Origin of the sequence: Streptomyces sp. SID13031 (genome assembly GCF_010548305.1) — a bacterium.
Lineage (GTDB): Bacteria > Actinomycetota > Actinomycetes > Propionibacteriales > Kribbellaceae > Kribbella.
In genome coordinates this window covers 1-96,906 of the sequence record NZ_JAAGLV010000027.1, presented here as the reverse complement: position 1 = coordinate 96,906, position 96,906 = coordinate 1, and the positions used below count along the sequence as shown (strand labels likewise).

Annotated in this window: 89 protein-coding genes, 1 pseudogene and 1 riboswitch; of the genes and pseudogenes, 28 read left to right on the top strand and 62 right to left on the bottom strand. The window is 68.2% G+C overall.

The genetic code is table 11. The features are described from left to right. Positions 1-221: 221 nt before the first annotated feature. The 4 genes from G3I17_RS36645 to hisF all read right to left on the bottom strand — a co-directional run bounded on the left by G3I17_RS36645 (position 222) and on the right by hisF (position 3,838). On the bottom strand, positions 222-1,808 hold the full coding sequence (locus tag G3I17_RS36645) for an MFS transporter (protein ID WP_164603468.1): 1,587 nt from the start codon (positions 1,806-1,808) through the stop codon (positions 222-224). After that, complete coding sequence (locus G3I17_RS36640; protein ID WP_164603466.1) at positions 1,808-2,317, bottom strand: MarR family transcriptional regulator; 510 nt, start codon at positions 2,315-2,317, stop codon at positions 1,808-1,810. Before G3I17_RS36640 ends, G3I17_RS36645 begins: the two co-directional genes overlap by 1 nt. Before the next feature lie 295 nt (positions 2,318-2,612). Further along, positions 2,613-3,080 carry a MarR family transcriptional regulator gene (locus G3I17_RS36635; protein WP_164603465.1) on the bottom strand — a complete coding sequence of 156 codons (468 nt, stop codon included), beginning with the start codon at positions 3,078-3,080 and terminating at the stop codon, positions 2,613-2,615. After that, entirely contained in the window at positions 3,077-3,838 is a 762-nt protein-coding gene (hisF, locus tag G3I17_RS36630) for an imidazole glycerol phosphate synthase subunit HisF (RefSeq protein ID WP_164603463.1), read from the bottom strand. The genes G3I17_RS36635 and hisF overlap by 4 nt, the downstream gene beginning before the upstream one ends. Before the next feature lie 58 nt (positions 3,839-3,896). Here hisF and G3I17_RS36625 point away from each other — a divergent pair, with 58 nt between their 5' ends. Continuing rightward, positions 3,897-4,532: a hypothetical protein gene (locus G3I17_RS36625; protein ID WP_164603461.1), complete on the top strand. Its 636-nt coding sequence runs from the start codon at positions 3,897-3,899 to the stop codon at positions 4,530-4,532. 105 nt (positions 4,533-4,637) lie between these two features. On the opposite strand, the gene G3I17_RS36620 is transcribed toward G3I17_RS36625, so the two are convergent. From G3I17_RS36620 to priA, 5 genes are read right to left on the bottom strand one after another with little or no spacing between them, the layout of a single operon-like run. After that, a complete protein-coding gene (locus G3I17_RS36620) occupies positions 4,638-5,570 on the bottom strand; it encodes a lysophospholipid acyltransferase family protein (protein WP_164603459.1) in 933 nt (310 codons plus the stop codon). Then, the gene (locus G3I17_RS36615; protein ID WP_164603456.1) at positions 5,570-7,150 is read right to left on the bottom strand and encodes a lactate racemase domain-containing protein; all 1,581 of its coding nucleotides are present in this window, start codon (positions 7,148-7,150) and stop codon (positions 5,570-5,572) included. The genes G3I17_RS36620 and G3I17_RS36615 overlap by 1 nt, the downstream gene beginning before the upstream one ends. Before the next feature lie 54 nt (positions 7,151-7,204). After that, the gene (locus G3I17_RS36610) at positions 7,205-8,401 is read right to left on the bottom strand and encodes a zinc-binding dehydrogenase (RefSeq protein WP_164603454.1); all 1,197 of its coding nucleotides are present in this window, start codon (positions 8,399-8,401) and stop codon (positions 7,205-7,207) included. Next, positions 8,398-10,695 (bottom strand): HAD-IB family hydrolase, encoded by a 2,298-nt coding sequence (locus tag G3I17_RS36605; protein WP_164603452.1) that lies wholly within the window; start codon positions 10,693-10,695, stop codon positions 8,398-8,400. Before G3I17_RS36605 ends, G3I17_RS36610 begins: the two co-directional genes overlap by 4 nt. Next, on the bottom strand, positions 10,692-11,465 hold the full coding sequence (gene priA / locus G3I17_RS36600; RefSeq protein ID WP_164603451.1) for a bifunctional 1-(5-phosphoribosyl)-5-((5-phosphoribosylamino)methylideneamino)imidazole-4-carboxamide isomerase/phosphoribosylanthranilate isomerase PriA: 774 nt from the start codon (positions 11,463-11,465) through the stop codon (positions 10,692-10,694). Before priA ends, G3I17_RS36605 begins: the two co-directional genes overlap by 4 nt. 137 nt (positions 11,466-11,602) lie before the next feature. On the opposite strand from priA, the gene G3I17_RS36595 reads away from it, so the two are divergent. Beyond that, entirely contained in the window at positions 11,603-12,727 is a 1,125-nt protein-coding gene (locus tag G3I17_RS36595; RefSeq protein WP_164603449.1) for a cytochrome P450, read from the top strand. Here G3I17_RS36595 and G3I17_RS36590 read toward each other — a convergent pair. Together G3I17_RS36590 and G3I17_RS36585 are read right to left on the bottom strand one after the other, a co-directional pair. After that, positions 12,708-13,472: a class I SAM-dependent methyltransferase gene (locus G3I17_RS36590; RefSeq protein ID WP_164603446.1), complete on the bottom strand. Its 765-nt coding sequence runs from the start codon at positions 13,470-13,472 to the stop codon at positions 12,708-12,710. The two genes, G3I17_RS36595 and G3I17_RS36590, sit on opposite strands and share 20 nt — an antisense overlap. A gap of 57 nt (positions 13,473-13,529) precedes the next feature. Beyond that, positions 13,530-14,309, bottom strand: coding sequence for a TSUP family transporter (locus G3I17_RS36585; RefSeq protein ID WP_164603444.1), 780 nt, complete (start codon positions 14,307-14,309; stop codon positions 13,530-13,532). A gap of 225 nt (positions 14,310-14,534) precedes the next feature. Here G3I17_RS36585 and G3I17_RS36580 point away from each other — a divergent pair, with 225 nt between their 5' ends. Beyond that, positions 14,535-14,912 (top strand): PaaI family thioesterase, encoded by a 378-nt coding sequence (locus tag G3I17_RS36580; protein WP_203591266.1) that lies wholly within the window; start codon positions 14,535-14,537, stop codon positions 14,910-14,912. 192 nt (positions 14,913-15,104) lie between these two features. Here the strand turns inward: G3I17_RS36580 and G3I17_RS36575 are convergent, their stop codons facing one another. From G3I17_RS36575 to G3I17_RS36540, 8 genes are all read right to left on the bottom strand, one after another. Continuing rightward, positions 15,105-16,856: a proline--tRNA ligase gene (locus G3I17_RS36575; protein WP_203591265.1), complete on the bottom strand. Its 1,752-nt coding sequence runs from the start codon at positions 16,854-16,856 to the stop codon at positions 15,105-15,107. Positions 16,857-16,969: 113 nt separating this feature from the next. Then, positions 16,970-17,341, bottom strand: a complete 372-nt coding sequence (locus G3I17_RS36570; RefSeq protein WP_164603439.1) for a DoxX family protein — start codon at positions 17,339-17,341, stop codon at positions 16,970-16,972. 53 nt (positions 17,342-17,394) lie between these two features. Further along, on the bottom strand, positions 17,395-18,756 hold the full coding sequence (locus G3I17_RS36565; protein WP_164603437.1) for a M14 family zinc carboxypeptidase: 1,362 nt from the start codon (positions 18,754-18,756) through the stop codon (positions 17,395-17,397). An 87-nt stretch (positions 18,757-18,843) separates the two neighbouring features. Then, positions 18,844-19,668: a GNAT family N-acetyltransferase gene (locus G3I17_RS36560; RefSeq protein ID WP_164603435.1), complete on the bottom strand. Its 825-nt coding sequence runs from the start codon at positions 19,666-19,668 to the stop codon at positions 18,844-18,846. Positions 19,669-19,727: 59 nt separating this feature from the next. Continuing rightward, a complete protein-coding gene (locus tag G3I17_RS36555) occupies positions 19,728-20,318 on the bottom strand; it encodes a GNAT family N-acetyltransferase (RefSeq protein WP_164603433.1) in 591 nt (196 codons plus the stop codon). After that, positions 20,315-20,968, bottom strand: coding sequence for a VOC family protein (locus G3I17_RS36550; RefSeq protein ID WP_164603431.1), 654 nt, complete (start codon positions 20,966-20,968; stop codon positions 20,315-20,317). Before G3I17_RS36550 ends, G3I17_RS36555 begins: the two co-directional genes overlap by 4 nt. Continuing rightward, entirely contained in the window at positions 20,965-21,129 is a 165-nt protein-coding gene (locus G3I17_RS36545) for a CopG family transcriptional regulator (protein WP_164603429.1), read from the bottom strand. The genes G3I17_RS36550 and G3I17_RS36545 overlap by 4 nt, the downstream gene beginning before the upstream one ends. A 527-nt stretch (positions 21,130-21,656) precedes the next feature. Continuing rightward, a complete protein-coding gene (locus tag G3I17_RS36540) occupies positions 21,657-22,292 on the bottom strand; it encodes a CGNR zinc finger domain-containing protein (protein WP_164603427.1) in 636 nt (211 codons plus the stop codon). Between the two features lie 63 nt (positions 22,293-22,355). Here G3I17_RS36540 and G3I17_RS36535 point away from each other — a divergent pair, with 63 nt between their 5' ends. Next, positions 22,356-22,721 carry a nuclear transport factor 2 family protein gene (locus G3I17_RS36535; RefSeq protein WP_164603425.1) on the top strand — a complete coding sequence of 122 codons (366 nt, stop codon included), beginning with the start codon at positions 22,356-22,358 and terminating at the stop codon, positions 22,719-22,721. Beyond that, complete coding sequence (locus G3I17_RS36530; protein WP_164603423.1) at positions 22,721-23,134, top strand: SRPBCC domain-containing protein; 414 nt, start codon at positions 22,721-22,723, stop codon at positions 23,132-23,134. The genes G3I17_RS36535 and G3I17_RS36530 overlap by 1 nt, the downstream gene beginning before the upstream one ends. Here G3I17_RS36530 and trxA read toward each other — a convergent pair. Together trxA and G3I17_RS36520 are read right to left on the bottom strand one after the other, a co-directional pair. Continuing rightward, complete coding sequence (trxA, locus tag G3I17_RS36525; protein WP_164603421.1) at positions 23,117-23,452, bottom strand: thioredoxin; 336 nt, start codon at positions 23,450-23,452, stop codon at positions 23,117-23,119. The genes G3I17_RS36530 and trxA overlap by 18 nt on opposite strands. Then, positions 23,449-23,814 carry a MerR family transcriptional regulator gene (locus G3I17_RS36520; RefSeq protein ID WP_164603419.1) on the bottom strand — a complete coding sequence of 122 codons (366 nt, stop codon included), beginning with the start codon at positions 23,812-23,814 and terminating at the stop codon, positions 23,449-23,451. The genes trxA and G3I17_RS36520 overlap by 4 nt, the downstream gene beginning before the upstream one ends. Before the next feature lie 64 nt (positions 23,815-23,878). On the opposite strand from G3I17_RS36520, the gene G3I17_RS36515 reads away from it, so the two are divergent. Continuing rightward, positions 23,879-24,379, top strand: a complete 501-nt coding sequence (locus G3I17_RS36515; RefSeq protein ID WP_164603417.1) for an NUDIX domain-containing protein — start codon at positions 23,879-23,881, stop codon at positions 24,377-24,379. On the opposite strand, the gene G3I17_RS36510 is transcribed toward G3I17_RS36515, so the two are convergent. The 5 genes from G3I17_RS36510 to dxr form a co-directional block, all read right to left on the bottom strand. Further along, positions 24,372-24,920, bottom strand: a complete 549-nt coding sequence (locus G3I17_RS36510) for a nucleosidase (RefSeq protein ID WP_203591259.1) — start codon at positions 24,918-24,920, stop codon at positions 24,372-24,374. The genes G3I17_RS36515 and G3I17_RS36510 overlap by 8 nt on opposite strands. A gap of 17 nt (positions 24,921-24,937) precedes the next feature. Further along, the gene (locus G3I17_RS36505; protein ID WP_164603415.1) at positions 24,938-26,710 is read right to left on the bottom strand and encodes a cytochrome c biogenesis protein CcdA; all 1,773 of its coding nucleotides are present in this window, start codon (positions 26,708-26,710) and stop codon (positions 24,938-24,940) included. 158 nt (positions 26,711-26,868) lie between these two features. After that, a complete protein-coding gene (gene ispG, locus G3I17_RS36500) occupies positions 26,869-28,029 on the bottom strand; it encodes a flavodoxin-dependent (E)-4-hydroxy-3-methylbut-2-enyl-diphosphate synthase (RefSeq protein WP_164603413.1) in 1,161 nt (386 codons plus the stop codon). A 22-nt stretch (positions 28,030-28,051) separates the two neighbouring features. Further along, positions 28,052-29,365: a M50 family metallopeptidase gene (locus tag G3I17_RS36495; RefSeq protein WP_164603411.1), complete on the bottom strand. Its 1,314-nt coding sequence runs from the start codon at positions 29,363-29,365 to the stop codon at positions 28,052-28,054. Next, positions 29,362-30,600 (bottom strand): 1-deoxy-D-xylulose-5-phosphate reductoisomerase, encoded by a 1,239-nt coding sequence (gene dxr, locus G3I17_RS36490; RefSeq protein ID WP_164603409.1) that lies wholly within the window; start codon positions 30,598-30,600, stop codon positions 29,362-29,364. The genes G3I17_RS36495 and dxr overlap by 4 nt, the downstream gene beginning before the upstream one ends. A 61-nt stretch (positions 30,601-30,661) precedes the next feature. On the opposite strand from dxr, the gene G3I17_RS36485 reads away from it, so the two are divergent. The 3 genes from G3I17_RS36485 to G3I17_RS41895 all read left to right on the top strand — a co-directional run bounded on the left by G3I17_RS36485 (position 30,662) and on the right by G3I17_RS41895 (position 32,723). Beyond that, positions 30,662-31,240 carry a DUF1707 domain-containing protein gene (locus G3I17_RS36485; protein ID WP_164603407.1) on the top strand — a complete coding sequence of 193 codons (579 nt, stop codon included), beginning with the start codon at positions 30,662-30,664 and terminating at the stop codon, positions 31,238-31,240. An 84-nt stretch (positions 31,241-31,324) separates the two neighbouring features. Further along, entirely contained in the window at positions 31,325-32,488 is a 1,164-nt protein-coding gene (locus G3I17_RS36480; protein ID WP_164603405.1) for an acyl-CoA dehydrogenase family protein, read from the top strand. 100 nt (positions 32,489-32,588) lie between these two features. Further along, entirely contained in the window at positions 32,589-32,723 is a 135-nt protein-coding gene (locus G3I17_RS41895) for a hypothetical protein (RefSeq protein WP_275402643.1), read from the top strand. Between the two features lie 193 nt (positions 32,724-32,916). Here the strand turns inward: G3I17_RS41895 and G3I17_RS36475 are convergent, their stop codons facing one another. Further along, positions 32,917-33,642 (bottom strand): SDR family oxidoreductase, encoded by a 726-nt coding sequence (locus G3I17_RS36475; RefSeq protein ID WP_164603403.1) that lies wholly within the window; start codon positions 33,640-33,642, stop codon positions 32,917-32,919. Between the two features lie 70 nt (positions 33,643-33,712). On the opposite strand from G3I17_RS36475, the gene G3I17_RS36470 reads away from it, so the two are divergent. Together G3I17_RS36470 and G3I17_RS36465 are read left to right on the top strand one after the other, a co-directional pair. Beyond that, entirely contained in the window at positions 33,713-34,624 is a 912-nt protein-coding gene (locus G3I17_RS36470) for a LysR family transcriptional regulator (RefSeq protein WP_164603401.1), read from the top strand. A gap of 53 nt (positions 34,625-34,677) precedes the next feature. Further along, entirely contained in the window at positions 34,678-35,052 is a 375-nt protein-coding gene (locus G3I17_RS36465; RefSeq protein WP_164603399.1) for a nuclear transport factor 2 family protein, read from the top strand. A 100-nt stretch (positions 35,053-35,152) separates the two neighbouring features. Here G3I17_RS36465 and rny read toward each other — a convergent pair whose 3' ends face one another. The 3 genes from rny to G3I17_RS36450 form a co-directional block, all read right to left on the bottom strand. After that, positions 35,153-36,841 (bottom strand): ribonuclease Y, encoded by a 1,689-nt coding sequence (rny, locus tag G3I17_RS36460; RefSeq protein ID WP_164603397.1) that lies wholly within the window; start codon positions 36,839-36,841, stop codon positions 35,153-35,155. A gap of 489 nt (positions 36,842-37,330) precedes the next feature. Next, positions 37,331-37,942: an antitoxin gene (locus G3I17_RS36455; RefSeq protein ID WP_164603395.1), complete on the bottom strand. Its 612-nt coding sequence runs from the start codon at positions 37,940-37,942 to the stop codon at positions 37,331-37,333. Positions 37,943-38,178: 236 nt separating this feature from the next. Then, positions 38,179-38,583 carry a GrpB family protein gene (locus G3I17_RS36450; RefSeq protein WP_203591258.1) on the bottom strand — a complete coding sequence of 135 codons (405 nt, stop codon included), beginning with the start codon at positions 38,581-38,583 and terminating at the stop codon, positions 38,179-38,181. An 81-nt stretch (positions 38,584-38,664) separates the two neighbouring features. Between G3I17_RS36450 and G3I17_RS36445 the strand changes: the two genes are divergently transcribed. Continuing rightward, a complete protein-coding gene (locus tag G3I17_RS36445) occupies positions 38,665-39,360 on the top strand; it encodes a hypothetical protein (RefSeq protein WP_164603391.1) in 696 nt (231 codons plus the stop codon). Positions 39,361-39,437: 77 nt separating this feature from the next. Here the strand turns inward: G3I17_RS36445 and G3I17_RS36440 are convergent, their stop codons facing one another. Together G3I17_RS36440 and recA are read right to left on the bottom strand one after the other, a co-directional pair. Then, entirely contained in the window at positions 39,438-40,016 is a 579-nt protein-coding gene (locus G3I17_RS36440) for a regulatory protein RecX (RefSeq protein WP_203591257.1), read from the bottom strand. A gap of 1,258 nt (positions 40,017-41,274) precedes the next feature. Then, complete coding sequence (gene recA, locus G3I17_RS36435) at positions 41,275-42,399, bottom strand: recombinase RecA (RefSeq protein ID WP_203591256.1); 1,125 nt, start codon at positions 42,397-42,399, stop codon at positions 41,275-41,277. Between the two features lie 249 nt (positions 42,400-42,648). Here recA and G3I17_RS36430 point away from each other — a divergent pair, with 249 nt between their 5' ends. The 3 genes from G3I17_RS36430 (at position 42,649) to G3I17_RS36420 (ending at position 46,301) form a co-directional block, all read left to right on the top strand. Beyond that, positions 42,649-43,443, top strand: coding sequence for a hypothetical protein (locus G3I17_RS36430; RefSeq protein WP_164603389.1), 795 nt, complete (start codon positions 42,649-42,651; stop codon positions 43,441-43,443). 62 nt (positions 43,444-43,505) lie between these two features. Further along, positions 43,506-44,069 carry a GrpB family protein gene (locus tag G3I17_RS36425; protein WP_164603388.1) on the top strand — a complete coding sequence of 188 codons (564 nt, stop codon included), beginning with the start codon at positions 43,506-43,508 and terminating at the stop codon, positions 44,067-44,069. 108 nt (positions 44,070-44,177) lie between these two features. Beyond that, the gene (locus G3I17_RS36420; RefSeq protein ID WP_164603387.1) at positions 44,178-46,301 is read left to right on the top strand and encodes an MMPL family transporter; all 2,124 of its coding nucleotides are present in this window, start codon (positions 44,178-44,180) and stop codon (positions 46,299-46,301) included. A 42-nt stretch (positions 46,302-46,343) separates the two neighbouring features. On the opposite strand, the gene G3I17_RS36415 is transcribed toward G3I17_RS36420, so the two are convergent. Both G3I17_RS36415 and G3I17_RS36410 read right to left on the bottom strand, forming a co-directional pair. Beyond that, positions 46,344-46,538 (bottom strand): DUF3046 domain-containing protein, encoded by a 195-nt coding sequence (locus tag G3I17_RS36415; RefSeq protein ID WP_164603385.1) that lies wholly within the window; start codon positions 46,536-46,538, stop codon positions 46,344-46,346. Further along, positions 46,538-47,641: a hypothetical protein gene (locus tag G3I17_RS36410; protein WP_164603383.1), complete on the bottom strand. Its 1,104-nt coding sequence runs from the start codon at positions 47,639-47,641 to the stop codon at positions 46,538-46,540. Before G3I17_RS36410 ends, G3I17_RS36415 begins: the two co-directional genes overlap by 1 nt. Positions 47,642-47,721: 80 nt before the next feature. Here G3I17_RS36410 and G3I17_RS36405 point away from each other — a divergent pair, with 80 nt between their 5' ends. The 3 genes from G3I17_RS36405 to G3I17_RS36395 all read left to right on the top strand — a co-directional run bounded on the left by G3I17_RS36405 (position 47,722) and on the right by G3I17_RS36395 (position 53,612). Next, the gene (locus G3I17_RS36405) at positions 47,722-52,311 is read left to right on the top strand and encodes an ATP-dependent helicase (RefSeq protein WP_164603381.1); all 4,590 of its coding nucleotides are present in this window, start codon (positions 47,722-47,724) and stop codon (positions 52,309-52,311) included. A gap of 3 nt (positions 52,312-52,314) precedes the next feature. Further along, positions 52,315-53,100, top strand: coding sequence for an Fpg/Nei family DNA glycosylase (locus tag G3I17_RS36400; RefSeq protein WP_164603379.1), 786 nt, complete (start codon positions 52,315-52,317; stop codon positions 53,098-53,100). A gap of 92 nt (positions 53,101-53,192) precedes the next feature. Further along, complete coding sequence (locus G3I17_RS36395; protein ID WP_164603377.1) at positions 53,193-53,612, top strand: DUF4262 domain-containing protein; 420 nt, start codon at positions 53,193-53,195, stop codon at positions 53,610-53,612. 86 nt (positions 53,613-53,698) lie between these two features. Here the strand turns inward: G3I17_RS36395 and G3I17_RS36390 are convergent. The 8 genes and pseudogenes from G3I17_RS36390 to G3I17_RS36355 form a co-directional block, all read right to left on the bottom strand. Beyond that, positions 53,699-53,923, bottom strand: a pseudogene (locus tag G3I17_RS36390) (helix-turn-helix transcriptional regulator); the annotation flags it as partial. Positions 53,924-54,086: 163 nt separating this feature from the next. Continuing rightward, entirely contained in the window at positions 54,087-54,689 is a 603-nt protein-coding gene (locus tag G3I17_RS36385; RefSeq protein WP_203591255.1) for a CinA family protein, read from the bottom strand. Further along, positions 54,686-55,309, bottom strand: a complete 624-nt coding sequence (gene pgsA, locus G3I17_RS36380; RefSeq protein WP_164603373.1) for a CDP-diacylglycerol--glycerol-3-phosphate 3-phosphatidyltransferase — start codon at positions 55,307-55,309, stop codon at positions 54,686-54,688. Before pgsA ends, G3I17_RS36385 begins: the two co-directional genes overlap by 4 nt. Next, positions 55,306-56,856: a 30S ribosomal protein S12 methylthiotransferase RimO gene (gene rimO, locus G3I17_RS36375; RefSeq protein ID WP_164603371.1), complete on the bottom strand. Its 1,551-nt coding sequence runs from the start codon at positions 56,854-56,856 to the stop codon at positions 55,306-55,308. The genes pgsA and rimO overlap by 4 nt, the downstream gene beginning before the upstream one ends. Before the next feature lie 1,070 nt (positions 56,857-57,926). Continuing rightward, positions 57,927-58,688: a RodZ domain-containing protein gene (locus G3I17_RS36370; protein ID WP_203591254.1), complete on the bottom strand. Its 762-nt coding sequence runs from the start codon at positions 58,686-58,688 to the stop codon at positions 57,927-57,929. 93 nt (positions 58,689-58,781) lie between these two features. Continuing rightward, positions 58,782-59,354, bottom strand: a complete 573-nt coding sequence (locus tag G3I17_RS36365; RefSeq protein WP_164603361.1) for a hypothetical protein — start codon at positions 59,352-59,354, stop codon at positions 58,782-58,784. Between the two features lie 3 nt (positions 59,355-59,357). Beyond that, entirely contained in the window at positions 59,358-62,006 is a 2,649-nt protein-coding gene (locus G3I17_RS36360; RefSeq protein ID WP_203591253.1) for a DNA translocase FtsK, read from the bottom strand. Between the two features lie 97 nt (positions 62,007-62,103). Further along, positions 62,104-62,622 carry a DinB family protein gene (locus G3I17_RS36355; protein ID WP_164603359.1) on the bottom strand — a complete coding sequence of 173 codons (519 nt, stop codon included), beginning with the start codon at positions 62,620-62,622 and terminating at the stop codon, positions 62,104-62,106. Between the two features lie 163 nt (positions 62,623-62,785). Further along, positions 62,786-62,900: riboswitch (SAM riboswitch) on the top strand. Positions 62,901-62,917: 17 nt separating this feature from the next. Between G3I17_RS36355 and G3I17_RS36350 the strand changes: the two genes are divergently transcribed. Then, entirely contained in the window at positions 62,918-64,282 is a 1,365-nt protein-coding gene (locus tag G3I17_RS36350; protein ID WP_164603357.1) for an aminotransferase class V-fold PLP-dependent enzyme, read from the top strand. Between the two features lie 64 nt (positions 64,283-64,346). On the opposite strand, the gene G3I17_RS36345 is transcribed toward G3I17_RS36350, so the two are convergent. Beyond that, entirely contained in the window at positions 64,347-66,410 is a 2,064-nt protein-coding gene (locus tag G3I17_RS36345) for a prolyl oligopeptidase family serine peptidase (protein WP_164603355.1), read from the bottom strand. 97 nt (positions 66,411-66,507) lie between these two features. After that, entirely contained in the window at positions 66,508-68,043 is a 1,536-nt protein-coding gene (locus tag G3I17_RS36340) for an alkaline phosphatase D family protein (protein WP_164603353.1), read from the bottom strand. A gap of 131 nt (positions 68,044-68,174) precedes the next feature. On the opposite strand from G3I17_RS36340, the gene G3I17_RS42395 reads away from it, so the two are divergent. Both G3I17_RS42395 and G3I17_RS36330 read left to right on the top strand, forming a co-directional pair. Beyond that, positions 68,175-68,786 carry an ANTAR domain-containing protein gene (locus tag G3I17_RS42395; protein ID WP_203591252.1) on the top strand — a complete coding sequence of 204 codons (612 nt, stop codon included), beginning with the start codon at positions 68,175-68,177 and terminating at the stop codon, positions 68,784-68,786. 106 nt (positions 68,787-68,892) lie between these two features. Continuing rightward, the gene (locus tag G3I17_RS36330) at positions 68,893-70,017 is read left to right on the top strand and encodes an acyl-CoA desaturase (protein WP_203591251.1); all 1,125 of its coding nucleotides are present in this window, start codon (positions 68,893-68,895) and stop codon (positions 70,015-70,017) included. Here the strand turns inward: G3I17_RS36330 and G3I17_RS36325 are convergent, their stop codons facing one another. Next, entirely contained in the window at positions 70,018-70,596 is a 579-nt protein-coding gene (locus tag G3I17_RS36325) for a TetR/AcrR family transcriptional regulator (RefSeq protein WP_164603351.1), read from the bottom strand. It abuts the gene before it with no gap. A gap of 79 nt (positions 70,597-70,675) precedes the next feature. Here G3I17_RS36325 and G3I17_RS36320 point away from each other — a divergent pair, with 79 nt between their 5' ends. Both G3I17_RS36320 and G3I17_RS36315 read left to right on the top strand, forming a co-directional pair. Next, on the top strand, positions 70,676-71,422 hold the full coding sequence (locus G3I17_RS36320) for an alpha/beta hydrolase (protein ID WP_164603349.1): 747 nt from the start codon (positions 70,676-70,678) through the stop codon (positions 71,420-71,422). Between the two features lie 34 nt (positions 71,423-71,456). After that, positions 71,457-72,335: a hypothetical protein gene (locus tag G3I17_RS36315; protein ID WP_164603347.1), complete on the top strand. Its 879-nt coding sequence runs from the start codon at positions 71,457-71,459 to the stop codon at positions 72,333-72,335. Here G3I17_RS36315 and G3I17_RS36310 read toward each other — a convergent pair. The 4 genes from G3I17_RS36310 to G3I17_RS36295 all read right to left on the bottom strand — a co-directional run bounded on the left by G3I17_RS36310 (position 72,277) and on the right by G3I17_RS36295 (position 76,820). Then, positions 72,277-73,293 (bottom strand): LacI family DNA-binding transcriptional regulator, encoded by a 1,017-nt coding sequence (locus tag G3I17_RS36310; protein ID WP_343238541.1) that lies wholly within the window; start codon positions 73,291-73,293, stop codon positions 72,277-72,279. The genes G3I17_RS36315 and G3I17_RS36310 overlap by 59 nt on opposite strands. 35 nt (positions 73,294-73,328) lie before the next feature. Continuing rightward, complete coding sequence (locus G3I17_RS36305; protein ID WP_164603345.1) at positions 73,329-75,023, bottom strand: ribonuclease J; 1,695 nt, start codon at positions 75,021-75,023, stop codon at positions 73,329-73,331. Continuing rightward, a complete protein-coding gene (dapA, locus tag G3I17_RS36300) occupies positions 75,020-75,934 on the bottom strand; it encodes a 4-hydroxy-tetrahydrodipicolinate synthase (protein ID WP_164603343.1) in 915 nt (304 codons plus the stop codon). The genes G3I17_RS36305 and dapA overlap by 4 nt, the downstream gene beginning before the upstream one ends. Positions 75,935-76,376: 442 nt before the next feature. Then, complete coding sequence (locus tag G3I17_RS36295) at positions 76,377-76,820, bottom strand: leucine-rich repeat domain-containing protein (protein WP_164603341.1); 444 nt, start codon at positions 76,818-76,820, stop codon at positions 76,377-76,379. 114 nt (positions 76,821-76,934) lie between these two features. Here G3I17_RS36295 and G3I17_RS36290 point away from each other — a divergent pair, with 114 nt between their 5' ends. Further along, the gene (locus G3I17_RS36290) at positions 76,935-78,137 is read left to right on the top strand and encodes a hypothetical protein (protein WP_164603339.1); all 1,203 of its coding nucleotides are present in this window, start codon (positions 76,935-76,937) and stop codon (positions 78,135-78,137) included. 41 nt (positions 78,138-78,178) lie between these two features. Here G3I17_RS36290 and G3I17_RS36285 read toward each other — a convergent pair whose 3' ends face one another. The 7 genes from G3I17_RS36285 to paaA form a co-directional block, all read right to left on the bottom strand. After that, positions 78,179-78,973, bottom strand: a complete 795-nt coding sequence (locus tag G3I17_RS36285) for a metal-dependent hydrolase (protein WP_164603337.1) — start codon at positions 78,971-78,973, stop codon at positions 78,179-78,181. An 84-nt stretch (positions 78,974-79,057) separates the two neighbouring features. Further along, positions 79,058-80,644, bottom strand: a complete 1,587-nt coding sequence (locus G3I17_RS36280; protein ID WP_164603335.1) for an alpha/beta hydrolase — start codon at positions 80,642-80,644, stop codon at positions 79,058-79,060. Positions 80,645-80,734: 90 nt separating this feature from the next. Beyond that, complete coding sequence (gene paaE, locus G3I17_RS36275; protein ID WP_164603333.1) at positions 80,735-81,820, bottom strand: 1,2-phenylacetyl-CoA epoxidase subunit PaaE; 1,086 nt, start codon at positions 81,818-81,820, stop codon at positions 80,735-80,737. A gap of 26 nt (positions 81,821-81,846) precedes the next feature. Further along, complete coding sequence (paaD, locus tag G3I17_RS36270; RefSeq protein ID WP_164603331.1) at positions 81,847-82,326, bottom strand: 1,2-phenylacetyl-CoA epoxidase subunit PaaD; 480 nt, start codon at positions 82,324-82,326, stop codon at positions 81,847-81,849. Beyond that, on the bottom strand, positions 82,320-83,060 hold the full coding sequence (paaC, locus tag G3I17_RS36265) for a 1,2-phenylacetyl-CoA epoxidase subunit PaaC (RefSeq protein WP_164603329.1): 741 nt from the start codon (positions 83,058-83,060) through the stop codon (positions 82,320-82,322). The genes paaD and paaC overlap by 7 nt, the downstream gene beginning before the upstream one ends. Further along, on the bottom strand, positions 83,057-83,335 hold the full coding sequence (paaB, locus tag G3I17_RS36260; RefSeq protein ID WP_164603327.1) for a 1,2-phenylacetyl-CoA epoxidase subunit PaaB: 279 nt from the start codon (positions 83,333-83,335) through the stop codon (positions 83,057-83,059). The genes paaC and paaB overlap by 4 nt, the downstream gene beginning before the upstream one ends. Continuing rightward, positions 83,332-84,261: a 1,2-phenylacetyl-CoA epoxidase subunit PaaA gene (gene paaA, locus G3I17_RS36255; protein WP_239063277.1), complete on the bottom strand. Its 930-nt coding sequence runs from the start codon at positions 84,259-84,261 to the stop codon at positions 83,332-83,334. Before paaA ends, paaB begins: the two co-directional genes overlap by 4 nt. A 173-nt stretch (positions 84,262-84,434) precedes the next feature. On the opposite strand from paaA, the gene G3I17_RS36250 reads away from it, so the two are divergent. Further along, on the top strand, positions 84,435-85,640 hold the full coding sequence (locus G3I17_RS36250; protein ID WP_203591248.1) for a DUF418 domain-containing protein: 1,206 nt from the start codon (positions 84,435-84,437) through the stop codon (positions 85,638-85,640). 89 nt (positions 85,641-85,729) lie between these two features. After that, positions 85,730-86,353 carry a GNAT family N-acetyltransferase gene (locus tag G3I17_RS36245; RefSeq protein WP_164603323.1) on the top strand — a complete coding sequence of 208 codons (624 nt, stop codon included), beginning with the start codon at positions 85,730-85,732 and terminating at the stop codon, positions 86,351-86,353. Positions 86,354-86,529: 176 nt separating this feature from the next. Here G3I17_RS36245 and G3I17_RS36240 read toward each other — a convergent pair whose 3' ends face one another. Then, on the bottom strand, positions 86,530-87,501 hold the full coding sequence (locus G3I17_RS36240; protein ID WP_164603321.1) for a helix-turn-helix domain-containing protein: 972 nt from the start codon (positions 87,499-87,501) through the stop codon (positions 86,530-86,532). Positions 87,502-87,553: 52 nt separating this feature from the next. On the opposite strand from G3I17_RS36240, the gene G3I17_RS36235 reads away from it, so the two are divergent. Beyond that, on the top strand, positions 87,554-87,940 hold the full coding sequence (locus tag G3I17_RS36235) for a cupin domain-containing protein (RefSeq protein WP_164603319.1): 387 nt from the start codon (positions 87,554-87,556) through the stop codon (positions 87,938-87,940). A gap of 173 nt (positions 87,941-88,113) precedes the next feature. Here G3I17_RS36235 and G3I17_RS36230 read toward each other — a convergent pair whose 3' ends face one another. The 3 genes from G3I17_RS36230 to G3I17_RS36220 all read right to left on the bottom strand — a co-directional run bounded on the left by G3I17_RS36230 (position 88,114) and on the right by G3I17_RS36220 (position 89,992). Then, the gene (locus tag G3I17_RS36230) at positions 88,114-88,809 is read right to left on the bottom strand and encodes a DsbA family protein (protein ID WP_164603318.1); all 696 of its coding nucleotides are present in this window, start codon (positions 88,807-88,809) and stop codon (positions 88,114-88,116) included. A gap of 194 nt (positions 88,810-89,003) precedes the next feature. Next, positions 89,004-89,441: a VOC family protein gene (locus G3I17_RS36225; protein WP_164603316.1), complete on the bottom strand. Its 438-nt coding sequence runs from the start codon at positions 89,439-89,441 to the stop codon at positions 89,004-89,006. Continuing rightward, positions 89,438-89,992, bottom strand: coding sequence for a DinB family protein (locus G3I17_RS36220; protein WP_164603314.1), 555 nt, complete (start codon positions 89,990-89,992; stop codon positions 89,438-89,440). Before G3I17_RS36220 ends, G3I17_RS36225 begins: the two co-directional genes overlap by 4 nt. 164 nt (positions 89,993-90,156) lie before the next feature. Here G3I17_RS36220 and G3I17_RS36215 point away from each other — a divergent pair, with 164 nt between their 5' ends. Continuing rightward, positions 90,157-91,869 carry an alpha/beta hydrolase gene (locus G3I17_RS36215; protein ID WP_164603312.1) on the top strand — a complete coding sequence of 571 codons (1,713 nt, stop codon included), beginning with the start codon at positions 90,157-90,159 and terminating at the stop codon, positions 91,867-91,869. Positions 91,870-92,275: 406 nt separating this feature from the next. Here G3I17_RS36215 and G3I17_RS36210 read toward each other — a convergent pair whose 3' ends face one another. Together G3I17_RS36210 and G3I17_RS36205 are read right to left on the bottom strand one after the other, a co-directional pair. Beyond that, positions 92,276-93,889: a hypothetical protein gene (locus G3I17_RS36210; protein ID WP_203591247.1), complete on the bottom strand. Its 1,614-nt coding sequence runs from the start codon at positions 93,887-93,889 to the stop codon at positions 92,276-92,278. Positions 93,890-94,107: 218 nt separating this feature from the next. After that, entirely contained in the window at positions 94,108-96,648 is a 2,541-nt protein-coding gene (locus G3I17_RS36205; protein WP_164603310.1) for a tetratricopeptide repeat protein, read from the bottom strand. Positions 96,649-96,906 lie beyond the last annotated feature (258 nt).

Genomic DNA, 96,906 nt, shown 5'->3' with positions numbered 1-96,906 from the left:
CCTCCAGATACCCCACCCAAGCAGCCAACACCAACCGCACCACCTACCAAGCCACCATCAGCATCACCATCCACACCCCGCCGCCTTGACACCGCCCCAACCCGCCTAACTAACCGGCCTTGGGGTTAACCCCCCAGTTGGTGGGTTGCCCCGCGAGATTCTGGCTAGGCAACCCGCCGTCTGGGGGGTTAACCCCTCAGACGTCGGTGGGGGGGTGCTGCTTAGTCCAGGTCGATCGGCTCGTCGAGCTTCGCGACCGTGCGGCGGAGCGGGATCTCCTTGATGAACAGGACCGCGATCAGGCTGACCAGGGCGCAGGCCGCCGCGATCAGGAAGATGCGCCCGGTGGCATCGCCGTACGACTGACGGACGAGCTCGGCCAGCTGCGGGGGCAGGTGGTTGACGTCCAGCAGGCTGGTACCGTCCGATCCGCCTTCCTGCAGCTTGCGGGCCGCGTCGGCGCCACCCGGTCCGTGCAGCACCCCCTGGATCATCAGATCCTTGACCCGGGTGGCCAGTACGGCGCCGAGCACCGAGACGCCGATCGCGCCGCCGAGGCTCCGGAAGAAGGCCACCGACGCGCTCGACGCCCCGAGCTCCTTGACGTCAACGGTGTTCTGCACCGCGAGCACCAGGTTCTGCATCATCATGCCCATGCCGATACCCATCAAGAGCATGCCCAGGCCGACCCACCAGTACGGGCTGGTGTGGTCGATAGTGCCGAGGATCCCCAGTCCGGCGGTGAGCAGGACGCCACCGGCGATCAGGTACCGCTTCCACTTGCCGTAGCGGGACACCATCTGACCGGCCCCGACCGAGCCGAAGAACGAGCCGAGCATCATCGGGATGGTCAGCAAGCCGGCCTCGGTCGCGCTGTAGCCACGGGCGACCTGGAAGTACTGGCCGAGAAAGAGCGCGCTGCCGAACATCGCGACCCCGACGGCCATGCTGGCCACGATCGCGAGCGCGGTGGTGCGCTGCCGGACCACCTTGAGGGGGACGAGCGGCTCCGCGACGCGGTTCTCGACCATCACGGCGAGGACGCCGAAGATGATCGCGCCGCCGACGAACAAGGCGGACTGCCAGGAAACCCAGTTGAAGTCGTGACCGGCGAAGGTCACCCAGATCAGCGGCAGGCTGGCGGTGACGCTGATCAGGATCGCGCCCAGGTAGTCGATCTTCACCTCACGCTTGAACAGCGGCAGGTGCAGGTAGCGCTGGAGGACAACGAGGCTGATCACGGCCAGCGGGACGCAGACGTAGAAGCACCAGCGCCAACCGAGCCACGAGGTGTCGACGATGACGCCGCCGATGAGCGGGCCGCTCACGGTGGCGACTGCGATCACGGCGCCCATGTAACCGGAGTACCGGCCGCGGTCCCGGGGCGGGATCGCCGCACCGATGATCGCCTGCGCGAGCGCCATCAGGCCACCCATCGCGAGGCCCTGCAGGACGCGGGCGCCGATCAGGAACGGAACCGTGTGCGCCATGCCGGCCAGGGCGGAGCCGATCACGAACAGCGTGATGGCGAGCTGCACGAGCAGCTTCTTGCTCATCAGGTCGGACAGCTTGCCCCAGATCGGGGTGGACACCGTGGTGGCCAGCAGGCTCGCGGTGAGTACCCAGGTGTACTGCGTCTGGGAGCCCTCGAGATCCGCGATGATCGTCGGCAGGGCATTGCTGACGATCGTTGAGCTGAGCATCGCCGTGAACAGCGCGGCGAGCAGCCCGACCAGGATCTCGAGGATCTCGCGGTGGGTGAGTTCCGGCGCAGCCTCAGCTTGCTGCCGGGTCTCAGTGACAGTCATCAGTCTCCAGTCGAAAGGTTTGAGTGCTTCGCGAACTCAGCGGCCTCGGTGATGGCGATGGCGACACGGCGCAGGGTTGCGGCAGCCGCGGCCAGTTCGTCGTCGTCCCAGTCCGCGAGCGCGGAGCGAAGTTGCCGGGAGTACCCGGCATAGAGCGCGTGCAGCCGGTCGCGACCGGGCTCACTGAGCTGGACCAGGGACACCCGGGCATCGGCCGGATCGGGCCGACGGCTCACCAGACCGTCGGCTTCCAGCGCACTCACCTGCCGGCTCACCACGGAGGCGTCGACCCCCAGCTTCCCGGCGATCTCACCACCCCGCTGCTCGCCATCCTTGGCCAGCACCCCCAGCACACTCGCATCAGCCCGCCGCAGTCCGCCGTCGGGCCACAGATGCCGATGCTCGATACACCGCACGGCCCGGATCAGCGAACTGACCCCTTCAAGCACTTCCTGAGCCGGCGCATCCCGCTCCACCTCCGGGACAGAGGCCCGCTGAACTAGTTGCATACCCCAACTATATACACATTTAGTTGGCTTCTGCAACCATATGCACCCACACCCACACCCACACCCACCCCTAACCCCCGCCGTCCTCACCCCTCGCCGCGCCCCCGCCGCGCCCCCGCGGCATTTCGGCGGTTACCGCCGACCTCGTGGGTTGTCACCCCTGGTTCCGGGGTGACCAACCCACAACCTTGGCGGTTAACCGCCGAAATGCCGGGAGCTGGAGCCGACGGGTGAGGGGGTGGGAGCCCGGGGTGAGGGGTGCGCCGGCGTAGAAGGTGGCCAGGCGGGCGAAGTACTAGCTCAGGTCGAGGTTGAGGCGGGCTAGGAGGCGGGCCAGGTCGGCCAGGTCGGGGGTTTCCCAGCGTTCGAGGATGGCTCGGAATTCGGCTTGGCGTTGGGATCGCATGGCACCGAAGCGGTTGGCGCCGGTTTCGGTGAGGCGGAGGAGACGGGCTCGGCCGTCGTCGGGGTCGCCTACTCGTTCGATCAGGCCGAGGGATTCCAGTTGGGAGAGGCCTCGGCTGACGGTGGATTTGTCCAGGCCCAGGGCTTGGGCGACGTCGGAGGCGCGGACGCCGGTACGGCCGGAGGCGATGCCCAGTTCGATCTGGGAGATCAGGGCGTAGCCGGCGGCGTCCATCTCCGGGTGGACCCGGCGGGCCATCATCATCTGGGCCGAGCGCGAGCGGCGGAACAGGGTGGACAGTTCCTGCTCGACGTCGGCGAGCAGGTGTACGTTCTTCTCGGTCACGATGTCGCTCACCGGACCACGATGCCCGCGTCGCGGAGGGCCTTCTTCACGTCGGCGATACGGAGGTCGCCGAAGTGGAAGACGCTGGCTGCCAGTACTGCGTCCGCGCCCGCCTCGACGGCCGGCGGGAAGTGCTCGGGCGAGCCCGCTCCCCCGCTGGCGATCAGCGGTACGTCGACCACTGCTCGCACCGCGCGAATCAGCTCCAGGTCGAAGCCCTTCTTGGTGCCGTCGGCGTCCATCGAGTTGAGCAGGATCTCGCCGGCTCCCAGCTCGGCACCGCGGCGCGCCCACTCGATCGCGTCCAGCCCGGCCGACTTCCGGCCACCGTGGGTCGTCACCTCGAAGCCGCTCGGCTGCCCAGCGGACCGGCGTACGTCGAGGGACAGCACCAGGACCTGGTTGCCGAACCGGTGCGCGATCTCCTCGATCACGGCCGGCCGTGCGATCGCGGCGGTGTTGATGCCGACCTTGTCCGCACCCGCGCGCAGCAGCCGGTCCACGTCAGCGGCCTCGCGCACCCCGCCACCGACGGTGAGCGGGATGAACACCTGCTCGGCCGTCCGACCGACCACGTCGTACGTCGTCTCGCGCGACCCCGACGATGCGGTGATGTCGAGGAAGGTCAGCTCGTCGGCCCCCTCGGCGTCGTACAGCCGGGCCATCTCCACCGGGTCACCCGCGTCCCGCAGGTCGGCGAAGTTGACACCCTTGACCACCCGGCCGGCATCAACGTCCAGGCAAGGGATGACTCGTACGGCGAGGCTCACGCGGAAAGGGTACCGACTCCGGCCCACTCGACCCGCCCGGTGGGCCAGACTTGGCCGGGTGAAAACTCCCAAACCGTGGCGGAGGAAGAAGCCAGCGAGCGGACTCGTCGCGGAAGCGGCCCGGACACCCGGCGGCTGGGTCTACGAGATCGACCAGGACTGGCTCGACGATCCGGACGGCGATGTGCCGCCCGAGGCGATCCGCGGCGGCTGGAAGGTCGATGACGCCGGCCGGATCACCGGCGAGTTCGTGCCCAACGACAAGCACAGTCCGCCGTGCGACGACTTCAGCGCGCTCACCGACCCCGACCACTGGCTCGGCTGGCTGGGCGACGACCCGGGCCAGACCGTGCGGGACAGCATCGAGCTGACGCTCGCCGACCAGGTCGAGGGCGCGAAGGTCCAATGGCTGAGGTTCACCGACGAGCCGGAGTTCCTGACCGGCGGCAAACCGTTCCCGGACGATCCGAACCGGATCCAGGTGGTCCGGACCGGCCTGGCCGTCCAGTTCATCCTCGCGGTGGTGCAACCCTCGGGCCAACGGGAGGTGCTGACCGGCGTATTCAGCCTGGCCGTCGCCGGGATGGACGAGCCTGAGGCGCGGGAACGGTCCTGGTTCGACCTCGGCGCGACCATGGAGCAGATCCGGCCGCTCCTGAAGGATCGGCTCTTCGAACTGGACCAGGCGACCTGAAGCCGAGCACCATTCCAGCCGGCGCGACCGCCACGACAACTGAGGCTCGAACACAACGTCCGAAGAACTGGAGACACGTGTCTCCAGTTCTTCGGACGTAAGTGACTACTTCCAGGCGCGGCGTTTTTGGGCTGCCGACTTGACTGGAGTGGTCGACTCCCAGACGCGGCGCCAGCGCGCTGCGTCGGGACCAGACTGCGAGGGCGATGCTCCGGCGGCGACCCGGCGACGGGCCTCCCACCAGGTCGAACCCTCTTCGTCCAGCAGCGCCGAGACGGCAGCGGAGATGCGCGGCGCGAAATCGCGGGCGCTCTCGCCCTCGGCCGGGTACAGCGGGTCGCCGTACCGGACGGCGACGGTCGGACGGCCGGGCACCGGCCAGCCGCGGCCACGCGGCATCGCGGCGAAGGAGCCCTTGATCCCGACCGGGATCACCGGAACGCCTTGTTCTACGGCGATGTACGCCGCGCCCATCCGGAAGCGTTCCATCCAGCCGTCGGGCGAGCGGGTGCCCTCGGGGAAGACGACGACGTTCCAGCCGTCCGCGAGCAGGTCGCCCGGGGTCGCGCTGAGCTTGCCGCCGCGACGCTCGATCGGGAAGGTGTTGAACACGATCGCCGACGCGGTCGCCCGCCACCAGGTGTCGAAGAAGTAGTCGGCAGCGGCAGCGACAGCGGTCTTGCGACGCATGTCGTCGGGCAGCGTGCAGAGCACCAGCGGGGTGTCGAGGTGCGACGAGTGGTTCGCCACGATGACGGCCGGCCCGTGCAGCTTGCGCAACGAGTCGAGCCCGCTCACCTGCGGGTTCACCTCGAAGCGCAGTACCGAGTTCAGGGCGCCCTTCTGCAGGACCTCCCGTACTGCGATCGCTGCCGGCGTGCGAGCCCACTTGGTCGGGAAGACCGAGGACTCCTTCTTCACCACGTACGGCTCGGCCGACCGTGGTACCTGCGGGCGGCGACCCCAGCGGAAGCCACGCGCGACCTGTTTCACGTCCCGCGCGGTGTCCCGGCTGAACCTGACCAGGTTCGCCCCCATCAGCGGACGTCCGCGAGCAGGTGCGGCGGGTTGTGCAGGTAGGTGATCGACGGCGACCGGCCGACCGAGTGGCTGACCATCTCGAGCGCGTCCTGCAGCGTCGAGGCGGACCGGAAGCCCATCCGCTCGACCGTCTTGCGGTTCGCGCCGACCCAGACGATGTCGCCGCAGTGGTCCAGCGCGTGGCTGATCCAGTACCACATGTAGAACGGGTGCACGCCGTGGTACGCGTTCGACGTCCGGTACAGGTGGATGTACCACGGGTCCTCGGCGTACTGCTTCTCGAACTTCGCCTCGATGGTGGCCGGGTCGGTCGACTCCGACAGCACCTCCTCGAAGAAGTCCACGTACGACGGGTGGTGCAGCTGGCTGAACTCGTAGTCGACCGGGTGGTACAGGATGACCGCGCCGTCCTTGCGGACGATCGGCTGACCCAGGTACGAGTTGAAGTAGTAGCCCAGGCCCATGCAGGCGGCCAGGATCGGGTTCATCACCGAGTTCACGTTGTACGGGCCGATGAACGGCACGCCCATGATCGCGACGTCGGCCTGGCCCTGGACCTCGACCTTGTGCTGGCGGTGCACCATCTCGATGGTCTTCTCGTGCACCGGCTCGATCTTGCCGGCGGTGACGCCGGTCAGGCCGTAGTTGGCCCGGACGTCCTGGAAGATCTTCCGCTTGATCCTGGTCGGCGCGAGGTCGAGGCCGCGCTTGGCGCCCAGGTAGGCCGCCTGGTCCTTGATCGACCACTCCCACTCGCGCTTCTGCAGGAACTCCAGCGGACCGCCGAAGATGTCGTTGTTCAGCGTCGTCTCGATCTGGAAGACCTTGACGTGCTGGGTCAGGATCTCGCCCATCCGCCAGGCCGAGTGGTGCATCTTCGAGGCCTTGTGGTCCATGAAGGACCGCGAGTGGATCATCGTGTGGCTGTTGTGGTGGTGCTTCAGCGACTTGTACGACGCCAGCCCGATCGACGTCGACTTGTGGCCGCCGTCCATCGCCACCAGGTTCACGTTCACGTAGACGAGCAGGTCGGACTCGGCCGCCCGCTTGGAGATCTCGACGTCCTCGCCGTGCTTGGTCTGACCCAGGTGGGTCAGGTTCGCCTCGTCCTCGGCGTCGAAGTTGTACAGCTTGCCGTCGGGGTAGAACGACCGGAAGACCCGCTCGCCGACGATGTCGCGCAGCTCGTTCGGGGTGAGCCGGCGGTGCAGCGCGTTCGCCGAGATCAGCTCGACGTCGTCGACGCCCGCGTCGGCGGCCATCGTCAGCACCTGCTCGATGATCCGCTGCCGGATGTCCGGCTTCTTCATCTGCGGCAACGGGATGGAGATGTCGTCGAACGCGATCGTCAGCTTCATCCCGGCGAACAGCAGCTCCGGCAACGGCTCGGACTCGAGCGGGTTGAGCAGCGCGTTCTGGATCGCCTCCTCCACGTCGCGCACCGGCGGCAGCGACTCCGGCGGGTACACCACCCGGGTGCCGAGCGGGAACCGCTCCAGCAGGAAGCCTTCACCGTTGTGCACGAGCAGCGGCGGCGTCCGGTCGTCCACCTCAAGCACAAACCCTGGCCGAGACATGTCAGAACCTCTCTCGTCGTACGTTCAACGGTGCAGCAACAGCAGCTTTGGCGGTCATGAGGCCCTCACATCGAAAGCCACCTTCACGGTGCCCAGCCGGCCGGCGGACTGCGCGTGGTCCAGCGCCTCACGCCACCGGTACAGCGGATAACGTGCCCCGACGATCCCATCCAGCGGAGCCCTCGCGGCGATCTCGAGTGCGGTCTCGAAGGCCGGGCGCTCGTTCGGCTCCTGCTTCGAGGACGCGTACGTGCCGGTCAGTTCCAGTTCACGGAACCACACCGGGGACAGATCCGCACCCGTTGACGGCATACCCGACAGCACCACCCGGCCGCCGGCCTTGGTGACCCGGAGCACCGTGTCGATCGAGTCCTTGCTGCCGACCGCGTCGACGGCGACGTCCACGCCACCGAGCAGGAACTCCTTGGCCATCTCCGGCTTCAGCCGGAACGCGCCAGTAGCCCGGCGTACGCCGCGGAAGACCTCGTCGGGTGCGACCACGTCGCTCGCGCCGAACGCACGGGCCAGTTCACGCTGCTTGGCGTGCTTGGCCACGACGGTGATCCGGCCGGCCTGGGTCAGCTCACGCAACGCGAGGGTCGCGAACAGCCCGACCGCTCCCGCACCGCTGACGAGCACCGACTGGCCCGCCTCGACCTTCGCCTTGAGCGCGGTGTGCACGGCGCACGCGAGTGGCTCGGCAAGAACCGCGCGCTCATCGGACAAGCCATCCGGTACGGCGTACAGCTGGCTCCGGTGAGCGACCATCACGTTGCCCCAGCCGCCGCCGGTGTCCTGGCAGAAGCCGGTCTGGAGTCCGGGCTTGAGGTGGCCGACGGTGATCCGGTCGCAGAGGTTGAAGCGGCCGGACGAGCAACTGTCGCACGGCTCGACTCCCCGCGCGGCACAGGTCAGGACAGAATCCATCACCACCCGGGTGCCCTTGGGCAGGTCTTCGCAGTCCTCCAGCAGTTCGCCGACGATCTCGTGACCGGGGACGAACGGCATCGAGACCATCGCCGAGAAGTACATCTTGGTGTGGCCGGTGACCATGCCGAGGTCGGAACCGCAGATGCCGGACAGGATCGGCCGGATCCGGGCCCAGCCCTGCTTGTCGGACTTCGGCTCGTTGATCGTGACGAGTCGCAGCGGTGCCGCCGGGCCGGTCAGGATGCCGGGGATCCGGCCGCCGACCGCCTTCGCGGCCAGGTACTTGGCCGGCGAGCGGTACATCTCCAGCGCGAGCATCATCTTGCGTTCACCCCGGGGATCTCCAGCCGCGACGAGGTGGCGGGTGTCTTCCAGTCGACGATCTGCCAGCGCGCGGCCCGGGCGGCCCGGAACAGCGACACGTCCGGCGAGACGGCGACCGGGTTGCCGACGGTCGCCAGCATCGGCAGGTCCGAGTGGCTGTCGGCATAGGCGTAGGACTTGGACAGGTCGATGTTCGTACCGCGGGCACGGTGCTTGATCCACGCGGCCCGGGACTCCCCGACCAGCGGCGGCCCGGTCAGGTAACCGGTGCAGCGGCCGCGGTCGTCGACGGCCAGTTCGGCGGCGACGATCTCGTCGAACAACGGCTCCAGCGGCCTGGTCAACGGCCGGACGGCACCGGTGATCAGGATCGTCCGGTGACCGGCCGCCTTGTGCTCACGGATCCGCCGGACGGCTGCCCCGCTGAGCCGCTCGAGCACGTGCCCGGCGAGCACCTCGTCGACGATGTGGTTCAGCTCTTCCAGCTCGGCACCCTGGTACCGGCGGTAGATCGTCCGCAGGAAGGTGCCGCGGTCCTTGCGCTCGGCCGAGATCAGCTTCGGCAGTTTGCGCAGCATCGCGCCGATCTCGCCGGCCCGCTGGTGGCTGTCGAGCTCGGGCAGCCGCATCCACAGGTAGGTCTCGATCACGTTCGACGACAGCAGCGTGCCGTCCATGTCGAACGCGGCGATGATCTCGGCGTCGTCGGACGGCTGCACCTTCTTCAGGGTGCCGGCCGACTCCGCGAGCGACTTGTTCCGCTTCTTCCGGACGACGTCCAGCCGGCGCAGCGAGTCGGTGACGCTCGGGCAGTGCACTTCCTGCAGGTAGTGCTGCCAGTCCACGATCGAGGTGTCGCACCAGAATTTCTCCCGGTCGTCCCCCTCGAGCGCGTTGTGCAGGGCGAGCACGTTGTCGTCGATGAACTGCAGCTCGGCCTGCGCGTACTCGGAGTACAGGTCCATGTAGCGGCGGAGGAAGTCGATCCGGCGCTTCTGTACGTCGAGTTCGCGGGCGTACTTGCGGGTTCGCTCACCGCGCGGCGCGTGCATGATGATCTGGTCGGCGATCTTGTGCGCCTTCTCGCCGTACCGCAGCATGCTCTCGACCGAGTCCCCACCAGGGAACTTCCAGACCGGCAGCCGGACCGCGCCGCGCTCGCCCAGGTCGAACGGGTGCTTGGAGAAGTACGCGCGGACACCGGCGTACAGCTGCTCGAAGGTCAGCGGGTTCCGGGCGCCGGAGCTGACGTGGTAGTACTCCGGCTTCGACAGCTCGGGCTCGGTCGCCATCACGGCGCAGATCGCGCCGACGACGTGGTCGACCGGGATGATCTCGACGACCGAGTCAGGGCTGGCCGGGAACTCAGGCAGCTCACCGCGGCCGTAGGCCAGGATCAGCGGCTCGGCCATCTTGAAGCCCTCGATCCAGCCCGGGTGCGGGCTCTGGAGCGAGGACTCGATGATCGCCGGGCGCACGATCGAGGTCGGCAGCCTGGAAGCGAACTCCTCGACGACGCGCTCACCGAGCGCCTTGGTGAAGGTGTAGCAGTCGGTCCAGCCGAGGCTGCGGGCGCGCTCGGTGCCGGTCTCGATCAGCTTCTTCGCGACCCACTCGGTACGCCGGCGCTCGGTGTCGGCCGCCGCGGTCAGGTGACCGGCCCGGCGGTGCAGCTTCTCCGACTCCTTGCGGAACCTGATCAGCATCGCGGCGCTGCGCGAGGTCTCCTCGATCCGGGCCTTCATCGCCATCCCGGCCTCGGCCTCGGTGCGCCAGTCGACGGTGTGCTCGACGGGCGCCTCGGGGATCGCGCCGCGGCGACGGCCGGCGGTGTAGGCGGTGGAGATGTGGACGTAGTGCACCGGACGGCCTTCGCTGGCCTCGACGATGCGCTCGAGCAGGCTCTTGGTGCCGAGCACGTTCGTCGTGAACGCCTCGTGGATCGGCGGGTCGAAGGAGACGTCGCCGGCACAGTGCACGACGATGTCGAGATCCTTCGGCAGCGCCGGTACGTCGGACAGGTCGCCTTCGACCACCTCGACCCGGGCGGCGGTCAGCTCGGCGGCGTCGGCGTACGGGGTGCCCTCGCCGTAGAACGGCTTGAAGATGTCCTTCTTGAGCATCTGCGCCATCCGGTCGGTGCCCTTGAGGGACCCCTTCGGACGGATGATCGCGACCACGGTGGTACCGGGCAGGTCACCGATCATCCGGTGCAGCAGGGCTTCACCGACGAATCCGGTGATGCCGGTGACCAGGACCTTCTTGCCTGCCAGCTTGTCGGCAAGGCTCACTTGTCGCCTCCACGGGTGAGTTCGAGTGCCTCGGTCAGGGTGAACGCGCCGGCGTACAGGGCCTTGCCGACGATGACGCCTTCGACGCCGTCGCTGACCAGCGTGCTCAGCGCGCGCAGGTCGTCCAGGCTGGAGACCCCGCCGGAGGCGACGATCGGCTTCTCGGTCCGCGCGCACAGGTCGCGGTACAGGTCCAGGTTGGGGCCCTGGAGCATGCCGTCCTTGGTGACGTCGGTGACGACGTACCGCTCGCAGCCGGCCACTTCGAGCCGCTCCAGCACCTCGTAGAGGTCACCGCCTTCTTTGGTCCAGCCGCGCGCGGCCAGGGTGCGGCCACGGACGTCCAGCCCGATCGCGACCCGGTCGCCGTACTGCGCGATGATCCGGTCGCACCACTCCGGGTCCTCGAGCGCGGCGGTGCCGATGTTGACGCGGCGGGCGCCGGTCGCGAGGGCGGCCTCGAGCGAGTCGTCATCGCGGATCCCACCGGACAGCTCGACCTGTACGTCGAGCTTGCCGGTCACCTCCGCGAGCAGCTCACGGTTGCTGCCACGACCGAACGCGGCATCCAGATCGACCAGGTGGATCCAGTCCGCACCGGCCTCCTGCCAGGCCAGCGCAGCGGCCAGCGGGTCGCCGTACGAGGTCTCGCTGCCGGCCTCTCCCTGCACCAGCCGGACAGCCTGCCCATCCGCCACATCCACGGCAGGGAGCAGCACCAAGTTCCCTGACCGGGGCGGAGGGGTGGGAGATGAATCGGACACTGACATGGGCCACACCCTAGATGGCGAAGCTGACGGTTTTGTAACCCGCTGCCTCGCTGAGTCGTTGAGATCCGATCTGTCGCAGCAATACCAGTGTAGGTAGTGGTCTTAGCCTGTCGGTGGCGATTTGTAGGCTGCTTGGTATGACTACCGTGGCCGATCTCGAGCAGGACCCGCATGCGTTTCTGGCCCGGATCCGGCCGGTTGGATGGAGTGGGGCGCTCGGTGGCTGGGTGGTGAGCAGCCGGGAGCTGGCGATGCAGGTGATGCGGGATCCGGAGACGTTCACGGTGGACGATCCGCGGTTCTCGACCGCACAGGTGGTGGGGCCGTCGATGCTCTCGCTGGACGGTTCTGCGCATGCGGAGCACCGGGCGCCGTTCGAGCATCCGTTCAGCTTGGCGCAGACGCGGGCGCGGTTCACGTCGTTCGTCTCGGCGGAGACCGATCGGCTCGTCTCGGCGATCGCGCCGCTGGGTTCTGCCGACCTGCGGACCACCGTCGCCGGGCCGCTGTCCGTTGCGGTGGTCGCCTACTCGCTCGGGCTCGACCGGACCGACGCCGCGACGGTACTGGACTGGTACCAGGACATCTCGTCGTCGGTCAGCGGGATCGCCGCCGGGCAGCCCGTTACCGCCGAGGGCGCCGCGGCGTTCGCCAAACTTCACCAACATGTTGCCGGGAGCATCGATCACTCCGACTCTCTGATCGCCGAGGCGGCCGGGTCCGGCCTCGGGACCGACGAGGTGGTCGCCAACGCCGCCGTGCTGATGTTCGGCGGCATCGAGACGACCGAGGGCATGATCACCAACTGCCTGTGGCACCTGCTGACCAACCCGTCGCAACTGGCCCTGGTCCTGGCCGACCACTCACTGATCCCCAACGCGATCGAAGAGTCCCTCCGGCTGGAGCCGGCCGCCGCCGTGGTCGACCGCTACGCGACCCGCGACCTCTCGCTGGCGGGCGCCTCGATCAAGCGCGGCGACTTCATCAGCGTCTCCCTCGCCGGCGCCAACCGCGACCCAGCCGTCTTCCCCGACCCCGACCAGTACGACGTACGCCGCAGCAACGCCCGTCGCCACCTCGCCTTCGCCAGCGGGCCGCACATCTGTCTCGGCATGCATCTCGCCCGCCTCGAAGCTGTCAGCGCGATCACCGCCGTGCTCACCCGGTTGCCCGACCTGCGGCTCTCGGCAACTTCTCCCCCGCCGGTGGGGCTGGTCTTCCGCAAGCCCTCGGCGGTCGACGTCAGCTGGACGGTCGCCTGAGCAGCAGTACCCCCGCTGGGAAAGCCGGGACCTCGCGCTCGGGATCGGCGGTCGCATCCCGCTCGAACTCGGCAAACCCGCGGTCGAGCTCGTCCTCGGCGAGGTGCTCGAAGGTCGAGAAGGCGCGCAACTTCAGCCGCTCGTACGTCGCCCGGTGCGTCCGCACCTCCGGGGCGTCGACCCAGCGTGGCTCCTTCTCGGCGATGAGCCCGGCCCGCGCTGCCAGTGCCTGGACCTCGTCGAAGGGCAGATACATCGTTGCGTCGACCTGCCGAGCACTCGGGAAGTACCTGTACCAGTAGAGGTCGGGCATCCGGTCGCCGAACTGGGTCCGGAGTACGACTGTGCCGCCTGGGCGTAGTACCCGGTTGACTTCGCGAAAGCCTTGGAGCGGGTCGGACCAGTGGTGGATCGTCAGGAACAGCCAGACCAGGTCGCAGGACTCGTCGGGCAGCGGGATCGCCTCAGCCGAGCCTTCGAGGTAGGTGACGTCGGGGTGCGACGCGTGCTCGATAGCTTGCTGGCGCATCCCGGCTGACGGTTCGACGCCGTACACGGGACCACCGAAGGTCTCGGCGAGCGACGGGGTGAAGCGCCCGATGCCGCAGCCCAGATCGAGGACCGTCAATGGGCGGGTGACCGGCGCGAATCCGGCGGCCGTCTGCATCCAGGTGTCCAGACTGTCCGCCGGTAGGGCTCGTCCTTGGGCGTAAACCTGATGAAGCCGACCGTCGTAGTCCACCATTTGCCGATCCTACCGACGCTCAGATGAGCACGTACCAGGATTTCAGCGCGGCCAATTTCAGCGCGGCCAGAAGACGTCGTAGCCGAGGCGGAGGATCAGGGCCGAGACGACGACCAGGAAGATGACCCGGACGAAACGCGAGCCGCGGGCGACCGCAGTACGGGCGCCGAGGAGGCCGCCGAGCATGTTGGCCAGCCCCATGATCAGGCCGAGTCGCCAGAGCGGGGCGCCATGGGCGGCGAAGACCAGGATCGCGCCGAGGTTCGTGGCGACGTTGGCGATCTTGGCCTTGGCGCTGGCGCGGAGGAAGTTGTAGCCCATCAGGCCGACCAGCGCGAAAATCAGGAACGAGCCGGTACCCGGTCCGACCGCGCCGTCGTAGAACCCGATCAGCAGGCCGACCAGCCCGGCCGCGACGTAATGGGAGCGACCATCGAAGCGCAGTACGGTCGCGGACCCGAGGTCGGGTTTGACCCAGGTGTAGATCGCGACCCCGATCAGCAGCACGAGCACGATCGGCTTGAACCACGCCATCGGAATCTGCGTCGCCACCAACGCACCACCCGCCGCCCCGACCGCGGCCAGCCCCGCCAGCGGCAACACGGTCCGCCGATCCGGTTTCACCTTGACGCCGAAGGTGATCGCACTGGTCGTAGTACCGAACAACGACGAAATCTTGTTGGTCGACAAAATCTGCGCCGGCGATGCGTTCGGCAGCCCCAACAACATCGCCGGAAGCTGAATCAGCCCACCACCCCCGACCACCGCATCGATCCAGCCCGCCGAGAATGCGGCCACCAACAGAAAAACGATCGTCCACAAAGAAACATCAGGCACAGCAGAACCACACACGGGCGCATCGGGACATGGCCAACATTCTCTGGTAAGCCCATAGTTCCGCTCTACCCTTACAGCGGGCGGTACGGCGTGGCGAGCGCCACAGCCGGGCTCTGGACTGTCCGGGTGCGAAGCTGATCATCAGCACGCGAGGAGGATCCGTTGGAAGAAGCAATCCCCGCCATCCAGGAACGGATCCGGTCGAGTTTCGAGCGACAGGGGCTGATGGCTCACCTAGGTGCTCGGCTGAGTCATATCGGCCCCGGTCGCGTGCACATCATCCTGCCGAGCCGTCCCGAGGTAACCCAGCAACACGGGTACTTCCATGCCGGCGCGACGAGTTCGATCGCTGACAGCGCGGGCGGCTACGCGGCCTTCACCCTGTTCCCCGAGAACACTTCGGTCCTCACCGTCGAGTACAAGATCAACCTCCTGTCCCCCGCCGAAGGCGAGTACCTGGAGGCAGTCGGCGAGGTCCTCAAAGCCGGCCGAACCCTGAGCGTCTGCCGCCTGGAGGTCTACGCAGCAACAGGCCCCAAACGATCCCTGATCGCCACCGGCCAGCAAACCCTGATCCAAATAGAAGCCCGCCCCAACCGCTGACCACCTCCCCCACCTCTGGCGCCGTCTCAGGGGTTAACCCCCGAGACGGTGGGTTGCACCGCCGGATTCTCACGGGGCAACCCACACGTCGGGGGGTTAACCCCTGAGACGCACAAGGCGCGCCAGCGCGGGCGCGGACGTACAATCGCCGCCCTCACCCGAAGGTGGGAGCGGCGATTGAAGGTTCTGCGGTCAGCTGCGGACGACGGCGACCAGGTGGTCGACGATGTCGGCGACCGGGACGTCCGTGCGGTCGCCGGAGCGGCGGTCCTTGACCTCGATGGTGCCGTCGGCGAGGCCCTTGCCGACGACGGCGATGGTCGGGACGCCGAGCAGCTCGGCGTCCTTGAACTTGACGCCCGGCGAGACCTTCTCGCGGTCGTCGTAGAGCACCGACAGGCCGCGCGAGTCCAGCTCGGCGGCGATCGAGGCGGCCTTTGCGAACAGCTCCGCATCCTTGCCGGTGGCAACCAAGTGGACATCCGCGGGCGCGATCTCGCGGGGCCAGATCAGGCCGAGCTCGTCGTGGTTGCCCTCGGCGATCGCGGCCACGGCGCGCGTCACACCGACGCCGTACGAGCCCATCGTGACGGTGACGAGCTTGCCGTTCTGGTCCAGCACCTTCAGGTCCAGCGCCTCGGCGTACTTCTTGCCGAGCTGGAAGATGTGCCCCATCTCGATCCCGCGCGCCGACGACAGCGGACCCGAACCGTCGGGCGCCTCGTCGCCATCGCGCACCTCGGCGGCCTGGATCGTGCCGTCGGCGGTGAAGTCGCGGCCGTGCACCAGGTTGATCACGTGGTAGCCGGTCTTGTCCGCGCCGGTCACCCAGGCAGAGCCCTCCGCGACCCGGGGGTCGAGCAGGTACCGGATCTTCGAGCTGTTCTCCGACCCCAGCACGCCCGGCCCGATGTAGCCCTTGGCCAGCGCCGGGTTCTTCTCGAAGTCCGACTCCTCGAACGCGACCACCTCGGCGGGCTCGACCTGCGCGCCCAGCCGCTTCTCGTCGAGGTTCCGGTCACCCGGTACGCCGATCGCCAGCGGCTCGCGCGTGCCGTCGGGGTTCACCAGCATCACGATCACGTTCTTCAACGTGTCCGCGGCGGTCCACTCCCGGCCGTCGGTACGGGTGTGCTTCGCGTTCAGCGCGTCGACCAGCGAGTCGATGGTCGGCGTGTCCGGCGTGTCGACCACCTCGGCGGCGGGCACGGCCGACGCGTCGACGGCGGGAGCCTGCGGAACGACCACGGCCTCGACGTTCGCCGCGTAGCCACCCGGCGAGCGCACGAAAGTGTCTTCACCGTTCTCCGCGATCGCCAGGAACTCCTCCGACGCCGAGCCACCCATCGCGCCCGACATGGCCGCGACGATCACGTAGTCGAAGCCGAGCCGGTCGAAGATCTTGATGTAGGCCTTGCGGTGCAGCTCGTACGACGCCTGCAGGCCGTCCTGGTCGATGTCGAACGAGTACGAGTCCTTCATCACGAACTCGCGCCCGCGCAGCACCCCGGCCCGCGGCCGCGCCTCGTCGCGGTACTTGTTCTGGATCTGGTAGATCGACAGCGGCAGATCCTTGTACGACGAGTACAGGTCCTTCACGACGAGGGTGAACATCTCCTCGTGCGTCGGCCCGAGCAGCATGTCCGCGCCCTTGCGGTCCTTGAGGCGGAAGACGTTCGGTCCGTACTCCGTCCAGCGGCCGGTCGCCTCGTAGGGCTCGCGGGGAAGCAGCGCCGGGAAGACCAGCTCCTGCGCGCCGATCGCGTCCATCTCGGCGCGGACGATGTTCTCGACCTTGCGCAGCACCTTCAGCCCGAGCGGCAGCCAGGTGTAGATGCCGGGCGCCGCGCGACGGATGTAGCCGGCCCGGACCAGCAGCCGGTGGCTCGGGACCTCCGCGTCCGCCGGGTCCTCGCGAAGGGTGCGGAGGAACAGCGACGACATGCGCAGAATCACGGGAGTCTCCAAGCGGTGAACAAGTGGTGGACGAAACTGCTGACGGCAAAGAGGATATCCGTCGGGGGCTAGTACTCTCACCACTTTTCCACAGGACCGACTCAGCGTCCCTCGCGGGACGCCTTCAGCGCCGCCCGGATGAGCGGGATCTGCAGCGGCAGCCGGGCGAACCCAATCGCCTTCGCCCAGGGCGTTCCCTTCCGGTTCAGATCGAGCGCCATCTGCACGTTGGCCGGGAAAACAGCGGCCAGCAGACCAGCACTGAGCAGGCCTGCCGACCGCCGCGTCCGTGGGTACAGCAGGCCCGCCGCGCAAGCGAGCTCGGCCACCCCGGAGGCGTACACGAGCTCCTTCTTGCGCGGCAGCTGCCGCGGCACGATCTTCTCGAACGGCTCCGGTTTCACGAAGTGCAGCACCCCCATCACGCCGAACATCACTGCCAGCCCGGTGGTGCTCTTGCTCCGTCTGCTCATACCGGTGACCTTAGCGGATCGTGTTACCCACCGGTAAGCATCCAGTCAAGCGGCTAGGGCAACGTCCCGTACGGCGTAGCGGCGGCCTTCGCGGCATACAGGAAGGCGCCCTTGTTCTTCGGCCAGAAGGTCGAGTCCATGCAGGAGTACGCCGGGAAGAACCCGCCGCAGCTCCCGGACCCGCCACCCACCTCGAAGGTGTACGACGGTACGCCGCGGGTGCCGTAGAGCCAGTCGTCGGTGGCGCCGGGAGCGAAGTAGCCGACCCCGCCGTCACCGGTCGATACCGGATAGCCGTTGAAGCCGCCCATCTTCTTGCCCAGGGCAACCAATGCGGCCTTGTTCGGGGCGGCGGTGTTGGTGTACCCATACGGCGCCAGGATGTCGTTGCCGTAGCTGTGCAGGCTCAGGAAGACGCCGGTCGTGTTCGCCGCGGCCGGCTCGCCGACACCGCCCTTGGTGTCGCGGTACAGCTTGTCCAGCAGGCCCTGGATCGCGATCGTCTCCGGCTCCGAGACGGACTTCGTCCCCGGGTAGGTCTCGTCGCAGGGCCCACCCTCCTGCGGATCCCACTGGAAGTTCGAGTTCCGGTTCAGATCGACCCCGGCGTCGGCGGCCGGGCAGCCGCCGGCCGAGTTGTTCAGGTTCTTGCGCTGCAGAATCGGCCGGCTCGGCACGGAGGCGACCACGTCGACGCCGTCCGGGTTGGCCATCGGGACCACCCAGAGCTCGCGGGTGTCCATCAGTTGGGTGATCGCCGCGTCCTTGCCGTACGACGAGACGAGCAGGTCGATCCAGCGGTAGGCCAACTCGCCGGTCGACAGTTCGCGGGCATGGATCTGGGCGTGCAGCACGAACTTGGGCTTCTTGCCGGTGCTGTTCAGCGCACAGTCACCGGTGGTCAGCTTGGTGATGCACAGGGCCTGGATGTCGTGTCCGCCCTGGCCCTGGCCATTCGTCTTCTTCCACGAGTCCCCGATGTCGTACAGCCTCACCAGATCGGGATGCGCCGCCGTGACGGCTGCGTTGTGTTGCTCGTGCCCCGCGGCCGTGTGGTAGCCGCCGTAGTACGTAGTACCGGCTGTGGCTGAGCGGATCACCGGCTGGTACACGTTGCCGGTCTTGCCGAGGATGACGCCGCGGTCGCGGAGGCGGTCGGCCTCGACGGTCGTCGCGACGAGGGTCGGGCGGGAGCCGTGGCCGTGGCTGATGTCATAGCCGTCGCGGACCAGGTCGGCGACGGTCAGGCCGGCGGGCAGCTTGAGCGAATAGTAGGACGGGGCGCTGTCGGTCCGGGGCGGATCGAATTGGGGCGGATCGATTTGCGGCGCGGCGGCGGAGGGACCGGGCGCGAAGCCGGAGACGGCGATCGCGACGGTGGCCAGTCCGGCCAATGACACAGCTAGTCTTCGCATTCAATTTTCCTTCGGCTGGGCGGGGCGGCGCTGCCGATCAGCCAACCTCACCAGCGGTCACCGCGCCATCACAATCAGCGCTCAGCCTTAGAACAGGATCGTCGCGAAGGTCTCGACGGTCCGGAAACCGACCCGCTCGTACGCCGCTCGCGCGGGTGTGTTGAACGCGTTGACGTAGAGCGTGACCACCGGCGAGATCTGGCGCGCGAGTTCCACGACGGCCGCCATGCCGGGAGCCGCCAGGCCCTGACCCCGCCGTTCGGGATCGACCCAGACGCCCTGGATCTGGCAGACCCCGCTGCCGACCGACCCGATCTCGGCCTTGAACACGACCTTGCCGTCCTCGATCCGGGCGAACGCCCGACCGGCCCGGATCAGCTCGGCGACCCGCGACCGGTAGAACGTGCCGTCCGGCCCGGTCTGCGGTGGTACGCCGACTTCCTCGGTGTACATCGCGACGCAGGCCGGGTACAGGATCCCCAGCTCGACCGGCTCGACCTGGCGGACGAGTGGATCGGGCGCGATCGCCGGCGCGTCCTCGATCACCATGAACGGTTGCTCCTCGCGGATCTCGCGCGCCGGGCCCCAGTGCGGCTCGAGCGCGGTCCACAGCTGATCGACGGCCCGGGCAGGTCCGAGGATCTGGAAGCAGTTGCGGCCGCGCCGCAGCGCGTACGCCGCGAACGAACGCAACGCGGCCTCCCCCGCCCCGACGGGCACCATGTTGCCGCCCGCGTGACAGAGCGCCTCGAGTTCGCCCTTCTCGACGTACCCCCAGACCTCCGCCCCACGCCGCGGATCGAGCCCGGAGGCCTGCACCAAGCTGTCCACGAAGACGTTGATCACCGGATCGCGGGCGATGACGGCCCTCGCTGCTGAGAGGTCGCGAGGACCCAGTACCCGTACGCCCACGCCGCAGAACCTAGCTGATCACGGCCACTTTGGCGCGCAATGGGTGGTAGCCGCTCCGATCAGAGGTCGCGGCTCATCCAGATCAGCTCATCCCCGAGCTCACGATCCGGCGTACTGCGGGCCGCACCGAAACCGTTCTTGCGATAGAAGCCGATCGCCGGCTCATTCGTCACGAGCACATCGAGCAGGAGCCGGCTGGTACCCGCTGGAAGAGCCGCGATCGCCCCGTCCAGCAAGGCTTTGCCGATCCCCTTGCCCTGGTACTCAGGCAGCACGTAGAGCTTCCACATCACCCAGAAGTCGCCCTCCCGCCCCAACCCCACCATCCCGACCACCCGCTCGTCACCGACACCCTCCCCAGCACGCTTCTCATCTCCGTCGGCGCACTCACCACCGCGCTCTTCATCGCCGTCGACGCACTCACCACCGCGCTCTTCATCGCCGTCGACGCACTCACCACCGTCGACGGCGATGAGAGTGATGCCTTTGGTGATGCCGCGCTCAACCGCCTCCGGCGACCACCACTCGGCCAGCCCGTCCACGACGAACTCGGGCGACGCCAACCCGTCGTACGCGACCGGCCAAGTCTTCAGCCCGACCTCCCGGACGGCCTCGGCGTCATCGAGTTCGGCCTTGCAGACCCGGATCATCCGCGAACTCGCACGGTCTGCCCATCCGGATCCACTACGGACAACCCGCCTTCGACCTGGTCCGGTCGATAGCCGGTCGCAGCCAGCCGCCGAGCGACCTCGCCCAGGCTCTCCGTCGTCGTCAATTCGACCTGTACTTCGAACTCGCCCGCCGGCCGGAATCCCACCAGGTCAGGGTTGTCCCCACCGAGAATGCCCAGCAGCTGCTCCCAGGCCGCCTGGTCCGAGACACCAAGCAACGGCGTCACCGACCAGCGCGCGTCCGGGTGCGCATCGTGCAACTTGTAGCCGTACAGGTCCTTGCTGCGCTCGTCGATCCAGAGCTCGGTACCGTCCGGACCACTCGCCGTCAGCACTCGCCCGAACGCTTCGTCGAAGATGCTGACGTCCTCGTAACCGGCGGCGTTGAGCCGATCCTTCAACACGTCGATGTCGTCGGCCTCGAAAGCCAGCCGCGTCTCCCCCGGTTCGGCTCCGGAGGTACTCCCGGCCGCGTCATGCAGCGCGACCATCCCGCGGCCCGCGACCATGTCGACCCAGACCCCGCTCTCCGACTCGATCCGGGACCGCAACCCCAGCGTCTCCAGGAACGCGCGCATCGCCTGCACGTCATCGGTGAACCTCAGCGGGCGAACCACCACGTCCTTCATCCTCGCGCCTCCCCCCGCTCGTCCAGATACGTCGTCAACGCCTGCTCGACGACCGCCGACAGACTCGCCCCCTCGTCGATCGCCCGATGCTTGACCCGGCGAATCAGCTCCGGCGGCAGATACACGTTGAACTGCGCCTTCTTGGCACCCTCATCGCCCATAGCTAGGATGCTAGCAACCTAGCCCCCCGCCAACAACCCCCTCCCCAAGCCGCGCCAACCATCCACTTCGACCACCGACTAGCCATCCCCCGCCACCCGAAACCCACGCCAAGCCCGGCTCACCCCACCCACGCCGACCCGCCCCGCCCCGCCAGTACGCCGTACCGGCGAGCGCCCGACCCGCAGATGGGCCACCTTGTGCACGACGTGAGCGTTTTCCACCCCGTCTGACGCTCACCTGGTGCACAAAGTGGCCGCAATCACCAAGAGGACGAGACGCCACATCCCGCGCCAGCCAGTCCCCGTACCGCGCCGCGCCGACCCGCGCCCACCCGACCCGGCGCGGCGCGGCCCCCGCGAACGGGCCACCTTGTGCACGACGTGAGCGTTTTCCGCCCCGCCTGACGCTCAACTGGTGCACAAGGTGCCCGGGAGCGGGGGCTACGGCGCGGTGGTCGTCCGATCCGGGGCGAGAGGGCCGGTCGGGGCTCGAGGTCCACTCCCAATCCACTTTGAGCAGCGTGGGGTCAGGGGGTGTGGTGGCGGGTGCGGTAGGTGCCTACTTTGTGGCGGTTGCCGCAGCGTTGCATTGAGCACCAGCGGCGGTTGCCGGGGCGGGAGGTGTCGTGGAACATCAGGTAGCAGTCGGCGCCTTCGCACATCCGGAGTCGCTTCACCTGATCGGTGCCGATCAGGTCGACCAGCTCGCGGGCCGCGGCGCCGAGGATCTGGGTGCCGGTGATCGGTGTCTGCCATTGCTTGACGCCCGTCGGATTCAACCGGGTCCGTGGCAGCGGGCCGACCGCCTGGTTGATGATGTCCAGCTCGTTGCCCGTCGGTGACAGGCCGTGCTCTGCCACGACCCCGGGCATCGGCTTGCCGTCGGCGAGGACCGGGATGATCCGCCAGAGCACTGCCCTGAACTCCTTGAGCCTCTTGAGCTCGGCGGGACCGACCTTCACCTGCTCCTTGGCGATCGGCAGCTCCAGCGCCAGATGCGAGCCGGCGATCCAGCCGGCCACATCCTCGGGCGCGTGCCACGCCTCGTAGCGATCCCAGGGCGGCGGCCCACCCGAGAGCAGCAACTCCAGGGCGAAGCTGCCCGAGTCGAACGTGTGGGTCACCCCATCCGGCGACGTCAATCGCCTTGCACCCGAAGTCATGTAACCACTATAGTCGGTGTCACACCTGTTTAACCAGTTACATCGAGCCGAGGAGCCAGCCTGATGAGTGTGACCGACGATCTACTCGCCCTCGAAGACGAGATGTGGCAGGCCAACCGCGAAGGCAACGGCTCGTTCTACGCCGACCTGCTGCGTGACGACGCCCTCGTGGTCAGCAAGTACGGCGTGATGACCAAGGCCCAGGGCATCCCGGTGATCGAGGCCAACCACAATCCGTACCTGAAGACCGAGCTGTCCGGCCAGCAGGTCATCCAGCTCGACGAGAGCAACGCGCTGATCACCTACCGGGTCGACGTCACCGCGCTCGTCAACGGCAACGAGCTGGAGCTCCCGTCGTACGCGACGAGCGTCTACACGCGCGTCGACGGTCAGTGGCGCGGCGTGTTCCACCAGCAGACGGCGCTCTGATGTCGACCGCGGGATTGACCAAGGACTCCGGCTGGGAGGTCGGCGTCTCCAAGACCCTCCAGTACTCCGTACCGGAGCTGTGGGACCTCCTCACCAGCCCCAACGGGCTAACGCTCTGGCTGGGTGAAGGCGCCGAGCTCGCCGTCGGTTCGCGGTACGAGACCGCGGACGGCACTACAGGCGAGGTACGGAGCTACCGGGAGCACGATCGGATCAGGGTGACCTGGCAGCCTGCCGATTGGTCCCACGACAGCACTGTTCAGCTGGCGCTGTCCGGCTCCGGGCCGAAGACGGTGCTGAGGTTCCACCAGGAGCGACTGGCGGATGCGGATGAGCGCACCCGCCAGCGCACTCACTGGCAGGACGTGATGACGACGGTGATCGAGCGGCTCGGCTCAGACCGCGGTCAGTAGAGCGTCGTCGAGTTCCTTCAGCAGCTTGGCCTTCGGGCGGGCACCGACGACCGACCAGATCAGCTCGCCATGGTGGAAGAGCATCAGGGTCGGCAGTGCCATCACGCGGTACTTCGAGGAGATCGCCGGGTTCTCGTCGGAGTTCACCTTCACCACGGTGAGCCGGTCGGCGCGTTCGTCGGCGATCTGCGTCAGGATCGGCACGATCTGGTGGCACGGCGGGCACCATTGCGCCCAGAAGTCCACCAGTACGGGCTTGTCGGCGCCCAGTACCAGCTGGTCGAAGTTCGTCTCGTCGGCCTCGAGTAGTTCGCTCATCCCTTGGTCCTCCAGTTCTCGGCATCGGTCAGGAGGCCGGCGAGTTTGATCCGCAACTCGGACAGCTCGGCGATCCGCCGATCCACCTCGTCGATCCGCGCCCGGTACGCCGTCAGCGACGCCGGGCAGACATCCGCCCGGTCGTTGCCGGCCCGCAGGCACTCGATGAACGGATAGGTCTGCTCCGCGGTCAGCCCGAGCGAAAGCAGCGCCTTCACCTCGCGCACCACGATCACGTCCTCGGCGCCGTACGCCCGGTACCCGTTGGCCTCCCGCCGCGGCTTCAACAGCCCCTGAGACTCGTAGTACCGCACCGCCTTGACCGTCACACCGGCCTCGACCGCCAAGTCACTGATCCGCATCCCCGCCTCCTTCACCCAACGCTAAACCCTGCCCCCAGGGTCAAGGTCAAGTCAGACTATGCCCATGCACCTCGGCACCTTCACCCATGACCACTCACTGGATCTCACCGGCCCGACCATCGAACGGACCGCCGTCCGCGGCGTGCTCTTCCGAGGCGACCAGCTCCTGCTCCTCAGCTCACGCCATGGCGACTACAAGTTCCCCGGTGGCGGAGTCGAGCCCGCCGAGACCCTCCAGGCGGCCCTGCACCGCGAGTTCGCCGAGGAGTGTGGCCTGCCCGACGTCACGGTCGGCAAGTTGCTCGGGGACACGGTCGAGTACATGCGGGCCGCCCAGGCGGAGTACGAAGTCTTCAAGATGACCTCGCACTACTTCACCTGTGCGAGCCAGGCGACCCCCACCGAACCGCAGCAGCTCGAGGACTACGAGGCAGAGCTGGAGCTGAGGCCCTGTTGGGTCACGGTCGAGGATGCCCTGCAGGCCAACCGTGCGGTGCTGGCGAGCGGTGTTGGGGTGATGCGTTGGCTGGTGCGGGAGACCGAGGTGCTCGAACTGCTCAGCTGAGTTCGGTGCGGAGCCACTCGCCGAGGGCTTTGGCGCTCGTGTCCACGAGGGCCGGCCAGTCCACTGCGGCTTCGTCGGCGGAGTCCGACACGTGCTTGACCAGCCGGACCGGTACGCCGAACTGGCGGCAGGCGAAGACCACGCCGTACGCCTCCATGTCGACCAGGTGGGCCCGCTCGGCCAGTCGCGCCCTGACCGCCGGGTCGGTGACGAACACATCGCCCGACGCGAGCACCGTCCCGTCGCCGCCCTCGATCTGCAGCGACTCCTGCGGGTCCAGGCCGATCGCCCGGATCGCCTCCGCGTTGAGGTCGTGGTTGACCACCTCACTCGGCAGGTAGAGCCCGGCGAGACCGTCGCGCAACGCACCCGTCGTACCGACGTTCAGGACCATCAGGTCGCTGGTGTCGCGGCCTGCCAGGGCCTGCGCGGTGAACACCGCCGCCGCTGTCTTGCCGACCCCGGTGATGACCACCGGGATGCCTTCCGGAACGTACCGAGCCTCGCCGCGCGTCGCGCTGACCACCATGTACTCCGTCACGCGGCGAGGGTACCGGGTTATCCGAAACTGAAGGTGAACGCGGAGACCCCGGCGCTGTAGGTCAGCGTCATCGTCTGCCGTTCCTGCTGCGGCTGATCGACCAGCTCGTACAGGTTCGGAGTGCCCTTGACGGTGATCGTCCTGTCCGGCCGTCCTGGGATCGACATCGTCACCGTGCCCTGCCCGGCGAGTACGTGGAAGACCTTGGCGGCCTGGTAGTTCAGCCGCACCTGGGAACCCTTGGTCGAGGTGACGTTCTGCGTTCCGACCGCCCAGTCGCCACCGAGGCTGTAGGTGTCGTTCGGCTGCTGAGGGTTGAGGCCGAAGGCAACGGTCTTGTTCGGGGTGAGCTTGCCGGTGCCGTTCAGGTTGGTCGACCGGGAGTACGCCAGATAGGTCTCCGGCGTGGTCCCCTCGGCGCCGATCGAGTCGGCCTTCACGGTCCCGTCGACGGGCGCGGGCAGGTTCGCCGCTGGATTGGCCGCCTTGAGCAGTTCTCTGATCTGATTCTCGGTCTGCCCGTAGTCGCCCTCGCCGAACTTGATCGACCGCACGGTGCCACCGGCATCGACCAGGTACTTCGCCGGCCAGTACTGGTTCCGGTACGCCGTCCAGGTGGCGAGGTTGTTGTCCTGACCAACGGGATACCCGATCTTCTCCTGGCTGATCGCCGACTGCAGGTTGCCCGCCGACTTCTCGAACGCGAACTCCGGCGAGTGGATCCCGACGATCTGCAGGCCGAGCGACTTGTACGCCTTGTCCCAGGCGAGCAGATGCGGCGTGGCCCGCTGGCAGTTGATGCACGAGTAGGCCCAGAAGTCGACGAGCACCACCTTGCCCTTCAGCTCGGCCAGCGTCGCGGGCTTGCCGTCAGGCGTGTTGAACCACTTCTGCGTCCCCCGGAACTCCGGCGCCGCACCACAAGACGCCAACTCAGCCGCACCGGGCGTGCACTTGGCCAGGTCGGCGCTGGCGTCGTTGCCGATCGCCGGCGCCAGCGCACCCTGCACGGTCTTGTTCTCCGCGACCTTCTTCTCCAGGCCGCTCGTGTAGCTCGGCAGCGACCGCTGGATCGCGTCGGTGACGTTGAACGCGAGCGCGACGGCAAGCGCGATCATCACGGCGCCGCCGGCGATCCGGAAACCACGAGCGTGATCGCGATACGCCTTCACCCGCTGCGAGATCCGCGACCCCGCCGACGCGAAGATCAGCAACGGCAGCGCCGCACCAAACGCGAACGACACCGTCAGTACTACGGTCCGCCAGCCGACATTGCCAGTCGCGCCCGCGACAGTGATCGCGGCGAGCACCGGACCGGCGCACGGCACGTAAAGCGTGCCGAGACCCAGCCCGAGGACGAAAGCGCCGTTGTCGTTGCGGTTGATCTTCGGCAGCCGGTAGAACGGCTTCTCGATCCAGTGCCCGAGCGCCGGGAAGATCAGCCCGAGGCCGACGACGCTCAAGATGACGAGCCCGCCCCAGCGCAGGAAGTCGTCGGGCAGGCCGAGTGCGGACAAGATCACCGAGCCGGCCAACGTGAAGACGCTGAAGCTCACGATGATGCCCGTGATGATCTTCAGCGGCCGCCAGTCCCGCGCGGGCTTGCCGACCTCGACCTCCTCGACCAGCACATCGCCGCTGGGCACGCCTTTGCGCACGGTCGTCTTCTGCTGCGCCTCGGTCTCACCGGTCGTACCGGCGAAGAAGATGATGGGCAGCATCGGCAGAACACACGGAGAAACACCCGTGATCAACCCACCCAGCAGTCCGATCAGAGCCAGGGTAATCATCGGGCACTCCATCCGAAGGCAGCAACAAAAGGTCGCTGGTACTTCGGGACCGAGGCGCTCCCCGGATGGGCGCGGCGCCGATTACGCCGCGCTTACCTCCGGCCGGCGCAGTACGGGCGCCGGAACGCGCAGTACGGGCCGGCCGGCGGAGTACGGAATCAGCCGGCGGTGACCGTGGGCTTGCCGCCGGCGACGGACTCGCCGGACTCGCCCATCTCCTCGGCGATCCGCATCGCCTCTTCGATCAGCGTCTCGACGATCTTGGACTCGGGCACCGTCTTGATCACCTCGCCCTTGACGAAGATCTGGCCCTTGCCGTTGCCAGAGGCAACACCCAGGTCGGCCTCGCGGGCCTCGCCCGGACCGTTCACGACGCAGCCCATCACGGCGACGCGGAGCGGCACCTCCATACCTTCGAGGCCGGCGGTGACCTGCTCGGCGAGCGTGTAGACGTCCACCTGGGCGCGACCACAGGACGGGCAGGAGACGATCTCGAGCTTGCGCTCGCGCAGGTTCAGCGACTGCAGGATCTGCAGGCCGACCTTGACCTCCTCGACCGGCGGCGCGGACAGCGAGACGCGGATCGTGTCGCCGATGCCCTTGGACAGCAGCGCGCCGAACGCGACCGACGACTTGATCGTGCCCTGGAAGGCCGGCCCCGCCTCGGTGACACCGAGGTGCAGCGGCCAGTCGCCCGCCTCGGACAGCAGCTCGTAGGCCTTCACCATCACGACCGGGTCGTTGTGCTTGACCGAGATCTTGAAGTCGTGGAAGTCGTGCTCCTCGAACAGCGACGCCTCCCAGACGGCCGACTCGACCAGCGCCTCGGGCGTCGCCTTGCCGTACTTCTTCAGCAGCCGCGGGTCGAGCGAGCCGGCGTTGACGCCGATCCGGATCGAGGTGCCGTGGTCCTTCGCGGCGGCGGCGATCTCCTTGATCTGGTCGTCGAACTTGCGAATGTTGCCCGGGTTCACCCGTACTGCGGCGCAGCCGGCCTCGATCGCCGCGAACACGTACTTCGGCTGGAAGTGGATGTCCGCGATCACCGGGAGCTGCGAGTGCTGGGCGATCTCCGCCAGCGCGTCGGCGTCGTCCTGCGACGGGCAGGCGACCCGGACGATGTCGCAGCCGGCGGCGGTCAGCTCGGCGATCTGCTGCAGCGTCGTGTTGACGTCCGAGGTGAGCGTCGTCGTCATCGACTGCACCGAAACGGGTGCGTCACCACCGACCAGCACCTTGCCCACCTTGATCTGGCGGGTCTTGCGGCGCGGGGCGAGGGTCGGCGGAGGCAGCGCGGGCATGCCCAGGGAGATGCTCATTTGTCCTTTGTCCGGTTGAGAGTTATCCGTTGAAGAGTCTGATCGGGTTCACGATGTCGGCGACGACGAGCAGTACGCCCATCACGACTATGACGCTGGCCGCCACGTAGGCGATCGGCAGCAGCTTCGCCACGTCGACGTACCCGGGGTCGGGCCGGCCGAACAGCTTGGCGAACCCGCGCCGGATGCCTTCCCAGATCGCGCCGATCATGTGGCCACCGTCGAGCGGCAGCAGCGGGATGAAGTTGAACAGCGCGAGGAAGAGGTTCAGCGAGGCGAGCAGCGAGACCAGGAAAGCGATCCTGGCGCCCGGCGTCAGGTCCTGGTTCGAGGCGACCTCGCCGGCCACCCGGCTGGCGCCGACGACGCTCATCGGGCTGTTCTCGTCGCGCTCGCCGCCGACGATCGACTTGGCCACGCCGACCAGCTTCTCCGGGAAGTTGCCGAGCGCCTTGACCGTCGCGACGGTCAGCTCGCCCATCTTGTCGACGACGAACGGGAAGTCCTGCCGGACCACCTTCTGCTCCGGCGAGACGCCGAGGAAGCCGACCGAGACGAACTTGTCCGAACCGGGCTTCTCCACCACCTGGTTGAGGATGGTGTTGGTGGTCAGCGTCTGCTGCTGCCCGTCACGCTCGACCACGATGGTGGCCGGCTTGTCGGTGTTCGAGCGGATCAGCGGGGTCAGGTCGTCCCAGGTGTTGATGGTGGTGCCGTTGAAGGACAGGATCTTGTCGCCGACGTGGAAGCCGGCGGCCTTGGCGGGCGACTCCTTGTCGGTGGTCTTGCAGGTGCGGTCGGCGCTGGCCGCCTCCGAGGCGGGGATCACGCAGTCGGTGACGGTGGCGATGGTGGTCTGCGCGACGCTGGCGCCGTAGAACATGAACAGGCCGCCGAACAGCACGAACGCGATCACCACGTTCACCAGCGGGCCGGACGCCATCACGATCAGCTTCTTCCACCACACCTTCTGGTAGAACAGCCGGCCGTCGTCGGCGGGATCGATCGTCTCGTACTCCGCGGAGCGCGCGTTCTCGACCAGCGACTGGATCGGCCCGGTGTTGGCCTTGCGGACCTTCGACGGGTCCTCCCCCTTGGCCGGCGGCAGCATCCCGATGATCCGGACGAACCCACCCGCCGGGATCGCCTTGAACCCGTACTCGGTCTCGCCGCGCTTGGTCGACCAGACGGTCTTGCCGAAGCCGACGAAGAACTGGGTCACCTTCATGCCGAACGCCTTCGCGGGCAGCATGTGGCCCATCTCATGCAGCGCGACCGACACCAGGATGCCGATCACGAACAGCACCACGCCGATGAAAGTGAGGAGTGCGCTCATACCTGTGGGGTCTCCTGGGCCTTTTCGTTGCCGCTGTCGTTCGCTGTGCCGGTCAGTTCACGGGCCCGGGCGCGCGCCCAGGCGTCCGCGGCGAGTACATCGTCGATGGACAGTTCCTCGTACGAGGGTACGTCGTGTTCGGTCACTACCCGGGCCACGGTGTCGACGATCCCCAGGAACGGCAGCCGCCCGCTGCGGAACGCCTGCACGCAGACCTCGTTGGCCGCATTCAGTACCGCGGGCGCCGTACCGCCGCGCTCCCCCGCCTCGCGGGCGAGCTGGACGGCCGGGAACGCCTCGTCGTCGAGCGGCTCGAACTCCCAGGACGACGCGGTGGTCCAGTCGCAACCGGGTGCGGCGTCCGGTATCCGGTCGGGCCAGCCCAGGGCGAGCGCGATCGGCAGCCGCATGTCCGGCGGCGAGGCCTGCACCATGGTCGACCCGTCCATGAACTCGACCATCGAGTGCACGATCGACTGCGGGTGCACGACGACGTCGATCCGGTCCATCGGCAGCCCGTAGAGCAGGTGGGCCTCGATCACCTCGAGACCCTTGTTGATGAGGTTCGCGGAGTTGATCGTGATGACCGGGCCCATGTCCCAGGTCGGGTGGTTCGCCGCCTGCTCCGGGGTCACGTCGGCCATCTCGGCCCGGCTGCGGCCACGGAACGGTCCCCCGCTCGCGGTCACCACCAAGCGGCGTACCTCTTCGGCGGTACCGGTTCGGAGGCACTGGGTGATCGCGCTGTGCTCGGAGTCGACAGGGATGATCTGGCCTGGTTTGACCCGCTTGACCACCAACGGCCCGCCGATGACGAGTGACTCCTTGTTGGCCAGCGCGAGGGTCGTACCGGCGTCGAGCGCGGCCAGGGTCGGCTGCAGGCCGACGGATCCGGTGATGCCGTTGAGCACCACATCACACGCCATCGCCGCCAGCTCGGTCGAGGCGTCCGGCCCGGTGATGATCTTGGGAATCCGGAACTGCCCCTGCGCGTAACCACGCTTCTGGGCTTCGGCGTAGAAGGCCAGCTGCAGATCCTGCGCCGCCGTGGCCTTGGCGACCCCGACGACCTCGACCTCGAACTCCAGCGCCTGCCGCGCGAGCAACCCGACGTTGTCACCGCCCGCGGATAGCGCAAGCACCCGGAACCGGTCCTGGTTCCGGCCGATCAGCTCGAGCGCCTGCGTCCCGATCGAGCCGGTCGAACCGAGGATGACGACGGTGCGTTGATTCACGCCACCTATTGTCACAGGTACCGGACCCCGGTCGGCTCCCGGCAGCGATACCTTTGCTCCTATGAGTCTGGAACAGCCGCCGCCCGCCCGCAGGGCATCCGATCAGGACCGCGAACGGGCCGCCGCGGTGATCCAGGAGGCGCACGGTGACGGCCGGCTGGACTTCGAGGAGATGGACGAGCGGCTGACGCAGATCTACTCGGCCAAGACCGAGGTCGAGCTGCGCACCGTCACCGCGGATCTGGTGCCGGTCGCGCACGGCGGCAATTCGGCCGAGCTGACGATTCGCGCCAAGCACAGCGCGCAGAAGCGCGAAGGCGCCTGGATCGTGCCCGAGCGGGTGACCGCGATCGCCGAGCACTCGTCGGTGAAGCTCGACTTCACCGACGCGGTGGTCAGCTGGCGCGAGGTGCACGTGGAGGCGCACGCCAAGCACAGCGCAGTGGTGATGGTCGTGCCGCACGGTTGGAGCGTCGACATCGACAACGTGGACATGGTCCACAGCGCCGCGAAGAACAAGGCGACCGCGCCGACCGCCGGCGGGGTCCGGCTGATCGTCACCGGACAGGCTCAGCACGGCTCGATCGTCGTCCGGCATCCGCGCAAGCGGCACTGGTGGTGGCCTTGGTATCGCAAGTGAGCTCCTCCCTGGCGTGAGGTAGACCGCAGCTGGAGTGAGGTTTTCCTCAGGGTGCGGCGGTCCGGTTGCCGCTAGCGTGTGGGCATGACGGTTTCGCTGGATCTCGTGGATGTGGACTCCCTGCTCACCGAAGAGGAAGTCGCCATCAGGGCGACGGCCCGGCGGTTCGCGGACGAGCGGTTGCGGCCGCAGCTGCCCGAGTGGTTCGAGTCCGCCAGCATCCCGGCGCGCGACCTGGCCAAGGAGCTGGGTGCGCTCGGCCTGCTGGGCATGCACCTGACCGGCTACGGCTGCGCCGGGCTCGGCCCAGTGGCCTATGGGCTGGCCTGTCTGGAGATCGAGGCGGCCGACTCCGGGATGCGGTCGCTGGTCAGCGTGCAGGGTTCGCTGGCGATGTACGCGATCTGGAAGTACGGCAGCGAAGAGCAGAAGAACGAGTGGCTGCCGCGGATGGCCGCAGGCGAGGCGATCGGCTGCTTCGGGCTGACCGAGCCCGACTTCGGATCGAACCCGGGTGGCATGCGCACGAACGCCCGGCGCGACGGCGACGACTGGGTGCTCAACGGATCGAAGATGTGGATCACCAACGGGTCGGTGGCCGACGTGGCAGTGGTCTGGGCCCGGACGGATGACGGCGTGCGCGGCTTCGCAGTACCGACTGACACGCCAGGGTTCTCGGCTCCGGAGATCACCCGGAAGATGTCGCTGCGGGCGTCGGTGACGTCGGAGCTGATCTTCGACGACGTGCGGCTGCCTGCGTCGGCGCTCTTGCCGGAGGCTCGTGGGTTGTCGGGTCCGCTGGGGTGTTTGAACGAGGCGCGGTTCGGGATCATCTTCGGGGCGATGGGTGCGGCTCGCGACTGCCTGGAGACGGCGCTGGACTATGCGGCTCAGCGACAGGTGTTCGACAAGCCGCTCTCGGCGTACCAGCTGACGCAGGCGAAATTCGCGGACATGGCGGTCGAGCTGAACAAGGGCATCCTGCTCGCCGTGCACCTCGGCCGGCTGAAGGAGAAGGGCGCGCTGCGGCCCGAGCAGGTCAGCGTCGGCAAGCTGAACAACGTCCGCGAGGCGATCGCGATCGCCCGCGAGTGCCGCACGATCCTCGCGGCGAACGGGATCAGCGGTGAGTACCCGATCATGCGGCACGCGAACAACCTCGAGTCCGTACTCACCTACGAGGGCACCTCCGAGGTCCACCAGCTGGTGATCGGCCAAGCCCTCACCGGCCAGGCCGCCTTCCGCTGACCGTGCGGAGTGCGCTCAGCGAGCGCTGGTGCATGACTTTCGGCGATCTGGGTACTGAACGTGGTCAACTATCCACAGAAAGTCACTCCTGGAGGTGACGATGAGGATCAACGGGGGAATTGCGCTCATCGCGGTCGGCGCGATCATCGCGTTCGCCATCCGTGGCACGTCGAGCCGGATCAACCTCACTGCCGTCGGCATCATCATCATGCTCGGCGGAGCGTTCGGGCTGTGATTCTCGTATCGGCTCGCGAACGCCAAGCACGACGAGGACATCGAGCTGATCAAGCCGTCCGTCGAGGAGCAGTACACGACCGAGCCGCACGAGTACGCGATCGAGGAGAAGATCGACGTCACCCCGACCCACATGCACCTGCCACCCACTTGAGCCAGGGTGCTCGTCGCCCGCCTGGTCTGACCAGGCCGGGTCAGACCAGGCGGGCGCCGCCGTCGAGGTGGAGGACGGTGCCGGTCAGGAACGGGTTGGTGACAGCACTCAGGACCGCTTGGGAGATGTCGTCTGTCGTGCCGATCCGACGCGCCGGGTTCTTCGCGGCGACGTCGGCGAACATCTTGTCCCTGTCCGCGCCCAGCCCGTCCCAGGCACCCGAATCGATGATGCCGGGAGAGACCGCGTTGACGCGGACGGGCGCCAACTCGACCGCGAGCGCCTGAGCGAGGAACGCGACCGCGCCGTTGGTCGTCGCCGTGACCGCCATCCCGGCCTTGGGTCGCCAGGCGACGATGCCGGAGAAGAGCGTGACGGAGACCGTCGGCCGCAGGTGCTTCACCAGCAGCAGCGCACCGATCACCTTCGCATCGAACGCGCGCATGATCGCCTCCCGCTCGAGCTTCTCCACCGGGCCCTTCGCCGGCGCGTTGGCCAGCGAGATCAGGTGCTCGACGACGACGTCCCTCCGAGCGAGCTCCGTCGCCAACTCGGCGATCGACTCTTCGTCGCCCAGATCAACGACCGCGGTCGCGACCGATCCGTCGATCGAGTCTGCCACTGCCTGTACCGCGTCGGCGCTGCGCCCGGTGATCGTCACGAGTGCGCCCCGGTCAACGGCGTCCTGAGCCAACTGCCTGCCGATCCCCGAACCGCCCGCCACGATGAGGACCTGCTTGCCCTTGAGTTCTGTCGCTGTTGTCATGCCTCCAGCCTGGCCGGGTGGACCCATCAGCACAAAGACCGATTTTCGATGCAACCCATAGACTGCTTCTATGCCTACCTTGCGAGCCCTGGAGTGCTTCGTCGCCACCGTCGAGGCCGGTTCGATCACGCGGGCTGCCGCGCAACTGCACCTTTCGCAACCTGCGCTCTCGCACCAGATCGCAGTACTGGAGAACGAACTTGGCTCTCCCCTACTCGAACGACTCCCCCGAGGCATCCGACCGACCACGGCCGGGCGGGAGGCGTTGCGGCATGCTCGCGGCGCTCTGGAGGCCGCCGACCGCGTAGTACAGGCAGGTCGTGCGGTTGCCGCGCTGGATGAAGGGCAGCTCCGGATCGGTTGTGCTGGCTCGATGACCGCTGGTTTGCTGGCACCGCTGCTCCGCTCCTGGCGAAAGCGTCATCCGCGCGTACGGCTCGTCCTGCAGGAGCGGAACAGCGCCGACGCGCTCGCCACGATGATCACCGACGACGAGATCGACGTCGCGATCAGTCCACGCCCGACCCGTTGGGACGGTGCTGTCGAGCTGCTCACGAGCGAGGAGCTCGTCATCGTCTTCTGCACCGGCGACCCACTCGGCGACCAGCCCGGCCCCGTCCCGATCAGCGCCCTGCACGGCTACCCCGTGATCCAGTACGCCGGTCCGCATGGCCTGGCCGGCTGGCTCGACGGGCTCTTCGCCGAGCATCGCGTGTCGCCCGAGGTCGTCATCCGCACCCGGCAGACCACGTCGGCACCGGCCTTGGCAGCGGCGGGGCTCGGCGCTGCCGTAGTACCGGTGAGCGGTGTTCCTGCTGGGTTCGCGGGGACTGTCCATCGGCTCGATCCGCCGCAGTCGCGGGATGTCGTCGCCCTGACAGCCGGGCGGGGCGACGTACTGGTCGCGCAGTTCGTCGCGAACGTGAAGGCGACCGGCCTGCGGATTCCGGCAGCTGTCGCGCGCCAGCTGGAGGCGGTTTAAGGCTGGCTGAAGGCGCCGGACCAGACTGGCTCTCAGAAGGGCGGGTGGTCGCGATGACCGACAGGAACCGTGCACTGCTGGAACGCCTCTGGCCGATGGAAGGGCAGCTCGTGTTGTCGGCCGAGGCCGAGCACGAACTGCGCACCGAGGACTACGTGCTGGAGATGCCGCAGTCCGGCGAACGGATCATCGGCCGGGACAAGATGCGCTCGATGCAGCGGGAGTACCCCGCGCCACCGTCGATCGAGATCCAGCGGATCACCGGCGAGGGCGACCACTTCGTCGTCCTCGGCAGGTCGGACTACGGCGGCGAGATCTACTACGTGGCGGACGTGGTCGAGTTCACCGACGGCCGGATCGCCCGCGAGACGCGCATCTACGGCTCCCCGTTCGAGCCGCCCGCCTGGCGTGCGAAGTACGCGGAGTAGGTGGCCGCACAGCACGACCCTGTGGATAACTCCGCGACTGAACGGACCCTGGCGGATACACTCAGTTAGGAAGGACAGGGGGCGTGGTGCTGCTGCTCGCCTACTTGGCGACTTCGGTGGCGCGGGACTCGCGGACGACGGTGACGCGGATCTGGCCCGGGTAGGTCAGCTCCTCCTCGACCTGCTTGGCGATGTCGCGCGCCATCACCTGGGCGGCGATGTCGTCGACCGCGTCCGGCAGCACCATCACCCGGATCTCCCGGCCGGCCTGCATCGCGAAGACCTTCTCGACGCCGTCGTGATGCATCGCGATCTCCTCGAGCCGCTCGAGCCGCTGCACGTACGCCTCCAGCGACTCGCGCCGCGCACCCGGCCGGCCACCGCTGACCGCGTCCGCCGCCTGGGTCAGCACGGCCTCGACGGTACGCACCTCGACCTCGTTGTGGTGCGCCTCGATGCAGTGCACGACGTCGTCGTCCTCGCCGTACTTGCGGGCGAGCTCGGCACCGACGATCGCGTGACTGCCTTCGGATTCGTGCGTCAGCGCCTTGCCGATGTCGTGCAGGAACGCGCCCCGCTTGCACCGCTTGGGGTCCAGGCCCAGCTCGGCCGCCATCATGCCCGCGAGGTGCGCGGACTCGATCAGGTGCTTGAGCACGTTCTGCCCGTACGACGTCCGGTAGCGCAGCAGGCCCATCGTCCGGATCAGCTCCGGGTGCAGATCGGTGACGCCGACATCGGCCATCGCGTCCTCGGCGGCCCGCTGACACAGCTCGGCCACCTCGCCCTTGCTGCGCTCGTAGATCTCCTCGATCCGGCTCGGGTGGATCCGGCCGTCGAGCACCAGGGAATCCAGGGTCAGCCGCGCCGTCTCCCGGCGTACCGGGTCGAAGCAGGACAGCAGCACGGCCTCGGGGGTGTCGTCGATGATCAGGTTGACGCCGGTGGTCTGCTCGAAGGACCTGATGTTGCGGCCCTCACGGCCGATGATCCGGCCCTTCATGTCGTCGCTGGGCAGGTGCACGACCGACACGACCGACTCACTGGTCTGCTCCGAGGCCAGCCGCTGGACGGCGCCGGTGATGATCTTGCGGGCCTTGATCTCGCCCTCGTCCTGCGCCTGCCGCTCGATGTCGCGGACGATCGTGTGCGCGTGCCGCTTCGCCTCCGCCTCGATCGCGGTGACCAGCTCGGCCTTCGCCTGCTCGGTGGTGAGGTTGGCGACGCCCTCCAGGATCCGGCGCCGCTCGTCCTCGAGATCGCGGATCTCGGCCTTGCGCTGGTCGAGCCCGGCGAGCTGCGTGGTGAGCTCGCCCTGGCGCTCCTCGATCCCGCGATGCTGCTCGTCGAGGCGTTCCTCGCGCTCGGTCAGCCGGTGCTCGCGCCGCTCCATCTCGAGTCGCTGCTCACGCAGGTCCTCACGGATCGACTGCGCCTCGGCCTCGGCCTCCCGGCGTACATCGGACGCCCGCTGCTCAACCTCACGCCGTACTTCGGACGCGCGGGTCTCGGCGTCACGCCGGATCTCCTCCGCACGCTGCTCGGCGGCCTCGGCGCGGACGCGGAGTACGGCGGCTGACTCCTCCGCCTGCCGGGTGACGAGCTCGGCGGCGGACTTGGCGCCGGCCGTGATGGTGGCCGCCTCGAGCTTCGCGTTCGCCTCGGCGGCGCTGAAGGCCGCGGACGTGTCGGCGACCTTGCGGCGCGACAGCGTCAGCCCGATCCAGGCCAGTAGACCAACGATCAGCAACCCGATCAGAACGAGCCCCACTGATGCCGCGAGTGACATCGGCGTCTCCCCTCTGCGAGTCGCGCCCGGGGGCGTGACGTTGTCGTCGTCGAAGGGAGGTTTGACAGCGATCGGCAGGACGGTACGACGAGGAGCACCGCCCGGTTCGGCGGTGCTGCAAACTCCCGGCGGCACCGGGTCGTCCTATGCGGCAGCTCGGTCGAGCGTTGGTCTCGCGTCCCCCGCGCCACGGTCATGGCCCGGGTTGGTGTCCGGCCGGTCCAGCCGGCCGCTGCTATGTACGCCACCTTGCGATGGAGTGATCCCTTGCTGTTCCCGAGGCTAAGCGCGGGTAACGACAGGGTCAAGACGAACACCCCTGCACCGGAACGCCGCCCAAATCGAGACCTTGACCCGAAGTCGGACCGGGTCACCAGATGGTTACCGTCCAGTCACTCTGCGACGCATCATCTCTTGTGGCACTTCAATGACCCGGGCTACCTGCCTGGTACGGCGGTGGCCCGGGTCGTTGAAGTGTCCTGAGAAGTGCTATCTCGGGCCGGGGAGCCCGCCATCCGACGTACCGGTTGCGGTACTGCCCGTCTCCGCACCTTCCGTGCCGGAGCCGGCCGAGCTGCTCGGGTTGCCTGCGACGTCCGGCGTCTCTCCACCGACGACAGTGCCGTCCACGGCGTCGGGGGCAGCCTCGTCGACGGTCTCCTCTGCACCGGAGTCGGGCTCGGCTGCTTCAGCCGTGTCAGGCTCAGCCGTGTCGGGCTCAGGCTCACTCGCGCTGGAGTCCGCCGCCTCAGGCTCGGCCTCCGCGGCGCTCGTACCGGGGCCTGCCGACTGGTCTATGCCAGAATCGGCGGACTCAGCAGCGCTGTCGTCGGCTCCTGTCGTCGGCGCCTCGCCAGCGGTGGTGTTCTCACTGCTCTGCTCGGTCGAGGTGGCCCCGGGCCCGTTGGAGGGCTGCTCAGCGTGGGAGTCGACATAGCTGCCGACCTTCTCCTGCACCGAATCGACCTTCTCGGCGTACTTCCCGCCGGTCTGCTTGTCGATCAGGTCGCCGGCTTTCTCCACGCCTGCCTTGATCTTGTCCGGGTTTTGCTTGACGACATTCCGGAGCCAGTTCTTAGCCTGTTCCTGGAAATCGGTCATTGCACCCTCCGAGAGGTGTCAGGGGCGGATCGGACGAAAATCCCAGCCTACGGACCACACAAACCGATCCGTACTTCGGATCAGACACCGTCAACCCCCACCCGTCAACGTCCCTCGCCGCTCACGCCCCCGTCTCCTTCCCACTCAGCACCCTTCTGCCACCCCACTTAGGGCTTGCTTACCACCCCAAGGCCCTCCCTCTTGCCGCCCTTTCACAACTTCACAATCCCCCTGCCTCACAGTGAACCGACCGCAGGAACCGCTTGATCTGCCGAATCGACCTGGCCGAGCCGCGGCTGAGCTGGTCGCGCAGAGAGCCACACCACCGTGTCGGCAGCGCCCCAGGCGATCGCCCGGATCCACTCGGAGTAGTTGCCGTCGACAACCCATCCACCAGACTGGGTGGCTTCCCGAACCCGGACAAACTCGCCCTCCTCCAGCGACTCCGTCCGAACCTGTACGGCGATGCAGTCCTTCGCTGCCAGCCCGGGTACCGACGTGGAGCCAACATGATCGACGGTCAGGGCCAGACTCCCCAGCTTCGACCGCAACTGCTCCGCCAGCACCTCGAACTCGATCGCCCGCTCCGGCCGATACTCGACAACGGCAACCCCCGACCCGAGCTCATCTGCAAACGGCATTTCCCGATCCTTGCCGAACCCGGCTCGCCTGATCCTCATTCACGGGCGGCAGTCGACCGGTGGCCACCTATGCTCCACGGCATGACGCCGGAGGAAACCAGCCCGAACCGCGAGGCCCTCGCGCTGATTGGCCAGCAGGCCGATCACCGAGACGCCGAACAGTCGCTCCTCGCCGCGGGGTGGACCCCCTGCGGAGCCGGCGACTGGGCGACCGCACTCCGCTCGCCCGATGGCACCGCCGCCGCGCGAATCAGTCCGTTCGACCCGACCGGCCCGTACACCGCGGCGCTCTACCGGGAGGCCGCGCACACCCGCCAGGTCCCGGAACTGTTCGCACACCAGCGTCTGACGGGCGGTGGCGACCTCCAGCTCATGGAATGGCTCCACCCCGTCCCCCAACCCGAAGCCGCCGCCTTCCACCAAGCGATCAGCACCCGCTCACCGGAAGTCGCCGACCTCGTAGACGTCATCCGCCGCGTCCACGCCCTTGCCCTGGAGGAACTCCCCTGGTGCGGCCCGTTGGACGACAACCCGTCCAACGTCATGCGCGGCGCAGACGGGCGACTGGTCGTCGCCGACCTCTTCTACGCCGACGGCCCGAGCCTCTACGCGACCGCCGCCAAAGACCCCGACCTCGTCGTAGCGCGGATCCCGGAACCCGAGCGTCGCTTCATGACCGAGATCCCTTTGGCCGCCTCCGGTCCGTGGCAGCCCGGCGAGCAGGACGCGATGCGCGCCGGACTCGCAGCAGCCGACGCCCGCACCACCACCGCCTAGCAGCGGTGGTGGTGGTGGTGGGCGTACTCGATCAACTGGCGCGCGGTAGCGGTGTCCGAGCCCCCTTGGAATGTCGGTTATTCGGCTTCGAGGCCGGAGTCGTTGAGGAGGGGGAGCTCTTCGTCGGAGGCGTCTAGTTCTTGTTTGACGATGGTCATTGCCAGGCCGCCGGGGTAGCCCTTGCGGGCGAGCATGCCGATGAGGCGGCGCATGGCTACCTGGCGTTCGAGAGAACGCATCGAACGGAGCTTCTTGCGGACCAGGGCGCGTGCGGTGGCTTCTTCCTGGTCGGGCTCGAGTTCTTCGAGGGCGTCGCGGGCCATTTCGTCGTCGACTCCGCGGCGGCGGAGTTCCTGAGCGAGGGCGCGCTTGCCCAGACCGCGGCCGCGATGGCGTGACTCGACCCAGGCGGTGGCGAAAGCAGCGTCGTCGATCAACCCGACCTCGGTGAACCGATCGAGCACCTCATCTGCCACCTCGTCGGGAATGTCCCGCTCGGCCAGCAGACCGGCCAGCTCAGCGCGAGTCCGGGGTTGGCCACTCAGCTTGTCGAGCAGGATCGTCCGCGCTGCAGAGTGCGGATCCGCCGACTGATCGAGCTCAGCATCAGCCGACTCACTCGGCCGCCGCCCCCCGAACCGCCGACTAGCTCGCATCCCCGATCGCTTGCGATCACTCCCACCCGACGACCGCCCGGCCCCACCCCACGACGACTCCCCGACAGCTACCCCAGGCTGCTCATCAGAGCCCACTCCCGACGATTCACGGGCAGCGCTCTCGTAACGCCCAGCGAGACCTCCTCCAGACGACCCACCGACAGCGCTCTCCGAACGCTCAGCGGGATCTTCTCCGGACGGGTCGTCGACGAGCTTTGCCGGCGACTCATTGACTGCCCCCGCCTGCTGCTCGTTGGGATCCTCGCCCCGCGGGACGCCAACAGCACTTGGCGATGGCTCACTGAGCGTCCTCGCCAACTGCTCACCGGCGGCCTCTCCCCACGGGTCTCCGACAGCACTCGCCGTCGACTCACCGCGCGTCGCCGCCGACTGCACACCGGGATCTTCTCCCCACGGGTCGTCAACGGCACTTGTCGACCGCTTCCGGGGTGTCCCAGTCAACTGCTCGCCGGAGCCCTCTCCCCACGGATCCTCGACAGCACTCCCCGACGACTCATTGGGCAGGCCCGCCGACTGCTCGCCTGGACCCTCGCCCCATGGGTCGTCGACAACACTTGCCGACGGTTTGCTGGCGGATCTTCCCGTCTGCTCGTCGACAGATTCGCCCCACGGGTTGTCGACAGACCTGCCCGCCGGCTCGTTGACCGCTCCGGACGAACCAGAGGAACCGTCGACGCCCCACGCGGGACTACCTGCAGCGTTCGAATCAGAGCCAGGTGAGGTGATGCCGGCGGACTCGTTGGCAGCCCAGTCCGGCATCCCGTCGGCGAGCCCCTCGAAGGCATCGAACGCCCCGCCGTCAGCCGAACGACCTGTTGCCGCACGGCTCCTGCCGCCCTTCGCCGCACGGTCGGTTGCCGCACCACCCCTGCCGCCCTTGGTCGCACGGTCGGTTGCCGCACCACCCCAGCCGGCCTTGGCCGAACGATCGGTGACCTCGCCGCCCTCGGGTGAGCTATCGGTCGCCCCACCGATTCGGCCGGCCTTGGCGCGGCGGGATTTGCCGGAGCGGGCTCCGGAGCTCTTCCGTGGCGCTACAAGGTCGTCCTTCAATGACCACGGGAGAGGTTGAACCGGGGCTCGTTCCACATCCGGGTCGGGGCTTACCCCCGCATGCTTCGGCGGAGTGATTCCCGCTAGTCCCCGGCGGACTCCCGCGGGCAGCTCCGGCAAAGCCTTCCTGGAAGGGCTCTGCCTGGAGCTGCCCGGACGGTCGGCGCCGGGAGCCGAGGGGTGATCAGAAGTCGACATCGACCTCGGCCGCAGCCTTGCCCGCAGCCTTACCGTCGGCCTTGGCATCAGCCTTGCCATCAGCCTTCGCGCCGGCCGCCGGCTCCACCGTCACGCCGATGCCCATCTTGTCCTTGATCTTCTTCTCCAGCTCGTTGGCCAGCGCCGGGTTGTCGCGCAGGAAGTTCCGCGCGTTCTCCCGGCCTTGACCGAGCTGGTCGCTCTCGTAGGTGAACCAGGCGCCGGCCTTGCGGACGAAGCCCTGCTCCACGCCGAGGTCGAGCAGGCTGCCCTCACGGCTGATGCCCTGGCCGTAGATGATGTCGAACTCGGCCTGCTTGAACGGCGGGGCCACCTTGTTCTTCACGACCTTGACCCGGGTCCGGTTGCCGACGAAGTCGGTACCGTCCTTCAGCGACTCGATCCGGCGCACGTCCAGCCGGATCGACGCGTAGAACTTCAGCGCCTTACCACCGGTCGTCGTCTCCGGGGAGCCGAACATCACGCCGATCTTCTCGCGCAGCTGGTTGATGAAGATCGCGGTGGTGTTCGTCCCGCTGACCGCACCGGTCATCTTGCGCAGCGCCTGGCTCATCAGCCGGGCCTGCAGACCGACGTGGCTGTCACCCATCTCGCCCTCGATCTCGGCCCGGGGCACCAGCGCGGCCACCGAGTCGATCACGACGATGTCGATCGCGCCGGAGCGGATCAGCATGTCGGCGATCTCCAGCGCCTGCTCACCGGAGTCCGGCTGCGAGACCAGCAGTGCGTCGGTGTCGACGCCGAGCTTCTGCGCGTAGTCCGGGTCGAGCGCGTGCTCCGCGTCGATGAACGCCGCGATCCCGCCGGCCTTCTGCGCGTTCGCCACCGCGTGCAGCGCGACCGTCGTCTTACCGGAGGATTCCGGACCGTAGATCTCCACCACGCGACCGCGCGGCAGACCGCCGATCCCGAGCGCGATGTCGAGCGCGATCGACCCGGTCGGAATGACCTCGATCTTCGTGCGCTCCTGCTCGCCCAGGCGCATCACTGCACCCTTGCCACACTGCCGCTCGATCTGCGTCAGCGCGGTCGCCAGAGCCTTCTCGCGATCCCCGGCCTTGCGTTCCGCACTCGCCGCTGCACCAGCCATGTGACTGCCACCTAACCCATCTACTATCGGGGCCGCTGTCACAGCTGCCCGGAGGAAATTCGTTGTCGCCAGAGACGGTATGGGTTCCGACGGACAGTTTTCGGTGCCGGAGTGAATCTGTGGACAAACCCGGCCGATCCGTGGAACTCGTACGGGACAAACTAGCCCGAACACCTGTTCGAATCACAACTGACACGCCGATGGACCCCACAGATCGTCGTGGACCGCCGAGTCCCTACCCTGACGGACGTGACCGACCGTCCCGACGTCCCCGACTCCGCCGTCGTCCTCGCCCTCAGCCGGGTCGAGTTCGGCATCGACTCCGTCCTCGACGCGCTCCGCACCCAGGACCCGTTCGGCATCCGCAGCACCCTGACCGAGTACTCCGCCCAGGAGCAGCCCAACCTGGCCGAGAAGGGTCTGATTCTCGCGATCGACCGCTTGCTGCGGATGAAAGTGCCCGGCCACGCCGAGTGGCCGACGCTACCGCTGGCCAAGCGCTGCGACTGGTGGGTAGAGCGGCTCGGTGGGTTCGCCGCGGTGGTGGCGGGCCTCCCGCGGCTCAGTGGTGCCGCCGCCGATGCCCTCCCGATCAAGGACACCCTCGGCGCCTCAGTACAGGCCATGGTGATCGGAGCGGTCTGCCGCGAGTACGGAGTCGAGGCGCACGCCGACCGAACCGCAGTGATAGCCCGGGTGCTCACTGGCCGCCCGATCACGCCTGACGACGTACTCCGGTACGACGATCCGACCGCTGCAGGCAAGGACGTCGCACAGCAGCTGGGACTGGGCGACGAGACGGAGGAGGCCGGTCTCCGCAAGGGTGTTCGCCTGGTCTGGCGGATCAGCAAGCTGCTCGGCGGGGCCGGTGAGGTCTTCGAGGACCGTCCACGCGGCAGCCTCGGCGCCAGGATGCTCGGCAAGCTCCCGGCGGTCGGAGTGGTCGGCGGGTTCTTCGACGAGCGCAAAGGCATCCGCAAGGCCGCGTACGCCGCTGCCGAGCTGCTCAGCACCGGCGCTTTCCGGGTGAAGCCCGCTGGGTGAGCGGTGAAACCCTGCCCGGCAAGGACTGTCTGAGACGGCGGTCCGCTGCAATGATTCACCCCATGAGCGCGATCGCCATCGTCAGTCCGGACACGACCTGGGCAGCGCAGTACGAGAAGACAGCCCAGGTGATCAGCAACATCCTCGGCGACAAGGCAGTGCGGGTGGACCACATCGGTTCGACCTCGGTACCAGGCCTGGCCGCCAAGGACATCCTGGATATCCAGGCGACCGTTGCCGCCGAGTCCGAGCTGGAAGACGCAGTGCAGCTGCTGGTGGCGGCCGAGTGGGAGGACAGGCCGCCCAGGCGCGACCACCCGGTGCCCGGTCTGCCCAAGGACGAGTTCCAATGGGTCAAGCGGCTGGTGGTCGAGCCCCTGTACCGCCGCCGGGTGAACCTGCACCTGCGCGTAGCCGGTCGCGCCAACCAGCGGTACGCGCTGCTCTTTAGGGACTACCTGCGTGCCCATCCGGACACCGCAGCGGCGTACGGGGAGTTCAAGCGTCGGGCGGCGACCTTGCCTCTGGAGTCAGTCGGCGAGTACGCCGATCTGAAGGATCCCGTGTGCGACCTGATCTACCTGCCTGCCGAGGAGTGGGCAGCACGCACCGGCTGGAGCAGCTGAGCCCTAGGGCCGTCAGGGCAATCCCCTGCGGACGGTGATCGGAGTACTACCCCGGGCTCGTTGACGTGCGCCCAGTCGGCCACGAGTCTGGACTTGGGGGTGTTACCGATGGCTGGAACAGGGCGGCTGGCGGCATTGCCGTGCGGCAAGGTGTCGAAGTGGATCGTGCTCGGGCTGTGGATCATCGCGGTCGCCGTGTGTTTCAGTCCGGCCGGCAAGCTGACCGGCGCCCAGGACAACGACGCGGTGTCCTGGCTGCCCGGCAACGCGGAGTCCACCGAAGTACTGAAGGCAACGGCTCAGTTCTCCTCACCGGACGAGATCCCCGCCGTACTGGTCTACGAGCGGGCTGGTGGAGTGACCGAGGCCGACAAGCAAGCCGTCGCCGGCCACGCAGCGGAGTACGGGAAGTTGCCGGACGTCGATCGCGAGGTGATCGGGCCGATTCCCTCGGAGGACGGCAAAGCACTCCAGATCCTGGTACCGATCAACGCGGGCTCCGGTGGCTGGGAAACTATCGGCGCCAGAGCGGATGACATCCGCAGAGTCGCCGCTGAGCGACCTGATGGGCTGTCGTTCCATCTCACCGGGCCTGGCGGCTTCGCTGCCGACTCGCAGGAGGCGTTCGCGGGCATAGACGGCAAGCTGCTCTACTCCGCGGCCGCTGTCGTGATCATCATCCTGCTGCTCACCTACCGCAGCCCAGTGCTGTGGCTGCTGCCTCTGATCTCAGCAGGTATCGCGCTGTTCGCCGCACAGGCCGTTGTGTACCTGCTGGCGACCAAGGCAGACCTCACTGTGAACGCCCAGAGCGCAGGCATCCTCACAGTGCTCGTCTTCGGCGCAGGGACCGACTATGCCCTGCTCCTGGTGGCACGCTATCGAGAAGAGCTCCGCCGGCATCAGGACCGGCATGAGGCGATGGCCGTCGCTCTCCATCGATCTGGCCCGGCCATCTTCGCGTCCGGCTCGACAGTGGTGGCCGGCATGCTGTGCCTCCTGCTTGCTTCGATGAACTCGACCCGCGGGCTAGGTCCTGTGGCCGCAGTCGGCATCATGGTCGCGCTGCTCGCCATGCTGACGCTGCTGCCCGCCTTGCTGGTGGTGTGCGGCCGTTGGGTGTTCTGGCCGCTGCGGCCGACATACGGGTCCGACGACCACACGGAGACGAGCGTGTGGGGCCGGATCGGGCGACGGATCGCAGTACGGCCCAGACTCACTTGGGTCACCACCACTGTCTTGCTTGGCGCTGCAGCGCTCGGGATGCTCACACTCGACGCCAATGGGCTGTCGAACGAGGAGTCCTTCACCGGTACGCCGGATTCCGTAGTCGGCGAGAAAGTCGTGGCAGCGCACTTCCCAGCCGGCGCAGGCAATCCACTGGTCGTCGTAGGCAAAGCAGACCACGCCACAGAGATCCGTACTGCGCTGTCGTCGGTACAGGGCATCGCCTCGGTCGCCGAGCCGCAGACAGCGGGCGGGCTCGCCTACATCGAGGGCACGATGACTGACGCCGTCGACACTCAAGCAGCGAAGGACACTGTCGACCGGGCGCGAGCAGCCGTCCATGCCGTTGCCGGGGCCGACGCATTGGCCGGCGGTGGCGCCGCGATCGTGCTGGACACGCAGCGGGCGTCGAACCACGACAACAAGGTGATCATCCCGGTCGTACTCGCGGTGGTGCTGATCATCCTCGCGCTGCTACTGCGGGCACTACTCGCGCCGGTGCTGTTGGTGGCCACCGTCGTGCTGTCCTTCGGGGCTGCGCTCGGGATCAGCTCGCTGGTGTTCCATCACCTGCTGGGGTTCGACGGCGCGGACAGTTCGCTACCCCTGTTCGTCTTCGTCTTCCTTGTTGCCCTGGGCATCGACTACAACATCTTCCTGATGACCAGGGTGCATGAGGAGTCGAAGGTGCACGGGACCCGGCGCGGGGCACTGATCGGCGTCGCGGCGACCGGTGGGGTGATCACGTCGGCCGGCCTGGTGCTGGCGGGCACGTTCGCGGTACTGGCGACGATGCCGGTGGTCGCGTTCGCCGAGATCGGCATCGCGGTTGCCCTGGGCGTCCTGCTGGACACCATCGTCGTCCGGTCGGTCCTGGTCACGGCGCTCAACCTCGACATCGGCCGGCATCTGTGGTGGCCGAGCAAACTCGCCCAGAAGCGCGACCCGTCCCCCGCCGAGGCGTCAGCCGATCCCGAACCAGAACGCGCCCTCGCCGGCAACTGACAGCCGGCACTTCAGGCGCGCCGGCGAGCACCAGTACGCCGCCTAGCGCTCGCTGGCTGGGAGTTGCAGGTGCGCCCAGACGGCGCGCCAGACGTCCTTGGCGGCTTCGCCGTCGGCCAGGGACTCGTCGACCGTGCGGCCGCCGAGCTCACTCAGCGCCTGGGTCTCGGCCCACGTTCGCGAGTAGGCAGGGCCCAGATGGCTGTCCATCCGGACCCAGAACTCCGTCAGTCTCATTACTGCCCATCGTTGTCCGGCGGCCTGTTCCAACCGCCTTGCTGTCCGCCCTGCTGAGGCGGCTGACCCCAGCCACCCTGCTGCGGAGGCTGTCCCTGTGGGGGTTGTCCGTGCGGAGGCTGGCCCTGAGCGGGTGGTCCCTGAGGCGGCTGACCCCAACCACCCTGGCCCTGCTGAGGCGGACCTTGCGGCGGCTGTTGCGGCCCCCACTGGCCGGGCTGACCCTGCTGCGGAGGCTGCGGCTGCCCAGGGTACTGCCCCGGACCAGGTTGGCCGTATTGCTGCGGCGGCTGCCCTGGCTGGCCATACGGACCCTGGCCGTGCTGACCAGGCTGCCCGTACCCACCGGGCTGGCCCTGCGGCGGACCGTACTGACCAGGCACACCCTGCTGGCCGCCGTACTGGGGACCCCACTGACCTTGCTGCGGCTGCCCCGGGTACTGCCCGTATTGGCCGTATTGCTGCGCCTTGGCCTTGCGACTGCGCAGTACGAAGAAAGCCACGGCACCCCCACCGAGCAGTAGGAGCACGATGACCAGGATCAGTGCCCAGGCCGGGAAGCTACCGCCGCCCTCCGACGTCAGTGACACCTTGCCCAGTTTGTCGAGGCTGTCGTATGTCGCAGTGCGGCCGCTGATCTTGGCGCCTGAATCGTGATCGATGATCTTGCCGGGCATGGTGATCTTGAAGTCCACCACCGGTGTCGTGCCAGCCGTCGAGGTGCCCAGGTTCGGCTGGTTGACGGTGACGACGAACTTGTCGCCGTCCTTGCGGACGCTGACGCCTTGCCCGGTCGAGCTGCCCATGTCGCTGAACGGCACGCCGTCGAACGAGCAGTCCTCGCCGACGTACTTGTCGTCCTCGAAGGCCTTACAGGTGACACCGTCGGTGGCGGTCTGCTTGATCGCCTTCTCGATCTCCTGGCGGATCTCGTCGAGCGACTGGCCGCTGCTGGTCATCAGTTGCTTGTCGACGCCGAACTTCAGCGTGCCGGTGACGGTCTCGTTGGAATTCACCTTGAGGTCGCCATCGAACTTCACGCAGCCGGTCAGACCGACCAGGCAGGCCATGATGACGAGCGCGGTGCGCACGCGGTTCTTCATGCCGCCGATCATTCCAGAAGCCGGAGACAAAATGCCCGCCGGGAAGGTCCGGCCGGAAACTGTCGGAGCGGCCGGGCAAGATGGGGGACGTGCAGAAAGCCAGCGCGTTCAGCCTCTTCTCGCCCGCGACCCGGGCGTGGTTCGGCGACGTCTTCGAAGCGGCCACCCCGGCCCAGCTCGAGGCGTGGGACGCGATCACAGCGGGCCGGGACGCGCTGGTGGTCGCCCCGACGGGTTCGGGCAAGACGCTGGCGGCCTTCCTCTGGGCGCTCGACCGGCTGGCCACGACGCCACCACCGGACGACCCGAAGCTGCGCTGCCGGGTGCTCTACGTGTCGCCGATGAAGGCGCTGGCGGTCGACGTCGAGCGCAACCTGCGAGCGCCTCTGATCGGGATCCGGGAAACCGCACGACGGCTGGGCGAGGCACCGATCGATGTCGAGGTCGCGGTCCGCTCGGGCGACACCCCCGCCAACGAGCGCAGACGGTTCGCGACGAAGCCTGCCGACGTACTGATCACCACCCCAGAGTCGCTGTTCCTGCTGCTCACTTCGCAGGCCCGGGAGTCGCTACGGGGCGTGGAGACGATCATCATCGACGAGGTGCACGCGGTCGCCGGCACCAAGCGCGGTGCGCATCTCGCCCTCACACTCGAGCGGCTCGACGCGCTGCTGCCCAAGCCCGCCCAGCGGATCGGCCTGTCCGCGACGGTGCGGCCGGTCGAGGAGGTCGCGCGATTCCTCGGTGGCGAGCGACCAGTGAAGGTCGTCCAGCCGAAGTTCACCAAACAGTGGGACCTGAGCGTCGTCGTGCCGGTCGAGGACATGGCCGAGCTGGCGAACACCGAGATCGAGACGTCCGGGCCGGCCGCCGGGCCGCCCCGGCATGCGTCGATCTGGCCGCACGTCGAGGAGCACGTCTTCGACCTGATCTCGGCGCACCGGTCCACGATCGTCTTCTCGAACTCCCGGCGGCTGGCCGAGCGGCTGACCGCCCGGCTCAACGAGATCGCCGCCGAGCGGGCCGAGCTCGAGCTGCCGGAGGCCGGTTCGCCGGCCCAGCTGATGGCTCAGTCGGGCGCGTCGCTGGCCGCTCCCCCGCTGATCGCGCGGGCCCACCACGGGTCGGTCAGCAAGGAGCAGCGGGCCCTGATCGAGACTGACCTGAAGTCGGGCCGGCTGCCTTGTGTCGTGGCGACCAGCAGCCTCGAGCTCGGCATCGACATGGGAGCGGTCGATCTGGTCATCCAGGTCGAGGCGCCGCCGTCGGTCGCGAGCGGTCTGCAGCGGGTCGGCCGCGCGGGTCACCAGGTCGGCGCGGTCTCGCGTGGAGTGCTGTTCCCGAAGTTCCGTGGGGACCTGGTCGACACGGCCGTCGTGGTCCAGCGGATGCGCGACGGGCTGATCGAGAGCCTGCACATCCCGTCGAACCCGCTCGATGTGCTCGCCCAGCAGATCGTCTCGATCGTCGCCCTCGACACGATCGACGTGGACGAGCTCTACGCACTCGTACGCCGGTGTGCCCCGTTCGCGACTTTGCCGCGGTCGGCGTACGACGGCGTACTGGACATGTTGTCCGGGCGGTATCCGTCGGACGAGTTCGCCGAGTTGCGGCCACGGATCGTGTTCGACCGGGTCAGCGGTGAGATCTCCGGCCGGCCCGGTGCGCAACGGCTCGCGGTGACCAGCGGTGGCACGATTCCGGACCGCGGCCTGTTCGGCGTCTTCCTGGTCGGCGAGACCACGAATCACCGCGTCGGCGAGCTGGACGAGGAGATGGTCTACGAGTCGCGGGTCGGCGACGTCTTCACGCTGGGCGCGTCGAGCTGGCGGATCGAGGACATCACCCACGACCGGGTGCTCGTCTCCCCCGCGCCCGGCCAGCCGGGGCGGCTGCCGTTCTGGAAGGGCGACGCGGTCGGCCGTCCGGCGGAGCTGGGAGCGGCGACCGGTGCTTTCGTCCGGACGATGGCCGCGCTGCCGCCGGCGAAGGCGATCAAGCGGGCGCGGGACGCCGGCCTCGACGAGTACGCCGCGAACAACCTGGTCGCGTATCTCGGTGAGCAGCGCGCAGCGACCGGGCGGGTGCCGGACGACATCACGATCCTGGTCGAGCGCTTCCGCGACGAGTTGGGCGACTGGCGAGTCTGCATCCACTCCCCGCACGGCGGGCAGGTGCACGGCCCGTGGGCGCTGGCGATCGCCGCCCGGCTGCGCGAGCGGTACGGCATGGATGCGCAGTCGGTCTCAGGTGACGACGGCATCGTGCTGCGGCTGCCGGAGACGGACGAGCCGCCGCCAGGTGCCGATCTGGTGTTGTTCGATCCGGCGGAGATCGAGGATCTGGTCACCGCTGAGGTCGGCGGGTCGGCGCTGTTCGCCTCGCGCTTCCGGGAGTGCGCGGCGCGGGCGTTGCTGCTCCCCCGGCGCAACCCGGGCAAGCGATCACCGCTGTGGCAGCAGCGGCAGAAGTCGGCGCAGTTGTTGAGCGTGGCCAGCAAGTACGGCTCGTTCCCGATCGTGCTGGAGACGCTGCGCGAGGTGCTGCAGGACGTCTACGACCTGACAGCGCTGAAGGATCTGCTGACCGGCATCGGGGAGCGCCGGATCTCCGTCGTCGAGGTGGAGACCACCGAGGCCTCGCCCTTCGCGAAGTCGCTGCTGTTCGGCTACGTGGGCGCCTTCATGTATGAGGGTGACACCCCACTCGCCGAGAAGCGCGCGGCGGCGCTGGCGCTCGACCAAGGCCTGCTGGCCGAGCTCCTCGGCCGCACCGAGCTGCGCGAACTCCTCGACGCCGAGGTCGTGCTACGCACCGAGGCCGAGCTGCAACGCCTCGCCGAGGATCGGCGCGCTCGCGACGGCGAAGGGCTCTTCGACGTACTACGCCTGATCGGCGCACTGTCGTTGTCCGAGGCATCACAACGTTGCGTGGACGGCTCGGATGCCGAAGCCTGGCTGACCGAGCTGGCCGCGGCCCGCCGAGTGGTCCGCGTACGGATCGCGGGTGAGCACCGATGGGCCGTGGTCGAGGACGTAGCGCGGTTGCGTGACGCGCTCGGCGTCCCGCTGCCGCCCGGCATCGCCGAGGCGCATGCCGAGCCGGTCGCGGATCCGCTGGGCGATCTGGTGTCGCGCTATGCGCGAACCCATGGTCCCTTCCGGGCGATCGATCTGGCGACTCACCTCGGCACCGGCGTGGCGGTGATCACCGATGCGCTGCGCCGGCTGGCCGCGGCCGGGCGGGTGGTCGAGGGCGAGTTCCTGCCGGGCGGGATCGCGATGGAGTGGTGCGACAGCGAGATCCTGCGCCTGCTCCGCCGCCGCTCACTCGCCGCGCTGCGCAAAGAGGTCGAGCCCGTCGATCCATCCGCGCTCGCGCGCTTCCTGCCCGCCTGGCAGGGCATCACGAGCAGCCGCGGACGCGGATACGACGTACTGCTGGGCGCGGTGGAACAATTGGCGGGGTGTGCTGTTCCCGCGTCGGCGCTCGAGTCGATCGTGTTGCCGTCGCGAGTGCCCGGCTATCAACCGTCGATGCTGGACGAGCTGACGGCGACCGGTGAAGTGGTGTGGGCCGGGTCCGGTTCGCTGCCAGGCACGGATGGCTGGGTTTCGCTGCACCTGGCGGACAACTGCGATCTCACCATGCCCGATCCGGATCCATCCTTCGAGCTCGGCGAAACTCATCAAGCCGTGCTCGACGCGTTGTCGGGCGGCGGCGCGTTCTTCTTCCGGCAACTGAGCGATGTCGTCGGTGCCACCGCAGGAGTGGTCGACGACGAGACCCTCGTCGGCATTCTGTGGGATCTCGTCTGGGCCGGACATCTGACCAACGACACCTTGGCTCCCGTCAGATCCCTGGTCAGCGGCGGTCGCGGCACCCATCGGACCCGCCGCACTACGCCGCGCGCACGGCCCGGGCGGGCCCTGAGGCCAGGGCGGCCCGCGATGCCCGCGCGAAGTGGTCCACCGACAGCCGGCGGACGATGGTCGTTGCTGCCGGAACGCAACGAGGACGCGACCCGACGCGCCCACGCGGCAGCGGAGACGCTGCTGGATCGCTACGGGATCGTCACGCGTGGCTCGGTGATCACCGAGCGGACGCCAGGTGGGTTCGCGGCGGTCTACAAGGTGCTGAGCGCTTTCGAGGAGTCCGGGCGATGCCGGCGCGGGTACTTCGTGGCTGGGCTCGGGGCTGCGCAGTTCGCTTTGCCGGGTGCGGTCGATCGGCTGCGAGCGATGGCCGAGTTGCCGACGAGCGGGTCCGGGTCGAGCAGCCGGAGCAAAGAGGAGCTGGCGGCGCGTGCCGTAGTACTGGCGGCCTCTGATCCGGCCAATCCGTATGGTGCCGCCCTTCCCTGGCCAGAGCGGGAGAACGCCGGCGGACATCGCCCGGGGCGGAAGGCCGGGGCGCTCGTGATGCTCGTGGATGGGCGGCTGATCGTGTACGTCGAGCGTGGCGGGCGGACTGTGTTGAGCTTCACCGAGGATCCGGAGTTGCTGCAACCGGCCGTGGATGCGCTCGCGCTGGCGATCAGGGACGGTCATCTGGGCAAGCTCAGCGTGGAGACCGCCGATGGCGAGCAGGTGCGGCACACGGCGTTCGGGGATGCGCTGGCGAAGGCCGGGTTCCATGCGACACCGCGTGGGCTGCGGCTCCGGGCCTGAGCCATGCCTGAAGGAGATACCGTCTGGCGAGCTTGTAAGAGGCTCGATCAAGCGCTGGGTGGGCAGGAGCTGACCCAGACGGACTTCCGCGTGCCGACCCTGGCGACCACCGACCTCAGCGGGCAAAGGGTGCTCGAGGTCGTTGCGAAGGGCAAGCATCTGCTGATGCGGCTCTCGAGTGCCGTGACGATCCACAGTCACTTCCGGATGGACGGCAGTTGGCATCTGTACCGGCCGGGCGAGCTGTGGAAAGGCGGTCCCGATCATCAGGTGCGGGCTGTGCTGACGACCGGCAACTGGGTGGCGATCGGGTATCGGCTGCCGGTGCTGGACCTGGTCGCGACCTCCGCCGAAGACAGCGTGGTCGGCCACCTCGGCCCGGATCTGCTGTCACCAGCCTTCGATCGGGACTTGGCGCTGGCCAACCTCGCCGCCGAACCGGAGCGGACGATCAGCGAGGCATTGCTGGATCAGCGGAACCTGGCCGGGATCGGAAACTTCTACCGGAGCGAGGTCTGCTTCCTGCTCGGCCTTCATCCGTGGCGGCCGGTGTCGTCAGTGGACCTGGGCGGCGCGGTCGACCTCAGTCGCCGGTTGATGAAGGCGAATCTCCGGCATGCCGCTCAGGTGACGACCGGGGTCGACCGGCCTGGGCAGCGCTCATACGTCTTCGAGCGGCCCGGCAAGCCGTGCCGGCGGTGCCGGACAACGATCCGGACGGCCCCGATCGGCGAGCCGCCCAGGGAGCGCGTCAGCTACTGGTGTCCCACCTGCCAGCCCGAGCACTGAAATCTGCCTGTGGATGAACCGCCGTTCCGGCGGAAAGACGGATACCTTCCCTGACGAGTCGAACATTTGTTCGAGTCCGAGAGGAGACGGTCATGTGCGACATCTGCGGCGGCATCACGAACCCCGAGTACGAGCGGCAGCTGCTGACCAACATCCAGCGCCACGGCTGGACGGTCCAGTTCATCGAGGGAGACAGCGGGCGGAATCCGGCCTATGCCTACACGCTCGGCCTGAGCCTGCACGGGCATCCGGAGTTCATCACCTTCAACTGCCATCCGGAGTTCGTCGCGCACGAGCTCCAGCCACTCGCGGAGGCGGTGCTCAGCGGGCGACGGTTCGACGAGGGAGACGATCTCCGCGACCTTCTCCTGCCGCGGCTGCTGCGGTTGCCGGACTCGACAGCACATCTCTACACGGCGAACACCCTGTTCAGGCGGCCGGGCGACCCACCGGTCGAAACGCTGCAGCTGGTCTGGCCGACCAGAACCCCATGGTTGGAGAGCGGACGATGACCGTCCGCGGGCTGCCGGTATCAGGCGGCGGAAGCAACGACCTCGGGCTCGATCACCGAATGAGCCATCACCAGGGCCTCTTCACGGGCCAGATCCTCGCTCACCTCGGCGAAGACCGTCGACAGCGGCACTTCCAGCGCCATGCAGATGGCCGCGAGCAGCTCGCTCGACGCTTCCTTCTGACCCCGCTCGACCTCGGACAGGTAGCCGAGGCTGACCCGAGCATCGGCGGACACCTCGCGCAGAGTGCGCCCCTGGCGCAGCCGCTTGCGCCGCAGGACGTCGCCCAGGAGGCCACGAACCAGCACCATGAGGTTTCTCCCTTCCGCCTGTCGGACCGAACCTACTCGCACCGTAGCTCGACCGTGGAGACCAACGGTACCCGTTGCCGGGTCACTACTCCTCGCAATGTCCAGCTTCGGTGCGCCGTGCCAGTCTGCCCTACCTGTTCCCATGGTGGTCTCAACACCCCGATCAAGCCAGTTCTTCCGCTACCAACTCGGCAGCCAGTGCCAAGACGGCCCGCACACTCCCCTGCCGGACCTCCGCCCGGTCACCTTTCAAGGCCAGCTTGCGGACGCGTACCGCGCCCGGTCCGGCAGCTGCGACATAGACGGTGCCGACCTCGATACCGGCCTGAGGGTCCGGACCGGCCACACCAGTCGTGGCAAGCCCGTAAGTGGCCCCGAGCCGCTCTCGGACACCCGTGGCGAGGGCAACGGCCGTGTCGGGATGAACCGGGCCCACATCGGCCAGGAGGTCCGCCGGCACGCCGGCCAGAGTGGCCTTCAGGTCGGTTGCGTAGACGACGACGCCGCCTCGATAGACGGCTGAGACGCCGGGCACGTCGGTCAATGCCGCGCCCACCAGACCGCCTGTCAGGGACTCCGCCGTCGCCAGCGTCTCCCCGCGCGCCTTCAACCGCGCAACCAGCCCCAGCAACACCTCCCGAGCCTCTTCGTCACCGGTGCCGGCGGTGGCCTCGATGACAGCCGCTGGGGCGGCGTCAGGGATGGGCTCGGGGAGGGCCTTGGGGATGCTGGATTCGGGGCTTGCCGGAGCGTGGCCCGAGGTCATGGAAGGGGGCGTTTCGCGGCGGCGCGGAGGCGGAGCGCCCGGCCTACGTAGTCCAGGCCGGTGACGATGGTGACGATGACGGCGGCGCCCATGAAAACGATCGCGGTCCAGTGCAGGACGGCGACCGAGTGCCAGGGAAGGAGGTAGAGGCCGAGGGCGATCGCCTGCAGGACCGTCTTGAGCTTGCCGCCACGGCTGGCCGGCATCACGCCGTGCCGGATCACCCAGAAGCGGAGCCCGGTGACACCCCACTCGCGGACCATCACGACAACGGTGACCCACCAGGGCAGGTCCCCCAGGATCGAAAGGCCGATGAACGCCGCCCCGGTGAGTGCCTTGTCGGCGATCGGGTCGGCGATCTTGCCGAAGTTGGTAACCATGTTCCAGCGGCGCGCGATGTCGCCGTCGAAACGATCGGTGACGATCGCGACCACGAAGGCGGCGGTGGCGAGCAGCCGGTTGCCGTCGCTGCCTCCGGCTTCGCGGAGCAGCAGCCAGACGAACAACGGCACCAGGACGAGCCGCAGTACGGTCAGCGCGTTCGCCGCGTTCCAGGCGCTGGGCGCGCTGAGCGGACCGGCGGCGGCGCGCGGCACCGGGTTCGTCGGCGGGATCGTCACGCGGTCAGATTAGCTGCCGGAACGCCCTCTCGGGTGCGCACCTGCGCGGCGAATGCGGCGATCAGGTCAACCCCTTCGCTGCCGACGACCTCGGCGATGACCAGATCACCGATGGCGAGCTCCGCCGGGAGATCGGTCAGCGTGGTCGAACCGTCGACCTCGGGGCCCTGGTGGGCGGCGCGCCCTTCGGCGGTGTCGCCGTCGATCGACTCGATCAGGATCTCGACCGTCTCGCCGATCCGGGCCTCGGCGCGGGTCGACGTCAGGTCCTCGGCGAGCCGGGTGACGCGGTCGAGGCGGGCCGCGATGGTGTCCTCGTCCAGCTTGCCGTCATACGTCTCGGCCTCGGTGCCGTCCTCGTCCGAGTAGCCGAACACCCCGATCGCGTCGAGGCCGGCGCGGGAAAGGAAGTCGCAGAGAATGTCCACGTCCTCCTCGGTCTCGCCCGGGAAGCCGACGATCACGTTGCTCCGGATGCCGGCCGTCGGCGCCTGCGCGCGAACCTGTTCGATCAGCTCGAGGAAACGCTCGGAGTCCCCGAAGCGGCGCATCCGGCGCAGGAGCGGGCCCGATGCGTGCTGGAACGAGAGGTCGAAGTACGGGACGACGCCGGGAGTCGACGCCATCGCCGTGATGAGAGTGGGGCGCATCTCGGCGGGCTGCAGGTACGAGACGCGCACACGGGTCAGGCCCGGCACCTCGGCGATCTCCGCGACGAGCGTCTCGAGCAGGCGCAGGTCGCCCAGGTCCTTGCCGTACGAGGTGGAGTTCTCCGAGACCAGGAAGACCTCGCGGACGCCGTTCTCGGCGAGCCAGTGCGCCTCGCCGAGCACCTCCGTCGGGCGGCGGGACACGAACGCGCCGCGGAAGGCCGGGATCGCGCAGAACGCGCACCGACGGTCGCAACCCGATGCCAGCTTCAACGGAGCCATCGGGCCGCCGTCCAGCCGGCGACGGACGATGCGAGGGCCGCTGGCGGGTGCTGAGGCGAGGTCGGGAGCGTCGATGGTGAGCTCGGACGCCTTGACGGTGCGTCCCTTCAGGCCCTGCTCGGCAGTGGAATCCGAGGAGGCATCGCCGTGACCGGGCAGGGAGACGCCGTGGGCGTTGGCGCGGTCGGCGGGAGCGAGCGGCAGAAGCTTGCGACGGTCGCGCGGGACATGCGACTCGTGCTTGGTGCCGGCGAGGATCGAGCGGAGCTTCTCGGAGATGTCCGCGTAGTCGTCGAAGCCGAGCACGGCATCGGTCTCCGGGAGCGCCTCGGCCAACTGCTCGCCGTAGCGCTCTGCCAGACAGCCGACGGCCACGACTGCCTGAGTGCGGCCGGACTCCTTATAGTCGGAGGCGGCCAGCAGGGTGTCGACCGAGTCCTTCTTGGCAGCTTCGACGAATCCGCAGGTGTTGACCACCACGGTGTCCGCCTCAGCGGCGTCGTCGACGAGCCGGAAACCTCCAGCCTCGAGCCGGCCGGCCAGTTCCTCGGAGTCAACGTCGTTGCGAGCACAGCCCAGCGTGACCAGGGCGACGGTGGTGGGAGTCGTAGTCATCACCCACGAGTATGACCCCTCCCCCAACGCCCCTCGAAATCAACCACCACCCAACCCACCCGGAGCTGACGCTCCACCACAACCCACCAGAACGCGACTCTCCCCCACAACAACCAGCAGGCGGCACACCACCACCGTCCAGCACCCAGCAAAGCAACAAGCCACCCCAGCCCCAAACAGCCCCCTTTCCCAGCCCTCGAACACCTAAATGCCCACCTATTCGCCACCCCTCGCACCAACTCCGACTGCAAACCGCACGGCCCCACAGACGAGGAACGCGGCAACCGCCGTCCGGAGGCGGCATCCCAGCACCCGGCGGAGGCACCCGAGCGAGGTGGCCATCCCGGCACCCCGGCGGAGACGGCCATCCCTGCCCCGAGTGAGGTGGCTATCCCGGCACCGGGCGGAGGCGGCCATCCCGGCCCGGCCGTGACTGAGCACCGCGGTACGGCGGTCAGCTTGTTCGCGTACGCGGCGGCTAGCGCCTGGCACGCAACGCCCGGCGGCTGGTGACCGCGCAGCGCCCACGGACGTGGCGCCCAGGAGCACCGGCAGGCGGTGCATCCCGCGCGACCCACCAGTTGCGGATGGTGCAGGCAGACCCTGGTGGGTCTGGTTCGCAGGCTGTCGTGGATGGCTTCGTCGGTGGGGCGAAGGAGGTCCGGGCCGGGAGGCGGGGCGGGCGCGGTGGTCAGTTGCTGGTGATTGGTGCGCTTGCAGACCTGGGCGACTGCAGCCGTGGTGGTCTGCAGGGCGAAGGCGAGCGCGCCAGCGGCGGTTGCTGAGGCGGCAACGTGTGCTGGGGATAGTGCCCACGGGGCTTGCGCACGGGGGCTGTCCCTCGGCGGGCTGGTGCCCGGGGAGATAGTGCCCGGGTGGTCCTGCGGGACGGAGCCCTGGGGTGGCTCTCCGGGACGGAACCCGGGGTAGTCCTGCGGGACGGAACCCGGGGTGGTTCTCCGGGACAGAGCCCGGAGTCGTCCTGCCGGACAGAGCCCGGAGTGGTTCTCCGGGACAGTGCTTGGTGGGTAGCGCCGGTGAGGAGTCCGTCGGGGTGGCGCCCAGGGCTGCTAGTCCTCGGGGGTGGCTATTTTGCCGGTGGGGAGGATTGTGAAGCGTTTGGCGGGTGGGGTGGCTTTGGTGTCGTTGATGAAGACGGTGATGTTGCTGCCGTTTTCGAGGGTGACTCTGATTTCGCCGGAGTACTTGATGGTTTGGGTGGAGCCGGGGCCCAGGACGCCCTGGAAGAGTCTGATGCCCTTGGAGTTGCGGATGGTGACGTAGGAGCCGTCGCCGCGGGCGGTGAGGGTGAGTTTGGTGCGGAGGGGGGCGGCCGGCGTCGTGGGCTTCACCGGGGTGGTGGGCTTCACGGGCGGCTTGGCCGTCGGTTTGGGGGCCGGGGTGGTGACGGCGACCGTCGGGGTGCTCTTCGAGGCGTTGGCCTCGACATCGCTGGGGAGGGTGAACAGGCGGACCATGCCCCAGCCCATCAGGCCGACCAGGATCGCGCCCAGGACGACCGCCCAGCGCGGGCGGGCCGGGTGCAGGGTCGGGCGCTTGGAGTTCGCCCGCTCCTCGCGGCGTACTCGGTCCGGTTGCGGGGCCGGGTGCGTCTCGTCGAACTTCGCCAGCAGGGCTTCGGGGTCGGCCTTGACCACGCGCGCGATCGACCGAATGTGGCCGCGGGCGTAGAAGTTGCCGCCGCAGCGGGTGAAGTCGTCGGCCTCCATGGCGGTGAGCAGCCCGGATCTGATCCGGGTCGACGCACTCAGCTGCTCGATCGTCATGTCAGCCCGTTCGCGGGCTGCCGTGAGCTCGCTGCCGATGCTCACGCCACCACCTCTCTCCACCGTCTACAAGTTGGCTGCCCGATCCGCCGACATCACAACAGTCAACGGCCTGAGCTCGACGGGGTCACGCATGGCTCAGAGTTGTTCCCTGACCGGACATCTGGTGTCCGCCAGCATGTGTAGAGCCTGTACTACTTCCCCGTTGGACGGCTTGGCCGTCAACCCGAACGGTACCGCGAGTGAGGTGCCAGTCAGGCGACGGTTGGCATCGGTGACCTTGCGAGTCGCGGCCGGCATCTCGCTGAGCACCGGTCCGGGGTCGAACAGGTGCACCGCGATCCGGCCGTCGTCGAGCAGATGCCGCCGTTTGAGCACGGTGACCTCCTCGATCTCCTCCCACCGGGTGCCGATCCACTCGTTGCGGATCCGCAGCCGGATCCCGACCTCGTCGGCGACCAGCATCGAGCCGACGGTCAGCGCCCGCGCGCAGATCACCGCGAGCACGGCGAAACCGGCCGCGGCGATCCAGCGCAGGACACCGGTCGGGCTCGTCGACGCGGACGTCGCGAAGCCGATCGCTACCAGGCCGGCGCCGACCGCCAGGGCTCCGTGCACCTTTTGGGAGGCACGCACGCTGAACTCGTGGCTGACGGGATCGATGTCGACAGCGTGCTGCTCAGACCGGGGCATCGCGGTATGGGCGGTCACGGGTCACTCTCCTCGCAATGTGGCGACGAAGTCCTCTAGGTCGTCTGGTTTCACCAGTACGTCACGGGCCTTGGAACCCTCGCTCGGCCCGACCACACCCCGGCTTTCCAGGATGTCCATCAGCCGGCCCGCCTTGGCGAAACCGACCCGGAGCTTACGTTGCAGCATCGACGTCGAGCCGAACTGGGTGGACACGATCAGCTCGGCCGCCTGGACCACCAGGTCGAGGTCGTCGCCGATCTCGTCGTCCAGGTCCTTGCTCGGGCCCGGCGCCACGGTGACGTCCTCGCGGTACGTCGGCTGCAGCTGCGCCTTGCAGTGCTCGACCACCGCATGGATCTCGTTCTCGGTGACCCAGGCGCCCTGGATCCGCATCGGCTTGCTCGCACCCATCGGCAGGAACAGGCCGTCACCCTGGCCGACCAGCTTCTCCGCGCCGGGCTGGTCCAGGATGACCCGGCTGTCGGCCAGCGACGAGGTCGCGAAGGCCAGCCGGGACGGCACGTTGGCCTTGATCAGACCGGTGACGACGTCGACCGACGGCCGCTGCGTGGCCAGCACCAGGTGGATACCGGCGGCGCGGGCCAGCTGCGTGATCCGGACGATCGAGTCCTCCACGTCGCGCGGCGCGACCATCATCAGGTCGGCCAGCTCGTCGACGATCACCAGCAGGTACGGGTACGGCGTGAGCACCCGCTCGCTGCCCGGCGGCACCTTGACCTTGCCGCCACGCACCGCCTTGTTGAAGTCGTCGACGTGCCGGAACCCGAAGGCCGCCAGGTCGTCGTAGCGCATGTCCATCTCGCGGACGACCCACTGCAGCGCCTCGGCCGCCTTCTTGGCGTTGGTGATGATCGGCGTGATCAGGTGCGGGATGCCCTCGTAGCTGTTCAGCTCGACCCGCTTGGGGTCGACCAGGATCATCCGCACCTCGTCCGGCGTGGACCGCATCAGGACCGAGGTGATGAGCGAGTTGACGAACACCGACTTGCCCGATCCGGTCGCACCGGCGACCAGCAGGTGCGGCATCTTCGCCATGTTCGCGACCACGAAGCCGCCCTCGACGTCCTTGCCGAGGCCGGCCACCATCGGGTGGTGATCGTTGCGCGCGTTCGCCGAGCGGATCACGTCGCCGAGGCTGACGATCTCCTTGTCGGTGTTCGGGATCTCGATGCCGATCGCGGACTTGCCGGGGATCGGCGAGAGGATCCGGACGTCGGCCGAGGCTACGGCGTACGCGATGTTCTTCGACAGCGCGGTGACCTTCTCGACCTTGACCGCGGAGCCGAGCTCCACCTCGTACCGGGTGACCGTCGGGCCACGGGTGTAGCCGGTGACCTGGGCATCGATGCCGAACTGGTCGAACACCTCGGTGAGCTTGCCGACCACCGCGTCCGACGCCTTGGTGCGGGCTTTGTGCACCGAACCCGGCTTGAGCATCTGGCCGTCGGGCAGCGTGTAGGTGATGTCGCCGGACAGGCTGAGCTGTTCCACTCGCTGCGGCAGCGGCGTGTGGGGCGGCGGTTCGGGGGCCGATTCCGGCTCCGGCTCCTTCTTGGAACCGCCCTTCATCGCACCGGCGACCGCTCCGTAGATCGGCGGAGCGCCGGCAGCAGCTGCCGCCGCGGCGTCCGCGTCGACGTCGTACGGGTCTTCTTCGGGCTCGACGGCAGCCTTCTTGCGGCCGCGCTTGTCGATCTCGCGGCCTTCGAGCACCGGCGAGTCGTACGGCTTGATGGTCGGCTCGCCGTCGTCGTCCAGCTCGGCCTTCGCGCGCCGCTCCTTGCGCGACAGCCGCACGGTGTCGTCAGCAGCGGCGGTCACGGACGGCGCGTCGGCCGGGAGCTCGGTACGACCGAGCAGTACGTCGAACGCGGCGCGCACCCGCAGCGGGATCGCGTAGACCGGAGTACCGGTGACCACCAGGGCACCGAAGATCGACAGCAGCACGAGCAGCGGGGCTGCGACGTACGGCGTGAGCAGGTCGGACAGGAGCGAGGAGACGACGTAGCCGATCGCTCCCCCGGCGTCCTGCAGCCTGCCGTCAGCCGGGTTGCCGGGACGCGGCAGGCCGTTGGCGATGTGGACCAGACCCAGTACTCCGAGGGAGACCGCGGTCCAGCCGATCACCTGGCGTCCGGCCGGGCCGTTGCGGTCCGGGTGGCGCATCGTGCGCAGAGCGATGAACAGGAGCATCAGCGGTACGGCCCAGCCGAGCATGCCGACGCTGCCGCCGACTGCTACCCGGATGCCCTTGCCGACTGCGCCTGGCATGTCCCACCAGATCGCGGCGGCCACTACGAGCGCCAGACCGATCAGAGTGAGTCCCCCGCCGTCGCGGCGGTGTGCCGGGTCGAGGTCGCGGGCGCCGTGCCCGATGCCGCGGACCATACTGCCGATCAGGTGGGCGATCCCGATCCAGACCTTGACCAGCCCCCTGGCGAGGGCGAGCATCGCGGCCGCGAACGGGCCGGCGCTGCTGGATTTGGGCACAGCCGTCCGCGCAGTGGTGGAACCACTGCGCTTCGTGCTCTGCCCACGCTTCTGGGCGGCTGTCGGACGGGAGCGACCGCCAGCTGCCGAACGGCCCGATGCGGGGCTGCTGGCGGCGGACTTCCGCGCCCGCGCCGAGGAAGACGTGCGGGTCGCCATGTCTAGCAGGCTACCCCGCCTACCACTCGAGTCACACGTGTCACACGCCGATCACGCCGCCCCATCCGTAGCGTCACAGCGGCGCTACCCGGGGGTCTTAGGCGCCGGTGACGCCGTCGAGGTGCTCGCGGAGGAAGTCGGCGTGGCCGCAGTGACGGGCGTATTCGCCGATCAGGTGGATGTAGACCATCCGTAGCGAGGAGATCTCGTCGCGGAAGGTGAACTGCTCGTCGAAGGAGTGCCCCTCGGCGGCCTTGTCCGACAGCGCCCATTCGTCGATCAGGGCCTCGTACTCCGCCTGGGCGCGGCCGGCGTCGATGAGTTCGAAGTCCGCATCCTTGCCCAGCGCGAGATCGAAGACCGGCTCGGCCGGGTCGACGGTGGCGAAGTGGATGCGGAACCAGATCCGCTCCACCTTGGTCAGGTGCCGGATCAGTCCGAGCAGCGAGAGGTTGGACGGCGGCGACGGCCGCGAGGCCAGTTGCTCGGCGGTCAGCCCGGCGCATTTGTACAGCAGCGTGGTCCGGTAGAAGTTCAGGTAGCCGGCGAGCAACTCCTGCTCGGGCGCGACGAGCGATCCCTCGGGTCGCTCGACTTCAGGTGCGATCCAGGTCATCTCAAGATCCTCTCCCGGCATCACCGAGCCGGGCCACCGGATTAGGCCGATGCAGAAAAACCCCGACCTCGGCACGCTCAGCGTCTCATGGTACGTACGGGTATCCCAATAGGTGAGATAGCTGCTGGCGCATCCACCGGTTCGTTGGTTAACGTCTTCGGCAGGTCATGAGTGCCAGCGCGAAGCCCCGGCTTGCTGGCCGGCAACCCTCCTCCGCGGCGGGGTGCCCCGGGTGAGGACCCGGCCGTTCGGATACCCCGATTCGGCAAGTGCGGACCCTCCGGGAGCCAGAACCATGTCGATCCTCTCCATTCTCGAGCCTGCCAACACCGCCGTGACCACCCGGCCCACTGTCAGCAGACTCACCACCGGCAACATCCCTGCCACCGTCGCGAGCGACCTGCTGGTCCCGCTGGCCGACGGCCGCGTGACGGACTACGCGAACTTCGACCACGGTGCGAGCGCACCGTGTCTGGAGTCGGTGCGAGCGGCGGTCGAGGCCGCGCTCCCGTCGTACGCGTCAGTGCACCGCGGCAACGGCTACGCCTCGCGGATCACCACCCAGTGGTACGAGCGGGCCCGCGCCGAGGTGCACGGCTTCGTAGGCGCCCGGCGCGACGACCAGGTGATCTTCACCCGGCAGACCACCGACGCGCTCAACCTGCTGGCCCGCGCGGTACCGGCCGACGCGACCGTGATCGTGTTCGAGTCCGAGCACCACGCGGCCCTCCTCCCCTGGCCGGCCGAGCGGACCGTACGGCTCGCAGCGCCGACGAGCCAGACCGCAGCAGTCACCGCGGTCGCCGACGCACTGCGCGCTGCCCCCGAAGGCCCGCGCCTGGTCGTCATCACCGGCGCGTCGAACGTCACCGGCGAGATCTTCCCGATCGCCGAGATCGCGGCCGTCGCCAAGGCCCACGGCGCCCGCGTCTGCCTCGACGCCGCGCAACTCGCCCCGCACCGCCAGGTGGACATCCAGGAGCTCGATGTCGACTGGGTCGCACTGTCGGGTCACAAGCTCTATGCCCCGTACGGCGCCGGCGCGCTGATCGGCCGGGCCGACTGGCTCAACGCTGCCGACCCCTACCTGTACGGCGGTGGCGCCACCGCCACGGTGACCAGCGACACGATCGTGTGGAACGAGGGCCCGGCCCGGCACGAGGGCGGCTCTCCCAACGTGATCGGTGCGATCGCGCTGGCCGCCGCGTGCGCCGCGATCACCCAGCACCGTGAGGCGATCGAGCAGCACGAGCGCAGCCTGCTCGCCAGGCTCCGGACCAGCCTGGCCCAGATCGCCGGCGTGAATACCTACGACATCTTCGGCGCCGACGCTGACCGCGTGGGCACGGTGTGCTTCACGATCGACGGCGTCAGCTCGACGCTGGTCTCCGCGGCGCTCTCGGCGGAGTACGGGATCGGCGTACGGGACGGCAAGTTCTGCGCGCACCCGCTCGTCGGTCACCTGCTCGCCGACTCGCCGGAGACCACGGCCGTCCGGGCGAGCCTCGGCCTCGGTACGACGCGTGAGCACGTGGACCGCCTCGTCAACGCCGTCCGCGCACTGGCCACCGACGGCCTGACCGCGGACTACGAGGAGTCGGGTCACGGCTGTCAGCCCGTCGGCGACCCCCGCGACCTCGTGGCCCCGAAGATCTGGTGAACCCAGGCCCGCCTGCGGCCCGACCACCGCTCGGTCAGGCCGCTACCAGCGGGGCTTGGTAGTACTAGATGCCCGGCTCCAGACCTGTGTGGTGAGCGGCAAACGCCAGCAGGTCTGCCCACTCCGAAGCAACCATGGCTGCGGGCTTCCCGAAACCGTGGCCGGTGTTGACTTCGATGCGGCTCAGGACCGGGCTGTCACCTGCTTGGGCGTGCTGCAGGGTCGCCATGAACTTGTGGCTGTGCAGCGGCACCACCCGATCGTCGTGGTCGCCAGTGACGACCAGAGTCGCCGGGTACGACGTACCGTCGCGCAGGTTGTGCAGTGGCGAGTATGCCAGCAGGTCCTCGAACTGGGCCGGGTCGTCGGGCAGCCCGAAGTCCGATGCCCAGGCAGCACCCACAGTGAAGAGGTGGAAGCGCAGCATGTCCATCACGCCGACACCGGGCAGCGCCACTGCGAACAGGTCTGGCCGCTGGGCCATCACCGCTCCAACGAGCAGTCCCCCGTTGCTGCGGCCGTGCATAGCCAGCTGCGCAGGTGTGGTCACCTTGCTCTCGGTCAGGTCCTCCCCGACCGCGATGAAGTCGTCGAAGACGTTCTGCTTGTTCGCCAGCCGCCCGTCGTCGTGCCAGGAACTCCCGTACTCCCCACCGCCGCGCAGGTTGGCGATCACCAGTACGCCGCCCGCCGCGAGCCAAGCCGGCCAGCCCGGCTTGTAGTCGGCCATCATCGGGATCCCGAAGCCGCCGTACCCGTACATCAACGTCGGCCGCGGCTGATCGAAAGTCAGGTCGGCCCTGCTGATCAGGAAGTAAGGCACCTGACGCCCCGGCTCGACCCGCCGGCTGATGGTGATGTCGGGCGACAGGAACCCGACACCGGAGGGGACGAGCTCAGGGAGCGCGCGGAACTCACCAGTGGCCGCCGAGACGGCATAAGCGACCGTCGGATCGGTGGTGGACGACAGACCGATGAAGACCTCGTCGTACTTCGGTGAGGCGTTCAGCCCGACGACGCCACCACCCGGCACCGGGATCACCCGGGCGTTCCCGCCGTCGAGGTCGTGCAGCGTGAGGACCGGCTGCGCATCGACCAGGGACAGCACGGCCAGCCCCGAGGTCGTACCGCTGACGTCCTGCAAGGTGCCTTCGCCTTCGGGGACGAGGTCGGTGAAGTTGCCGGCCAGGTCCGAGCTCACAACGCGGCCTCGCGGCGCGTCGCGGTCGGTACGCAGTACCAGTTGGTCGCCGGCCATCCGGACGAACAGGGTCTCGTCGCGGAACTCGTCGATGACCTTGATCGGCTCACCCAGCGCGCCATCCGCGAGGGGGTAGAGCCACAGCCGGGACGCCGGGTCGGTGCCTTCGGAGATCGTCGCCACCAGGTAGCGATCGTCGTTGGAGACCTCGGGCTGGATGAAGATCCGGTTGTTGTCCGGGAAACTCAGGATCAGCTCGTCGTCCTCCTGCGGCGTCCCAACCCTGTGCAGCTTCAGCTGGCCACCGACGAGCGCCTTGGTCTCGGTGCCCTCACTGCGACCACTGGCCGGGAAGTGCAGGTACAGGTACGCCGACGAGTCCGGCATCCACGTTGCCTGGCAGAACTTCGCCCCTGTCACCACGTCGTCCACAGGGGCGCCGGTAGCGGCCTCCAGCAGCCGGAACGTGGTCCAGTCGCTACCACTCTCGTTGACGCCGTAGGCGAAGTACCGGCCGTCTGGGCTGACGGTGAAGCCGCCCAGCGAGTCAGTGCCATCCGTGGACAGCTTGTTTGGGTCGATGATGACCCGGCCACCTTCTAACAGCGCTTGCAGCGACTCGGCGACGTACACGACGTCCTGCGCCTGGGAGCCGTCATTGCGACCCACGAAGTACCAGCCGGACTTCCGGACCGGTACTCCGGCACGCGGCCTCGCCAGGATCGCGGACATGCTCTCCTGGAACCAGGCCCGCTCGGGGTAGCTCGACAGCTCGGCCTGGGTGGCCTCGTTCTGGCGGCGGACCCAGTCCTTGGTCTCGGCGGAGTCTGCGTCCTCCAGCCAGCGGTAGGGATCGGCGATCTGCCGTCCGTGCAGGGTGTCGACGACACTCTCGTCACGGCGGCTCTGTGGGTAGGCGGCGCTCATACCGGCCAACCTACTGCGCGTCCCACTCACCAGACCTTCAGCGGGCGGCATCCCGCGCTGGCGTCCGGTCTGGTGAGTGGGCCGCTCCCCAGAGAAGTCAGTGACGGCGGGCGGGTGGCAGGTCCTTGCGCCAGAGCACCGTGCCGTACAGGTCACGCAGTGAGGCGGTGAAGACCTCACTCCGCGGGTCGATCGACACATGGCCGAAGAACTGGTTGCCACCCGACGGCGGCTGATTGGGGAAGTCGGCCGCCTTCACGAACTCCAGCCGGGGTCCGAAGGTCGGGTCGAGCGCGTTCGGCCCGAACGTGCCTGCGTTGATCGGACCCGCGACGAGCTCCCAGAACGGGTCGAAGTCGGTGAAGGCCGCGCGGGACGGGTCGTAGTGGTGTGCGGCGCAGTAGTGCACGTCCGCGGTCAGCCAGACAGTGTTGCGGACCTTGCGGCGCTTGAACTGGCTCAGCACCCAGGCGATCTCGTGCTCCCGGCCACCGGGCGCGCCGGCCAGTCCGTTGGCGACAGCCTCGATCTCGGTGCCGTCCGGCACCAGCAGACCCAGCGGCATGTCGCTGGCGATCACCTTCCAGGTCGCCTTGGAAGCAGCGGCCTCGCGAACCAGCCAAGCTGCCTGCTCGGCACCCAGCATCGCGACCGGGCCGGCCACACCCGGTGCCGGGTTGGCGCCGCGGTACGTGCGCATGTCGAGGCAGAAGACATCGAGCAACGGGCCATAGCTCACCTTGCGGTAGATCCGGTCGCGGCCGGCGGTGTGGACCATCGGCAGGTACTCCAGGAACGCCTGCCGGGCCCGGGCCGCGAGTACGTCGACGCGCTTCTCGGTGTACCGGTTGTCGACCAGGATCTCGCCGGGGTACCAGTTGTTCACCGTCTCGTGATCGTCCCACTGGCTGACGATCGGCACGTCGGCGTACAGGTCGCGGACGTTGTGGTCGAGCAGGTTGTACTTGTACCGGCCGCGGTACTCCTTCAGCGTCTCGGCGACCTTGCTGACCTCCTCGGTCACCACGTTCTTCCACGTGGTGCCGTCGGGGATCGCCACCGACGCCGCGATCGGGCCGTCGGCGTAGATGTTGTCGCCCGAGTGCAGGAAGAAGTCCGGGCGGGTCTGGTGCATCGCCTTGTACGCGACCATGCCGCCCAGGTCGGGGTTGATGCCGTAGCCCTGGCCGGCGGTGTCGCCAGTCCAGACGAAACTCACCGGGCGGTTGCGGCCCGGCGTACTGAAGGAGCCCTCGGTGGTCTCACCGCGACGGCCGTACGCGTCCTCGAAGCCGATCCGGTAGTCGTAGCGCTGGCCGGGACGCAGACCGCGGAGCGGGAGCTGAGCGGTGAAGTCCTGGTCGGCCGAGGTGACCGGCCCGCGGAGCCGGACAGCCCGGTCGAACCGGCCGTGGCTGGTCAGGTCGACGAACAGACGGGCGCGGCGGTCGGTACGGGACCAGACGACGGCCGAGTCCGAGGTGACGTCGCCGGACATGATCCCGGACGGCAGTGCAGGCCGGTCCCGGCGTACGACGGAAGGGGTGGCAGCGGTGGCGGTCACGCTGGGTGCGGCGGCGGTGACGCCCGCGGCGGCAGTGGCGGCCAGCAACTGGCGACGACTCAAGTTCATGAGCCGAAGGTGCTCCTCCAGGGTGACGTAAGGGTGACTGCGGAACGAACTGCCTGACAACTCGCCCAGTGCCCCGCCCGCTACTTGCGCAGGCACCGATGATTGAGTGACTTCGCCCGAAGGGAGTGCTGGTGCCGACCAGGGAACAACGCCTCACAGAGGTCTTCATCAAGCTCGCCGACACCCTCGGCGAGGACTTCGAGCTGGCCGGATTCCTCGGCATGCTCGCGGAGGCGACGGTCGAGTTACTCGAGGTGGACGCGGTCGCCCTGAGTCTGACCGACGACTGCCTGGTACTACGGGTGGTGGCGTCCCCTGACTCGCGGGCCGAGCTCATCGACAACGACCTCGCCGGCGCCTACGCCACCGAGCAGGCGCTCCCGCTTTGCCTGCGGGGTAAGGCGATCGGCTCGATGAACCTCTACCGGAACGGCGCCGCCGCCTTGAGCGAGCAGGATCTCGCGCTGGGGCAAGCGCTGTCCGATATGGCCACGATCGGCTTGCTGCACGAGCGCGAGCACCGCGGTCGCCAGGAGCTGTGCGGGCAACTGCAGCAGGCGCTGGACAGCCGGATCCTGATCGAGCAGGCCAAGGGAATGCTCGCCGAGCGAACCGGTCTGAGCCTGCCGGAAGCCTTCACCGCGATGCGTTCCTATGCCCGTGGCAAGGGCTGCGAGCTGAAGGCAGTTGCCAGTGGTGTGCTCGACGGCACACTCCGGACCACAGCTCTGCTGTCTCCCTGAGCCTGAGCGCGCCACGCGCCTACCGAGCGGTCGGTTGCGTGACGTCTCGCCGCATGGTTCCGTTGGTGATTACAGCCACTCTTCTCGTGGCGCTGCCCTGGACCCGGTGGCGCATCTCGACCGATGCACTCCGGATGGGGCGTTCTCCTTGTCGCAACTGCTCGCCGAAGACCCGCACCCCCAAAGGCCGCAACAGAAGTACGCGAGTCTCTATAGCGACCTGCTGCACACGGTCCGGGACTTGGGCCTGCTGCGACGCCGCTACACCTACTACTGGACCCGCATCGGGCTGGTCCTGGCCGCGCTGGGCGGCGTGATCACCGGATTCATCCTGCTCGGTGACTCCTGGTTCCAGCTGCTGATGGCCGGCGCGCTCGCGCTGATCCTGGTCCAGGTCGCGTTCCTCAGCCACGACAGCGCACACCGGCAGATCTTCCACTCCGCCGCCTGGAACGACTGGACCGCCCGCCTGCTGGCCGGTGGCCTCGCCGGGATGAGCATCACCTGGTGGAAGAACAAGCACAGCAAGCACCACAACGCGCCGAACCAGATCGGCAAGGACCCGGACATCGCGATCGGCGTGATCGCCTTCACGCCCGACCACGCCGACAGCCGCAAGTCCGGTTTCATGAAGTGGTTCGGCGATCGCCAGGGCTGGCTGTTCTTCCCGCTGCTGACGCTCGAGGGCCTCAGCCTGCACGTGTCGAGCCTGCAGCACCTCTTCCGCCGCGGCGCCTCGAAGGTGGAGCGGATCGAGGCCGCCGTCGTCGTCTCGCGTCTCGGCCTCTACGTGACCGCCCTGTACGTCGTACTGCCGCTCGGCAAGGCCAGCGCGTTCCTCGGCCTTCAGCTCGCCGTCTTCGGCGTCTGCCTGGGCGGCTCGTTCGCGCCGAACCACAAGGGCATGCCGCTCGTCCCGGCCACGATGAAGATCGACTTCCTCCGCCGCCAGGTGCTGATGTCACGCAACATCCGCGGCGGCGCCATCACCGACTTCGCGATGGGCGGCCTGAACTACCAGGTCGAGCACCACCTGTTCCCGAGCATGCCCAGGCCGACCCTGCGCAAGGTCCAGCCGATCGTCCGCGAGTACTGCCAGCTGCACGGCGTGAAGTACACCGAGGTCGGCTTCTTCGAGTCGTACAAGATCGTCGTCGGCTACCTGAACAACGTCGGCATCAGCGCCCGCGATCCGTTCCAGTGCCCCCTGGTCAGCCAGTACCGCAAGTAGCTAGCTCGACAGCAGAGGCAGGGCCGCGGCCAGCGCATCATCGGCCGCCGCCCGCCCGAGCGCCTGGTGGTCCGCCATCACGGTCGCGCCCTGCAGCAGCATCAGCAACTGACGCCCGACCCGGTCCGGGTCGGCAACGCCCGCCGCCGTGGCGATCTCGGTGAGCAGGGCCTGGTACCTGTCGAGATGCTTGACCACCATGCTGCGAGCGGGCTCGAAGTGCCGCTGCGTGGCCGCGTTCACGAGCGCGCAGCCGCGATAGTCCGGTTGGTCGAACCACTCCCCCAGGACGGCGAACACCGCGGTCAGCTGGGCGACCGGATCGTCCCCACCCGCCTCCGCCGCCCGCCGCAGCCAGGCGTTGTTGCGATCGCTGCGGGCCTGCAGGACAGCAGCGATCAGTCCGTCCTTCGAGCCGAAGTGCCGGTACAAGGTCTCCTTCGACGCGCCCACCGACGCACACAGCTCGGCGATCCCGACGCCGTCCAGGCCGCGCTCGTAGAACACCTCGGTGGCGGCTTCGAGCATCGCCGCGCGAGTCCGTTCCGGGTCGAGCGAGGTTCCTTTGGCGACGGGCACGAGACAGATGGTACCGATCGGGCCCATCTCTTGCTAGCGTTGGGATGGTACCGACCGGTTCGATCAAGCGAGGGGCCGAATGACTCACGCCAGTACGTCCGCCTACCCGGTCTCCAGTGGTGGCCACGACCTCCCCGGAGTACTGCATCTACCGGCCGGCGACGGGCCGCATCCGGCTGTCCTGCTACTGCATGGCTTCCCCGGCTGGGAGCGCAACTTCGACCTCGCCCACTCGCTCCAGCGGGCCGGTTACGCCACGCTCGTCTTCCACTACCGCGGCTCGTGGGGTGCGGCCGGAACGTGGTCGTGGACCCACGTTCTGGAGGATTCGGCCGCCGCGGTAGCGACCCTGCGCGCGGACCCGCAGATCGATGCGTCGAGGCTCGCCGTCATCGGCCACAGCATGGGTGGGTTCGCCGCACTGCAAACAGTCGCAGCCGACGCCACGATCCCGGTGGTGGGCTCCATCGCCGGCTTCGACTTCGGCGCCGCCGCGACGGCCCCGAACCCGGACCGGTACGTCGAACCGTTCGACGGCGATCTACTCCCCTTGCAGGGGACCAGCGGTCGCGCGCTCGTCGACGAGATGGTTGCCCACGGCCCCGAGTGGCGGCTGGCCGGACTCGCGCCACAACTGGCCGACCGCCACGTCCTGCTGATCGGGGCCGGCCGGGACACCGCGGCGCCACCTGAGGAGCATCACCTGCCACTCGTGGCGGCGTACCAGAACGCCGAGCATCACCTGTTCCCCACCGACCACGCGCTGTCGGACCACCGGGAGAAGCTGGCCCAGGTGACAATCGCCTTTCTCAGCAGCAAGGCCTGAGCGACCGGTCCGCGGCCCCCGTAGGGTGAGGCTCATGTGGTGGGGACTGCTTTGCGCCCTGGCTGCCGCTCTGGCCTATGGCCTGGCGTCGGTGATGCAGTCGATGGCCGCCAAAGCAGCGCCTCAAGGCGGCGACGCGGTCGATCCTCGCCTCCTCGTCCGGGTGATCGGGCAATGGCGGTTCCTGGCCGGGATCGGTCTCGATCTGCTCGGGTTCGGGTTCCAGCTCGCCGCCCTGCAAGTCCTGCCGCTCTTCGTGGTCCAGGCGGCGCTCGCCGCCAGCCTGGCCGTGACCGCAGTCGCAGCTCGCTTCCTCGGTGTCACGCTGGGACGGCGTGAGTGGACCGCCGTCGGCGTCGTATGTGTCGGGCTTGGCCTGCTCGGGCTCTCCGCGGAGAGTGAGGGCGTCGCCTCGATCGACAGTGGATTCCGCTGGGGGCTCGTCCTTGCAGTGGTCGTGCTGGTCGCCATCGGCTTGTCTGCCGGGCTGGCTCCGAAGAGGCTGCGGGCGCCTTTACTCGGTCTGGTCGCCGGTCTGTGCTTCGGCGTCGTGGCGATCTCGGGCCGGGTCATCCCTAGTCTCAAGCCGGTCGACCTGCTGACCGAGACGGCGACCTACACGGCCATCGTCGCCGGGGCGGGCGCGATGCTGTTCTTCGCCTCGGCCCTGCAACGCGGCAGCATCACGACGGCAACCGCGATGCTCGTCGTCGGCGAGACCGTCTTCCCGGCCGCCGTCGGCATCGTGGCGCTGGGCGATCGCACCCGACCAGGTTTCATCGTGCCCGCAGCGGCCGGTTTCGCTCTCGCGATCGCGGCCGCCCTGGCGCTCGCCCGGTTCGGCGAGCCGACTGCTAACTCGACGGAGGAATCTCCCCCGAGCCGCGAATCGTCAGCTTCACCGGCACCCTGACGGTCCGGCCCGGGCGATGCGGCTCGGGCAGGCGCTCGGTCATCAGCTGGATCGCGGTCCGCGCCATCACGTCGGCCGACTGCGCCACCGCGGTGAGCCCGGGGCTGAGCAGGTCGCCGAGCGCGAGGTCGTCGAACGACACCAGGGCCACCCGGTCACGGCGGCCGGCCATTCCCCGCAGTACCTCCGCAGTGGTCATGTTGTTCGCCGACAGGATCGCCGTCGCGGACTCGGGCCGGTCCAGTACTGCGGACAGCGTGATCCCGATCCCCTCGGTCGTCGGCTCGGACAGGTGGACCAGGTCCTCGTCGACATCGATCCGGTGCCTGGCCATCGCGGCCCGGTACGCGACGACGCGCTCGCGGGCCGTGAAGATCCGCTCGTCGTCACCGAGGTAGGCGATCCGGCGGTGTCCCTGCCGGACCAGGTGATCGATCGCCTGGTCGATACCACCGGCATTGTCGGCCAGTACCGCGTCGGCCTCGATCCCGTGCGCCGGCCGGTCGATCGTGACGACCGCCATCCCCGCGTCGACGTGCGGGGCCAGGTAGTCCTGGGTTTCCCCGATCGGCGCCATGATCAACGCATCGGGGCGCCGGGCAACGAACTCCAGGCAGACGGCCCGCTCGCGCTCGGGGTCCTCGTCGGTCAGGCCGATCATCACGACCGAGCCGCTCCCCCGCGCCCACAGCTCGACCGCCCGGCCGAGCGAGGCGAAGAACGGGTCGCCGATGTCGCGGATCACCACGGCGATCGTGCCGGTCTTGCCCCGGCGCAGCATCCGGGCGCTCTCGTTCGGCGTGTAGTTCAGGTCCTTGATCGCCGCCTGGACCTTCGCGGTCAGCTCCGGGCTGACGTTCGGCTCCTCGTTGACCACCCGGGAGACGGTCTTGAGCGCCACCCCCGCCCGGGCCGCGACCTCTTTCATGGTGGGCCGGCGCTGCCCGGCTCCATTCACACCAGTAATACTCACGACTGGCCCACCCCTCTGGTTTAGGACTGCACGACGACCGGGATGATCATCGGCCGGCGACGATGCGTGTCGCTGACCCATTTGCCGACCACGCGGCGGATCACCTGCTGCAACTGGTACATGTCGTCCACCCCGCTCCCGATCGCCTTCTCGATCTCCGCCTCGATCTTCGGCTTCAGCTCGTCGAAGACAGTGTCGTCCTCCGCGAAGCCACGCGCCTGGATCTCCGGCCCGGCCGTCAGTTTGCCGGTGACAGAGTCCATCACGGCGATCACCGAGATGAAACCCTCGTCGCCGAGAATCCTTCGATCCTTCAAAGAGGTCTCGGTGATGTCGCCGACGGTCGACCCGTCCACGAACACATAACCGCACTCGACCTTGCCCGCGATGACGGCCTTGCGATCGACCAGATCGACCACCACTCCGTCCTCGACCACGACGACATTCGCCTCCGGTACGCCGGTCTGCCGGGCGAGCTCGGCATTCGCGTGCAGGTGCCGGATCTCGCCGTGCACCGGCATCACGTTGCGCGGCTTCACGATGTTGTAGCAATAGAGCAGTTCGCCCGCCGACGCGTGGCCGGACACGTGCACCAGGGCGTTGCCCTTGTGGATCACGTTCGCGCCGTGCCGGGTCAACCCGTTGATCACCCGGAAGACCGAGTTCTCGTTGCCCGGGATGAGCGACGACGCCAGTACCACCGTGTCGCCCGGCTGGATCTGTACTACGTGATGGTCGTTGGCCGCGATCCGCGACAGCGCCGACATCGGCTCGCCCTGCGAACCCGTGGACACCAGTACGACCTGCTCTGGCGGGTAGTTGTCGAGCTCGCGCATGTCGATCAAGGTGTCGCCGGGCACGCTGAGGAAGCCCAGGTCGCGGGCCACCGCCATGTTGCGAACCATCGAGCGGCCGACGTACGCGACCTTGCGGCGGTGCTTCACGGCCGCGTCCATCACCTGCTGCACGCGGTGCACGTGCGAGGCGAAGCAGGCGACGATGATGCGCTGGTCCTTCGCCTTGCTGAAGACGCCGTCCAGCACGGGGGCGATATCGCGCTCGTGGGTGGTGAAGCCGGGCACCTCGGAGTTGGTGGAGTCGACCATGAACAGGTCGACGCCCTCCTCACCGAGCCGCGCGAACGCCCGCAGGTCGGTGATCCGGTTGTCGAGCGGCAGCTGGTCCATCTTGAAGTCGCCGGTGTGCAGCACCAGGCCGGCCGGCGTCCGGATCGCGACGGCCAGCGCGTCCGGGATCGAGTGGTTGACCGCGACGAACTCGCACTCGAACGGGCCGAAGCGCACCGTCTCGCCCTCGACGACGGTCTGCTGCGGAACGTTGCGGTGCCGGTGCTCCTTCAGCTTGCCCTCGAGCAGCGCCAGGGTCAGCTGCGAGCCGACCACCGGGATGTCGCCGCGCTCGCGCAACAGGTACGGCAGGCCGCCGATGTGGTCCTCGTGGCCGTGCGTCAGGACGACCGCCACGATGTCGTCCAAACGCTCCCGGATCGGCTGGAAGTCCGGGAGGATCAGGTCGACACCGGGCTGGTTCTCGTCCGGGAAGAGCACGCCGCAGTCGACGATCAGCAGCTTGCCGTCGTACTCGAAGACGGTCATGTTCCGGCCGACCTCACCGAGGCCGCCGAGTGGGATGACCCGGAGCGCGCCGGGCGCGAGTGGTGCCGGCGCTTGCAGGTCAGGGTGCGGGTGGCTCATGCAATCAGTCCTGCCGTCTTGAGGTCGGTGGTGAGCCAGTCCAGTTGCTCCCCGGTCGCCTCGATCAGCGGCGCGCGCAGCGTCGCGTGCTCGATCACACCGGCCAGCTTGAGCGCGGCCTTCACCATGATGGCGCCTTGGGTCCGGGTCATGATCGCCTCGACGGCCGGTACCAGCTGGCGGTCGATGCGCTGCGCGGTGGCGAGGTCGCCTGCCACGACGGCGTCGATCAGCTCCCGGTACTGCGGACTGGCGACGTGCCCGACGACGCTCGCGATGCCGACCGCACCGATCGCCAGCCAGGCGAGGTTCAGCTCATCGGCGCCGCAGTAGTAGAAGAGATCCGAGTTGGCGAGCACCTTCGTGGTCGCGGCGACATCACCCTTGGCATCCTTCACCGCGACGATCCGCGGGTGCTCGGCCAGCGCGAGCAGCGTCTCGGTCGTGATCGGGACGCCGGCCCGGCCGGGGATGTCGTAGGCCAGCACAGGCAGACCGGTGGCGTCGGCGACCGCGGTGAAATGCAGCTTGATGCCTTCTTGCGGCGGCTTGTTGTAGTAGGGCGTGACGACGAGCAGCCCATGCGCGCCGGCGGCTTCGGCGGCCTTCGCGGACTCGACGCTGTGCGCGGTGTTGTTCGACCCGACACCCGTGACGACCTTGGCGCGATCGCCGACGGCCTCGAGAGTGGCGCGGATGATCAGCACCTTCTCGGCGTCGGTCGTGGTCGGCGCCTCACCCGTGGTGCCGTTGACGATGAGGGAATCGTTGCCCTCGTCGACCAGCTTGCTGGCCACCTTCTGCGCCGCGTCGAGATCGAGCGAGCCATCGGGCCGGAAGGGGGTGATCATCGCCGTGGTCAACCTTCCAAAAGGAAGGGCCGTGACAGCGGTGTTTGCACTAGAGGACATGGAGCTCAGATTACCGCTCCCAGCGCCTCAGGAAATGAGTAGGCCTGGTGGCTGTCCGCTCGGGGGTCCGGGCAGCCACCAGGCTCACTCGTCCTATCGGGCCAGCCTCCGTAGTCGTTACAGCTTCCACCAAAAAAATCCGAAAAACTTTCTGCGGATACTCTCCGTGCCTCACTGCTCACTAATTGTCGAAATCCGAAGGCTCTCAGCGCGGGATAGCCCCTGCGAAATCCGCCGATGCCACCCGGTAGCCCCGGAGCCCCGGAAACGGTTGCCTGACGGCTGGCCTCGTACCGAGCGACAGGCAGTAGTGCCCCGACCCGGCATTTTCGCACTGCCACTGAGCCAGCCAGGTGGTCGCGGCGGCGACTACTGCCTGTCGCTCTGTACACCAGACCAGCCCGCCGCCGTCCGGAATACCAAGCAGCCCCGGCGCTGGAGTTCATGTACCCATTCCGGTACTGCCCTGAGGTCGAGCCACCGGAGGTCCAGCTTCTCCAGCGCCGGGAACACCTCCGGTCCGAAGCTCGACGAGGTTCCTCAACTGCCCGAGGCTGTCCGGCAACCGCGGCAGGCCGTTGTCGGTTGCACCGAGGTACTGCAGCGACTCCAGTCCTGCCAGCGCGTCGGGTAGTTCTGTGATCGCGAGATCGCTGACGTAGAGGAATTCCAGGCGCTTCAACTGCCCGAGCGAGTCCGGCAGCGCGGAGAGCGGTTGGTGGCTCAGGTCGAGGATGCGGAGGTCGACGTACTCGCCGAGCCAGTCGGGCAGTGTCGTCAACTGATTGCCGTGGAGGTAGAGCTCGCGCAGCGTGGCGTGCTGACGGATCGCCGGATCGAGCGTTCTGAGGGCCGTTTCGCCGAGGTTGAGGGTGCGCGAGGTCATCGGCGGAGTTTAGGGCGTCAGGTTCTTGCCATGCCGGATTCTGACAACCGGATCCGGCCGTAGCTGCGTGCTGGGCGGGTGAGACTGAGGCCACCCCTACCGCCCAGGAGCAGCATGAAGAAGTTCTTTGCCGTGCCCGTGGCTGTTGCCACCTTGGCTTTGACCAGCAGCCTGATCACCGCCCCGGCGCAGGCCGCGCCTGCCGGCAGTACGAGCGTTGCCGCCACGCCCGGCAATCTGAGCCCGGAGCAGTCGCACGCGTTGCTCGGGCAGTTGGAGGCCAAGCTGCCGGCCGGGTACGAGGCGAAGTTCGCGGCGACCAAGGCGCGGCTCGGGCTGCAGGACTCCGATCTGCAGAAGACCGCCGAGCAGGCGATCAACCCGGGCGACTACGAGTGCCCCGCGACGACGCCGGTGACCGATTGGGTCAACGCCTCGATCGCCGACTGGACGCTGGACGACCGGCTGAACGCGTTCGTCATCCTGCTGCTCGACCCGATCACGTATGACGCGCTGTTCTTCCCCGAGCCCGCCAAGGGCCGCTTCTATGGGCTGGACGGCGAGTACACAAACACGATCAAGACCACCTTCAAGGGCCTGCAGGGCTTCTGGGACATCAAGTCCAACGACATCGAGACCGTCCCGGCGCACGGCGACACCTTGCTCGATCAGACCCGGGTGGCGCGTGCACTGACCGCCGCCCACGGCTACTCGGCCGCCGACGCCGCCTCGCTGGCCAGTTCGATCGCGACGATCGTGAACCAGCCGAAGTTCGACTACGGCAACCACCCGCTTTTCACCTTCAACGCGTTCGCCTGGTCGGCCGAGGGCGAAGCGATCCCGGGCGTCGGGCTGCCGAGCGACAAGGTCGTGATGGGTGACGGCGTCCTGGAAGGCTTCCGCGCTCTCGGGCTCGGCGACGTCGCCCCGAAGGCGATCCTGGCGCACGAGTTCGGCCACCACGTGCAGTACGAGCGGAACCAGTTCGTCAGCCCGCTCACGGGCGCCGAGGCCACTCGGCATACCGAGTTGATGGCCGACTCCTACGCCGCGTACTACCTGTCCCACCTCCGCGGCGCACATCTGCGATGGGCGCGCGTCCAGCAGTACCTGGAGACGTTCTACGACCTCGGTGACTGCGGCTTCACCGCCGAAGGCCACCACGGCACGCCGAACCAGCGCCGCAAGGCCGCCACGTGGGGGCTCACGCTCGCCACGTTCACCTTCGCCCCGCGCTACATCATCCCGACGGTGACCTTCGGGAAGCTGTTCGACAAGGTCCTCCCCCAGCTGGTCCGCCCAGACGCGACCAGCTGATCCCCCCAAGTGAGTGTGGCGCGCCGACCGCTGGTCGGACCCTAGCGGCGCGCCACACTCACTCCCACCGCATCGAAGACGTCGACCAGGAACTGGATCGCGCCGGGTAGCAGTAACACCGCGGCGATGATCAGCACCGGAACGATCAGCAGGTTCTCCACCGGGCCGCCGGTGCGGAACCGCAACGGGCGCGGCAGGCGGATCTCGTACCAGGTCTCGCCGCGGATCGGCAGCGGCCACAGCCACGGACACCCCGATCGCGTGAGGCTGTCGCCGAGGCAGTGCACGAACATGCCGACGGCAACGGCCACGCCGATCCAGCGGCCGATCCCCTCCAGCCCCGCGTGCAGGTTGTGGACAGCCGACTCCCCCGGCAACCAGGTGCCGGCGATCGACCAGGCGCCCGCGCCCAGGACCACCGTCAGCACCCAATCGCCGAGCGCGTCAGCGGCGAGGATCAATCCGACCAGAGCAACAGCCAGTACTGCGCGCCAACCACCGGCGGCGCCCGCAGCCGAGGTCGCGAAGCCGAGCCCGATCGCGGCCGCCAGCGTGTGACTCGCATGCCGGTGCTGACCGGTGCTGTCCTCGTCGCGCGGGCCCTTCGTGAGCGAGTACAGCAAGCTCGAGAAGGCCCGCACGACACTGGAGACGAACCCCGTGATCGGCCCGAGCAACCGGGACGCGCCCGCGCCCGGATGGTCGAGGTCCGGCAACAACGCGTAGCCCGCGGTCGCGGCGGCGAACGGCACCACCTCCGCGACCGTCGTCAGGCCCACCATCGGTGCTACCGCGAGCCCCGCGCACCAGCCGGACAATGCATGCGAACGCCCCATCACGGCGCCCCACCCCCATCAGTCGTGAGCCGCTGATTCTTTCAGCGCCGACCGACAGAAATGGGGAGCCACACGGGATGGGTGTCAGCGGGTCGGCGGCCTGAACTGGTACGGGGCCTTGGCCTTGGCCGACCGGTTGGCAGCCTGGGCGAACGGCACCGCATCGGGCTTGCACACCGTGCCGGCCTTCGGCAGCGCGCCGGTCAGCAGATAGGCACTCGCCTTGCTGTCCGCACACGCCGACGAGAACAGCGAGGTGTGTCCCCAGCCGCTGACGCTGAGCAGCCTGGCGTTGCCGAGGATCTTCGACGTGCTGACCGCGTCCTCGTACCGGGTGGCCGGGTCCCAGCGGTTGCCGATGACAAGTACCGGGTTGGCCGAGCGCTTGGTGAACGGGCCGAGGTAGCGGTCCGCGTCGTGCCCCGGCCAGCTCGCGCAGATGCTCGAACCCCAGATCCACGCGCGACCGAAGTACGGCCACTTCTTGTCGGCCGCCTTGGCCGAGCTCGCCCAGTAGGTGGAGCTGGCGGGGTTCAGCGAGTCGCTGCACCAGACGCCGTAGAAGCCTTCAGCGCCTTGCTCGTAGGCCGGCTGGGCGAGGGCGGCTCGCGCTGCCTTGACCTTGCTGGCCGACGCGGTGGCAAGCCCCTGGAGGTACTCGGCCAGCCCCGGGAAGTTGCCGGCGCTGTAGAGCGCTCCGAGCGTCTGGCTGATCATGTCGTTGTAGGTGACGACCTCACCGTCGGGCAGCTCGAGCGGGTGCTTGCGCAGCTTGGCCGCCAGCGCGTCGTACCGGGCCTTGGGGTTGCCCTCGCTGAAGGCGCAGTTGGGGCCGCCGGCGTCGCAGAGCCGGAGGAACTCCTGCAGCGTCTGGTACGCGCCCTGCTCGCTCTCGAGTCGCGCGTCGACGGGCTTGCGGACCCACTCGAGGCCGCGACCGGTCGCGTCCGAGACCGGGTCGATGACGCCGTCGATGATGACCGCGCGGACCTTGTCGGGGAACATGTTCGCGTAGACGGAGCCGATGTAGGTGCCGTACGAGTAGCCGGCGTAGGTCAGCTTCTTGTCACCGACCGCCTGCCGGAGCAGGTCCATGTCCCGGGCGACGTCCGCCGTCGACATGTGGTCGATGATCGGCCCGGCGTACTTCGCACAGGACTTGGCGTAGGCGCGGTCGAAACCGACCCACGTCTTCTCCTCGGCGGCAGTCGCCGGGAACGGGAACGGCGAGGTCGCCGCGTCGGCCTGCTCCTGCGTCTTGAAGCAGGTCAGCGGAGTGCTGCCCGCCACGCCCCGGGGGTCGAAGCTGACCAGGTCGAACCGCGCCCGCACCTCGTCGGAGTACAGCTCCTGGCCGACACTCTGCAGGAACCCGACGCCGGAACCGCCCGGGCCGCCGGGGTTCAGGAACAACGAGCCGATCCGGCGCTTGGGGTCGGTCGCCTTGATCCGGCTGACGGCCAGCGAGATGGTCGCGCCGCGCGGGCTGTCGTAGTCCAGCGGCACCTTGGCCGTGGCGCACTCGTAACCGGGCGCGGACTCACACGCATGCCAAGCCAGCTTCGGGATCGGCGGAGATTGAGTCGCGCTGGCAGTGGAGGCCGGCACCACGCTGAGCAGACCGGCAACGAGCGCGCCGGCGGTGGCGAGCGTCGTCCAACGTCGAGACATCTATGAAACCCCCTGGGAGCGGACGGAGTGCAGGTTTCGGATTCTGCCTCATCCAAGTGCCGTTGGAGGTGTCATGACATCAACTGGTCATCAAGCGTCGAAGTCGAGGGTGACCTTCTTGCTCGTCGGGTGGGACTGGCAGGTGAGCACGTAGCCGGCCCGGATCTCGTCCGGTTCGAGCGCCCAGTTGGTGTCCATCCGGACCGTGCCCTCGACCACTTTTGCCCGGCAGGTCCCGCAAACTCCGCCCTTGCAGGCAAAGGGCGCATCGGTCCGTACGGCGAGGGTCGCGTCCAGGACTGCCTTCGCGTGCTCGCCCAGCGGGAAGGTCGAGCGGCGCCCGTCGAGGATCACCGTCACTTCGGCCGCCTCCGCGTCCGTCGCGGTCTCCTCAACGCGGGCCACCGGCGCTTCGTCGCCAACGTGGAACAGCTCGGCGTGGATGCTCTCGCGCGAGACGCTCTGGTCGAGCAGCAACTCCTGGGCGCCGACGACCATCGCGTAGGGCCCGCAGAGGAACCACTCGTCGACGGACTTCACCGGCAGGATCGTGTCGATCATCCGCGCAAGTCGATCGCGGTCGATCCGGCCGCTGAACAGCTCGACGTCCGTCGACTCCCGCGAAAGCACATGCACCAGGTGCAGGCGTTCGGCGTACCGGTCCTTCAGGTCGGCGAGGTCGTCCGCGAACATCACCGAGCCGGCCGTGCGGTTGCCGTAGAGCAAGGTGACCCGGCTCTGCGGCTCGACCTTCAGGATGGTCGCGACCAGCGACAGCACCGGCGTGATCCCGCTGCCCGCGGCGACGAACGCGTAGTGCTTGGCGTGCGCGGGATCGAGCGGCGTACCGAAGCGGCCGAGCGGCGTCATCACCTCGATCGTGTCGCCGGCCTTCAGCCCGGACGCGGCGTACGACGAGAAGACGCCACCGGGGATCCGCTTGACCGCGATCCGCAGTACGCCGGAACCGGCCGGCGAGCAGATCGAGTAGCTGCGCCGGACGTCGTCCTCACCGGGCCTCCGCACGGTCAGGTGCTGGCCCGCGGCGAACTCGTACTCCGTCGCGAGCTCCGCCGGGACGGCGAAGGTGATCGCGACCGAGTCGTCGGTCACCTCGTCGACCGCCTTCACCGTCAGCGAATGGAAGCTGGCTCTGCGCCTGGTCATGGTCGTCATCTAGATCGCCTTGCTGCATCTGTTGTTCAAATGGATTTGAAGTGATCAAAAGGCTCACGGCAGGAGTTGCATCGCCAGAGCGACTTGCAGGACGTGGATCCGAAGCGGCTCAGCTCGGAGGTGTCGGGCGAACCGCACTGCGGGCAACGAATGGTCAAGCTCAGCGACACCGGTCCCCCGACGGCACGGCGGCCCGTGGGTGGCGCGATCCCGTACTCCGTCAGCTTGGCCTTGCCCTCGTCGCTCATCCAGTCGGTCGTCCAGGCCGGCGACAAGACCGTCTCGACCCGGCCGTTGAGCTGAAGAGCCTGCAGAGTGAGCTCGACCTCGTGCTTGATCAGGTCCATCGCCGGGCAGCCGGAGTAGGTCGGGGTGATCGTCACGACCACCTCGTCGCCCTCGTGCCGGACGCCGCGCAGAACACCGAGATCGGCGATCGTCAGCACCGGTACCTCCGGATCCGCGACCTCGCCGACAGCATCGAAGATCGCGGTGTCCGTCACCATGACGCTCCCGGGTGCGCCCGCGCGATGTGCTGCAGCTCCGCGAGCAGAAACCCGAAGTTCTCGGTATGACGGCCGTCGCGGCCACCGCTGTGCTGGTACGACGAGGTCGGCCGCTCGCAGGTGGAGGCATCGATCACCTCGGTCACCCGGCGCAGCCACTCCTCCTCCAGCGTCGACGGGTCGACCGCGACGTCGAGGCGCTGCACCAACTCGTCGGAGGCGAACAACTCGGCCGTGTACGGCCACATGGCGTCCAGGCCGGCCTGCATCCGCCGATGGCTCTCCTCGGTGCCGTCGCCCAGGCGCAGCACCCATTGGGTCGCGTGGTCGACGTGGTACGCGACCTCCTTCACCGCCTTGCCGGCCACCCCCGCGAGGGTTTCGTCGGCGCTCCCGCGCAGCTCTTCGTAGAGCAGGTGCTGGTACGTCGCGAAGTACAGGAGTTTCGCGATGCTGTGCGCGAAGTCGCCGTTCGGCAGCTCGCACAGCTGGGCGTTGACGAAATCGCGCTCGTCCCGGAAGTACGCGAGATCGTCTTCCGAGCGACCGGCGCCTTCGACCGTACCGGCGTACTGCAGCAGCGATCGGGCCTGGCCGAGCTGATCGAGCCCGATGTTGCCCAGGGCAACGTCTTCCTCGAGCTGCGGGGCGGCCGCGATCCACTCGGCGGTCCGCTGCGCCGCGATCAGCGCGTCGTCGCCTAGCCTCAGCGTGTAACTGAAGAGGTCGCTCACAGGTGCTCGACGCCTTCCGGGACGTCATAGAAGGTCGGGTGCCGATAGACCTTGTCAGCGGCCGGGTCGAAGAACTCGTCCTTCTCGTCCGGGCTCGACGCGGTGATGCCGTTGGCCGGCACGACCCAGATCGAGACCCCTTCCTGGCGGCGGGTGTAGACGTCGCGGGCGTTGCGCAGCGCCATCGTCGCGTCCGGCGCGTGCAGGCTGCCGACGTGCACGTGCGAAAGCCCACGACGGGACCTGACGAAAACCTCCCAGAGCGGCTCGATCATGCGGCACTCCCCTGGGCCTTCGCGGCCTGCTTGTCTGCGTACGCAGCGGCGGCCTCGCGGACCCAGGCGCCGTCCTCGTGCGCCTTCACCCGGTTGGCGAGCCGCTGCTCATTGCACGGACCGTTGCCCTTGACAACTTCATAGAGCTCGGTGAAGTCCGGCTCGGTGAAGCTGTAGTGGCCGGTCTCCTCGTCGAGGGTCAGCCCGTCGTCGGGAACGCGGAGGCCGAGCACGTCGGCCTGCGGCACGGTCATGTCGACGAACCGCTGCCGCAGCTCGTCGTTGCTGTGCCGCTTGATCCCCCACGCCATCGACTGCTCCGAGTGGGTCGAGCTCGCGTCCGGCGGGCCGAACATCATCAGGCTCGGCCACCACCAGCGGTTCAGCGAGTCCTGCGCCATCGCCTTCTGCGCGTCGGTGCCGTTGCACAGCGTGTGCAGGATCTCGAAGCCCTGCCGCTGGTGGAACGACTCCTCCTTGCACACCCGCACCATGGCGCGCGCGTACGGACCGTACGAGCAGCGGCACAACGGCACCTGGTTGACGATCGCGGCGCCGTCGACGAGCCAGCCGATCGCGCCGATGTCGGCCCAGGTCAGCGTCGGGTAGTTGAAGATGCTGGAGTACTTCTGCTTGCCCGCGTGCAGCAGGTCGAGCAGGTCGGCGCGGTCAACGCCGAGCGTCTCGGCAGCGGCGTACAGGTAGAGGCCATGACCGGCCTCGTCCTGGACCTTCGCCATCAGGATCGCCTTGCGGCGCAATGACGGCGCGCGGCTGATCCAGTTGCCCTCGGGCTGCATACCGATGATCTCGGAGTGCGCGTGCTGCGCGATCTGCCGGATCAGGGTCTTGCGGTACCCCTCGGGCATCGCGTCGCGCGGCTCGATCCGGCCGTCTGCGTCGATCGTCGCCTGGAAGCTGTCCATGACCCCGAGCATAGCCGACTTGTGACACTTTTTCTGCAGATCGGACGAGAAGTGTCACAAGTGGTGCTACCACCACCTCAGGAGTGGGTTCAGGCCACTGGGGCAGCGGCGGCCACCAGAGCAGGATCAGGGGTAACAGCTCAACCCCTCCACAGTTTTAAGGACGATCTCCCATGACGATGCTTCTGACTTCGGCGGACCACCGTGGCCCGGTCACCGGCGCCGAGCGCGCATTGGCGCCGGACCTGATCCGCGGCGGGATGCTGCTGCTGATCGGGCTGGCGAACGCCGCCAACTTCGCCTTCGCCGGCCAGCCCGGCCTGAACGGCAGCCCGCACGGCCTCGAGCGGATTCTCAACCTCCTCAAGATCACCCTGGTCGACGCCCGGGCCTACCCGGTCTTCGCGGTGATGTTCGGCTACGGCCTGGTCCAGCTCGCCCGGCGCCAGCGCAACTCGGGCACATCGCCGAGCGGCGTACGGAAGATCCTGCTGAAGCGGAACGCCTGGCTGGTCGCCTTCGGTCTCGCGCACGCCACCTTGCTGTACTTCGGCGACTTCCTCGGCGCCTACGGATTGGTCGGCATCATCTGCACGCTGGCGCTGCTCAACCGCGGTGACCGGTTCCACAAGATCATCCTGTGGATCTGGGGAGCGCAGCTCGGCTACGTGATCGTCGCGGCAGCTCTTGCCGTACTGGCCGCCGTCAACAGCTCCGGCCCGGCTCACTCGATGACGAACAGCCCGAACCCGTCGCTGGCCGCCACGAGCTACGGATCGAGCCTGGTGCACCGGCTGCAGGAGTACCCGATGCACACCGCGACCGTGCTCGGCTTCATCGTGATCGTCTGGCTCGGCATCTGGGCCGCTCGCAAGCAACTGCTGGAGAACCCCCAGGCCCACAAGGCGTTGCTGACCCGGGTCGCCGCGGTCTGCATGAGCGTCACCGTCCTTGGCGGCCTGCCGCAGGCCCTGGTCGCCGCCGGGTGGCTGCACGTCGACGAGGCCGCGGTCGACTCGATGAACTTCCTGCACAACATCAGCGGTCAGTTCGGTGGCCCCGGCTACATCGCGCTCTTCGCTCTGCTGGTCGGCAAGCTCACCGCGAACCGCCGCCCGGCCGAGCTGGGTGTCCCGGTCCAGGCGATCTCCGCCCTCGGCCAGCGGTCGATGTCGGGCTACCTGTTCCAGTCGGTCTGCTGGCTGATCCTGCTGGCGCCCTTCACGCTGAACCTGGGCAACCGGCTCGGCAGCACCGGCCTCACCGCCGCCGGCGCCGCAGTACTGGTCTGGACGATCTCGGTGATCGCCGCCTACCAGATGAAGAAGCACTCGTACCGCGGACCGGCCGAGACGCTGCTCCGTCGCCTGACCTACTGATCCTCTCCCCCGAGCCACCTCCGGCAGGTCACCTCCCCGACGGGTGTCCTGCCGGAGGTCTTCGTTCAGGGCTTTGAAAGGATGTCGGTATGAACCACGACGACTTCGGCGTACCGGAACCGGAAAGCCTGACCTCGATGGGCGCCGGGGAGCCGGCCGCCGATCCGATCGCCGAGTCGAGCGTGCGGCTCGCGCTGCCGGACGAGGCGAATGCGATCGGCGTGATCCAGGTGGCCGCTTGGCGCCGGGCGTACGCCGAACTGCTGCCGGCTCAGGTGCTCGCCGACCTCGATGCCGCGCAGTTCGCCGCGCAGTGGCGGGCCGCCCTGATCGCTCCGGGCGAGGCGCGTAACCGGGTGATGGTCGCGCTGGCCGGCCGGACACTGGTCGGATTCGCCGCGATCACCGCCTCCGACGACCCCGACGCCGACCCGCGCCACGACGCGCTGGTCGCCGAGCTCGCGATCGACCCCGAGTCAACCCGCGCCGGCCACGGCTCGCGACTGCTGAATGCCGTCGTCGACACGATCCGCGCCGACGGCTTCCGCCGGGTGACGGTCTGGATCAACTCGACGGACGACGTACTGCGCTCCTTCTACACCGACTCCGGCTGGGCTGCCGACGGCGCCCATCGCGAGCTTGACCTGTACGGCGACGGCACGGTGCGCGTGAAGCAGATCCGCCTGCACACGGACCCGGCAACCGACGAGTAGGTGTTAGCCCACCCGCACTCGCTCGCCGGGCCAGCGCATTGAGCCCACCCAACCACGAACCGGGCAACGGGTTGGCCGAGATGATCAGTTGACTGCCGGGTGATGAGTGCACACCTCGTGGTTCGGGCGGGCGCTACCCTCCGGCCCGACGTGCGAGCACGGGTGGGGCCAATTCATCACCCGCCAGTGTTGAGAGCAAACCTGCGTCGGTAATCGCTCGGCGTCAGGCCGGTACGCCGTCTGAGCTGAATGCGCAGGTTTGTCGCCGTACCGAGGCCGCATTGGCGGGCGACTGCGTCCAGGCGGATCTCGCCGGCTTCGAGTAGGCGGCAGGCGAGCGCTACTCGCTCGGCGGTTAGCCAGGCGAGGGGCGTCGTACCGAGTTCTGCCTGGAAGTGGCGATGGAGAGTCGCCTGGCTCATGGCGGCATGCGCTGCGATGTCGGCGATGGTCAGGGGGCTGGCGAGTTCCTCGCGGATCCAGCCGAGCAGCGGGGCCAGCGAGGTGTCTGCCACGGGTGGTACCGGCTGGTCGATGAACTGGCGTTGGCCGCCGTCGCGATGCGCGGTGTAGACGAGTCGGCGGCTGACCGCGTTCGCGATCTCGGCGCCGTGGTCGCGGCGGATCAGGTGCAGGCCGAGGTCGAGCGCCGCCGCGCTGCCGGCCGCCGTCAGAACGTCGCCTTCGTCAACGAACAGGACATCCGGCTCGAGTTTCACCTCGGGATACATGACAGCGAACAGGCCGGCCCAGCGCCAGTGCGTCGTCGCGCGGCGGCCGTCGAGCACGCCGGCCGCCGCCAGGGTGAACGCGCCAGTACAGAAGCTGACCATCCTGGCCCCGCGCGCGGCAGCCCGTCGTACGGCGTCCAGCACCTCGGGTGAAGGCGGCGTCTCGGGGTCCGGGCGGTTCGGGACGATCACCGTATCCGCGTCGTCGATCCGGTCGAGGCCGGCGACTCCGGTCAGGGTGAAGAAGCCGCTGTGCATACGGACGGTCGGTTGCGGAGTACAGAGGACCAGGTTGTACCAGTCGCGATCCAACTCCGGGCGGCGGAGGCCGAAGAGCTCGGTGGCGACGCCGAGCTCGAACGGGTTGGAGCCCTCGTCGACGATCACCGCGACGCGGTGCGAGGATTGTTTCGACATATGCTATTCCTAGCACTCACGCGCTCCGAGCGCAGCCGGTCAGGATGGTTTCGTGACCAACGAACCGATCGACCTGCGCGCCGTCCTGACGACCTTCGACGACCTCTGGAGCCCGCGGATCGCCGCGCGGATCAACGACTACGACATCCGCCTGACGCACGTCAAGGGCTCCTACATCTGGCACGTGCACGACAGCACCGACGAACTCTTCCTGGTCCTCGAAGGCGAGCTCAGCATCGCCGTCCGCGACCCCGACGAGCGCTCCGTCTCCCTGCCCGCAGGCTCCCTCTTCGTCGTCCCGAAGGGCATCTACCACCGCCCGTACTCCGACGGCGGCGCCCAGATCCTCGTCATCGACCCCGCCAACACCCCCACCACCGGCGACACCCACGACCCACTCCCCACCCACATCAAAACCCACACCGGCATCACCCTCTAACGCGCCCACCTAACGCCCCTGGCATCCGAGCCGTTTGAGGGGTTGACCCCTAAGATGGCGGGTTGCCTCGCCGGATTCTGAAGGGGCAACCCACCATCTGACGGGTCAACCCCTGAGACGGCGGTTCGCCCGGGCGCGCCCGTGGAGGGAGGTTGGGTCCACGGGCTGGGAGGCTAGATGGCTTGGAGGGAGCCGGCGGCGCGGAGGAGCAGGGTCTCGTAGATGGATGGGTCGTCGGCCGTGGCAATCGGGAAACCGGTGCCGTATTCGCCGGTGTAGTGGACCTCGACTCCTGGGTTCGCCACGCTCGTACCGTCGGCGAGGAACAGGTGTGGGCTGCACTGGACGGTATCGGTCTGCGAGACGGCGAAGTCGGCCATCACCAGCTTGCGCGCACGACCGTCGTCCAACGCGGCCGCCAACTGATCAACGTCGACAACGGTCGTCTCCACCGCAACCTCCAGCAACACCGACCGCAGGCTGATGCACCGGCTCTCCACCCAGAACGCCTTGCGCAGCGCAAGATCCAGCGCCTCACTGGCCGCCAACCCTTGCTCCTTGGCCGCCTGCACAGCCTCGAGCGCAGGCAAGGTGGTCGTCGGATAGGTCCAGTCGGGCGCCTGCCACAGCTTCCACCCAGCCTCAGGATCAAGCCGCCCGATCGCCGCCACTTCCGAGTCCGTCCCCGGCCGCGGACTGCTGTGCCCGTTCAGCAACTCCAACGGAAACGCATGGTGATCGAACGCCACCACCCCCTCCAACCCCAGCCGGGCCCGCGCCTTTCGCAGCCGATGCACGGCCAGGTGAGCGAACGAGCACCACAGGTCGGAGTACACGACGATGGTCCCCGGAGCGACAGCAACAGTCATCAGTTTCCCCTTCAAAACAATGGAAAACCGACCATAACACATAATCGGACCACAGTCCGGTTAGGTTCACTCCCGCGCCTGCCGACTGGCTGCTCACCGCGTTGCCTGATGCCACACCGCGCAAGTACGCCGGCGGTCATGATCCCGATGACGCCGTCCAGCGAGAGATCTTCGCCGCGTTGCGCGACTGAGCCTCAGGCCACGCAGAACTCGTTGCCTTCGGGGTCCTGCATCACGAGGTGGAAGCCCTCGGGTTGGTCCACCGTCACGGCGATCGTGGCGCCCAGTGCCGACAGCCGCTCAGCCTCGGCCTCGATCCTTGCTCGGCGATCGGCTCCGTCGAGGCCTTGCGCCACCTTGACGTCGAGGTGCAGGCGGTTCTTGCCGGCCTTTGCTTCGGGCACCTGCAGGAAGAAGATGTCCGGGCGATCGCGCACCTTGTCGACCAGGGTGCGGGCGGTGGGGCGTTGGGCGACCGGGATCCCCTGGGCGTCGGCCCATTCGTCCCAGCTCGTGAAGCCGTCCGGTACGGGCATCGGAAAGTCGTAGCCGCCGAGCGCTTCCCTCCAGAAGCGGGCGACCCGGTCGGGGTCGGCGCAGTCGAAGACGATGTGCAGGTCGAAGGCGGTCATTTCGTCGTCAGCCCGGCTCGGTAGAGGTCGCGGAGAAGGCAGATCTCACCGCCGTGGTGCATGGTCTCGCGATTGAGGTGGCTGATCAACGCCAACATCGGGTCGTCTGCGTACGGCCCGCCCTTCGGCCCGAGGGGTTTGGCCAGGCCCGCGTCGTCGAGACTGCGGATCGCGTCGTGCCACTTCCCGTACCAGTGGTCCAGGAACGCCAGCCCGGCATCGGCGGTCACGGGGAGATCTGCAGGGCGGTGGCGTGGGTCCCACATAGGTGCGTCGATCGTTCCGTCGAAGAAGGCGCTGTAGCGAACGGCGAAGCAACCGACCGCGATGTGGACCAGTCGCCAGGCGATCGTCGGCACCGGTGGCGGCGACGGCTCGGGATCCTCGATGTCGAACACGACAGCGCCACTGGCATCCGGATGCACGGTCCAACTCGGCTGCACCGGCGCCCACTGATACTCGTCGTCGGTCAGCCCTTCCAGCCGCGGCCGCAGGTGGAAATCCCAGTAGTACTCCAACTGCCCGATCAGCAATTCACCAGAGTCACCCATGCCGCCGACCCTAGAACCAGCCACCGACAGAAACGCGGCGATACGCCTTGGACCCTTAGCATCCAGACGATCCCGCGCCGGGCCGGGGGTGGTGCTCGACGGCGTACCGCTGACATGACAGATTGCGACGGTCCGATCACGCTTGGCCATTCGTTGGAGGATGTATGAAGTTCCGTACCCTGGCCGCCGGCCTCGGTATCAGCGCTGCCGCTCTGCTCGCGATCCCGGGCTCCGGAGCGAGCGCCTCTCTCCCAGCCGGTACCGCGCAGGTGCAGAGCAGGCCCAACGACGTGGCCAATCGGTACCTGAAGCAGAAACCCGTCTGGAAGCAGTGCGGCGATCCGGAGTACCGGACGTTCTGCGCCAAGATCGCCGCGCCGCGCGACTGGTCGAACCAGTACGCCGGCAACGACATCGACCTCGCCATCAGCAAGGTCACCCCCACTGGCAAGACCAGGCCGAGCCGTGTCCTCTTCGGCAACCCCGGCGGTCCCGGTGGGGCAGGGCTGGGCATGGCGCCGTACCTGGCCAGTCAGTCCGGACTCGGCAATGATCACCTCTTCGTCGGCTTCGACCCGCGTGGCACCGGCGACAGTTCCAACGTCAGCTGCCAAGGCGCACCCGGCTTCACCATGGACGCGCGCGACCGCGACAGCGGCAACCTCGACCTGATCGCCGCGGCGGGTGAGCTGACCAGGCCGTACTGCGACGGCCAGTCGCGCGGCCTGCTCCCCTACGTCAACACCGCGCAGACCGTCCAGGACATCGACCTGATCCGCCAGCTGCTCGGCTACGACAAGATCGACTGGCTCGGGTACTCCGGCGGCACCTGGCTCGGCGCGTACTACCAGACCTATTTCCCGGCCCACGTCGGACGCTTCGTACTCGACTCGAACACCGACTTCACCAAGCCGTGGTCGGACACCTTCGTGGCCCAGCCGCAGGCCTTCGAGCGCCGCTTCCGCGAGGACTTCGCGACCTGGGCCGCCGAGCACGACGACCAGCTGAAACTCGGCTCTTCGCCACGCTTGGTGATCAGGACTTACGAGCGGCTCCGCCGGGAACTGAAAAAGCAGCCGGCCGTCGAAGAGTTCCTCGACGGCTCGATGAAGATCACCTACGACCAGAACGCGCTCGACCAGCTCATCGCCGCGGATATGTATACAAAGATGGATTTCCAGTCACTGGCACTGGATCTCGCCTTTTTCCGTGAACTGACCGCCGCGCAGCTCAAGGGTGGACCGAAGGCCGCCCAACGCAAGGTCGACGCGTTGCCGCTGGCTCGCCAGCAGGAGCTCGTCCGTCGCGCGAGCCGGGGTCCGGTCGGACTGCCGCCGGCGGGCCAGGCCTTCGCCGACGACGCGGAGAACGCAACCTTCACCGCGGTCACCTGCAACGACACCCCCTGGCCGCAAGGCCGCGAGTACGGCGACCAACTCGCCGCCGAGCTCGGCCCGAAGTACCCGCTGCTCGGTTGGGGCATGAACGAGAACCCCTGCTTCTACTGGGATCGCTCAGCTCCCGAGATGCCGACGCCGACCGGCAAAGGCTTGCCGACGACGTTGATGGTGCAGTCCGTGCACGACCCCGCCACCAACTTCTCGCTGGCCGCCTCGGCCCACCACCGGTACGCCGGATCGCGGCTGCTGACCGTCACGGGCGAGGGCGACCACGGCATCTACGGCGGTGTGAACAAGTGCGCGGACAAGCTCGTCAACACCTTCCTCACCACCGGGGTGGCGCCGGCCGAGGACCTCAGCTGCAAGGGTGAGGGAATTCCGGCCCCGTCCGTTTCTCATTCTGACGGGGAGGGCGCGGGCGCACCGCTGTACCGGATCGCCGGATTCACCAAAGCAGTCTCGGGATATCTGCGCTAACCGGATTTACCAGCTCAATTAATCCGCTCGTTCCGGCCTTTTCGGGCACGGAAAGCAAACGCCTCGTCACGATCCGCAAGAACGTGACGAGGCGTTCGTTGTCACCCTGTGTTTGTCAGGGCGATGTCAGGGTTCCGTCCCTGTGCCACGCAGCGTGACCACGGGAACCTTGAGTCAGCGCGGGAGAACCGAGCATCGACTGGGAGGGCCGGTGCAAGGGTGACATCGCCGAACGTGGCTTCGGCCGGCTGCTGGGTGGGGGGACTGCCTGGGGGGTCAGACAGACGCAGCTGGCCGGGACCTCGTTCACCGATGGAGCATCCCGGCTCCCAGATCCCTCGCGAGGTACCTTCGATCCCCCAGGTCGTGGTGCCTCGCGAGGCTGTTTGGCGCCCAGTTCATAGCCTCAGCGGTGCCGGTCCACGTACTGCGCCTGATAGAGCGACGGCGGAAACAGCCCCGAGCGGTTCGCACCCTCGATGTAGCCGGCCGGCTGAGTGAACGGACCGTCACCGGTGACGACTCCCCGGCACCCGATCGCGTAGTTCTGCGCCGTCGGCGGCTTCTGGACGACGAGCTTGGCGGTGCCCGTGTCGCAGTTCCACCCGACCGAGTGCGAGGTCGCCCAGCCGTGCCCGGTGCCGTAGTCGCCGCGGTTGTAGATCCCCAGGGTCAGATCGACCTGCGGCGCGATATCGCGGTAGTTGTCCCAGAGCAGCCCCTGGCTCCAGCGCCGGTGCCCCTCACTCGACGCGAGCGCGCCTTCCGACGTACCGCGCAGGAAGACGAGGCCCGAGGCGCTGCTGGCGCCGTTCGAGATGAAGGCGTGCCGGGCCTTGCTCGCGTGACAGTCCGCGAACAGCACCTGCTGCGAGAACGACTCGCAGTTGAAGTTGTAGCGCAGCCCGCCGGTGACGACCGAGGCAGGATCGAGAGCGCGGCAGTTCCGGACCGTCACCCGGGTCGCCTCCGTGGTCTCGACGCCCGCCTTCGCGAAGTGCAGGAAGGTGCTGTCCCGGACCCAGGCATCCTCGACCTGCCGGACCTTCACCCCGACCCAGGCGTGCGCCTCGTCGACATCCGGATCGCCCGCGAACTGGATGTCGATCCGCAGGCTCTCGACACCGACGCCGGTCACCAGGCCGGCTCGGTCCCAAACGTACAGGTAGGACTGCGAGCGATCCCGTCGCAGGTGCTCGAACAGCGGTACGTCGACGGTCACGGTGTTGCCGCGGATCGAGTCGATGTAGCGGTTGTAGGTGATCGGCTGACTGTCGACGGTCCAGCCGGCGTCCGTCGCCGTACCACCGTGGTCGACCGCGGTGAGCCAGGCCTCTGTGCACGGGTGGATCAGGATGATGTTGTCGCCCCGCCTGAGCGCACTCGCGTCGGCGACGTCGAACGATCGCGATCCGACCTGCACCCAGTCGCTGGTGATATCCGTCCGGGTGCCGGGGACCTGCCCCCTCCAACCGGTGCTGGTCCCGCCGCCGAGCACGATCACATCGCGCGAGACGGGCGTATTGCCGGTCGCCTGAATGATGGTGTTCCGCTTGGGGTCGGCACCGTCGCCAGAGCCACGCAGTACGACGCCGGACTGGTTCACCCGGAGCGTACCGGCGACCGGATAGTTGCCAGGGGCAAGCAGTAGCGCGCCACGGAAGCCACTGCGATCCGGCGCGCGTTGGCCGACCTCGTCGATCGCGGCCTGCAGGTGGGCGGTGTTGTCACCGTCGATCGGCTTGACGGTCTTCACCGTCCGCACGTGCGGGATCGGACTGTCGCCGTACTTGTAGCCGGCGTAGCTGAAGTCGGGGATCCGGTTCCCCTCGGCGTCGGCCGTGTAGACGAGCCGATACTTCGCGTCGTACCGGACTCGCTCCGACTGCCACAAACCGGTGGTGGACGCCTGCGGAGTCGCTCCCGACGCCTGGCCCATGCCGAGTGAGCCTAATGCGGCTCCCCCGACCACCGCTCCCCCGGCTCCGAGCAGAGTCCTCCTGCTGAACAAGTTCGTCATCGAACACCTTCCTGATGGGCGGATCAGGAGGCCTATCCTGCGATGTGGCAAGCCACTTGGCAAGCGCTTACCCACATTGCGGAACCGATTCCCGTCAGGCGGAACCGGACCGCCATCACACATCAACCTCCGCCGGCGGGCGCCCAACCGGCGTTGCGGAGCGTGGGAGTCAGCGGCCGGCGGTGGTCAGTGTGTGGTGGCGGTCCGGCTCCGCTTGATCAGAGACGGTTCGAGCGGTCCTGGGCGCTGCCGCCCGAGCCCGGGTAGCCATCGGCGACCGCCGCCAGCGGTGCCGCGCGACCGGCCGACCAAGCGGCCCGGAAGGCACGACGGTCGAGGGTCTGCTCGATCGACCGCCGGGTGGCGAGCTGGTCGGGCTTCTCGACCTCGGGCACCGGCGCACCGATGACCTCGCGGATGCCGTCGGCCGCACCGATCAGGAAGGCGGCGTACTCCATCCGGTTGCGCTGTTGAGCCACCGTGGCCAGCTCCTCCAGCACGCTCGCCGACCGCCAGCGGTCACCGAGATCGCGATGCTCCGCGAGGCTCTCGTCGAGCAGGTGCACCGCACGGTCGGTGAAGCCCCGGCGCCGCTCGACGATGCCCAGCTGGTTGAGCGACCAGGCGACACCTTCGCGATACCCGAGCCGCTGCGACAGCGCCAGGCTCTCGAGCAGCAGATCCTCGGCCTCGGTGAGCTCACCGCTGTACTGCGCAATCGTGCCCAGGCTGATCAGCGACCAGGCCAGTCCTTCGCCATCACCGAGCACCCGGAAGCTGTCGCGAGCCCGGCGGCACCGGCGCGCCCCGATCTCGAGATCCCCGCGCAGCCAGGCGACGAACCCGAGGTGGTTGTGCGCCCAGGACATCCCCGACCGATCGCCGAGGCTCTCGAACAGGTCGTAGCTCTGGCAGTGCAGGTTCTCCGCGGTCACATAGTCGCCGCGCTCGCGGGCCACTCCCCCGAGTCGCTGCATGACCAGGGCAGTACCGGCGGTGTCGTCGAGTGCCTTGTACTGCGTGAGCGCCGACTCCAGTCGCGTCGTGGCGACCTCGTACTCGCATTGCAGGAAGGCCAGCATCCCCGCACCCAGCGCCGCCTTCGCCTGGTACCGCGGCTCGACGACCTCCATGCCGGTCACGGCACGCTCGAGCCACTCGCTGCCCTCGGCGTAGTGGCCGCGCAGGTAGCAGAACAACCACAGTCCACCTGCGAGGCGAACGGGTTCGCCCGCAGTACCGGATCGTAGTGACCACGTCATCGCGGCGCGGAGATTGTCGAGCTCGCCGTCGAGCCGATCGAGCCAGTCGGCCTGGTTGGCGCCGCGCAGGTGCCCCTCGGCCTCCTCGGCGAGCGAGATGTAGAAGGCGGCGTGGTGCCGCGCGATCTCCTCTGTACGACCGGAGGCAGCGAGCTGGCCGGCGGCGAACTCGCGGATCACGGCGAGCATGTCGTACCGCGCGATGCCACGGTCGCGGCTGACCCGGATCAACGACTTGTCCACGAGCCGGCTGGTGAGGTCGAGCGCCACTGCTCGCTCCAGCGGTCCCGGGACGACCGTGCCGGAGAGCACCGCCGCCGCTGCGTTCAACGTCCAGCCGCCGACGAACACCGACAGCAGCGCGAACAGTTCGCGCTCCGGCGGGGTCAGCAGGTCATGGCTCCACTCGATCGCGCCGTACAGGGACTGCTGCCGCGGACCCGCGCTACTCGTGCCACCGGCCAGGATGCCGAAGGAGGTCTCCAGCTCGGCGGCCAGCTCCTCGACGGTCAGCACGTTCGTGCGAGCGGCAGCTAGCTCGATCGCGAGCGGCATACCTTCGAGCCGGCGGACGACGCGGGCCACCTGCTCGCGTTGCTCGACGGGCTGGTGACCACGCGCGGTGGCCCGGTCGACGAAGAGCTTCACGGCGGGCGAGGTGTCGAGCTCGTCGTTCGTCTCCGGCAGTGCGAGCGGCTGCACGACGTACACGCTCTCGCCGGCGATCCGCAGGAGCTCGCGGCTGGAGGCGAGGATGGAGAGGTTCGGGCAGTACTCCAGCAGCGCGGAGCAGATCGTCGCGGTATCGGCGACGACGTGTTCGCAGTTGTCGAGCACGAGCAGCACGTTGCGCCGGCCGATCTGCCGGCCGATCTCCTGGATCAGGCGGGCTCCGTCGAGCGGGTGCAGTCCGGTCGATGCGGCCACCGCCGAGGCGACCGCAGCCGGATCCGAGACCGGAGCGAGCGGCACCCAGCAGACGCCGTCTTCGAAGCGATGGGCGACCTCGGCGGCGACGGCGAGCGCAAGGCGGGTCTTGCCTACGCCGCCCGGACCGCTCAACGTCATCAGCCTGGTGCTCCGCTCGCCGACCAGTCGGCCGACCTCGGCCAGCTCGTCCGTGCGGCCGATCAACTCGTCCGCAGGGGCCGGCGTCGCGCGCATCGTCGACGACCGGGGACCGGCGTTGTCGTCGCGGCGGGCAGCGGCAGTGAGCTGGGCGCGATCGGGGGCGCCGAGCCGGAGCGCGTCTCCCAGCAGGCGAAGCGTGTGCGGTCTGGGCGCTCGGCGGCGACCTCGCTCGAGCGCCGCGATCGCGTCGACGCTCAGTCCGGCGAGCTCCGCCAGTCCCTCCTGCGACAATCCGGCGTCTCGCCGGTGCCGGCGCAGCAGATCACCGAAACCCGTTGCCTGGGCGTCGTCCGAACCGCGGCGAGCCCCATCTGAAGGCAAAGGACGGCCCACCCAGTCTCCGACCTCGTCCGTGGCGGTCGCCACGCACCCCCTGAAGGTATCCCGATCCACACCGCGTTGTCAGGCCACACTGTGCCGTTGCCAGCCAACTCACAGGAAACTCACGGCTACCCCTCGGTAGGGATGCACCCCGGCCTGCCCGCCCGCCCTCGGCACGTCTCAGGGGTTAACCCCTGAGACGGTGCGCGGTGGGTTGGGGCCGCTGGCGTTGTGGTTCGCGATCGCCGTGCGCATCGAGGCGCGTGCTCGCTTACGGTCACCTGCCGCGTCGTACGCGGTCGA

Coding starts and splice junctions, on each gene's coding strand:
- G3I17_RS36645 (WP_164603468.1), bottom strand. CDS start 1,808: ATGACTGTCACTGAGACCCGGCAGCAAGCTGAGGCTGCGCCGGAACTC.
- G3I17_RS36640 (WP_164603466.1), bottom strand. CDS start 2,317: ATGCAACTAGTTCAGCGGGCCTCTGTCCCGGAGGTGGAGCGGGATGCG.
- G3I17_RS36620 (WP_164603459.1), bottom strand. CDS start 5,570: ATGGGGGCGAACCTGGTCAGGTTCAGCCGGGACACCGCGCGGGACGTG.
- G3I17_RS36615 (WP_164603456.1), bottom strand. CDS start 7,150: ATGTCTCGGCCAGGGTTTGTGCTTGAGGTGGACGACCGGACGCCGCCG.
- G3I17_RS36610 (WP_164603454.1), bottom strand. CDS start 8,401: ATGATGCTCGCGCTGGAGATGTACCGCTCGCCGGCCAAGTACCTGGCC.
- priA (WP_164603451.1), bottom strand. CDS start 11,465: ATGTCAGTGTCCGATTCATCTCCCACCCCTCCGCCCCGGTCAGGGAAC.
- G3I17_RS36595 (WP_164603449.1), top strand. CDS start 11,603: ATGACTACCGTGGCCGATCTCGAGCAGGACCCGCATGCGTTTCTGGCC.
- G3I17_RS36590 (WP_164603446.1), bottom strand. CDS start 13,472: ATGGTGGACTACGACGGTCGGCTTCATCAGGTTTACGCCCAAGGACGA.
- G3I17_RS36580 (WP_203591266.1), top strand. CDS start 14,535: ATGGCTCACCTAGGTGCTCGGCTGAGTCATATCGGCCCCGGTCGCGTG.
- G3I17_RS36575 (WP_203591265.1), bottom strand. CDS start 16,856: ATGTCGTCGCTGTTCCTCCGCACCCTTCGCGAGGACCCGGCGGACGCG.
- G3I17_RS36570 (WP_164603439.1), bottom strand. CDS start 17,341: ATGAGCAGACGGAGCAAGAGCACCACCGGGCTGGCAGTGATGTTCGGC.
- G3I17_RS36565 (WP_164603437.1), bottom strand. CDS start 18,756: ATGCGAAGACTAGCTGTGTCATTGGCCGGACTGGCCACCGTCGCGATC.
- G3I17_RS36555 (WP_164603433.1), bottom strand. CDS start 20,318: ATGATCCGGGTCTGCAAGGCCGAACTCGATGACGCCGAGGCCGTCCGG.
- G3I17_RS36550 (WP_164603431.1), bottom strand. CDS start 20,968: ATGAAGGACGTGGTGGTTCGCCCGCTGAGGTTCACCGATGACGTGCAG.
- G3I17_RS36545 (WP_164603429.1), bottom strand. CDS start 21,129: ATGGGCGATGAGGGTGCCAAGAAGGCGCAGTTCAACGTGTATCTGCCG.
- G3I17_RS36540 (WP_164603427.1), bottom strand. CDS start 22,292: ATGACTTCGGGTGCAAGGCGATTGACGTCGCCGGATGGGGTGACCCAC.
- G3I17_RS36535 (WP_164603425.1), top strand. CDS start 22,356: ATGAGTGTGACCGACGATCTACTCGCCCTCGAAGACGAGATGTGGCAG.
- G3I17_RS36530 (WP_164603423.1), top strand. CDS start 22,721: ATGTCGACCGCGGGATTGACCAAGGACTCCGGCTGGGAGGTCGGCGTC.
- trxA (WP_164603421.1), bottom strand. CDS start 23,452: ATGAGCGAACTACTCGAGGCCGACGAGACGAACTTCGACCAGCTGGTA.
- G3I17_RS36520 (WP_164603419.1), bottom strand. CDS start 23,814: ATGCGGATCAGTGACTTGGCGGTCGAGGCCGGTGTGACGGTCAAGGCG.
- G3I17_RS36515 (WP_164603417.1), top strand. CDS start 23,879: ATGCACCTCGGCACCTTCACCCATGACCACTCACTGGATCTCACCGGC.
- G3I17_RS36505 (WP_164603415.1), bottom strand. CDS start 26,710: ATGATTACCCTGGCTCTGATCGGACTGCTGGGTGGGTTGATCACGGGT.
- ispG (WP_164603413.1), bottom strand. CDS start 28,029: ATGAGCATCTCCCTGGGCATGCCCGCGCTGCCTCCGCCGACCCTCGCC.
- G3I17_RS36495 (WP_164603411.1), bottom strand. CDS start 29,365: ATGAGCGCACTCCTCACTTTCATCGGCGTGGTGCTGTTCGTGATCGGC.
- G3I17_RS36485 (WP_164603407.1), top strand. CDS start 30,662: ATGAGTCTGGAACAGCCGCCGCCCGCCCGCAGGGCATCCGATCAGGAC.
- G3I17_RS36480 (WP_164603405.1), top strand. CDS start 31,325: ATGACGGTTTCGCTGGATCTCGTGGATGTGGACTCCCTGCTCACCGAA.
- G3I17_RS41895 (WP_275402643.1), top strand. CDS start 32,589: ATGAGGATCAACGGGGGAATTGCGCTCATCGCGGTCGGCGCGATCATC.
- G3I17_RS36475 (WP_164603403.1), bottom strand. CDS start 33,642: ATGACAACAGCGACAGAACTCAAGGGCAAGCAGGTCCTCATCGTGGCG.
- G3I17_RS36470 (WP_164603401.1), top strand. CDS start 33,713: ATGCCTACCTTGCGAGCCCTGGAGTGCTTCGTCGCCACCGTCGAGGCC.
- G3I17_RS36465 (WP_164603399.1), top strand. CDS start 34,678: ATGACCGACAGGAACCGTGCACTGCTGGAACGCCTCTGGCCGATGGAA.
- rny (WP_164603397.1), bottom strand. CDS start 36,841: ATGTCACTCGCGGCATCAGTGGGGCTCGTTCTGATCGGGTTGCTGATC.
- G3I17_RS36455 (WP_164603395.1), bottom strand. CDS start 37,942: ATGACCGATTTCCAGGAACAGGCTAAGAACTGGCTCCGGAATGTCGTC.
- G3I17_RS36450 (WP_203591258.1), bottom strand. CDS start 38,583: ATGCCGTTTGCAGATGAGCTCGGGTCGGGGGTTGCCGTTGTCGAGTAT.
- G3I17_RS36445 (WP_164603391.1), top strand. CDS start 38,665: ATGACGCCGGAGGAAACCAGCCCGAACCGCGAGGCCCTCGCGCTGATT.
- G3I17_RS36440 (WP_203591257.1), bottom strand. CDS start 40,016: ATGCGAGCTAGTCGGCGGTTCGGGGGGCGGCGGCCGAGTGAGTCGGCT.
- recA (WP_203591256.1), bottom strand. CDS start 42,399: ATGGCTGGTGCAGCGGCGAGTGCGGAACGCAAGGCCGGGGATCGCGAG.
- G3I17_RS36425 (WP_164603388.1), top strand. CDS start 43,506: ATGAGCGCGATCGCCATCGTCAGTCCGGACACGACCTGGGCAGCGCAG.
- G3I17_RS36420 (WP_164603387.1), top strand. CDS start 44,178: ATGGCTGGAACAGGGCGGCTGGCGGCATTGCCGTGCGGCAAGGTGTCG.
- G3I17_RS36415 (WP_164603385.1), bottom strand. CDS start 46,538: ATGAGACTGACGGAGTTCTGGGTCCGGATGGACAGCCATCTGGGCCCT.
- G3I17_RS36410 (WP_164603383.1), bottom strand. CDS start 47,641: ATGAAGAACCGCGTGCGCACCGCGCTCGTCATCATGGCCTGCCTGGTC.
- G3I17_RS36405 (WP_164603381.1), top strand. CDS start 47,722: ATGGGGGACGTGCAGAAAGCCAGCGCGTTCAGCCTCTTCTCGCCCGCG.
- G3I17_RS36400 (WP_164603379.1), top strand. CDS start 52,315: ATGCCTGAAGGAGATACCGTCTGGCGAGCTTGTAAGAGGCTCGATCAA.
- G3I17_RS36395 (WP_164603377.1), top strand. CDS start 53,193: ATGTGCGACATCTGCGGCGGCATCACGAACCCCGAGTACGAGCGGCAG.
- G3I17_RS36385 (WP_203591255.1), bottom strand. CDS start 54,689: ATGACCTCGGGCCACGCTCCGGCAAGCCCCGAATCCAGCATCCCCAAG.
- rimO (WP_164603371.1), bottom strand. CDS start 56,856: ATGACTACGACTCCCACCACCGTCGCCCTGGTCACGCTGGGCTGTGCT.
- G3I17_RS36360 (WP_203591253.1), bottom strand. CDS start 62,006: ATGGCGACCCGCACGTCTTCCTCGGCGCGGGCGCGGAAGTCCGCCGCC.
- G3I17_RS36355 (WP_164603359.1), bottom strand. CDS start 62,622: ATGACCTGGATCGCACCTGAAGTCGAGCGACCCGAGGGATCGCTCGTC.
- G3I17_RS36350 (WP_164603357.1), top strand. CDS start 62,918: ATGTCGATCCTCTCCATTCTCGAGCCTGCCAACACCGCCGTGACCACC.
- G3I17_RS36345 (WP_164603355.1), bottom strand. CDS start 66,410: ATGAGCGCCGCCTACCCACAGAGCCGCCGTGACGAGAGTGTCGTCGAC.
- G3I17_RS36340 (WP_164603353.1), bottom strand. CDS start 68,043: ATGAACTTGAGTCGTCGCCAGTTGCTGGCCGCCACTGCCGCCGCGGGC.
- G3I17_RS36320 (WP_164603349.1), top strand. CDS start 70,676: ATGACTCACGCCAGTACGTCCGCCTACCCGGTCTCCAGTGGTGGCCAC.
- G3I17_RS36315 (WP_164603347.1), top strand. CDS start 71,457: ATGTGGTGGGGACTGCTTTGCGCCCTGGCTGCCGCTCTGGCCTATGGC.
- G3I17_RS36305 (WP_164603345.1), bottom strand. CDS start 75,023: ATGAGCCACCCGCACCCTGACCTGCAAGCGCCGGCACCACTCGCGCCC.
- dapA (WP_164603343.1), bottom strand. CDS start 75,934: ATGTCCTCTAGTGCAAACACCGCTGTCACGGCCCTTCCTTTTGGAAGG.
- G3I17_RS36295 (WP_164603341.1), bottom strand. CDS start 76,820: ATGACCTCGCGCACCCTCAACCTCGGCGAAACGGCCCTCAGAACGCTC.
- G3I17_RS36290 (WP_164603339.1), top strand. CDS start 76,935: ATGAAGAAGTTCTTTGCCGTGCCCGTGGCTGTTGCCACCTTGGCTTTG.
- G3I17_RS36285 (WP_164603337.1), bottom strand. CDS start 78,973: ATGGGGCGTTCGCATGCATTGTCCGGCTGGTGCGCGGGGCTCGCGGTA.
- G3I17_RS36280 (WP_164603335.1), bottom strand. CDS start 80,644: ATGTCTCGACGTTGGACGACGCTCGCCACCGCCGGCGCGCTCGTTGCC.
- paaE (WP_164603333.1), bottom strand. CDS start 81,820: ATGACGACCATGACCAGGCGCAGAGCCAGCTTCCATTCGCTGACGGTG.
- paaD (WP_164603331.1), bottom strand. CDS start 82,326: ATGGTGACGGACACCGCGATCTTCGATGCTGTCGGCGAGGTCGCGGAT.
- paaB (WP_164603327.1), bottom strand. CDS start 83,335: ATGATCGAGCCGCTCTGGGAGGTTTTCGTCAGGTCCCGTCGTGGGCTT.
- paaA (WP_239063277.1), bottom strand. CDS start 84,261: ATGGACAGCTTCCAGGCGACGATCGACGCAGACGGCCGGATCGAGCCG.
- G3I17_RS36250 (WP_203591248.1), top strand. CDS start 84,435: ATGACGATGCTTCTGACTTCGGCGGACCACCGTGGCCCGGTCACCGGC.
- G3I17_RS36245 (WP_164603323.1), top strand. CDS start 85,730: ATGAACCACGACGACTTCGGCGTACCGGAACCGGAAAGCCTGACCTCG.
- G3I17_RS36240 (WP_164603321.1), bottom strand. CDS start 87,501: ATGTCGAAACAATCCTCGCACCGCGTCGCGGTGATCGTCGACGAGGGC.
- G3I17_RS36230 (WP_164603318.1), bottom strand. CDS start 88,809: ATGACTGTTGCTGTCGCTCCGGGGACCATCGTCGTGTACTCCGACCTG.
- G3I17_RS36225 (WP_164603316.1), bottom strand. CDS start 89,441: ATGACCGCCTTCGACCTGCACATCGTCTTCGACTGCGCCGACCCCGAC.
- G3I17_RS36220 (WP_164603314.1), bottom strand. CDS start 89,992: ATGGGTGACTCTGGTGAATTGCTGATCGGGCAGTTGGAGTACTACTGG.
- G3I17_RS36215 (WP_164603312.1), top strand. CDS start 90,157: ATGAAGTTCCGTACCCTGGCCGCCGGCCTCGGTATCAGCGCTGCCGCT.
- G3I17_RS36210 (WP_203591247.1), bottom strand. CDS start 93,889: ATGACGAACTTGTTCAGCAGGAGGACTCTGCTCGGAGCCGGGGGAGCG.